The organism is Gordonia sp. (in: high G+C Gram-positive bacteria) (genome assembly GCF_047606305.1).
GTDB lineage: Bacteria > Actinomycetota > Actinomycetes > Mycobacteriales > Mycobacteriaceae > Gordonia.
Map to the genome: position 1 here is coordinate 1 of NZ_JASGER010000061.1, position 84,020 is coordinate 84,020.

The following is an 84,020-nucleotide window of genomic DNA, read 5'->3' on the forward strand; positions in this document are numbered from 1 at the left end:
CGCCGTGCCGGGACCGGTCGCCGAGACGCTCGCCGCGGTGCCGGTCGCGCTGCGCGCCGCCGGTCGCGGCGACGAGTTGGCAAAGGTCGCCGGTGGAGAGCTCGCGACGCTGGCCGCCGCACCGTGGCAGCCCCGTGCCGCCGACACCGGCGTCGCCACCGCGTATGTCCTGACGGGCGGCACGCTGTCCACCGCCACCGTCGGCGAGCCGCAGGCCAGTGTCGACCTGTCGCGCACCGTCGCCGACGTCACCGCCGGAGAGTCTCTCGGCAACGCCGACCTCGACGATGTGCTCAACCACGGCGCGCTGGCCACTGCGGCCCAACTGCTGGGCCTGGGTACCGCGATGCTCGACCTCGCCGCCGAGTACGCCAAGGCCCGCCAGCAGTTCGGCAGGCCGATCGGCTCCTTCCAGGCCGTCAAGCACCACCTCGCCGATGTGGCGATCGCGCTGGAGATGGCCCGGCCGCTGGTGCACGGCGCGGCGCTGGCGCTCGGCGCCGGGAGCGAAGCGAGCGGGCCGAATGGAGGCGGGCGGTTGGTGCCCGACGGCGTGCAGCCGAATCGCGAGGTCTCCGCGGCGAAGGTCGCGGCGGGCGATGCCGCCTACCTCGCGGCGCGCCGATCGCTGCAGGTGCTCGGCGCCATCGGCTACACCGTCGAGCACGACCTCTCGCTGTACCTGACCAAGACCCAGGCGCTGCAGAGCGCGTGGGGCACCGCCGCCGCGCACCGGCAGCGGATCCTGGAGACGCTGCGATGAGCGACGACGCGATCTCCGCCGACGACGTCGCCGCGCTGCGGGACTCGGTCGCCGACCTGATCGCCCGGCGCGGCGGCCCGGAGGCCGTCCGCGCCGCCATCTCGTCGGAGAAGCGCACCGACTCACAGTTGTGGACCGGGCTCACCGAGATCGGCGCCGCCGCACTCGCCGTGCCCGAGGAGCTGGGCGGCGTCGGCGCGGGCTGGGGTGCCCTCGGCGCCGTCGTCGAGGAGGTCGGCGGTGCCCTCGCGCCCGTACCGCTCTATTCGTCGGCCGTCCTCGCCACCGGCGCGCTGCTCGTCGCCGCGGAGGCGGGCGACGCGGCCGATCTGGTCGAGGCACTCGCCGGAGGCGAGCGGACCGCGACGCTGGCTGTCGCGGGCGAGGCGTCGTGGGAGAGTCCGGGCGTCACCGCCGACGGCGGCATCCTGAACGGCACTGCGCACTACGTCACCGACGCCGAGGCGGCGACCGACCTGGTCGTGTTGGCGGGAGGCGGCACACACGTCACCCTTCACACGGTGGCCGTCGACGCACCGGGGGTGCAGGTCGTGCCCGTCGCGACGATGGACCCGACGCGCCCGCTGTCGCAGGTGCGGTTCACCGACGTGTCGGCCACCGCGGTCCCCGCACCCGACGACCTGCTGCCGCGGGTCCGCGACCTGGCGTGGGCGATGCTCGCGGTCGAACAGGTCGGCGCGATGGGTGCGGCCCTGCGCCTCACGGTCGAGTACACGCAGCAGCGCAAGCAGTTCGGGCGGGTCATCGGCTCCTTCCAGGCGCTCAAGCACCGGATGGCCGACATGTACGCCGACGTCGAGACATCGCGCTCGATCGCCTACGCCGCGGTCGACGCGATCGGCACCCCGGCGGGCGCCGAGCTCGCCGCGGCCGCCCACGTCTACTGCTCGGAGGCCTTCAACCGCGTCGTGGGTGAAGCGGTACAGCTGCACGGCGGCATCGGCATCACCTGGGAGCACGACATCCAGCTGTACTTCAAGCGCGCCCACGGCAGCGCCCAGCTGTTCGGTCAGCCCGCCGACGTCGTGGCCGCCACGCCCCTCTAACCGCCGAGTGGGCGGTCCAAGCACGCCCAGTGGGCGGTCAACCACCACCGAGTGGGCGCCCCGGCGTCGCCGAGTGGGCGGTCAACCGCTCAGGTAGTGCTGCAGCGTCGGCCCGACGTGTGCCGCTAGGTCGTCTACCGACATCGACGCGACGGGCTCGAGCTTCAGCAGCTTGCGGGTGACGAGCACCCCGACCATCTGCGACGCGACCAACGCGACGCGCATGTCCCCGTCGCCGACCTCCTCGTCGACCCGGTCCCGAACCCCCTTGAGCGCGACCTCCAGCAGGAACGTCCGCAACAACGACTCGTCGCCACCGGCCACCACCGCTCGGAACGCCGCGAGCGCTCCGACCCCGGCCGGCGAATCCCAGATGCCGACGAGGGTGCGCACGATCGTCTCGCCCAACACCTCGAGCGGCGAGTCGCGCAACGGCGCCAACACGACCGCCGGGTCGACCGGCAGCGCCACGACCTCGATGAACAACTCGTGCTTCGTCCCGAAGTAGTGGTGCACGAGCGCCGAGTCGACACCGGCATGCTGCGCGATCGACCGGATGGACGCCTTGTCGAAGCCGACGTCGGCGAAGCGTTCCCGCGCGGCCGCGAGGATCGCCTCCCGGGTGTCGGACCGGCCGGGGCGTCGACCGGGACCGCGCGTCACGGCGTGCGCCGGCGCAGTGTTGCCGCCCCCAGGGCCATCGCGACGACGGCGATCGATGCGATCACGACGACATCGCGCCACATCTGCCCGCTGGCGCTCGCCTTCGTCGACACCTCGTTCAAGGCATCGACGGCGTAGCTCAGCGGCATCACGTTGCTGATCCCCTCCAGCCATCCGGGCAACTGGTCGCGCGGCACGAACAGCCCGCACAGGAACAGCTGCGGTGCGGTCACCAGCGGCATGAACTGCACCGCCTGGAACTCCGTCCGAGCGAACGCGCTGGCGAGCAGGCCGAGCGACACTCCCAGTGCGGCGACCACGACCGCCACCAGGATCACCAGCCACACGCTGCCGGCGACGTGCAGTCCGAGGAACCAAAAGCTCACGGCGCACGCCACGATCGCCTGGACCGCCGCCGCGGCCGAGAAGGCGGTGCCATAGCCGCCGAGGAGGTCGATCTTGCGCATCGGCGTCGTCATCAGTCGCTCGAGGGTGCCCGACGTGCGCTCGCGCTGCATGGAGATGGCGGTGATCAGGAACATCACCACGAACGGCAGGATGCCGAGCATGGTCACCCCGATCCCGTCGAACACCGACGGCCTTCCGGGCAGCGTCGGGGCGTCCTGGTAGACGAAGTACAGCAGCGCCATCAGCGCCGACGGCACGACGACGATCATCGCGACCGTGCGGTGGTCGGCGCGCAACTGCTTGAGGATCCGGACGGTCGTCGCGGCGTACGGCGTCGCGGTCATCGCCGCACCTCCGACGCTTCGATGAGACTCAGAAAGGCGTTCTCCAACCCGGCCTCGCCCGTCTGCTCGCGCAGCTCGGCGGGCGTGAGATCGGCGAGGAGGCGGCCGTCGCGCATGAGGAGCAGCCGGTCGCAATGGTCGGCCTCGTCCATGACGTGGCTGGACACGAGCAATGTGTGCCCGCGCGCGGCAAGGTCGGCGAACCGCTGCCAGAGGTCGGCGCGCAGGACCGGATCGAGGCCGACGGTCGGCTCGTCGAGCACGATCAGCTCCGGGTCGGCGACGAGTGCGCACGCGAGCGACACCCTGGTGCGCTGACCGCCCGACAGTCGCTCGCCGGTCTGCCCGCGATGGTCGGCGAGACCGACCGATTCAATCGCGGCCGCCACATCGGTCGCCGACTTGCGGTACAGCGACGCGAAGTACGCCACGTTGTCGTGCACGGTCAGGTCGTTGTAGATACTTGGCGCCTGGGTCACGTAGCCGACGCGCCTGCGCAGTCCAATCGATCCGGCCGCCTCGCCCAACACGGTCACCCGGCCGGACTTGACGATCTGGGTGCCGACGATCGCGCGCATCAGCGTCGTCTTCCCGCAGCCCGACGGGCCGAGGAGGCCGGTGATCGAACCCTGCGGCACGGTCAGCGAGACGTCGTGCAGGACGGTGCGCTTCCCGCGGTCGACACGGAGGTCACTGATCGTCACCGCGCCGGCGATGGTTGGTGCCGTCATGGGCGCCCCCTAATTCATCGTGTGATGAATTGTGCTCCGTGCGGCGTCACGAGTCAATGGCTGGTGATCAGCCGGCCGGTGAGCTCACAGGGTCTCGATACACATCCCTCGCAAGCCCGGGATTCACTCGACCGCCGAGGCGAAGGCGTCGCGCACGCGCTCTTCGGTGAGTCCGTAGTCGGCGAGGTCGTAGCGGTGCTGCGGCTTGCGATCGCCCGAGCGACTCTCCTCGTCGAGGGCAACCATCGCCGCCCGCGCCTGCTCGGACGGCTCGGTCCCCAGCGCCGCATAGACGCGGTCGACGGTGCCGAGCGGGTCGCTGCGCAGATCGGCGAAATCGACGTCGACGAACTGTGCCGGGTCGTATTTGCCGCGCGCCTGCTGGAAGTCGCGCAGGCCGCGCGACCACAGCTCCAACTGATCGTCGCCGATGGTGTCGCCGACGAAGGTCGTCGACCATCCCGGCGTCGCCGCCTCGGCGAGGCTGCACATCGAGGCGATGATCGTCTCGGGCGCGCGGTGGGTCTGCACGACGAGCGCGTCGGGGTAGGCCGCCATCAGCGCGTCGAGGGCGAACAGGTGGCTCGGATTCTTGAGGACCCAGCGCTTCTCCGGGTCGTTGCTGCCGATCAGCTGCAGGTTGCGCTTGTGCCGCTGGTACGCGGGTGTCCAGTCCTGCTGGGCCAGCCACCGCGAATAGGTCGGCAGGTGCGCGAGCGACTCGTAGGAGATCGACATGACGTCCTGGCGCAGCAGCTGCCAACACTCCTCGACCTCGCCGGCGTCCATGTAGTGCAGGCCCATGAACTCCGGGTTCTCGACGTGGTGCTGGGAGAAGCCCGCGTTGATCTGCTGGTAGACCGGGTTGTCGGCCCAGGTGTCGCGCGGCGGGCGCGGTTGCGGGAACTCGGCCAGCCACATCTCCAGGCCCTGGTGGGCCGGGTCCGCGGACAGCAGTCGGTGCAGCGCGGTGGTGCCGGTGCGCGGCAGCCCGGTGACGAAGATGGGGCGGGTGATCTCGACGTCGGCGTAGCCGGGGTTGCTCTTCCACGACGCCTCGCTCAGCAGGCGGGCGACCAGCGCCCCCTTGAGGAAGAACCGGAACATCTTGGAGCCCGTCGGCGTGAGGCCGGCCTCGTCGCGGTAGGAGTCGAGCAGGACGGCCAGCGCCTCGCGGTAGCCGCTGTCCGCGCCGAAGTCGTCCAGGCCGGTGGCCTTGACGGCCGACTCGTGGAGGTCGTCGACGGTGCCGACACTGGTGCGCGCCGCCGCGCGGGAATCGTCACCCGTCTTCGACGCGGCGTCAGTCATGGTATTCCCCGCAGTTGACGTCGAGCGTGTGCCCGGTGATGGCGCTGGCCATGTCCGAGGCGAGGAACAGCGCCGCACGCGCGATCTCGTCGGGCTCGGGCAGCCGCTTGAGGTCGCTCTTGGCGGCGGTCTGCTCGTAGACCTGCTCCGGGGTGATCCCGTACTTCTTGGCGATCTCGCCGAAGTACCACTTGAGCTGGTCGTCCCAGATGTAGCCGGGGGCGACGCTGTTGATGCGGATGCCCTTGTCCCCCAGCTCGGTGGCGAGGGTCTGCGACATCGCGAGCAGCGCCGCCTTGGTCAGCTTGTAGCTGCCGTAGCGGGGCTCGGAGTGGCGGATGACCATCGAGTTGATGTTGACGATCGAGCCCTTCGCCGTCGCGAGCGCCTCAGTGCAGGCCTTGATGACGCGCAGCGTGCCGAGGACCGTGAGGTCGACGCTGGAGGTGATCTGGTCGAAGTCGGTGCGGGCGAGCGGCTTCATCGACGGCATCGCGAAGGCGTTGTTGAACAGCACGTCGATGCCGCCGTACTCGGCAACCGCGGTGGTCACCAGATTGTCGACCTGCTCGTCGACGGTGATGTCGGTCGGCACCGAGAGCGCCGTGCCCCCGGCGTCGATGATCTCGTCGCGGATCTCGTTCAACCGCGACTCGGTGCGCGCGGCCAGGACGACCTTCGCACCCTGCGCGGCGGACTGCAGGCACAGCGCCTTGCCGAGGCCGGGGCCCACGCCCGAGACGACGACGACCTTGTCGGCCAGCAGGCCGTGAGCTTTGTCCGTCATCCCAACAGCCTCCTGGCGAAGGACCGCTGACGGGCCGCGATGCGCGCCTGCCAGCCGTCGGCGTCGATCTTGTTGTCGTCGTAATACGGCAGCTTCGACGGCACGTCGTCGATGTCGACGACCTCGGCGGTCGGGCCGAGTTCCGGTCCGATCGGTGAGTCGGTGCGCTGCCAGCGGAACTGGATGATCCCGCGACGGCGGCCCGTGGTCTCGATCCAGTTCGCGACACCGGGGTCACGGGCGGAGATCACCATGCGGATCTTCCCGTCCGGGTCGACCTGCGCCTGGTCGGAGTTCAGGCTCGTCTGGTGGTTCACGTAGTCGAGCGAGATGTACCAAAGGCTGCCGAGCTGAAAGCCCTGGTAGGGGGCCTGGCTGCGCGGCACGGTCACGATCATCGCCTTGTCCTCGGGCAGGTCGAAATGGCCGACCGAGGAGAACTGCGTCGCCAACCCGCCCGGCGTCTGGCGCGGCGCGGTGAACGTGTTGACCGGCTCGTCGAGGTAGAACCACTTGGGGAAGTTGAACCACGTGTTGATGCGCGAGGTGAGCATCTTGGCGGCGGTCGAGTAGCGCCGCTTCATCCGCTCCAGGCTCACTTCGTCCGGCGCCGTGCCGACGGTGTCGACGCGCTCGATGTCGACGCGGCCGCGCTCCTCGGTGTCCCAGTCCGAGTACACCTCGCGCACGGCGAGCGTCGTCGCACCCTCGGGCAGCACGAAGTAGTTCTTCGGCGGGTCGCTCCGCTCGACCGACACATCACCCTCGCTCCGCTCGACCGACACATGACCCTCGCTCCGCTCGACCGGCACATCACCCTCGCTCCGCTCGACCGGCGGCCCGAAGGTCAGCTCAAAGCTGCCGTCGTCGGCGATGTCCAGTCGACGGTCGTCGAAGGCCTCGTCGCCGCCGGGCACCGAGTCGGCGGAGTACTCGCCGCACAGCACCTGGAAGCTGAGGTCGGTGGTGGTGCCGCGCTTGCCGCGCACGACGTAGGTGCCGTTCGGCTCCACGACGGCGTGGTAGTAGATGGTGTCCGGGTTGTCCAACCCCATCTTGGAGTAGGGCCCGGTCGAGGTGACGAAGTAAGGGTGCGACTTGTTGTGCGCCCGGACCAGCTGGAGGATCGCCGAGATGGAACCGGCGAGGTAGTCATAGCCCTCGGCCAGGTCCGCGTCGGTCTCGGCGAAGTCCGCACTCGCGATCAACCTCTCGGCATCGGCGATCGCCGCACTGAAGGGCGCCGTCGCCAACTCGTGCTGTGCGTCGTCGCCTACAGCCACGTGTCTCCCCCGGTCCAGGTCAGGAAGTCGTCGAGCGCCTCCTGCGCGGGCGTGACCCGCGGATGTTCGGTGGACAGGTAGCCGCCGCGGTAGAACAGCAACGGCTTGTCCTGCAGCACCTCGCCGAGCGTTGTCGCCCGGCCGATGACGATGTGGTGGTCACCGCCGTCGACGACGGTCTCGATCTCGCACTCGACCCACGTCAGGCTGTGCCGGATCACCGGCAGCCCCAACGGGGAGGCGTCCCACGGGACCGACTTGAACTTGTCGTCGCCCGGCGCGCCGAAGGTCGCGCTGACCTCCTGCTGCTGGTGGGACAGGACGTTGACGACGAACTTGCCGGCCGTGTCGATGACCGGCCAACTGCGCGAGGTCTTCATCGGGCAGAAGATCACCAGGGGCGGGTCCAGCGACAGAGCCGCGAAGGACTGGCAGGCGAAGCCGACGGGCTTGCCCGCGTCGTCGATCGTCGTGATGACGGTGACGCCGGTGCAGAACTGGCCCATCGCCGTGCGGAACTGCCGCGAGTCGAACTCGCTCGACCCGAAGGGCTGGTTGGCCATGATCGTGCCTCAGCCCTTGAAGCCGATGGTGAAGTCGTGGCCCCAGAGGCTGACGGCCGTCGACTCGCGCGCGACCCACTCCTCGTCGTCGACCTGTCGGCCCTCACAGCCGAACTCGATGTCGAAGCCGCCGGGCGTCTTCATGTAGAAGGACAGCATCAGGTCGTTGACGTGGCGGCCGAGCGTCGCCGACATCGGCACCTTCTTGCGCAGCGCGCGGTCGTGGCACAGGCCGACGTCGTCGGCGTTCTCCACCTCGACCATGAGGTGCACGATGCCGGTCTCGTTCGGGATCGGCAGGAAGGCCAACGAGTGGTGGCGCGGGTTGCAGCCGAAGAAGCGCAGCCACGGCGGCGGGTCGCCCTCCTCGCGCCCGACGACCTGCGGCGGCAGCTTCATCGAGTCGCGCAGCCGGAAGCCCAGGATGTCGCGGTAGAACTCCAGCGACTTCTGGTCGTCGGTCGTGGTGAGCACGACGTGCCCCAGACCCTGTTCCTCGGTGACGAACTTGTGGCCGTAGGGGCTGACGACGCGACGGTGCTGCAGGGCGACGCCGTGGAAGGCCTCGAGGACGTTGCCGTCCGGGTCCTCGAAGATCACCAGCTCGTCGACGGCGCGATCGGCCTTCTCCTCGTCGGTGCCCTCGCGGAAGGCGATCCCGCCCTTCTTCAGGCGGTCGCGCACGTCCTGCAGGGCCTCGGCGTTCGCGCACTCCCAGCCGGAGCTGGCCAGGTGGTCGCGGTCCGACGGGACGATGACCAGGCGCGCCGGGAAATCATCCATCCGCAGGTAGAGGGCACCGGGGGTGAGCCCCTTGCCCTCGACCATGCCGAGCACCTTCAAGCCGTACTCGCGCCACGCGTCGATGTCGGTGGCGTCGATCCGCATGTAGCCCAGCGAACGGATCGGGCTGGAATCGGTTGTCATCTGAGGCTTCCTCCTGCTCCGGCGCCGGTGGGGTGAATCGCGGCGCAGGAGCGATATGTATCGAGACCCTTAGACCATCGTGTCGCCGATGGGGATGCCGAACTCCCCGTTGCCGAACGCCACGTAGGCGCGCTCGGGATCGTTCGCGGCGTGGACGCGGCCGCCGTGGGCGTCGCGCCAGAACCGCTGGATCGGCGAGTCGACGTTCAGGGCGCCGGCACCGGAGTTCTCGAACAGCATGTCGATCGCGTCGATGGCGCGGCCGGTGGCGCGGACCTGGTCGCGGCGGGCGGCCAGACGCAGCTCCATCGGCACCTGCTCGCCGGCGAGGATGAGGTCGTACTCGGCCTGCAGGTTGCCCGAGAGCTGGCGCCACGCGGCGTCGATCTCGCTGGCGGCCTCGGCGATGCGCACCTTGGCGAACGGGTCGTCCTTGCTCTTCTCACCGGCGTAGGCGGCGCGCACGCGCTTGCCCTGGTGCTCGACGTGGGCGGCGTAGGCGCCGTAGGCCATGCCGACGATCGGGGTCGAGATGGTGCTGGGGTGGATGGTGCCCCACGGCATCTTGTAGACCGGCGCGGTGTTCTTCTCCAGGCCCGGGCTCTCGTTCTTGCCCATGGTGGCCATCGACAGCACGCGGTGGCGCGGGACGAAGACGTCCTTGACCTCGAGGGTGTTGGAGCCGGTGCCCTTGAGGCCGACGACGTTCCACACGTCCTTGATCTTGTAGTCCTCGCGCGGGATCAGGTAGCTGACGAAGTCCACCGGACGCCCGTCCTTGATCACCGGACCGCCGACGAAGGTCCAGTCGGCCAGGTCGCAGCCGGACGAGAACGCCCAGTTGCCGTTCACCTTGTAGCCGCCGTCGACGACCTCGCCCATGCCCATCGGGGCGTACGACGAGGAGATGCGGACGCCCGGGTCCTTGCCCCACACGTCCTCCTGCGCCTGCTGGTCGAAGAGCGACAGGTGCCAGTTGTGGACGCCGATGATGCCGGCGACCCAGCCGGTCGAGCCGCACGCGGTCGCGATCCGGCGGACCGCCTCGTAGAAGGTGACCGGATCACACTGGTAGCCGCCCCACTGCTCGGCCTGCAGCAGCTTGAAGAACCCGGCCTCCTGCAGGGCCTGGGCGCTCTCGTCGGAAACCCGACGGGCGTCCTCGGTCTCCTGTGCCTTCTGGGCGAAATCGGGGAGCAGCGCGTCGATGTTGTCGAGCACCTTCTGTGCTTCCGCGCTGCGCTGGGTCTTGCTGGCTGCCATCTAACCTCTCCTGCCTGTGAGTGGCGGGTCGTACTTCACCGCCTCGCCACGAAGCGTACGGGCTAAGACTAGAACACGTTCTCATTTCTGTCGAGAACTGGGCCAAACGTCCTGTTTGCTGCTGTAATCGTTGCCAGGGAGTGCTGTGCTGAGGCACAATTCTGTAACGTGTTCTAGTATTGAACCAGCACCGGCGCCGGGAGCGAGAGCGAGCGGGCCGAGTACTAGTCGCAGCCCCGACGGAGGAGTAGCTATGACCACCGCACAGAATTCGGACGTGCGCGAGATCGACACCGGTGAGGTCCCCAGCCGGTTCGCCCGCGGCTGGCACTGCCTGGGCCTGGTCGAGGAGTTCAACGACGGCAAGCCCCACTCGGTCGAGGTCTTCGGAACCAAGCTCGTCGCCTGGACCGACCCCCAGGGCGAGTTCAAGGTGCTCGACGCCTACTGCCGCCACATGGGCGGCGACCTCAGCCAGGGCGTGCTGCGCGGCGACAACGTCGCCTGCCCCTTCCACGGCTGGCAGTGGAACGGCAAGGGCCGCTGCGCGACGGTGCCCTACGCCAAGCGCAACCCCAAGCTGGCCAAGACCCGCACCTGGCCGACGATGATCCGCAACGGGCAGGTCTTCATCTACAACGATCCCGAGGGCAACCCGCCGCCGGAGGATTGCTACATCCCCGAGCTCGAGGAGTTCGACACCGACCAGTGGACCGGCTGGACCTGGAACCGCATCGTGATCGAGGGCTCCAACTGCCGCGAGATCATCGACAACGTCGTCGACATGGCGCACTTCTTCTACGTGCACTACGCGCTGCCCGACTACTTCAAGAACGTCTTCGAGGGCCAGACCGCGGCGCAGTACATGAACAGCCACGGCCGGCCGGACATCGCGATCACCTCGAGCTACGGCGACACCCGCCTGGAGTCGATCGCGGCGTACTACGGCCCGTCCTACATGCTCAACCCGATGGTCCAGTACTACAGCGGCTACGCGGTGGAGACGATCCTCACCAACTGCCACTACCCGATCGACGAGAACTCCTTCGTCCTCATGTTCGGCGTCATGGCCAAGGTCCCCGACGGTCTCACCGCCGAGCAGGCCGACAAGATGGCAAAGAAGATCAGCGCCGGCATCGAGGTGGGCTTCCTCCAGGACGTCGAGATCTGGAAGCACAAGACCCGCATCGACAACCCGCTGCTCGTCGAGGAGGACGGCCCGGTCTACCAGCTGCGCCGCTGGTACGAGCAGTTCTACGTCGACGCCGATGACGTCACCGAGGAGATGACCCAGCGCTTCGAGTACGAGATCGACACGTCCAAGGCCGTGGAGAACTGGAACATCGAAGTGCAGGAGAACCTGAAGCGCCAGGCCGAGGAAGCCAAGGCCGAAGAAGCGGCCAGGTCGAAGGAAGCGAGCGTCTAGCGATGACGCGCGCGGCTCACAAACCCGGCGCCGGGAGCGCCGGCGAGCGGGCCACGTCGCGACCGGAGGGGTGGGCCAAGGCTCCGGATTACCACAATGATCCCGAGCGCATGGCCGCCATCGCGGCGGCGACCGCCCGCGACCGCCAGCACTACCTGCGCAACGGCCTCACCGAGCTCGAGTGCCGGGCCTGCCACGCCTGCGTCTTCGTGAAGAAGACCAGCCCGCATCAGACGAGCGTGCAGTGGACCGCCGCCGCGCGCGAGCAGTGCCCGGCCTTCGACGAGGTTCGCGCCGACGGGGGGAATCCGGCCATGCTGCCGGGCTGCCCGCGCCTGACCGCCTCGATCGACCACGGAGTCGCCGAGGGCATCATCCCGCGCGAGGGCCCCGAGCACGACCCCGACGGCTACTGGTGACAGCGGCCGCCCCGGGTCAGGACTCGGTCGGGATCAGCAGGCACTCGTAACGCCGACGACCCGGCCACCGCGGATCGGGGTCGCCGTCGCGCACCACGAAGCCGAGCGCCCGGTAGAAGTCGACGGCGTCGTCGTCGGTCTCGGCCAGCACACTCGCACCCGGATGCCGTTCCTGCACGGCCCTCACCAGAGTGCGACCTAGTCCGCTGCCGCGCAGATCCTCCGCCGTGGCGATGTACTCGAGCACCACTGTCGCCTCGTCGGGCAGGTAGGCGGCGAAGCCGGTGACCCGCTGCCCGTCGCGCGTCCCGATGACGGCCATTGTCGGCAGCTCGTCCTCGATCACCTCGTGCAGACGAGCGTCGTCGTAGTCCGATGCCAGGAACAGCAGTCGGCGAAACGCCTCGCTGTCGAGGTCGGCGGCGGGCAGTGGCTCCACGTTCACGTGGCCATCGTCGCACAACCTGGCTGACCAACTTCGTCCGGAATACCTGCCACGGATGGCAATGTTCCCTCGGCGCGAGCTATACCGGACGAAGTTGGTCAACAACCTCGGCGACGGTGCACAGGCGCACCCCGATCAGTTCCAGGTCGGCCAGACGCTCGGGCGTCGTCTGCGACGTCGCGTCCGTGACGAGCACCGCCCGGTAGTCGCGCTCGGTGGCGTCGAACAGCGTCGCCCGCGGGCAGTTCGGCAGGTTGCAGCCGGCCACGACGACGGTCGTCACTCCACGGTCGCGCAGGATCCCGTCGAGATTGGTCCGATGGAAGGCCGACCAGCGCGGCTTGTAGAGAACGAGCTCGTCGGCGCCGACGGTCTGCGGTCGGCCGCTGCGCAGGAGCTCCCAGTCCGGCTCGGCGTCGACGAGCGCAGACGGAATCCGGGCGCCGTCGCTGCCCGGTTGTACCGCGGCACTGCCCGATTCGACCGCGGCCCGTCGCACGCTGTCGACGTCGGACTCCCCCGCCCGGTACGAGCGCACGACGTGGACGATCGGCCGATGCGCTCCGCGGAACGCGTCGAGCACCCGCGCCATCGCGTCGACCTTCTCGGCGGTGCCCGGGATTGCCGACGGCCCGTCCACGAAGTCGCGCTGCACGTCGATGAGAACCAGCGCCGACGACGCCCACTGCGGGCTGAGGTGGTCGGTCATCCGTTAGCCGTAGCGGCGGATCGACTTGATCGGCGGCATGGTGTTGAGCGCCTGGAACTTGATCGGGTGGCCGTTGGGGCCGCCGGCGTGGAACACCTGGCCGGCGCCGGCGTAGATGCCGATGTGTCCGGCGTTGCGGTAGAAGACGATCACATCGCCCGGCGCCAGCGCCGCGATCGGAATGGCCTTGCCGACCTTCGCCTGTTGCTGACTCACGCGCGGCAGGTTGATGCCCACGGTCCGGAAGGCGAACTGCACCAGACTCGAGCAGTCCCACGCGTTGGGTCCGTTCGCGCCCCACTTGTACGGCTTGCCGATTTGCGTCATCGCCACGTTCAGCGCGGCCATCCCGGCGGGCGTCGAGACGGGCAGGTAGACATCGACCGAGCCGGACGACCCGGAGGAGCCGTTGCCGCCGGACGAACCCGTCGATCCGGCGGTCAGGTGCGGGGTGACGACCGCGCCGGCGGTCAGCGCGGCGACGATCGCCGGGGCGGCGAGCCAGCGCCCGTAGGACGCCGGCATGCGGTCGCGAAGCTTCTTCGCAGTGGGGCGTTGAGGAGTCATGCCTTCCAGCGTGCGGGAGGTTCGGGCGATTCGTCCCCCTCCATTGCCGAGGTGGAACTGAGCCGTTACCGCTGCGAAACTCGACCGCGGCGGCGACCGCTGCCACCATGGGGCCATGCCCGCGCCGACGATCCTGGACCTCGTCACCGCGTGGCGGCCGGATCCGACCACCACCGCGATCATCGTCGCGGTGGCCGGCTGCTACCTGTGGGGTTGGCGGCGAGCGCGTCTCGGGGCGGGCTGCGCGGCGACCTTGCTCCTCGGCTGCCTGCTGTGGCTGTGGGCCGGCAGCGGCTTTCCCGGTGCCTACGGCGACACGCTGTTCTGGGCGCGCGCACTGCAGGTGGTCACGCTGCTGATGCTCACGCCGTTCCTGCTGGCGGCCGCACGACCGGTCACCGCCGCGGCCGCCCTGCCCGGACTCCGTCGACCCCTGATGCGCGCCGGCCGCTCACCGGCGGCGCGCCTGCTCCTGTCCCCGTGGACGACCTCGATCGCGCTGCTCCTCACCCCGTGGCTGCTGTACCTGACGCGGTGGTATCCGGCAGTGCTGCACCACGGCGCCGTCGACACGGTCACCCGGCTGTGGCTGGTCCTCGTCGGCGTCGTCTACTTCTACGCCCGGCTACAGGTCGATCCGGTGCCCCGACGGCGGCACGCGGGCCTGTCGCTGCTGGTCAGCACCGCCGAAGCCCTCGGCGACGGCGCGCTGGGCGTCGTGCTCTGGCAGGGCCCGATGGTCGCGGCCTCGTACTACGAGGCGCTGCACCGCGGGTGGGGGCCCGACCCGCGCACCGACCAGACCATCGGAGCGGGAATCCTGTGGGTGCTCGGCGACGTCCTGGGACTGCCCTTCCTGATCTTCCTGTTCCACCGGCTGCGCGCCGACGACGAGCGCACCGCCGCCCGCGAGGACGCCCGGCTCGACGTCGCGCCCACTGCTGCGGCGGCCGACGAGGCCGTCACCGAGGAGCCGTGGTGGGTCGGCGACCCCCGATTGGCGGAGCGTTTCAAGCGGGGGTGAGGCCGCGTCTGGTGAATCGCCCACGCGGGGTGGACACATTCCCTATGTTGTCTACTAAGCCCGTCCACGGAGGTTCGTCACAGTGGCCAAACCACAGCACTGCATCGTCATCGGCGCCGGAGTCGCCGGCCTGGGCGCCGCCGTCCGCCTCGCCGAGGCAGGTGTCCGGGTCACCCTGCTCGAGCGTCGGGCCCAGTTCGGCGGTCGCACCCACTCGATCCCCGTCGACGCGGTCGACGACACCGCCGACAACGGCGTGCACGTCATCTCCGGCGCCTTCACCGAACTCTTCGAGTACCTCGACCTGATCGGCAGCCGTGACAAGCTGATCCAGCCCGACCGCTACTCACGTCGCGTGCTGCCCGGCGGCAAGATCGACGACCGCGGACCCGGGTCCCTGTTCGCCTGGGCGCCCGGCAACAGCTGGCGCGAGCGCCTCGCCATGTGGCGCGCCTACCTGCGGATGACGCGCGACGCCATCTGGCGCAAGGACTCGTTGAACGACATCACCGCCCAACAGTGGCTGGACCGCGCCGGCTTGCCGCGCAGTTGCCAGGACACCTGGGTCGACTTCCTGATCATCGGCGCCCTCAACGAGAAGCCCGACCTGGTCTCGGCGCGCGCCTTCCGCGACCTGCTGGGGATCATGGTCAAACGCGGCCGCCAGGCGCAGGAGCACGGTTCACTGCTCTACTCGTCGACCGACTTCAACTCGCTGTTCGTCGCCGGCGCCGAGAAGGTGCTCGCCAACAACGGTTGCGAGATCCGGGACCGCTCGACGGTGCGCAAGGTCGTGATCGACGACGGCAAGGTCACCGGGGTCACCCTGACCGGCGGCGAGTTCATCGAGGTGGACGCGGTCATCTGCGCGGTTCCGCCGTGGAGCATCGAGGGACTGCTCGACGACCTTCCCGAGCACGGACGCCTGCACGAGGTCGCCGACCAACTCGTCCCGGCGCCGATCGTCTGCACCTACCTGTGGCTCGACAAGTCCCTCGACATGCCCTTCGCCATCGACGCGCTCGTCGGCGGCATCGGCATCGTCGAGCAGGTCTTCGACCGGCAGCGGATGGTCGGCTACGACGGCAGCGACCGTGGCCTCTACGCCTATTCGACGATGGTCAGCGCCGCCTACGACCTCAACTCGCTGCACACGAACGCCGAGGTCCTCGACGTGACGATGGACTTCCTCCGCAAGTACTACCCGGCGGCCGAGGACGCGAACCTCGAGCACGGACTGGTCGTCCGGATGAAGAACGCGACCTTCAGCCAGCGACCGGGAACCTTCGGGATCCGACCGCAGCAGAAGACCTCCGTCGACGGATTGGTCCTCGCCGGCGACTGGACGCAGACCGACTTCCCGTCGACGATCGGCGGCGCCGCGCAGAGTGCGCAGCGAGCCGTCGACGTGCTGCTGGGGAACTAGACCCCGGCGTTCGCGTCCTGCTTCTTCTTCAGCTCGAGCGCGATGTCGATGAGCTGGTCCTCCTGGCCGCCGACGAGCTTGCGGTTGCCCGCCTCGATCAGGATGTCGGCCGCCGAGACGCCGTACTTGTCGGCGTGCCCCTCGGCGTGCTTGAGGAAGGAGCTGTAGCAGCCGGCGTAGCCCATCATCATGGCCGGGCGGTCCACCAGGCACTCGGTGGGCATGGCCGGGCGGACCACGTCCTGCGCGGCGTCGGCGATCTTCAGGAAGTCGACGCCGCTCTTGATGCCGAGCTTGTCGCAGACGCCGACGAAGGCCTCCGTCGGGGTGTTGCCGGCACCGGCGCCGAAGCGGCGGACCGAGCCGTCGATCTGCTGCGCGCCCGAGCGGATCGCCATGATCGAGTTGGCGACGGCGACGTCGAGGTTCTCGTGGCCGTGGAAGCCCACCTGCGCGTCGTCGCCCAGCTCGGCGACCAGGGCCGAGACACGATCGGAGACCTGCTCGAGGACCAGCGCACCGGCGGAGTCGACGACGTAGACGCACTGGCAGCCGGCGTCGGCCATGATGCGCGCCTGCTTCGCGAGTACCTCGGGCGTCTGGGTGTGGCTCATCATCAGGAAGCCGACGGTCTCCAGGCCGAGCTCGCGGGCGAGGCCGAAGTGCTGGATCGAGACGTCGGCCTCGGTGCAGTGCGTGGCGATGCGACAGATCTGGCCGCCGTTGTCACGCGCCTCGATGATGTCGTCCTTGATCCCCAGGCCGGGAAGCATCAGGAAGGCGATCTTCGCGTTCTTCGCCGTCTCGGCCGCGGCCTTGATCAGCTGCTGCTCGGGGGTCTTGGAAAAGCCGTAGTTGAACGACGATCCGCCCAGGCCGTCACCGTGGGTCACCTCGATGACCGGGACACCGGCGCCGTCGAGCGCGCCGACGATGTCGCGCACCTCCTGCTCGGTGAACTGGTGGCGCTTGTGGTGGCTGCCGTCGCGCAGCGACGAGTCGGTGATGCGGATGTCGAGGGTGTCCGAGTACGGCCGGGCATTGGCCATCAGGTCGCTCATGGTTGCACTCACTTCCCGGCCTTGGCGGTCTCGCCCGCGGCCAGCTTGGACTTGGCGATCTCCTCGCCGACCTTGGTGGCGGCGGCGGTCATGATGTCGAGGTTTCCGGCGTACGGCGGCAGGAAGTCGCCCGCACCCTCGACCTCGACGAAGATCGAGACGCGCGCGTGGCCGCCGTTGAGGACGCTTGGCGGGTCGAACTGCGGGTCCTGCAGCAACCGGTAGCCGGGGACGTACTCCTGGATGTCCTTCTCACGCTGGTGGATGGCCGCGGCGATCGCATCGGTGTCGGCGTCGGCCGGGATGGCGCAGAAGATGGTGTCGCGCATGATCATCGGCGGATCGGCCGGATTCAGGATGATGATCGCCTTGCCTCGGTCGGCGCCGCCGATCGTCTCGATGCCGCGCGAGGTGGTCTTGGTGAACTCGTCGATGTTGGCGCGGGTGCCGGGACCGGCTGACTCCGACGACACCGACGCGACGATCTCGGCATAGGGGACCGGGACCACGGACGACACGGCGTGCACCATCGGAATCGTCGCCTGGCCGCCACAGGTGATCATGTTCGTGTTCGGGGCGTCGAGGTGCTCGCGCAGGTTCGCCGGCGGCACGACCGCCGGGCCGACGGCGGCCGGGGTCAGGTCGATCGCGGTGATCCCCGCCTCGGCGTACTTGGGCGCGTACTCGCGGTGCACGTAGGCACTGGTCGCCTCGAAGATGAGGTCGGGCTTCTCGGCCGAGGCCAGCAGCTCGTCGGCGCCCCCCGCCATCGTGATGAGGCCGTGGTCGGCGGCGCGCTTCATCCCCTCGGAGTCGGCGTCGATGCCGACCATCCACTTCGGTTCGATGACGTCGGACCGCTCGAGCTTGTACATCAGGTCGGTGCCGATGTTGCCCGAGCCGATGATCGCCGCGCTCAGTTTGGCGCTCATGGGAGCCTCCTCAATCTTTCTGGGCTGTTGTGAAGTCTTACGTGAAATCCAGGGTGACGCTGCCGAGTCCGGCGAACTCGGCGACGAAGTGGTCGCCGCTCGCGATGTCGATGGCGCGGGTCGCGGTGCCCGGCAGGATGACGTCGCCCTTGCGCAGGCGCACCCCGAAGGAGGACACCTTGTTGGCCAGCCACGACACCGCGTTCAGCGGGTGGCCGAGCACCTCCGAGGAGTTGCCCTGCGCGATGACCTCGCCGTTGCGGGTCAGCGTCGCGTCGATGTCGCCGGTGTCGATGTCGGCGATCTTCACGCGCTGCTCACCGAGGATCCAGCCGCACGACGACGCATTGTCGGCGATCGTGTCCGGCAGGGTGATCTTCCAGTCCTTGATGCGCGAGTCGATCAGTTCGATCGACGGGACGACCCACTCGATCGCGCGCACGACGTCCTCGTTGGTGCAGCCCTCGCCCGGCAGGTCGTCGCCGAGGATGAACCCGACCTCCACCTCCACGCGGGGGATGCACAGCGCCGAGAAGTCGATCGGCTTGCCCTCGAAGTACTGCATGTCGTCGAGGAGGTGCCCGTAGTCGGGCTCGTCGACGTTCATCATCTTCTGCATCGCCTCGGACGCCAGGCCCACCTTGTGGCCGGCCACCTTTGCCCCGGCGTCGAGCCGGCGGCGGATGTTGATGAGCTGGATCTCGTAGGCGTCGACGACGTCGAGGTCGGGGTGGGCGGCGGTCGGCGGGTCGATCGCGACGGCGGTTTCCTCGGCCCGGGCCAGGTCCGCGGCGATCTGGGCGCGCAGGTCGTCACTGACGGCCATCTGCCCTCCTCGTGTCCAGGTGCGAACGGGTTACTGTTTTCTCATCTCCACCGGCGCTGGCATGGCCTTCTAGCTGCTATAGCCGGGTTCTGGACCAATACTATAACGTGTTCTAATTATTGGGTAGATTGAGTGGCATCAGACGGCCTGGCCAGACCAGTGCCGCGGAGAGGACTGAAATGACCACGCCCGAAGAGTTCGATGTCGTCGTCGTCGGTGCCGGCGCCGCCGGGATGAGCGCCGCGCTGACCGCCGCCACGCAGGGGCTCAAGACCGTCCTGATCGAGAAGTCGCCGTACTGGGGCGGCTCGACGTCGCGCTCGGGTGGCGGCGTGTGGATCCCCAACAACTCGGTGCTGCAGCGCGACGGCGTCGATGACACCGTCGAGAAGGCCCGCGAGTACGTCAAGGCCATCATCGGCGAGCACGCACCGGAGGCGAAGATCGACGCCTACATCGATCGCGGTCCCGAGGCCCTCGACTACCTGATGGCGCACTCCCCGCTCGAGCTCGAGTGGGTCAAGGACTACTCCGACTACTACCCCGAGGCCCCCGGCGGCCGCCTGGGCGGACGCTCCTGCGAGCCCAAGCCGTTCGACGCGCGCCGCCTCGGCAAGGATCTGGACACGCTGCACCCGCAGTACACCAAGGCACCGCTCAACATGGTGGTGCTGCAGAGCGACTACCGCTGGATGAACATCGGCATGCGCCACCCGAAGGGCATCGCGCGCATGGCCAAGGTCGCCGGCCGCTTCAGCTGGTCCAAGTCGCGCAACAAGAAGCTCATCGCCATGGGCGCCGCGCTGGCCGCCGAGCTTCTCCTCGGCCTGCGCGAGGCCGGCGTGCCGATCCTGTTCAACACCGCGCTCACCGACCTGGTCACCGACAAGAAGGGCGCCGTCGTCGGCGTGAAGACCGAGTCCGACGGCAAGCCCGGCGAGATCCGCGCCCGCTACGGCGTGATCCTCGGTTCCGGCGGCTTCGAGCAGAACGAACAGATGCGCAAGAAGTACCAGCGCGCCCCGGTGGGCACGGAGTGGACGACCGGCTCGGAGTTCAACACCGGCGACGGCATCCGTGCCGGCATCAAGGCCGGTGCCGACGTCGCCCTCATGGACGACGCCTGGTGGGGCCCGACGATCCCGCTGCCCAAGGGCCCGTGGTTCGCCCTGTCGGAGCGCTCGGTGCCCGGCACCTTCATCGTCAACGAGCGCGGCGAGCGCTTCATGAACGAGTCGCTGCCCTACGTCGAGGCCGCCCACCAGATGTTCGGCGGCGAGTTCGGCCAGGGCGACGGCCCGGGCGAGAACGTCCCGGCGTGGATGATCATGGACACCCGCTGCCGCAACCGCTACCTGTTCGCCGGCATCCCGGCGCGCCAGCCGATCCCCAAGAGCTGGCTCAAGAGCGGCGCCGTCGTGAAGGCCGCGACCCTGGAGGAGCTCGCCGAGAAGACGGGCCTGCCCGCCGACAAGCTCAAGGAGACCACCGACCGGTTCAACGGCTTTGCCCGCAGCGGTGTCGACGAGGACTTCCACCGCGGCAAGAGCGGCTACGACCACTACTACGGCGACATCACCAACAAGCCGAACCCCAGCCTCGGCCCGGTCGACAAGCCGCCGTTCTACGCGGTCAAGATGGTCCCGGGCGACCTCGGCACCAAGGGCGGCATCGTCACCGACGAGAACGGTCGTGCCCTGCGCTCGGACGGCAGCGTGATCCCGGGTCTGTACGCCGCGGGCAACACCAGCGCCCCGGTCATGGGCCACACCTACGCCGGTCCCGGCGCGACCATCGGCCCCGCCATGGTGTTCGGCTACCTCGCCGCGCTCGACGCGAAGGCCCACGCCGACGCCGACAGCCCGGCGGCCGCCGCCAGCAGCAAGTAGGGGGCGACCGATGCCTATCGATCCGAAGGCGGCGCTCGGCGCCGAACTGCCCGAGACCACGTTCTCGTGGACCGCGTCCGACGTCGCGCTCTACCACCTCGCGGTGGGCGCGGCCGCCGACCCGATGGACGTCGAGGGGTTGAAGTACGTCGACGACTCCGCCCCCAAGGTGCTCCCGACGTTCGCGACCGTCGCCGCCGGCTTCCACGCCACCGAGCCCCCCAAGGTGTCCTTCCCCGGCATCGACATCGACCTGGCCAAGGTCGTGCACGGCAGCCAGCAGGTGACCGCGCACCGGCCGCTGCCGCCGTCGGGCACCGCGACCACCCGCACCCGCATCGCCGAGCTGCAGGACAAGGGCTCGGCGGCGGTGATCGTGCAGGAGTCCGAGACCGTCGACGCCGACGGCCAGACGCTGTGGACGGCCCGTTCGTCGATCTTCGCCAAGGGCGAGGGCGGCTTCGGCGGCGAGCGCGGCGCCTCGTCGAAGGTGGAGCTCCCCGATCGCGCGCCCGACCACAAGATCGCGGTGCCGACGCGGCCCAACCAGGCGCTGCTGTACCGCCTGTGCGGCGACCGCAACCCGCTGCACTCCGACCCCGCGTTCGCCAAGAAGGCCGGCTTCGACCGACCCATCCTGCACGGACTGTGCTCCTACGGCAGCGTGGCGCGGGCGATCGTCGACGACCTGCTCGACGGCGACGTCACCGCGATGGCGGACTACTCGGCATCCTTCGCCGGGATCGTGCTGCCCGGCGAGACGCTCAACCTCGACGTGTGGGACACCGGCGAGCGCCTGTTGCTCACCGCGACCGTCGCCGAGCGCGACGCCCCCGCACTGGGCAACGTCGTCGCCGTCAAGCGGTAGCCGGCGATGACCGATACGCCGACGACCGCCCCCGTCTGGTTCACCGACGCGGTCGGTACGAAGCCGCGTCTGGAGACCGTCGCCGTCGACGGTGCCGACGTCGCCTACCGGGTGTGGGACGATGCCGGCGACGAGCCGCGCCCCGGAATCCTGCTGGTCCACGGCGGTGCCGCGCACGCCGGTTGGTGGGATCACCTCGCCCCCCAGCTGGTCGCCGACGGCTACCGCGTCGCGGCCTTCGACCTGTCCGGCCACGGTGACAGCGACTGGCGCGAGGACCACTACACCTATCGCGGCTGGGCGACCGAGCTCGTCGAGGTCGCCAAGGCCGCCGGCATCGCCGACGACCTGGTCGTCATCGGCCACAGCATGGGCGGGATCGTCTCGATGTTCGCCTCGGTCGAGTACCCCGACGTCGTCGACCGCGTCGTCATCGTCGACTCCGAGTTGTTCGACGCCGACGACATCAAGCGCATGATGACCCACGGCGCCCCGGTGGACACCGCCATCCCGCGCAAATCCCGCCACTACGCCTCGCGCGAGGAGGCACTGGGCCGCTACCGCCTCCTGCCCGACCAGGAGACGCTGCCCTACGTGCGCGACTACGTCGCGCGGGGCTCGGTGACCAGTGACGACGACGGCTGGCGCTGGAAATTCGACCGCAGCTTCCCCACGCGCCTGACCGATCCGGCCCCCACTCCCCCGCCCGGTTGTCGGTTGACGATCATCCGCGGCGAGCACGGCGTGATGGATCCGGTCAAGGCGAAGGCACTCTTCGAGTCGCGGCCGGCGGGCACCTCGAGCCTGGTGACGATGCCCGACACGGGCCACCACGTTATGCTCGACCGTCCGTTGGAATTGCTCGCCGAGCTGCGCACCGCGCTCGGCGACAGCGACTAGGAGAACGATGAGCAACTCACTGGAGAAGGCCGGCGGGGCGAACCGCGCCGCCACCGTCGACGCACTCGTGAACGCGATCGACGCCGAGGTGAAGGACCAGTCCGGCCTGTCGGGAACCGCGGTGAAGGCCGCGTACGCCGCGGTGCAGAAGGCCAAGCCGAACGTCGTGACCAATGCGACGAACGCGATGCTGGACGACTTCCTCGCCGCCCTCGCCCCGCTGTGGGACGCCAAGCCGGCGGGCACGGGCTTCGGTGCGTACCTGGCCTCGAACGGCGACCGCGCCGCCGAGGCCCTGCTGGCGGTGACCGACGGTCAGACCGCCGACGCGAAGCCGGCCTTGGCCAAGGCCTACAACTCGTTGCGCGGCAAGGCCAAGGATTACGTCATCGCCGCCCTGCCCCGCGTCGGCGACGCGATCGAGCAGAACGCTACGTAACGGCGGTTCAGACCGCGGAGACAGCGATGACGACGAGCCCCACGACGACGGCGATCAACGCCGTCAGCATGGAGAGCACGCGCCACATCCGCACTCGAACCGCATCGGAGTCAGTGACCTGGGTGGTAGCCATGATCTCCCACTTTCCTTCGTCCCGGCCTCTGGATTTGCGGAGCTCCGACCAGGAACTTGTTGCTCCAGTGACTAATGTGACACAGAACATGCCCCGGTTCCGGAACTGCGCGCCCGTGTCGCGAATTGCCCGAATCGTTACCGAACACACCGCTGCCGATCAGGCCGTCGAAAGAGGCTCAGCATGAAGCACGAGAGCACCACCGGCGACCTCGATTCCGCCGATGCCGGGATCGGCATCGAGTCCGGGGTCCCCGAGGAGCACCCGGTCCGCGACGCCATCCGCGCCCGCGACCTGTCGGGCACCGTCACCGCCGCCAAGGGGATGGACTGGCGGTCCATCTGGCTGGTCTTCATCGTCTGTCTCGCGGTCAGCATGGTCGTCGCCGCGATGGCCGCCCTGAACACCGCGCTGCAGGCGATCAGCGCCGACCCCAAGATCGCCGCCAACGCCTCCGAGCAGACGTGGATCATCGACGGCTACACGTTGATGCTCGCCGCGCTGCTCCTGCCGGCCGGCGCCATCGGCGATCGGCTGGGCCGGCGCGGCGTGATGATCAGCGGACTGGTCGTCTTCGGCATCGCCTCGCTGCTCGGCGTTTTCGCCCAGAACGCGGTCCAGCTGATCGGCACCCGTGCGCTGGCCGGAGCGGCCGCGGCGTTCATCATGCCGACCACGCTGTCGCTCATCACCTCCAACGTCCCGGTGCACCGTCGCCCGCTCGCGATCAGCGTCTGGTCGGCCATCGCCGGCATCGGCGCGATCGCCGGGTTCTTCGTCACCGGGCTGCTGCTCAAGTACTTCGGCAAGGACAACTGGCAGGCGATCCTGATCACCTTCGCCGTCTCCGCCGCGATCACCGCGGCGGTCTGCCTGACGATCGGCACGTCGAAGGACGCCTCCCCCGATCCGTTCGACTGGATCGGTTCGCTCACGTCGGTCGTCGCCATCTTCGCGATCGTCTTCGGCCTGCTGGAGGCCCCGCACCACGGTTGGACCAGCCCGCTGGTGCTCTCCACCCTGATCGGCGGCACGGCGATGGCGGCGGTGTTCTGCCTCATCCAGATCCGGATCAAGTACCCGTTGCTCGACGTGAAGCTGTTCGCCAACCGCGCCTTCGGCGCCGGTTCCCTCTCGGTGATGTTGCAGTTCTTCGCGTCGTTCGCCGTCTTCTTCCTGGCCCTGCAGCAGCTGCAGCTGATCTTCGGCTACACGGCGTTGGCCTCGGCGGTCGCCCTGTTCCCGCTGGTCCTGGGCGTCGGCGTCTTCGCGCTCCTGGGCAACTGGCTGGCGGTGCGCTATCACTCGCTGCGCTTCGTGCTCGCGGTCGGCGTCTTCTTCGCCGGGCTGGGGATCCTGCTCATGGGCGTCATCAAGTACACGCAGTACTGGCAGATGGCGCTGCTGCTGGTGATCCTCGCCGTGGGCATCGGCCTGGCCACCGCCCCGTCGACGACGGCCATCATGCAGAACACCCCGCTCGACGACCAGGGCGTCGGTTCCGCGGTCAACGACACCGCCCGCGAGCTCGGCGCGGCGATCGGGATCGCGCTGGCCGGTTCGATCCTCGCCGCCGGCTACGCCAACCGGATCGAGTCCACGGCCGAGACGGCCAGGCAGGCGCTGAGCAACCCGGCGACCGGCGGCGACCCCGCCAAGGCGATGGAGGCGGCCGAGGGCATCCGCAACTCCCTCGGCGGCGCGACGCACGTCGCCGACCACTTGACCAAGAGTCTGCCGCCGAACGCACCGGCCGAGCAGGTCGCGCAGGTCCACTCGCTGAGCGAGAAGATCCTCGACGGCGCGCAGGCGGCGTTCACCACGCCGATGCACACCTCGTTCATCATCCTCGGCGCGATCCTCATCGCCGGCGGCGCCTTCCTCGCCTGGTTCGCCCCGCGCCGCATGGTGCCGCTCACCGACGCCGAGCGGGCGGCCGAGCAAGCCGCGGCCGACCAGACCGCATAGGGGGGCGGGCGCTACTGCGCGATCGGCGCCAGGTGCTCGAACGCGGCGATCCGGCTGACTTCCGGTAGGCGACGGATCGCGCCGTTCTGGGCCCACTGCCCCTCGGGCACCTCGTCGACGACACAGGAGCTCACGGCCAACCGCGACGCCCCGGCCAGCTCGGTCACGACCTCGTGCAGATCGCGGGCGAATCGTTCCTTGCGCGCACCGTCGAGCACGCCGGTGCTGACCTGCCAGTCGACGAAGACGCCGGCGACGGCCTCGTCGGCCGGGAAGCCGGCCGAGTAGAACCGCCCGGGCGCCAATTCCGTCAGCAGGACCAGGGCGCGCGTTCGGCGTTCGGGATCGTCGGGCACGGACTCTGCCCGGCACGCGGCGTCGGTCAGCGCGGTGACGAGCCGCGACGTCTGTTCGACGTCGAAGGCCCCGTGGGTCACGGTCACTCTCAATAGCGGCATGTCATCAGTGTCGGCGTCGGCGAGCGTGTGCCACCAGTGGCGAGATAGCCGTGGATATTGCAATACTCGCCGTATGCCGTCGGCGATGGGCCCTGCGGTCGAGGTCGACCTGCTCGTCCTCGACGGAGCCAGCGCGGGTGCCGTCGGCGCGACGCTCGACATCCTGTCCGCTGCCAACCGTCTCGCCGGCGGGCGACGATTCGACTACCGGTGCGTCGGCACCGGGGAAACCGCCCGGCTGCGCGGTGGGTTGTTGGCCCCCACCACCCCACTCGGCGGGACGCGGGCCCGGCGCGTCGTGATCCTGCCCGGACTCGGGGCGGCGACCGCCGACGAGATCGCGGCACTCACCGCCCGCCCGGACACCGCCGCCGCCACCGGGTGGCTGCGCGAGGCGGTCGACGGCGGTTCGGAGGTCGCGGCATCGTGTTCGGCGGTGTTCCTCCTCGCCGTCGCCGGCGTGCTGACCGATCGACGATGCGTGACGACCTGGTGGCTCGGGGCCGACCTGGCCGCGATGGCACCGGGCTGCCGGGTCGACATCGATCAGATGGTCGTGGTCGACGGCCCCGTGTGGACCGCCGGCAGCGCCTTCGCGCACATCGACCTCACCCTGGCCCTGGTGCGCCGCCACGGCGGTGCGGCCCTCGCCGACGAGGTGGGCCGCCGACTCATCGTCGACGAGCGGTCGTCACAGGCCCGGTTCATGATCCCGTCACACCTGGCCGCGCGCGACGACCTGGTCGCCGACCTCGAGACCCACGTGCGGACCAACCTGGGGCAGCCGCACTCGCTGGCCTCCCTCGCCGCGGCCTGCCGGACGAGTACCCGGACGCTGGACCGCCGCACCCGGGCCGCAGTGGGCATGAGCCCGATGCAACTGGTCGCACGGGTGCGGCTCGACCGCGCCCTGCACCTGCTGCGCACGACGGACGAGTCGTTGCCCGCGATCGCGGCCGCGGTGGGGCTGGGCGATCCGACGGCGCTGCACCGCCTGGTGAAGCGCCACACCGGAAGCGCACCCGGCGCACTGCGCGGGCACCCCCGTCGGTGAGACGGATCGGCGCTAGACGGCAGCCGGGTCGGCCGCCGACTTGGCCCACTTGTAGTCAGCCTTGCCCGCCGGGGTGCGCTTGACCTCGTCGACGAAGACGACGGTGCGCGGCACCTTGTAGCCGGCCAGCTCCTTGCGGCAGTGCTCCTGCACGTCCTCCAGCGACGGCTCGTCCTGACCCTCGGCGACCTTGGCCACCGCGGCGACGCGCTGGCCGTACTTCGGGTCGGGGACCGGAACGACGAGGGCGTCGGCGATCGCCGGGTGCCCGTGCAGCACGGCCTCGACCTCCTCGGCGTAGACCTTCTCGCCGCCGGTGTTGATGCACTGGCTGCCGCGGCCCAGGAAGACGATCGAGCCGTCCTCCTCCACGTAGCCCATGTCGCCGAGCACCGAGATGCGCGTGCCGTCCTCCATCACCGGGAAGGTGCGCTTGGTCTTCTCCTCGTCCTTGTAGTAGCCGAGGGGGATGTTGCCGATGCGCGCGATGTAGCCGACCTCACCGGGCTTGGTGATCTTCTGGAACCGCTCGTCGACGACCATCATCCGGTCGGTCGGCGGCACCTTCAGGTTGCCGCTGTCGTCCAGGCTGATCTCGCCGTCGTTGCCGGACTCGGAGGCGCCGAAGTTGTCGCGCAGCATCAGGCCCTCCTTGGCGGCGACCATGCGGTCGCGCACGTGCTGGCTCCAGATCGCGCCACCGGAGGTGATGAGGAACAGCGACGACATGTCGACGTCCTCCTTGTGCTTCTCCATCTGCTCGACCAGCGGCAGGCCCATGGCGTCGCCGACGATCAGGATGGTCTGCGTCTTGTCGCGCTCGATGTTCTTGACGATCTTCTCCGCGTCGAAGTCGCGCTCGAGGATGAGGCAGCCGCCCAGGGACAGGAAGGTGAACATCGAGTACGAGGCGGCGCCGTGCATGAGCGGCGCGGCCAGCAGGAAGCGCATCGACGGGAAGTCCTTGACCGCCGTCGCGATTTCCTCGTAGTCCTTGCGCGGGTCGCCGTAGGGGTTGCCGCCCGAGATGGGCTTGCGGAAGAAGTCGTCGTGCTGCCACATGACGCCCTTCGGGTAACCGGTGGTGCCGCCGGTGTAGAGCAGGTACAGCTCCTCGCCGTTGCGCGGCTCGAAGTCGCGCGCGTCGGAGAACTTGTCGACGTCGGCGAAGGAGGCGAGCGCGACCTTGCGGCCCTCGAGCCCGTCGACCGCGGCCTTCAGCTCGTCGGTGATGTCGCCGACGACGAAGACGGCGCGCACCAGCGGCAGCTTGGGCAGCAGCCGGGCAACACTGCCCTGGTGCTCGGGCAGCTCGACGACGATGGCGGCCGAGTCGGAGTTGTCGAAGATGTACTCCAGCTCGGCGTCGGTGTAGCGGTAGTTGACGTTCACCGGGACCGCGCGCAGCTTGATGGTGGCGAGCAGGGCCTGCACGTGCTCGGGACAGTTCTTCAGGAAGAGGGCGACCTTGTCGTCCGGGCCGATACCGCCGTCGGCGAAGAAGTGCGCGACCCGGTTGGCCTGCTTGTCCATCTCCGCGTAGCTGGTCTCCTTGCCGTCGAAGGACAGGACGGGGCGCTCGGGGACCGAGTCGACGACCGTTTCGAAGACGTCGGCGAGGTTGAACTTCATGGTGGTGACTCCCTTGTCGAGGTGTGGGGGCTGGCTGGTGGGTCAGGCGGTCAGGACGAGGCCGCTGGTCGGGACGCCGGTGCCGGCGGTGACGACGATCTTGGTGAGGTCGGGGACCTGGTTGACGGAGGTGCCGCGCACCTGGCGCACGGCCTCGGCGATGCCGTTCATCCCGTGGATGTAGGCCTCGCCGAGTTGGCCGCCGTGGGTGTTGAGCGGCAGTTTGCCGCCGACTTCCAGCGCGCCGGGTTCGGCGATGAAGTCCTTGGCCTGACCGCGCCCACAGAACCCGAGTTCCTCGAGTTGCATGAGCGTGTACGGGGTGAAGTGGTCGTAGAGGATTGCGGCGTCCATGTCGTCGGGGCCGAGGCCGGACTGTCCCCACAGCTGTCGCCCGACGAGCCCCATCTCCGGCAGGCCGGCCAGCTCGTCGCGGTAGTAGCTGGTCATGATGTATTGGTCGTTGCCACTGCCCGACGCGGCACCGGCGATGACCGCCGGCGGGTGCGGGAGGTCTTTGGCCCGCTCGGCCGAGACGATGACGAGCGCGACGCCGCCGTCGGATTCCTGGCAGCAGTCGAGCAGGTGCAACGGCTCGGCGATGTAGCGCGAGGCCTGGTGGTCCTCGAGGGTGATCGGCTTGCCGTAGAAGAAGGCATTGGGGTTGTTGGCCGCGTGCTTGCGGTCGACGACGGCGATCGTGCCGAAGTCCTCGCTCGTGGCGCCGTACTCGTGCATGTAGCGCTGGGCGACCATGGCGACGAACGCCGCCGGCGTGGACAGGCCGTGCGGGTAGGAGAAGGCGTTGTCGGTGCCCGACGAGGTGGCCTGCGTGGCCACCTCGGTGCTCACCTGGCCGAACCGGTTGCCCGACCGCTCGTTGAACGCGCGGTAGGCGACGACCACGTCGCACACACCGGTGGCGACGGCCATCGCCGCCTGCTGCACCGTCGAACAGGCCGCGCCGCCGCCGTAGTGGATCCGCGAGAAATAGTTGAGCTCGCCGATCCCGGTGGCGCGGGCGACCGCGACCTCCATGTTGGTGTCCATCGTGAAGGTCACCAGGCCGTCGACGTCGGCAGGCGTCAGACCGGCGTCGGCGATGGCGGCGTTAACCGCCTCGGCGGCCAGGCGCAGCTCGCTGCGGCCGGAGTCCTTGGAGAAGTCGGTCGCGCCGATCCCGGCGATGGCCGCACTGCCGGACAGGCTCATCGCCAGCCTCCTTCGCGCGTAGCGGTCACGGTCGAGATGACGTGCTTGCCGAGGCTGTTGGTGCCGGTCACCGCGATGGTGGCCCGCTCGCCGTCGATATCGGTCAATTCGCCCGTAAAGGTCAGGGTGTCATAGGCGTACCAGGGCACGCCGAGCTTCAGCGCGATCGAGGTGATCCGCGCGGTCGGGCCGGCCCAATCGGTGACGAAGCGCTCGACGAGGCCGGTGTCGGTGAGGATGTTGACGAAGATGTCCTTGGAGCCGCGCTGCTGGGCGAGGTCGCGATCGTGGTGGACGTCCTGGAAGTCGCGGGTGGCCAGCGCGGTGGCGACGACGAAGGTCGGGGTCGCCTCCACGGTCTGCTCTGGGAGCACCGCGAGCGGCGCCGGCTTCGCGGGCTTCTCGGCCTTCTGGGCACGCTCGACGGGATTCTGGGCACGCTCGGCGGATTTCTGGGCACGCTCGGCGGGGACGAAGGCGTAGTTGGCCCAACCGTCGGGGCTGCGCTTGTCGGCGGGGAAGTCGAGGAACTCGACCTGTACCGGCATGCCGATCGTCACCTCCCCCGGCTCGACGTCGCGGAGCTCGGCGAGCATCCGCACGCCCTCCTCCAGTTCGACGAGCGCCACCACGAACGGCAGCTTGCGGCCGGGCACCTGTGGTGCGTGGTGGACGACGAAGCTGTAGACGGTGCCCTTGCCGCTGGCGACGACGTAGTCGGTGGTGCCGTAGACGCCGTCGGCGTCGCGGGTCGTCCACGTCGCGGGGATCGGCGGGTGCTGGAGCTTGCCGTTTCGATTCGACCCGCTCGCTTCGCTCCCGGCGTCGGGGGGCAGCTTCTGCAGGCGCAGCTCGTGCGCCGCGACACCCTCCCAGAAGAAGGCCGTGTCGCGCGAGGCCTGCGGCCGGATCAGCTTGGCGGGATCCAAGTCGGCCGGCGCGCTCGTCTTCGCAGTGCCCGGCTTGAACTTGAGGATCCGGAAGTCCATCTCGGCGACGACCTCGTCGCCGACGCTCCACGTGTTGTGGGTGGTGAAGAACCAGCCCTCGCCCAGCGCGGTCTTCTTGGGGCCGACGACGTCGACCAGATCAGCAGAGAGCGACACCTGCTCGCCGGGATGCAGGTAGCGGTGGTAGACCGAGTCGCAGTTGGTGGCGACGACGGAGGTGAAGCCGGCCTCGTCGAAGAGTTCGGTGGCCCGACCCAACGGGTCGTCGTCGGTGCGCTGGCCGTGCAGCCCGCGCATCGTCCACACCTGGGCCATCGCGGGCGGCGCGACGATGCCGTCGTGTCCGGCGGCGCGGGCAGCCTCCTCGTCGACGTAGACGGGGTTGTCATCCCCCATCGCCTCGACCCAGTTGTTGATCATCGGCTGGTTCACCGGATCGCGGCCCGGCTTGGGCGCGCTCGCGCCGGCCTCCTTGAGCCGCTGGGCGGCGGCGAGGATCTCGTCGTTGTCCATGGTTCCTTGTCGCTCCTACTGGCGCGGTGCTCGCGGGAGGCCGAGTCCGGCGGTGCCGATCATGTCGCGCATGACCTCGTTGACGCCGCCTCCGAAGGTGATGACGACGTTGCGCTTGGCCTGCACGTCGAGCCAGTCGACGAAGGCCGCGGTCTCCGGGTCGGCGAAGTCGCCGTAACGGCCGATGATGTCGTCGGCGATCCGCATGATGGTCTGGATGCGCTCGGTGGCGAACACCTTGGTCGCCGCGGCATCGGCCATCGAGATGGCCTCCCCGGTCGAGGCGACCTGCCAGTTGAGCAGCTCGTTGATGCGAGCGTAGGCGCCGATCTGGGCCAGCGCCCGGCGGACGTCGGGCCGGTCGTTGATCGGCTTGCCGTCGTGGCCGGGCCGCGCGGCCCACTCGCGGACCCGGGCGGCGATACCGTCGATGCGGCCGGCCGGTCCGAGCATGACGCGCTCGTGGTTCAGCTGGGTGGTGATCAGCTTCCAGCCGTCGCCCTCCTCGCCGACGCGCATCGCGACCGGCACTTTCACATCGCTGTAGTAGGTGGCGTTGACGTGGTGTGCCCCGTCGGCGGTGATGATCGGCGTCCACGTGTAGCCGGGGTCGGACGTGTCGACGATGAGGATCGAGATGCCCTTGTGCTTCGGGGCGTCCGGGTCGGTGCGCACCGCGAGCCACACATAGTCGGCGTCGTGGCCGCCGGTGGTGAAGATCTTCTGCCCGTTCACCACGTAGTGGTCGCCCTCGCGGACGGCGGTGGTGGTGAGCGAGGCGAGGTCGGTGCCGGCGTCGGGCTCGGTGTAGCCGATGGCGAAGTGGACGTCGCCGGTGAGGATCCCGGGCAGGAACTTCGCCTTCTGCTCCGTCGAGCCGTGGACCTGCAGGGTCGGGCCGACGGTCTGCAAGGTCACCGACGGCAGCGGCACGTCGGCGCGGACGGCCTCGTTGGTGAAGATCTGCTGCTCGATCTCGCCGAAGCCCTTGCCGCCGAACTCCGTCGGCCAACCGACGCCGAGCCAGCCGTCGCCGCCCATCTGCTTGACGACCTTGCGCAACGTGGCGCCGTGGCGCTCGGTGAGCAGGGTTTCCTCGTCCTCGGGGCTGATCAGGTTCTCGAAGTAGCCGCGCAGCTCGTCGCGCAGCGCGCGCTGGTCGGGGGTGAGGTCGATGTACATGCCCTCACCCGGCTCCACCGAGGCGGCGGGCTTGCCGGCCGCGCGCGACTGGGCGTCGGCCAGCTCGTCGAGGGTGCCCGATCCGCCGACCAGGCGGGCCAGGTCCTTGGCGATCGAGAAGTAGCGGTGCAGCGGGTAGGTGACGTCGACGCCGATGCCGCCGTGCAGGTGGGTCATCGTGCGCATGGTCGCGGGGATCTCGGCGGCCACCCAGTAGGCGCCGGTGGCGATGTCGGCCTCGGCGTCGAGCCCGTTCGCGAGGCGCCAGGCCGCCGCGGTGGTGACCAGGCTCAGCGAGCGGCCGATCACGTAGATGTCGGCCAGCTGCTGGCCGACCGCCTGGAACAGCGCGATCGGCTTGCCGAACTGGTTGCGCGTGCTCACGTGAGTGGCCGTCATCGCGGTGGCGCCGTCGATCAGCCCATCGGCGTAGGCACTCAGCACGAAGCGGTAGTAGTCGAGCAGCTCGCGCGGCGAGATCGGGAGCACCTCGGCGGCCACGTCGGTGAAGGTGACGGTCGATTCGCTCCAGCCGCTGGAGGCGGGGGTGCGCGCGACGTCGATGCCGGCGGCGTCGGCGGGGACCCACAGGGCCACGTCCTTCTTGCCGTCACGGGCGGTCACCAGGAAGGCGTGGGCACCGTGCGCGCACAGCACGCCGGACTTGGTGCCGGTCAGCTTGCCGCCGGAGAACGTCGCCGAGGGCTCGTCGAGGAGGGACTCGCCGGTCTCGCGGGCGGCGATCGCGAGCCACGCGCCGGAGGCGATCGGGGCGAGTCGCTGGGCCTGGTCGTCGTGGCCGCGCAGGGCCAGGGTCGCGGTGAGCGTGCCGAGCGCCGGGGTGACGGCCGACGCCTTGCCCATCCGCCGCAGCAGCGGCAGGACCGCCGTCGCGTCGAGGTCGTCGCCGCCGACGGCCTCGGGCAGCGGCAACGCCAGCAGACCGGCGTCGACGAGCGCCTGCCAGGTCCGGCGGTCGAAGCCGTCCTCGCCGGTGAACATCTCGGCCGGATCCGACGCGTTCCGCGCGAACACGTCCTCGGCCACATCTGCCACCGCGACCGCCGCCGCGTCGAGACTGAAGTCCACCGTCGCCTCTCCTACGAAAACAAGAACCTGTTCCGACCCAATGTAGTGGGTCGACCGGTCTAATACTAGAACAGGTTCTATTTTCCCGACGGGCGGTTGGCCGTGATCGCGGCGGTGGTTCAATCGGGGCATGAACGCGACGCGAATCGAGATCCCCTCGGGCGATGTGACCATCGTCGGCGACCGGTTCGGCAACCCCGCCGACCCGCCGGTCGTGTTCCTCCACGGCGGTGGTCAGACGCGACACTCGTGGTCGAGTTCGGCGCGCGATCTCGCGGCCGCCGGGTGGTGCACCCTCACCGTCGACCTGCGCGGCCACGGCGACAGCGGATGGTCGGCGAACGGCGACTACGGGTTGAGCCGCTTCGCCGACGACGTCGTCGCGATCGCCGAGCACCTGGGGCGACCGCCGGTCCTGGTCGGCGCCTCCCTCGGCGGCAACGCCGCGTTGTCCGCGCTCGGTGCACACCCCTCGCTTCGCTCGACCGGCGAGGACGTCGAACTCGCCGCCGGGCTCGTCCTCGTCGACGTCTCCCCGTTCACCCAGCGCGCCGGCACCGACCGGGTGCGCGCATTCATGGCCCGTCACGCCGAGACCGGCTTCGCCACGCTGGAGGAGGCCGGTAATGCCGTCGCCGCCTACCAGCCGCATCGCACGCGACCGAAGAACCTCGACGGGCTGCGCAAGAACCTGCGCGAGCGGGACGGCCGGTGGTACTGGCACTGGGACCCCGCCTTCATCCGCGACATCTCGAACGAGGCCGTCCAGCGCGACCGTCACCTCGACCCGGTCCACCTGGGCGCCGCGGCCGCGTCACTGCGGGTCCCGACGCTGCTCGTGCGCGGCGGGGAGTCCGACGTCATCAGCGTCGAGGACTCCGCGCGCTTCCTGCGCGTGGTGCCGCACGCGGAGTTCGCCAGCGTCGGCGGCGCGCACCACATGGTCGCTGGTGACGACAACGCCGTCTTCGAGGACGTCCTCGGCGATTTCCTGGAGCGGCGGATCCGCTCGCGGCTCGCGGTTTTCGCCGCCGTCGACGACTGACCGACCCGGCCGCCTGTGACCTCTACGCTGGTCGCATGCGAGCCATGAGATTCCCCGCCCTGCTGGCCGGAGCGCTCCTCGCCGTCGGCCTGACCGCGTGCGTGCCCACGCGCCAGCCCACGGCGCCCCCGACGCCGACCACGACGTGGGGGCCGGTCCAGCACGACGTCGCGCCGGTCGCCAAGCACTTCCCCGAGTTGGGTGCGCCGGTCTCGACGTCGTGGACGAAGGGGTCGTTCGGCATCGCCTCGACGGCACGGATCGATCTGCCCAGCCCGCCGTCGACGCGCCTCGATGCGATCGTCGAACTCCAGCCCGCCACGGCCGACTCGCTGCGAGCACGGTTCGCCAACGCCACTCCCCCGTCGGCCGGCACCACGCCGGCACCGGAGTTCCCGGACGTGGCGCCGGCGCTGCGATCGGCCCTGCCGGACGGGCAGTATCTCCACAACGACGACACCCTCGGCACCAAGTACGGGTGGAGCGGCACGGTCTACTTGCACCGCGACCGACCGGTGGCGGTCCTGTCGATGTCCCTGCCGTGGGCGACCGGCTTCAGCGGGTAGGACTCACACCCCGACCAGATGCCCGACGCCCGCAGCCGCGCACGCCCACAGCACCGAGGCGAAGGTGCCGATGATGAACTGTTCGCTGGCGTGGTGTTCGCGCAGTTGCGGGAAGCGGGCCAGACCCTTGACACCGAGGATCACCGCGATGCCGGCGGGCCACCCGGCCAGCAGGCTGACCGCGATCGCCGTGCGTTCCAGCACGCCGATGACCCGACCGCCGCGCAAGGGCGGTTCACCGTCGGGGTCGTCGAAGTTCTCGCTGCGCGTCGGGATCCCGCCGGTCGCGAGGACCGCACGCACGAAGTAGCCACCGGTGGCCACGGCCGCCGTCACGGCGACCACGTGGGCCGCGGCCAGACGCGATCCGGTGAGCGCGGTCGAGGACGCGGCGGCGATCGCGGCGCCGGCCAACAGGGCGGCCAAGGCGACGGCCATCGCGGCGTCGAAGCGGCGCAGATCGGTGTCGCTGCGCGCCGGATCGCCGACCAGGCGCGCACGGACGGGCACGCCGGCCAGTCCGAACAGCACCGCCGCGGCCAGGATCGCGGTGGCGATCATCGGTCCTCCTCGCATCGTCGGAGCAACTCTGTCACGAGACTCTGACTGTCGGGCTGCAGATCCCAGCGGGCGGCCCGCAGCCGCAGCGACATGGCCTGCGGACTGATCCCGAGTCGCTCGGCCGCCTTCGCCTGCGACTCGCCGGCGGCGACGAGGGCGACCGCCTCGCGGCCCGCGTCACTGTGCCCGGCGACCAGGTCGATCAGCAGACAGGCCGCCGTCTGCGCGTGTCGGCACCACGGCGACGGGCCGACGACGCGCAACGGCACCCGTCGCCCCTTGGCCGATTCGACGGCCGAGCGGGCCGCCTCGAAGGCGTGGCCACGACCGGCCCGGGTCTGCGCGGGCAGGGGTTGCTCCACCTCGTCGACCCCCACACCGACCGACCAGTGGCCGGAGGCGACGAGATCGACGACCACGGCGCGCACCACGTCCGCGTCGTCGAAGACGGCCTCGACCTCGTCGCCGGCCGTGCGCTCGAAGCCGCGTACGGCGGGCAGGTCGCGGTAGCGGTGCAGCAGCTCGGGCACGCGGTCGGCGTCGGCGCGACTGCCCCGCTGATCGGCGGTCAGCACGAACACGTGATCACCTCTCAAGTCCTAGTACTTGATCATCAGTAATCAAGTCTGATTACTTGATAATGTGATGTCAAGCCCTATGACTTGATTCCCTATCGAGGCATGCCCAGGATCCGCTCGGCCGCGGCGGTCTTGAGGATCTGTGTCGTACCACCGGCGATCGACAGGCATCGGTTGAGCAGGAACAGTTCGGACGCATCCGACGCGAGGGCACCGTCGACGCCGAGCAGGCGCAGCGCGAAGTCCGGCACCCCTTGGCGGTGCACGACGCCGATCAGCTTGCGCACGCTCGAGGCGGCGCCAGGATCATGACCCGCCAGCCGCTGCGAGACCGAGCGGGCGTCGATGGTGCGGCCGTTGTGCGCTTCGGCGACCAGGCCGCCCAGCTCGGCCAGCTCCCCGCCGGTCAGCGGGCGCTTCAACTCGCCGATCTGGCGCAGCAACGAGTCCATCTCCTTGCCCAGGCTCGACCCGCCCATGGCGACGCGCTCGTTGGCCAAGGTGGTGCGGGCCAACCGCCAGCCGTTGTTGACCTCGCCCACCACCAGGTCGTCGGGCACGAAGACGTCGTCGAGGAAGACCTCGTTGAACATCGCGCGGCCGGTGAGCTCGCGCAGCGGGCGGATGTCGATGCCCGCCGACGCCATGTCGACCAGGAAGTAGGTGATGCCCTTGTGCTTGGGCGCCTCCGAATCGGTGCGCGCGAGGCAGACCGCCCACTGCGCGTTGTGCGCCTGCGACGTCCAGATCTTCTGGCCGGTCAGGCGCCAACCGGGTTCCCCGTCGGGACCGGTGCCGCGGACGGCCTTGGTGCGCAGTGAGGCAAGGTCCGAGCCGGCCTCCGGCTCGGAGAACAGCTGGCACCAGATGATGTCGCCGGCCAGCGTCGGCGCGACGAAGCGCTCCCGCTGGGCGTCGGTGCCGTGCTCGAGGATCGTCGGGATCGCCCACCCGGCGATGACCAGGTCGGGGCGGTGCACGTCGGCGGCGTCGAGCTCGGCGTCGATCAGCAGCTGCAGCGCCGGGCTGGCCCCCAAACCGTGCGGCTGCGGCCAGTGCGGCGCCAGGTAACCGGTGCGCACCAACTCGCCGCGGCGCTCGGCCTCGGGCACCGCGGCGATCTTCCGCACGGTCTCCCGCACGTCGGCACGCCGGTCCTCGACCTCGGACAGGTCGATGGAGAATCGGCGCCGCTCGCCGTTGATGGCCGTCTGGCCGAGTTCGGCGCGATCCGCGGCACCGTCGCCGAGGGCGGCGCGCACGGCCAGCGCCGAGCGCAGGTACAGGTGGGCGTCGTGCTCGAAGGTGAAGCCGATCCCGCCGAGGACCTGCACGCAGTCCTTGGCGTTGGCCAACGGCAGCTCGGCGACCAGGGTGTTGCCCACCAGGGTCGCCAGGCCGGCCTGCACGCCCAGGTCGAGGCCGTCGCCACCCCCGGCGAGCAGGTCGTCGACGGCACCGGCCTGGTCCCACGCCGCCGCGGACAGCTGCTCGCTGCGGCAGAGCATGTCGGCGAGGATGTGCTTGATCGCCTGGAAGGAACCGATCGGGGCGTCGAACTGGGTACGGACCTTCGCGTAGTCGACGGCGGTGTCCAGGCACCATTTGGCGACGCCGGACTGGTAGGCCGTGTTGGCGGCGCGCAGGATCGTCCCGGTCTGCACCTCGCGGGGCAGCTCGATCAGTCGCTCGGGGTCCAGGCCGGTCAGGGTGAGCCGCGAGGTCGACATCGTGCCGTCGACGCCGTCGCACTCCTGCGCGTCCACCGTCGCACCGGAATCGGGCGGCAACAGGTACCAGCGGATCCCCTTGCCGGGCAGGACGAGGTTGACCAGCAACGCCGCCTCGGGCACCCAGCCGGCCACCGGACCCAGTTCGATCTTGCCCGCGACATTGGCCGGTTCGACCTCTCGGGAGACCCGGTAGTGGTCGGCGGGGACGACGACGGGCAGGTCGCCGGCGAGGATCTTCTCGGCGACCTCCCCCGCGCGCTCATCGGCCGCGCGGGACGCGGCGATACCGGCGGCCACGGTGGGCGCGATCGGGCCGGGGACCAGGCTGCGGCCGCACTCGGCCACCATTGCGGCGGCGTCGGCGAAGGGGGCCCCGAGACCGCCGCTGTTCTCATCGGCCGACGCGGCGAAGACGCCGAGTTCGGCCAACTCGGGCCACAGGCCCCGCCACGCATCGGCGGAATCGTCCAATTCGGCCCGCGCGATCGCCGTCGTCTCACGCGCCGCGGCCCAGTCGGCGATGGCCTTACAGACCGCGATTTGCTCGGCTGACGTGGCAATTGTCACGGAATTCCCCTGCATGTCTTATTGAAACGACTAACTAGAACCTGTTCTAATATGCCATGTGGCCCTCATTCACTGATAGCCGCAAGCGAAAGGACCGACGAGACGATGGCGCGAACAGCAACGGCAAAGGCTGACGCCGACGAGCGTGAGGACGCGCCCGCCGTCGAAGAGTCCCCCACGGCCTCAGGAGCGACCGGCGGGTCGACCGCCCAGCGCGAACGACGCCGGCGCATCCTCGACGCGACCCTGGCCCTGGCCTCCAAGGGCGGCTACGACGCGGTGCAGATGCGCACCGTCGCCGAGAAGGCCGACGTCGCCGTGGGCACGCTCTACCGCTACTTCCCGTCGAAGGTCCACCTTCTGGTGACCGCGCTGGCGCGCGAACTCGAGCGCGTCGAGTCCCGCGTCGACCGCTCCCAGCTCGTCGGCGCCACCGGCGTGGAACGGCTGCGCACCGTGCTGGACATGATCACTTTCGCCATGCAGCGCGACCCGCTGCTCACCGAGGCGATGACCCGCGCGTTCATGTTCGCCGACGCGTCGGCGACGGCCGAGGTCGACAACGTCGCCAACACCATCGACCGCCTGCTCGCGGGCGCGATCGTCGGCGTCGAGCGCGAGCCGGACGACGAGGACTTCGCCATCGCGCGCGTCATCGCGGACGTGTGGATGTCGAACCTGGTGCAGTGGCTGACCCGCCGCGCATCGGCCACCGACGTCACCAACCGGATGGAACTGACCGTCCGCCTGCTCCTCAAGGGCCGCCGCGCGAGCTAGCGCGGAGCCGGCGCCTTCGGCGCGGGCTTGGCATTCGGCGCGGGCTTGGCCTTCGGCCCCGGACCCGGCTTGGCATTCGGCGCAGGCTTGGCATTCGGCACAGACCTGCCCTTCGGCGCGGGCCTGGGCCCCGGCTTCACCGGACCGGCCACCGGACCAGGACTCACGCCGATGTCGCGGGCGATCATCGGCCAGGTGCGCTTGAGGTCGTCCTGCCAGTAGCCCCACGAATGGGTTCCGCTGGGTCGAGTGATGACCGTGGCCGGGATCCGCAGCTGGCGCAGACGTTGGGCCATCTGCTGGGTGCACAGGTTGACGGCGCTCTCGATCAGCCCGCCGACGACGACCTGGTTCGCCAGTGCGATCGGGTCGTTGTTGACCAGCTTGGCGCCCATCGTGTCGTTGGGACCGGGCAGGCCGGTGCCCGAAGTCATGTAGACCTTGATCCCGCGCAGGCGCGGAGCGTTCTGGTACGGGTCGTTCGCCATCCAGCCCGGTCCGCCGATCGGGCCCCACATGTTGGTGACGTCACCGCGGCCGCGGTCGGAGACGACCATGCGGATGTAGGCCTGGCCGAGCGGGTCCGAGGTCCGCGCGCAGCCACTGTAGGCGGCGACGGACTTGTACAGCCGCGGGGAGGCGATCGCGAGGTTGAGCACCGAGGTGCCGGCCATCGAGATGCCGGCGAGGGCGTTGTTCCCCGACGTCGTGAACTGCTTGTTCAGCAACGGCGGCAGTTCCTTGGTGAGGAAGGTCTGCCACTTGTTGCGCCCGAGGACGGGGTCGTCGCGCTGCCAGTCGGTGTAATACGAGAAGGCGCCGCCGATGGGCGTGGCGACGTAGACGTCCTTGTCGGAGAAGAACTGCTCGTAGTCGGTCTTGGCCGCCCAGGTCGCCGAGTCCTCGCCGCCGCCGGCGCCGTTGAGCAGGTACAACACCGGGCGCGGCTTGCTCGCGTCGCGCGGCTTGAGGACCGTGACCGGGATCTGGCGGTCCATCGACGCCGAATTGACGACGACGGTGACCTTGCGCCCCTCCGCGGGCAGGACCGCCTCGATCGTCGACTGCTTGGTGGCCTTGGCGACCAGGCTCGGGGTCACGACGTTCGGGATCGCGACGGCCAGCCCGATACCCGCCGCGGCGAGACCTGCGGCGCCGATCGCGGGCTTCGACAGCAGCCGACGGCCCGTTCCCTTCCGCATCGCCATGACAAACCCCTCAAATCACATTGGTCACTCCAGTAACACCCTTGAGGGTAGGGGCCTTATATGTCCGGTTCCACTCGGGCCAGCCGTCGTTAGCGCTTCGCAACCACTTTGTGATGGGCAGACGATCGCCGGGCCCGCGCCGCCGACCCATTCGAGTGGTCTGCGCGCGTCGCCGGGGCGACGGATATCCTGTATTGATACTTTGAACCGAGGATGTTTCTATATCTCAAGCAGTGCGCTTGAGCAGGTCGGCACGACGATGGAGGTGACAGGTGTTCCGGACCACCGCCAGCCCCGACGAGCAGCGGGAAGCCATCCTGACCGCCGCCCAGTCCGAGTTCGAGCGCTTCGGCCTGCGCAAGTCATCGGTCGACGACATGGCGCGCGAGGCCGGCGTCAGCCGCAGCACCTTCTACCGACGGTTCCCCAACAAGGAGTCGCTGATCGTCGGCGTCCTGGGCAAGATCGGCGGCCGCCAGCTCGAACAGTTGGAGGCGGCGACGCGCGACTGCACGCCGGAACAGGCCGTCGTCGAAGCATTCTGCGCGGCCATGGGCATGTTCACCGGCTCCCCGTTCCTGCGGGCCCTGGCACTGGAGGGGTCGAGCTTCTTCCCCCACAACGCCGTCGTGAAGTTGCGCCGCAACCTGGTCGACGAGATGGCCGTTCGCGTTGCGAAGGTCCTGAAGCGCTGCGGATCCGACCGCGACTTCGACGACCTGGTCATGGTGTCCGACACGATGGTCCGCCTGGTGCTCTCGCACGTGGAGACCCCGTCGTCGACGGTCGGCCTCGACGACCCCGCAGCCGCGCGGCGCTTCGGCGAGCGCTACTTGGCCCCGCTGGTCGCCGACCACCCCTGAGTCGGAGTCATACCCGGTCAAGACTCCCCTCTCGTTCGGCGTCGGTGAGCGAAGGCGGCGCCGGGACCCCTCGTGCCTGCACCCGACGCGTCGCCTCGCTCACCTCCCGCAGGTCGCCACCGATCGACAGGAGCTTCACCGCGGAGCGCGCGACGAAGGAGAACACCGCGCGCTTGACCCGGCCCGGCTGCTCGAACTCGACGGCCTCCTGCACCGGTGCCGGCATCATGTCCATCAGCGTCCAATAGGCGAAGTCGGCGACGATGCCGAAGCCCCGCGGCGCCCGCAGCTCGACGTACTTGCGGTTGTCGTCGTTGAGGCCGACGTCGTTCATCGACGGCAGGGTCGCCAACAGGTGGAGGCACTCGGCGCGGCTCCGCGGCAGGTCGGTGCCACCCAGCGCTTCGCCGACCCGCGCGTACTCCGCGTAGAACTCGTCCAGGTCGGCGCCCTGGAGCGGCTTCGGGTGATAGCGGACATGGGCGGCGGCCAGGCCGTCGACGACGGTGCAGTAGGTCCAGCGGAAGAACTCGGGGTCGTCGGCGTCATAAGCGACACCGTCGCTGCGCACGCCCTTGACCTTGCCGTGAATCGCCCGCACGGTCTCCGAGAGCGCCTCGGCGGCCTCGGTCGGGCCGTAGACGACGCCGGCGAAGAAGGAGTGGGTGCGCGCGGCCCGCGCGAACGTCCCGGTGGTGGAGAACGTGCCCGGCAGGACGTTGCCGTCGGCGTCGCGACCGGGGAGCTTGGAGTGATCGAACACCGCGGCCTGGATGCCCTGGTGGACGATATCGATGACGGCGGTGTTAAACACGCCCAACCACAGCGACGGTGTGTGAGTGTGGACGTACCAGGATTTGCTGTCCGGGCCGAACCACCCCGGGTCGCCCAGCGGCTCGGCGAACGTCGCCTTCTTGAAGTACGACGGCCGGTAGAGCTCGAACAGCAGGTCGATTGGGTTGAGGACCGCCGTGGGCTTCTCGCGCACCCGTCGAACGATCGGCGAGAAGTCGGGCAGCCCGTCGTCGAAGTAGCGGCCGCCGAGGTCGAGGATCCGGTCGAGCGGTGACGGCACGGCGGACCTCCTTCGCCCCCGGTTCGCGGTTCCGACAGCGCCGGTCCGACCCTGGGATGTTGAACCAATAGTATGTTATTGTCTCAACATGTCAACCACTGTCGTCGTGGGCTCGGGACCGGCGGGGGCGGCTGCGGCCATCACCGCCCGGGAGTCCGGTCTGGGCGACGTCCTCCTCGTCGACAAGGCACACTTCCCCCGCGACAAGTGCTGTGGCGACGGCCTGACGCCGCGGGCGATCACCGCGCTGGGCGAACTCGGGCTGGGCGTCTGGGCCGGTTTGCAGGCGCGACAGTCCGGCGTCGAGATCAGCATCGGTTCGCACGACCCGTGCCCCATCCCGTGGCCGGCGAGCACCCACCCCGACTTCAGCATCGCGGTCAAGCGCGTCGAACTGGACCAGGCACTGCACGAACGGGCCGTCGACGCCGGCGCGCAAGAGATCACCGGCCGCGTGAGCACGGTGCAGACCGCCGACGACGGCACCGTGACGTCGGTGCGCGTGCGGACGACGGACGGCGAGGACGACATCGCCTGTGACCACCTGATCGTCGCCGACGGCAGCGGGTCCCCGGTGGGGGCCATGCTCGGGCGCGAGTGGTACCGCGACGAGATGTACGCCGTCGCCTCGCGCAGCTACGTGCGCATCCCCGACCTGGGCGATCACATGCGGATAGCCATCCTCCCGCCCACCACCCCCGACGACGCGATGGGCTACGGCTGGGTCTTCCCGATCGGCGACGGGTGGGCAAACGTGGGCTACGGCGAGATGCTGTCGAACAAGCACTGGCCGTCCGGACCCCGCAAGTCCACACGGGAACTCCACGAGCGGTACGTCGAGCACCTGCGCCGCGAATTCGACTTCGGCGAGCCGGAGGACTTCGCCTCCGCCCCGCTCGCGATCGGCGGCCTGGTCGGCCCGGTCGCCGGGCCCAATTGGCTCGCCGTCGGCGACGCGGCCGGCGGGATCCACCCGCTGACCGGCGAGGGCATCGATTTCGCCCTGGAGACCGGGCGGGCGGCCATCGCGACGATCGCCCAGTCCCCCGACGACCTGCAGCACCGCTGGCCGGCACTGCTCACCGCCGAGTACCACAACCCGTACGCGGCCGAACGTTTCATCGTGCGCACCATCGGCCGCCATCCGGGCCTGGCACGGCGCGTCGTCCCGCACCTGATCAGCAGCTCCTGGCGCGGGCGCCTGGTACTCACGACCTCGGCCGGCCTCGTCGCACCGGGCGACCGCGGCCTCATCGCCGGCACCTTCCGCACCACCGGCGCGGTCACCGGCCGCCGCGGCGTGCCCTCCTTCACCTAGCACCCACCCCGGGAGGAACCCATGACCGGACCCAGCCCCCTCGGCGCGCTGACGGACGAAACCGCCGTCGACGATCCGGACAAGGTGTACGTCGGCAAGAACTGGTACCGCAAGGGCGAGCCCGTCCCCGACCGGTCCAGCGATGACAGCCTCGCCCGCAAGGACCTGCGCCAGTACCCGGTGCCGCCGGACTCGCTGCTGTGGAAGTACGTCGGCGACCTGCGCGTGCAGCTGGCACTGGGTCTGCGCACCGCGGTCATCGAGAACATGTATCCGCAGCTCGGGCAGGGCGTCTCGGACCACTCGGTGCTGTTCAGCGGGCAGGGGACCTTCCTCGAGCGGGTCCGCCGCTCGGCCAAACCGATCCAGTCGGTGATCTACCGCGACCCCGTCGCGGCGCGCAAGTCCGCGCTGCAGGTGCGCAACTTCCACAAGTCGATCAAGGGCGACATGCCCGACGGCGGCACGTACCACGCGATCAACGCGCAGACCTACTACTGGGCGCACGTCACCTTCTTCGAGGCGATTTACCGCGCCTCCGAGCTCGGCGTGCTGCGCAAGCGCCTCACCCGGGCCGAGCGGGCGCAGATCTTCGAGGAGTCCAAAGAGTGGTTCTCGATGTACGGCGTCGACGACTCGGCCCAGCCGCAGACCTACGAGGAGTTCGAAGAGTATCTGGACCACGTGGTCAACCACGAACTCGTCGCGAACGGGATGTCGGAGACCAGCGTGCGACTGTCCGAGCGTTCCTTCGGCAACCCGAAGGTCGTCACGGACATCGAGAACGTCAAAGGAATGAATCCGCTGGTCGCGCGCTACCTGATCCGGCCGATGATCCCGGTCGCCGGCTGGTACGCCCGCCTGGCCACCCTCGGCTCGATGGGCCCGCACCTGCGCGAACTCGGCAAGGCGCGCTGGTCGGCGAAGGACGAGCGACAGTACCGCTGGCTGTGCCGCGCACTGCACGCGGCCACCATCGTCAGCGACCTGGTGCTGCCGTATCGGTTCTACTACACCCCCGAGGCCGTCGAAGGGTTCACGCGAGAGGGGTTGCACCCGCGCGACATCACCCTGGAGTCCGCCCGCGCGGCACTGGCGCGGGCACGCGCCCAGCGGGCCCTCGTCGAGCAGGACGCGCTCGAGCGGCCGGAGTCCGTCATCGCGCCCGATGCGTCGCTGCTCGACGGCGCGCACGCCTGCGGCAAGTGCGATCGCACGCTGACCGTCTGCCCGGATTGCACCGGCACCGGCGCGGCCGGCGACGATGCGTGTGAGACCTGTGCCGGGGCGGGCGCGGGATGCCCGGTGCACCACGCGAGGTGGCGCAGCGGCACCCCGGTCGGCTTACCGAGCCGCACGAACGACGACAGGGCCGCCGGTTTCCCGGCGGCCCTGTCGTTTGCGTTCAGCTCGAGCGGGTCAGCCCGCCTCGCCCTTGGCGTCGCCCACCTCGGTCAGCTCGGCCGGGGCATCGGGCACCTCGCGCGGCTTCTCCGAGCCGGTGAAGGTGAACTTGGCACCGTCGCCGTCGCCCTCACCGTCCCAGCCCTCGACGTCCACGACGACGATCTGGCCGGGCTTGACCTCGTCGAAGAGGATCTTCTCCGACAGCTGGTCCTCGATCTCGCGCTGGATCGTGCGACGCAGCGGTCGCGCGCCCAGCACCGGGTCGAAGCCGCGCTTGGCCAGCAGCTGCTTGGCCTTGTCGGTGAGCTCCAGCTCGATGTCCTTGGCCTTGAGCTGCGTCTCGACGCGGCCGATCATCAGATCGACCATCTCGATGATCTGCTCGCTCGTCAGCTGGTGGAACACGATGACGTCGTCGATGCGGTTCAGGAACTCCGGGCGGAAGTGCTTCTTCAGCTCGTCGTTGACCTTCTGCTTCATCCGCTCGTACTGCGAGTCGTCGTCGTTGGACTTGGAGAAGCCCATGCCGACGGCCTTCGAGATGTCGGACGTGCCCAGGTTCGAGGTGAAGATCAGCACGGTGTTCTTGAAGTCGACCGTGCGACCCTGACCGTCGGTGAGACGACCGTCCTCGAGGACCTGCAGCAGCGAGTTGTAGATCTCCGGGTGGGCCTTCTCGATCTCGTCGAAGAGCACGACCGAGAACGGCTTGCGGCGCACCTTCTCGGTGAGCTGGCCGCCCTCTTCGTAGCCGACGTAGCCGGGAGGGGCACCGAAGAGCCGCGACGCGGTGAACCGGTCGTGGAACTCGCCCATGTCGATCTGGATGAGCGCGTCGTCCTCGCCGAACAGGAAGTTCGCCAGCGCCTTGGACAGCTCGGTCTTGCCGACGCCGGACGGGCCGGCGAAGATGAACGAGCCGGACGGGCGCTTGGGGTCCTTCAGACCGGCGCGAGTACGGCGGATGGCCTTCGAGACCGCCTTGACGGCGTCCTCCTGGCCGATGATCCGCTTGTGCAGCTCATCCTCCATGCGGAGCAGACGCGTGGTCTCCTCCTCGGTCAGCTTGAAGACCGGGATGCCGGTCCAATTGCCGAGGACCTCGGCGATCTGCTCGTCGTCGACCTCGGCCACGACGTCCATGTCGCCGCTGCGCCACTGCTTCTCGCGCTCGGCGCGCTGGGCGACCAGCTGCTTCTCCTTGTCGCGCAGGTTCGCGGCCTTCTCGAAGTCCTGGGCGTCGATCGCCGATTCCTTCTCCTTGCGCGCGTCGGCGATCTTCTCGTCGAACTCGCGCAGGTCCGGCGGCGCCGTCATCCGACGGATGCGCATGCGCGCGCCCGCCTCGTCGATGAGGTCGATCGCCTTGTCCGGCAGGAACCGGTCGTTGATGTACCGGTCGGCCAGCGACGCGGCCGCCGCCAGCGCACCGTCGGTGATGGACACCCGGTGGTGCGCCTCGTAGCGGTCGCGCAGCCCCTTGAGGATCTCGATGGTGTGCTCGACCGACGGCTCGCCCACCTGGACCGGCTGGAAGCGGCGCTCCAGGGCGGCGTCCTTCTCGATGTACTTGCGGTACTCGTCGAGCGTGGTGGCGCCGATGGTCTGCAGCTCGCCGCGGGCCAGCTTCGGTTTCAGGATCGACGCGGCGTCGATCGCGCCCTCGGCGGCACCGGCCCCGACGAGCGTGTGCAGCTCGTCGATGAACAGGATGATGTCGCCGCGGGTGTTGATCTCCTTGAGGACCTTCTTCAGGCGCTCCTCGAAGTCACCGCGGTAGCGGCTGCCGGCCACCAGCGACCCGAGGTCGAGGGTGTACAGCTGCTTGTCCTTGAGCGTCTCGGGGACGTCGCCGTTGACGATGGCCTGCGCCAGTCCCTCGACGACGGCGGTCTTGCCGACGCCGGGCTCGCCGATCAGCACCGGGTTGTTCTTGGTGCGGCGGCTCAGGACCTGCATGACCCGCTCGATCTCCTTCTCGCGGCCGATGACCGGGTCGAGCTTGCCCTCCCCGGCGGCGGCGGTCAGGTTGCGGCCGAACTGGTCGAGGACCAGCGACGTCGACGGGGTGCCGGATTCGCTGCTGCGACCGCCGGTGCCCGCCTCCTGCGGCTCCTTGCCCTGGTAGCCCGACAGCAGCTGGATGACCTGCTGGCGGACCTTGTTCAGGTCGGCGCCGAGCTTGACCAGCACCTGGGCGGCCACGCCCTCGCCCTCGCGGATGAGGCCGAGCAGGATGTGCTCGGTCCCGATGTAGTTGTGGCCGAGCTGCAGCGCCTCGCGCAGCGAGAGCTCCAGCACCTTCTTGGCGCGCGGCGTGAACGGGATGTGCCCGGCGGGGGCCTGCTGGCCCTGGCCGATGATCTCCTCGACCTGCGTGCGCACGGCCTCCAGCGAGATGCCGAGGGATTCCAGCGCCTTGGCGGCCACGCCCTCGCCCTCGTGGATCAGGCCGAGCAGGATGTGCTCGGTCCCGATGTAGTTGTGGTTGAGCATCCGCGCCTCTTCTTGCGCCAGGACGACAACCCGGCGTGCGCGGTCGGTGAACCGTTCGAACATTGTTCTCCCTTACGTGGCTCCACTAGGCCGATCGGCGCCGCGCCCCGCTGCACGGGTGATCTGCCTGCTTGCTTCCACTCTAGTGGTGTTTGGACCCGCACCCGCAATCGTTCCGCGGCCGGAGGGCCGACCGATCGTCTTCGCCGGTCGGCGCCGCTGTCCATTCGCGGGCGCTTACCGCAGTCAACGCCCGATCCGGCCCCGACATTCCCCCGTGTGCGCCGTCGACTACGCCAACAGCGAACACCGGGATCGGGCGGTCGCAAACCCCGGCCGTGGTTGACTGTTACGCATGTTCTCCGGGCTCCGCAGCCGTTTCCCGTTTGGAATGGGCACCGTCGTGCTGGCGGCGATCGCCGCCCTGATCGCGTCGGTCGGCGTCGTCCTGGCCGTCAACTCCGACGCCCCGCAGGGCGGCCGCTACGGCTTCGGCCAGTTGCGCGCCTACCCGACGCAGCCGCAGACCGTGTGGACCCGGGGGGTCGACAACCTGCCCGGCTTCAGCCAGAGCGGCGGACCGGTCACCGTCGCCGACACCCACGGCGAGACCTGGCTGCTGTCCTACCCGTCGGGCATCGGCAAGGCCTATCTCGCGGTGAACCGGTTCGACGGGACGTCGCGCTGGGAGAAGCCGGTGGTCGCCGGGCTCGGCGGTTGCGCCTTCAACGCGCACGGCGAGGTGGGCTGCGCCATCAAGCTCGGCGACGCCCCCGACGGCTTCTACAAGGTCGAATCCGGTTCCGGCGCGCTCGGCCCCGCCCAGCCGTTGGAGGACACCGGCCGCGTCATCGGCGTGGGCAAGAACTTCATCCGGGTCAACCAGGTCGGCTACCAGCTCACCTCGAGCACCCCGGACGGCATCGAGCGCTGGAGCCGCACCTTCGCGGCCGCCGCGACCCCCACGTACATCCCGGAGGTCGACCTGGTCGACGTCGCGCTGACCGACGGCAGTCACGTCGTCATCGAGCCGCTGACCGGGAAGACCAAGCTGAGCTGCGGCCCCTGCTCGGTCACCACCTACCCGACCGGCCTGGCGGTCAGCCACGGCGGTGGCGACGGGGTCATCGACTTTCACCGCTTCGACCACGGGAAGCTCCTCACCAAGCCGACCCACATCGCCACCGGGATGGAACTGTTCTCCGGGCCGTCGACCCTGGCCGTGCTCGGCGGGATCGGCTCGGCGACCGTCGGCCAGACGCACGGGCGCTTCGAGGTGCGCGACCCGGCGAAGGCGCAGGCCGCCTGGGGCGTGAACGACGACGAGTTGTCGAAGGCCAAGCCGATGGCCTGTGGCCGGTTGGTCGCCTTCGCCCGCAAGGACCAGTCCCGTCAGGTGCTGCGGCTCGACGGCAAGGGCACGAAGGTCGGGGACCTCCCCCCGCCGGACCGCACCAAGCCCGACACGAACCTCGCCGAGCTGCGCTGCGTCGGATCCTTCGGCGACACGATCGTCGTCTGGAACGACAACCAGCTGACCGCCTTCGACGGCCAGAGCGGCAAGATCGCGTGGGAGTTGCCGATCAACGGCAGCGCCACGAACGTCGAGGGGCAGATCGTCCTGCGCCAGGGCGCGACGGTGTCGCTGCTGCGCTGAGCGCCTTTCGGTACGTCAGCCCCGGTAGAAGGCCTGCAGGGCGGCCGAATACATCGGCACATCGGCGACGGCCATCACCTCGCGCGCACTGTGCATGGCCAGCTGCGGCGCCCCGACGTCGACGGTGACCAGGCCGGTGCGGGTCGCGGTGATCGGACCGATCGTCGAGCCGCACGGCAGGTCGGCCCGGTGCACGTACCGCTGCAACGGCACCCCGGCGGTGCGACAGGCCTGTTCGAAGACCCCGGCGCCCTCGGCGTCCGAGGCGTACCGCAGGTTCTGGTTCACCTTGAGGACCGGGCCGCCGCCGAGGGCGATCAGGTGGCCGGGCTCGTGGCGTTCCGGGTGGTTCGGGTGGGTCGCATGGGCCATGTCGCCGGAGACGCAGATGCTGCCGGCCATCGTGCGCAGGAAGTCCTGGCGGTCGCCGCCGGCGGCGAGCACGATCCGCTCGCACACCGAGACGAGGAAGTCCGACGCCGCGCCGCGCTGCGACCCGCTGCCGACCTCCTCGTGGTCGAACAGCGCCAGGACCTGCGTCGACGGAAGCGGAGCCAGCGTCTCGCCGGCGTCGAGCAGCGCGCGCAGCCCGGCGTAACAGGTGGCCTGGTTGTCCAGGCGCGGGGCGCTGAGCAGGTCTCGCCGGGATCCGACGATGCGGCTGGGCTCCACGTCGTGGACCATCAGCTCCCAGCCGAGCAGGTCGTCGGGACGGGCCCCCAGGTGATCGGCGAGGAAGTCGCTCAGGCCGGGACCGTCGGGGTCGGTGGACCAGATCGCGTCCAGGTGGCGCTGCGGGTCGGGGCTGACCCCCTTGCGGTCCTCGGACAAGTGGATGGCCAGTTGCGGCACCCGCAGCAGCGGCTCGTCGAATCCGACCAACTCCTCGACCGGGCCGTCCGCGCGCAGCACCGACACCCGTCCGGACAGTCCCAGGTCGCGGTCGAGCCAGGAGTTGAGCCAGGCGCCGCCGTAGGGCTCGAGCGCCACGGTCGCCAGACCGGCCGCGGTGCGGTCGATCTGCTGTTTGACGCGCAGGTTCGGGCTGTCGGTGTGGCCGCCGACGATGCGGAAGACCGCGTGGTCGCCGCGACCGGAGCGCCACGCGATGATCGACCCGCCGCGCCGGACGAAGTACGCGCCCCCGGCGGCCGGCCACTCCTGCGTCTCGGCCAGCTCGGTGAAACCGGCGTCGGACAGCTGCGCGGCCACCGTGGCGCACACGTGGAACGGCGACGGGGAGGCGTCGATGAACGAGGCGAGTCCCGCCGCGTCGGCGCTGGTCGAGAGTCCGGCCGCGGCCATGCCTAGGCCTTGGCCAGCACCGAGTCGAGGACCGAGTAGAACAGGCCGAGCCCGTCGTCGCTGGGCCCGGTGAGCGCTTCGATGGCGTGTTCGGGGTGCGGCATCAGCCCGACGACGCGACCGTCGGCGCTGGTGACACCGGCGATCGAGTTCATCGAGCCGTTCGGGTTGTCCCCGGCGTAGCTGAAGGCGATGCCCCCCTCGCCGGTCAACTCGTCGAGCACGTCCTTGCTCGCGACGTACCGTCCCTCACCGGACTTGAGCGGCACCAAGATCTCGGCGCCGGGCTCGAAGCGCGAGGTCCACGCCGAGGAGGTGTTCTCCACGCGCAACCACTGGTCGCGGCAGACGAAGTGCAGGCCCTGGTTTCGGGTCAGCGCGCCGGGGAGCAGCCCGGCCTCGCACAGGATCTGGAAGCCGTTGCAGATGCCCAGCACCGGGGTGCCGCCGCGCGCGGCCTCGATCACCGAGGTCATCACGGGGGCGAGGCTGGCGATGGCACCGGCGCGCATGTAGTCGCCGTAGGAGAAGCCGCCGGGGACGACGATCGCGTCGACGCCCTTCAGGTCGGCGTCGGCGTGCCACAGCGACACCGCCTCGGCGCCGGCGAGACGGACGGCGCGGGCGGCGTCGACGTCGTCGAGGGTGCCGGGAAAGGTGATGACACCGATCCGCGCGCCGGAGGTCACTTGGCCACCTGCACGCGGGTGACGGTGTAGTCCTCGATGACGGTGTTGGCCAGGACGTCGGCGGCGATCTTCTCCAGCGCCGCGTCGTCCACCCCGTCGCCGACCTCGAGCTCGAACCGCTTGCCCTGTCGGACGTCGGAGATCCCGTCGAAGCCGAGGCGCCCCAGGGCGCCGACGATGGCCTGCCCCTGCGGATCGAGGATCTCGGTCTTGGGCATAACGTCCACCACTACTCGTGCCATGGCCGTTAGCTTACCGAGTGGCCTACAACGCCGCCTCGATGGCGCTCACGACCTCCGGCGCGTCCGGCTCGGTGCGCGGGCGGAAGCGGGCGAGCACCTCGCCGTCCGAGCCGACGAGGAACTTCTCGAAGTTCCACTGGATGTCACCGGCCTCGCCGTCGGCGTCGGCGGTCTTGGTCAGTTCGGAGTACAGCGGATGGCGATCGTCGCCGTTGACGTCCGCCTTCTCCAGCAGCGGGAAGGTGACCCCGTAGTTCGTCGAGCAGAAGGTCGCGATCTCCTCGGCGGTGCCCGGCTCCTGGCCCATGAACTGGTTGCAGGGCATGCCCACGACCGTCAGTCCCCGGGGGCCGTAGGTCTTGGCGAGCCCTTCGAGCTTCTCGTACTGCGGGGTCAGGCCGCACTTGGAGGCGACGTTGACGACGAGAAGGGGCCCGTCGAAGGACGACAGGTCCAGCGGCGAACCGTCGAGTGCGGACACGGGGATGCTCTTGATGTTGGCCATGACTCCAACCCTACTGCGCCATGACCCACGTCACAGCTAGTTGCATGTTGACAATAGTTGCGTCTGCGTTACAGTTCTTGGGTGCATTCATCCGAGGTGTCGGCGCAGGCGAGCCAAGAGCAGGTCTACCTCGCCCTGTCGACCCTGTTCGAACGGATGATGTGCGCCGCCAAATCGTCGTCGATGACCGAGGTCGTCGAGGCGGATCTGACCTTTTCCCAGTTCCGCACGCTGATGGAGCTGGGCGCACGCGGCACGGCGATGTCGATGAACGAGCTCGCCGACGCGATCGGGCTGTCGGTGGCCGCCACCGGCCGCGTCGTCGACAAGCTGGTCGGGCTGGGCTACACCGACCGGCGCGAGGATCCGCAGGACCGTCGGGTCAAGCGGGTGTCGCTCACCGCCGACGGCCACCGCTTCACCACCACGGCGGTCGACCAGCGCGAGGACGTCCTGCGCGAGATCTGCAGGCGGCTCCCCGACGACGTCGCCGATGCACTCACCGCCGCGCTGGACCCCGTCCTGCACGGCGACACCGACTACTTCGCCTCCCCCGAACCCACTACAGAAAGCTGATCCGATGAGTTCCCCCGCTGCCGCCAAGGCGCCGGACACCAAGCTCGACAAGCACGTCTTGATCGTCGCCGGTGTCGTCGTCCTCGGCTCCATCATGTCGATCCTCGACGTCACCGTCGTCGCGGTCGCCCAGGACACCTTCCAAACGGTGTTCAAGACCAACCAGGCCGGTGCCGCCTGGTCGATGACCGCCTACACCCTGGCCCTGGCCACGGTGATCCCGCTGGCCTCCTGGGCCGCGACCCGATTCGGCACCAAGAAGGTCTACCTGACCTCGCTGGTGCTGTTCCTCGCCGGCTCGGCACTGTGCGCGACCGCCTGGAACATGCCCTCGCTGGTGGCCTTCCGCGCCCTCCAGGGTCTCGGCGGCGGGCTGCTGATGCCCGTCGGCATGATGATCCTGACCAAGGCGGCCGGACCCGAGCGCGTCGGCTCGGTCATGGCCGTCCTGGGCATCCCGATGCTCCTGGGCCCGATCGGCGGCCCGATCCTGGGCGGCCTGCTCATCGAGAAGGCCTCCTGGCACTGGGTGTTCCTCATCAACATCCCGATCGGCATCATCGCCCTGGTCTACGCGTGGCTGGCCCTCAAGAACGACGAGACCGGTGAGCGCCCGACCATCGACTGGCTCGGCCTGGCCATGCTCTCCCCCGGTCTCGCCCTGTTCCTCTACGGCGTCGCCGGCGCCGGCGAGAAGCAGACCTTCGCCACCCCGCGGGTCCTCGTGCCCGGCCTGATCGGCCTCGCGCTGATCGCCGCCTTCGTCTTCCACGCGCTCACCACCAAGCGCAAGCCGCTGCTCGACCTCAAGCTGTTCCGCAACCGGACCCTGGCGATCGCCGTCATCACGAGCGTCTGCTTCGCCATGGCCTTCTTCGGCAGCGCACTGCTCTACCCGCAGTACTTCATCGGCGTCCGCGGCGAATCCACCCTCGCCGCCGGCCTGCTGCTGGCCCCGCAGGGTCTGGGCGCGATGCTCTCGATGCCGGTCGGCGGCAAGCTGACCGACAAGATCGGCCCCGGCAAGGTCGTGCTGACCGGCCTGGTGCTGATCCTGGCCGGCATGATCGCCTTCACCCAGCTCAACGCCGACACGTCCATGGTGATCGTCTGCGGCGCGCTGTTCGTCCAGGGTCTGGGCATGGGCATGACGATGATGCCGATCATGTCGGCGGCGCTGGCCAGCCTGAGCAACAAGCAGGTCCCCGACGGCACGACCCTGATGAACGTGATCCAGCAGGCCTCCACCTCGATGGGCACCGCCGGCATCTCGGTGGTCCTGTTCGCGGCGCTCGCCGACAAGCCCGACGCGATGAAGGCGATCCTCTACAACCGCCTGAAGCCGCCGACGCCGGAGCCGCCGCACGAGTGGTTCCAGCAGGCCGCGTCCGCGTTCACGACGCCGTTCACGATCGCCGCGATCCTCGTCGGCCTGACCCTCATCCCGGCGTTCTTCCTGCCGCGGAAGAAGATCGAGTCGCCGCTGGTCGAGGAGGAGATGGATCAGGCCCCGCACATCGCCGTGCACTGACGGGACTAGGATCGCCTCGTACCGAACAGTTGGAGATTGAATGACCACGGCAGCCGAAGAGCCTGCGATCTTGTCCCGTGTCGGCCACTACTACAAGGCCGATCACACGTACCAGATCGGGCGCGAGAAGATCCGCGAGTACGCCCGGGCGGTGCAGGACTACCACCCGGCGCACTGGGATGAGGAGGCCGCGCGCAAGCTCGGCTACGACCACCTCATCACGCCGCTGACCTTCACCGCGATCGGCGCGATGGCGGCCAACCGCAAGCTCCTCGAGGAGGTCGTGGTCGGCTACGACACGTACGTGCAGACCGAGCAGGTCTTCGAGCAGCACCGGCCGATCACCGTCGGCGACGAGCTGCACACGGATGTGGAGTTGTCCTCGGTCCGGCAGATCGCCGGCAAGGACATGATCACGATCACCAACACGTTCCTCGACGTGAACTCGGGCGAGACCGTGCACACCATGCACACGACGGTCGTCGGCGTCACGGCCGACGAGGTGGATCCGGGGATCACCGAGGCCGTGTCGAAGGTGATGATGCACGACGTCGACATCTTCTCGCCCGAGCAGGCCGCCGAGGCCTACGTGAAGACGGTGCGCGAGGAGGGCGAGCGCACGCTGGCCACCTTCGGTGCCACCCGCACGCCGGCCAGCCGCAACTTCGACGACCTGTCGGTCGGCGATGTGCTCCCCGAGTACCACGCCCACCTGTCGCGCGGCGACCTGGTCAACTACTCGGGCGTGGCCGGCGACGCCAACCCGATCCACTGGGACGAGGCCGTCGCCAAGCTGGCCGGTCTGCCCGACGTGATCGCGCACGGCATGCTGACCATGGGACTGGGCGCCGGCTACGTCGCCAATTGGACCGGGGACCCCGGCGCGGTCACCAAGTACCAGGTCCGCCTGTCGGCGCCGGCGATCGTGCCGGCCGACGGCCGCGGCGACATCGAGTTCGGCGGTCGCATCAAGTCGCTGGACCCGGAGACGCGCAGCGGCGTGATCATCCTGACCGCGAAGTCGGCGGGCAAGAAGATCTTCGGCATGGCGACGCTGAACGTGCGCTTCGCCTGACGCCAGTTTCGTCCTATATGACTCACGCCGAGGGCAATATGCCCTCGGCGTGAGTCATATCGTCCGGAATTGGTCAGTCCAACCAGCGCTGCGCGGCGCGCAGGTGCTCGCGGAAGGGCGTGAAATCCTCCAGCACCTGCGCCGCGGTGCGCGCCCGGTCGACCAGGCCGGCCGATTCGCCGGCGTAGACCGGCGCCATCGAAAGATCCGCATCCACGCGCGCCTGTTTGATCGTCGCGGTCATCTCGTCGGTGACCGCTTCCTCCAGCGCGTCGGTGCGCTCGGCCCACTCGTCGCTGAACTCGTTGGCCAGCGCGCGGCCGCCGTAGATCTGGGGCCAGTCGAACCGCTGGGCGATGTCGAAGGCACGGGTGTACACCGTCTGGTCGGTGTCGGCGGCGATCACCGCCTCCTTGAGCTCGGGTCGGAACAGGCTCTCGGCGCAGGCGGCGAACGGGGTGCCCACCCAGCCGGCCGATGCCCCGGCGGCCAACACCGCCGCCAGGCCGCGCGCCGTCGCCACTCCCCCGCCGACCAGCACCGGCTTGTCGGTCAGGTCCAGGACCTGCTGCAACAGGGGCAGCGTGGACACGACGCCGCGGCCGTGGCCGCCGCCCTCGGAGCCGCGGACGACCAGCCCGTCGACCCCCGCCTCGAGCGCGTCGAGGGCCTCGGCGCGAGTGCCCACCTGGGCGATGACGGCGGCACCGGTGTCGCGCACCTTCGCCAGATAGGGGCGCGGGTCGCCGAAGCTGAGGCTGACCACGACCGGGTCGAATTCCAGTGCGGCGTCGAGCAGCTCCGGGTTCTGCGGAAGCGACCAGCACATCAGGCCGAAACCGATGCGGTGGCCGGTGGCCGCCGCGATCGCACCCTCGGTGCGCACCTGCTCGACGGTGGCGACGTTCCCGACGCCGATCAGCCCGAGTCCGCCGCCGGCGGTGATCGCCGCCGCGAGCGCTCCGCCGGCCGCACCGGCCATCGGCGCGCCGACGACGGGGACCGTCAGTCCCGCCAGGGTCTGTTCGAGATCAGTCACGGATCGCTCCGCTCTGCTCGAGGATCCACGCGAACTCGAAGGCCGTCTGCTCCCATTGCTTGTACCGGCCGCTGACCCCGCCGTGCCCGGCCGACATCTCGGTCTTGAGCAGGATCGGGGCGTCGCCGGTCGTCTGGTCCTGCAACCGCGCGGCCCACTTGGCCGCCTCGGTGTGCAGCACCCGGGTGTCGTTGAGCGAGTTGAGCGCCAGGATCGCCGGGTAGGCCACCGGCCGCACGTTCTCGTACGGCGAGTAGGACTTCATGTAGGCGTAGACCTCGGGGTCGGCCAGCGGGTTGCCCCACTCCTCCCACTCGATGATGGTGAGCGGCAGGCTCGGGTCGAGGATCGAGTTCAGCGCGTCGACGAACGGCACCGCCGCGACGATCCCGTGGAACAGTTCCGGCGCCTCGTTCACGACGGCGCCCATCAGCAGACCACCGGCGCTGCCACCCTCGGCGACGAGGTGGTGCGGCGTCGTCACCCCGGTGTCGATGAGGTGGCGGGCGCATGCGATGAAGTCGGTGAACGTGTTGCGCTTGGCGAGCTTCTTGCCGTTCTCGTACCAGTGTCGGCCCATCTCGCCGCCGCCGCGGATGTGCGCCACGGCGTACACCATGCCGCGGTCGAGCATCGAGAGCCGGGAGATGGAGAACGACGGGTCCATGCTGGCCTCGTAAGAGCCGTAGCCGTAGAGCAGGGTGGGCGCCGGCCCGACCGTCCCCTTGCGGCGCACCACCGAGATGGGGATCTGCGTCCCGTCGTCGGCGGTCGCCCACTCGCGCGACTGCTCGTAGTCGTCGGGGTCGTAGCCCCCCAACACGACCTGACGTTTGAGCAGCGCGCGCGTACCGGTGGCGACGTCGAGTTCGATCAGCTCGGTCGGCTCGATGAAGCTGGTGTAACCCAGTCGCAGCCGCGGGGCGGCCCACTCCGGGTTGCCGGCCAGCCCGGCGGCCGACAGCGGCTGGTCGAAGCGGACCTCGGCGAAGTCCTCGACGGTCGGCAGGCCCTCGATCTGCCGCAGGTCGGCGATCGCCACCCGCGGCAGGGCCTCGGCCCGGTAGCTCAGCGCCAGGTAGTCCGCGAAGGCCTCGACATCCTCGATGCGGCGGTCGCGGTCGTGGGCGATCAGCGGCGTGCGGGCCGTCGGGTCGTCGACCGGCGCGATGTCGACGGCGTAGTTCTCGCACTTGGTGCCGTCGGGCCCGGGACCGTTGTGGGTGAACAGGAAGTACCCCCGGCCGCCGATGATCGCGTGGTCGACGTCGTACTCGACGTCGGCGACGCGCGCGCCCAGGCTCACCGGCTCGGCGGTCGGATCGGCGGTGGGGATCGCGTAGACCTCCGAGGTCGTCTTGGACCCGACGCCGATGAACAGGTACTCGCGGCTGCGGGTGCCGCCCATGCCGACCCAGAACCCCTCGTCGGGCTCGTGGAACACCTTCACGTCGGGCTGCGACGACCCGATCTCGTGGCGCCACACGGTGTCGGGCCGCCAGGCGTCGTCGACGGTTTGGTAGAAGAGGTAGCGCGCGTCGCGCGACCAGATGGCGCCGCCGGTGGTGTCGGCGATCGTCTCGGCCAACTCGTCGCCGGTGTCCAGGTTCCGGATCCGCAGCGTGTACCGCTCGTTGCCGACGGTGTCGGTCCCGAAGGCGAGCCAGCGACCGTCCTCACTGACCGAGGCGCCGCCGAGGCTGAAGAACTCGTGGTCGGCCGCCTCCACGTTGGAGTCGAGCACGACCTGCTCGCCGGGCAGCTTCTCCCCGGGCGAGATCGTCGGCGGATCCCAGTCGTCGGTCCCGCGGACCGGGCAGCGCGCCGAGATGCCGTAGGCCTTGCCCTCCTCGGTGCGCGCGAAGTACCAGTAGTCGCCGGTGCGCGTGGGCACCGACATGTCGGTCTCCTGGGTGCGCGACTTGATCTCCCCGAAGATGGCGTCCTGCAGGGGCTTCAGGTGGGCGGTCTGAGCCTTGACGTACTCGTTCTGACCGTCGAGGTAGGCGATCACCTCGGGGTCGGTCTTGTCGGCCATCCACGTGTACTCGTCGACGACGGTGTCGCCGTGGTGGGTGCGCTCGACCGGCACCTTCTTGGCGACCGGCGGGGTGATGTCGGTGCTCACGCCGCCTCCCCCGCGTCGGGCCACTCGTCGAAGCGCTGCTGCGAGAGCCGTTCGTACGCCTCGATGTAGCGGGCCCGGGTCTGCGCCACGACGTCGTCGGGCAACGGTGGCGGCGGGGTGTCGCCGTGGCGGTCCCAGCCCGAGTCCGGCCCGGTGAGCCAGTTGCGGACGATCTGCTTGTCGAAGGAGGGCTGCACCTGGCCGGCGACGTAGGTGGCGGCGTCCCAATAGCGCGACGAGTCCGGGGTCAGGACCTCGTCGGCCAGCACGAGCGAACCGTCGGCGGCGCGTCCGAATTCGAACTTGGTGTCGGCGAGGATGATGCCGCGCTGTGCGGCCAGGTCCGACCCGCGGCCGTAGACGTCGAGCGTGGTGGCCTTGAGATCGGCGGCCAGGTCCCCGCCGACGAGGTCGACGACCTGCTCGTAGGTGATGTTCTCGTCGTGGTCGCCGATATCGGCCTTCAACGCGGGGGTGAAGATCGGCTCGGGCAGCTTGCTGGCCTCGCCCAGCCCCGCGGGCAGCTCGATGCCGCAGACACTGCCGGTCGCGGCGTAGTCCAGCAGGCCCGAGCCCGTCAGGTACCCGCGGGCGACGCACTCCACGGCCACCATGGGCAGGTCGCGCACCACCATCGAGCGGCCGAGGACCGATGCGGGGATGCGCTCGTCGGTGGGGCCGCCGGCGAGGTGGTTGGGCACCCCGAGGTGGTCGAACCAGAAGAAGCTCGTCGCGGTCAGCACGCGCCCCTTGTCCGGGATCGGCGTGTCCAGCACGAAGTCGTAGGCGCTGATCCGGTCGGAGGTGACCATGAGCAGTGTCTCGTCGTCGATCCGGTAGATGTCGCGGACCTTGCCCGACGCGACGTGCGCGTAGGAATCGAGTTCAGGGCGCATGCGTCGAGCCTAGGGTCTCGCGGGCGCCGACGGGCGATCGGGTCGACTCATCCCACCCGAAAGTTCACCGACCGGCCATGGCGCCGTGACCGCGGCGGAGCGGCCGACCGCGTCTGTCGACGTATCGTCGAGACGTGGGTGAGCGACAACGCCTCGGCGACGTCGTCGACGTGTACGTCGCGGCGCAAATCGCGGTGATCCTCGGCAACGAGGACCGCCTGCGCGACGGTGATCTCGGCGCGGTCCATCCGACGCGCGTCGCAGTCCGCCGGCTGCGGTCGACGCTGCGCTCCTTCGACGTCTACAAGCGGCCCGCCGTCGCCGAACTCCACTCCGAACTGCGCTGGTACGCCCGCCTCCTCGGCCGGCTCCGCGACACCGACGTGGTGGCACGGCGCCTCGAGCGCGCCCTGGCCGACGTCGACGATCGCGACTCCGCCCACGCCGCCGCCATCGCCCTGCAGAAGCTGGTCTCCGAGCGGAGCGCCGCCGCGTGGGTCGAGCTGGGCACCGTGCTCGGCGGCAAGCGCTACAAGAACCTGCGCAGAACGCTCACGGCCTGGCGCACGGAGCCTCCGCTGACCAAGCGGGCCGATGGTCCGGCGAGCGAGGTCGCCGATCACGTCGGGGTCGCGCGGCGGGAGATGGCCGACAAGCTCGAGCGCGCCGAGCGGGCGGCGGCCGATGGCGCGGCGGATGCGATCGAGCGGGCCCATTCGGCCCGACGGGCGGGCAAGCGCTACCGCTACGCCGCCGAGGTGGCCGTCGCGGTGGTGGGTGACGAGGCGATCGCGATCGCCAAGAAGGGTCGCAAACTGCAGAACGCGCTCGGCGAACAGCAGGACGCCGGTACCGCGCTCGCCTTCCTCGAGGACCTGTCCGCGGCGGCCGATCCCGTCGCTGCGCCCGCCCTCGACGAGCTGCGCCGGCGGGAGGAGGCAATCGTCGCGGATGCCGATCGCGTGCTGGCGGCGGCGCGGGCCGAGGCCGGCGCGTGAGCCGCTACAGGATCGGCGCGGGGACGTACGTGGCCGCGTCCGGGTAGCGCGCGACGACCTTCTCGACCGCCGCGGCGACGTCGGCCACCTGCGATTGGGCGGCGCCGATGAACGCTGTCTTGTCCGCGAGCGCCGCGTCGAGCTGCTTGCGGTCCAGCGGGATGCGATCGTCGGCGGCCAGGCGGTCCAGCAGGTCGGGCTTGGCGCCCTGCTCGCGCATCGCCAGCGCGACGGCGACCGCGTTCTCCTTGATCGCCTCGTGCGCGGTCTCACGACCGACCCCCGCGCGAACAGACGCCATGAGCACCTTGGTCGTCGCCAGGAACGGCAGGTAGCGGTCCAACTCGTTGTTGATCACCGCCGGATAGGCGCCGAACTCGGCGAGCACCGTCAGGAAGGTCTCCATCAGGCCGTCGATGGCGAAGAAGGCGTCCGGCAGCGCGACCCGGCGCACCACCGAACAGAACACGTCGCCCTCGTTCCACTGCGAGCCCGCGAGCTCGGCGGCCATCGACCCGTAGCCGCGCAGCACGACCGCCAGCCCGTTGACGCGTTCACAGCTGCGCGTGTTCATCTTGTGCGGCATCGCCGACGAGCCGACCTGGCCGGGCTGGAAGCCCTCGGTGACCAGCTCGTGGCCGGCCATCAGGCGGATGGTCGTGGCCAGCGACGACGGGGCCGCGGCGGTCTGCACCAGGGCCGACACCACGTCGTGGTCGAGCGAGCGCGGGTAGATCTGCCCGACGGAGGTCAGTGCGGAGGCGAAGCCCAGGTGGTCGGCGACCAGTCCCTCGAGTCGGCTGAGCTTGGCTGCGTCGCCGTCGAGCAGGTCGAGCATGTCCTGCGCGGTGCCCATCGGGCCCTTGATGCCGCGCAGCGGGTAGCGCGCGATCAACTCCTCGAGTCGCTGCAGCGCGATCATCAGCTCGTCGGCGGCGCTGGCGAAGCGCTTGCCGAGCGTCGTCGCCTGCGCCGCGACGTTGTGGCTGCGCCCGGCCATCACCAGGTCCGAGTACTGCACAGCGCGGTCGGTGATGCGCGCGAGCATCGCCACGCCGTGGGCGTGCACATGCCGCAGCGACTGCAGGATCTGCAGCTGCTCGACGTTCTCGGTGAGGTCGCGGCTGGTCATCCCCTTGTGGATGTGCTCGTGGCCGGCGAGGTCGTTGAACTCCTCGATGCGCGCCTTCACGTCGTGCCGGGTGACCTTCTCGCGGGCCGCGATCGAGTCGAGGTCGATCTGGTCGACAACGCGCTCATAGTCCTCGATCACGCCGTCGGGGATGTCGATGCCCAGTTCGCGCTGGGCGGCCATCACCGCGATCCACAGTCGGCGCTCGGCGGCGATCTTGGTGCGCGGCGACCAGATGTCGGCGAGCTCCGCCGACGCATAGCGCCCGGCGAGGACATTGGCGATCTCGGGTTTGGCCACGCGGCCAGTTTAGTCGGGAATCAACCGCCGGCCTGCACCGGCAGGGCGGGCGCCAACACGTCCACCACGTCGACGATGGCGTCGGTGACCACGCCGACCGGATCGGCCCGGTGGCCGCCGTCGACCGAGATGGACTCCAACAGGGCGCCGTTCTCGAAGGCGATCAGCTTGTGCACCCCCTCGGGTGCGCTGTGCCGCCGCGACTTGGTGAGCACCTGCGCGGCGATCTCCTCGACGCGACCCTGCCGCGCGGCGATCAGCGCGGCCAACTCCGGATGGCGGGCAGCCAGGACGAACAGCTCGTAGCGGGCGGCCAGATTCGACGAGCCGCCGTTGCCGACGAAGACCTCGGCCAACGCGGCGGCGGTGTCGCGGGCGCCGCGCGTCTGTGCGGGCAGCGCGGCACAGCGGTCCGTCATCTCCCGGGCGTCGACCTCGCAGGTGTACTCGACGGCCGCCTTGAGCAACTCGTCAAGCGAGTCGAAGTAGTAGGTCGTCGACGCGAGCGGCAGTCCTGCCTGCTGGGCGACGGCACGGTGGCGGACGGCCTCGTGACCGTGCGCCATGAGCAGCGCGCCGGCCGCCTCGGCGAGGAGTTGGCGGCGTGCCAATCCTTTGGGTGTCGCGGCAGCCATGGCAGTCATCGTGCCAAAGCAACCGTCGCCACCGCGGCGGTTTCGGCTACCCCGCCAGCGAGGTGCAGATCCCGGCGATGCCGAAGCCCTGGCCGACGACCGCGGTGGTGTAGTTCGAGCGGAAGCCGCGCTGCACGGCGTACAGCTGGCGGACGCCGATCCGCTGCGGGCGCCACGTCACCGCGGCGGTGCCGCCCTGTGGCCAGGACCAGCCGATGAACAGCGGCGGGTTGCCCCGGCCGGCCTTCTTCTCCCAGAAGGTGACGCGACCCTCGGAGTTCACCGCGACGGTCATCGGGTAGGTGCAACCGGTTCCGTAGGTGCCCGAGGAGAACCGGATGCCCGGGTCGACCCGGCCGGTCGGTACCGCGTCCGCCGCGGGCGCGGCGACGGCGCACAGGCCGCCGGCGAGGAGCAGTGCGGCCGCTCCCGTCGCGATCTTGGTCGAGGTTGCTGTGGTTCCCACGGGTTTCCTTTCCTACAGGCTGGGGCAAGGCTAACGCACCCTGCGCCCGGGTCGCCGTCGTTCTCAGAGCTTGGGGGTGGCCCGCGAAACGAGGGCGGCGGTGTCCGCCCCGGCGCCGAGGGTGCCGTACACCGACCCCCACCCTCCGCCCAGCCGGCTGCCGGTGAAGGCGTCCGCGACGGCCGGGTGGCCGTAGCGGATCAGCAGCGACGCCGAGAGCATCGTCGCCATCTGCCCGACGATGTGCCGCGCCCGGTATTCGAGCGACGAGGCGTCGGCGAAGGAGTCCTTGAGTGCGACGAGGGCACCGTCGTAGGTCGCGTCCGACCCCGTCGCCGCGCCCAGTTCGTCGAAGAAGACGGTCAGGGTCTGCGGGTCGCGGCCGATGGCGCGCAGGGTGTCGAGCGCGGCGACGTTGCCCGAGCCCTCCCAGATCGACATGAGCGGGGATTCCCGGAAGAGCCGCGGCATCCGCGAGTCCTCGACGTAACCGTTGCCGCCGAGGCACTCGAGGGCTTCAGCGGCGTGCATCGGCGCCCGCTTGCAGATGAAGTACTTGCTGACCGCGAGGCTGATGCGGCGCAACTGCGCCGCGTGCTCGTCGGTGAGGGCGCGGTCGGTGAGGTCGGCGAGCCACAGCGCGGTGAGGGTCGCGGCCTCGGCCTCCAGGTGCAGGTCGGCGAGCACGTTGCGCATCAGCGGCTGGTCGACGAGCTTCGCGCCGAAGGCGCTGCGATAGGCGGCGTGGTGCGCCGCAGCGGTGGTGCCGTTGCGCATGACGGCGGCCGAGGCGGTCGTGCAGTCCAGCCGGGTCATGTTGACCATCTCGATGATGGTGCGAACCCCGCGACCGGGCTCGCCGACCATCCAGCCGACGGCATCGTGGTACTCGACCTCGCTGCTGGCGTTGGAGTGGTTGCCGAGCTTGTTCTTGAGCCGTTGCAGGTAGATGTTGTTGCGCGAACCGTCGGGCAGGATGCGCGGCACGAAGAAGCAGGACAGCCCCTCGGGGGTCTGGGCCAAGACCAGCAACAGGTCCGAGTTGGGTGCCGAGGTGAACCATTTGTGCCCGGTGATCAGGTAGCTGCCGTCGCCCTGCGGGACCGCCGAGGTGGTGTTGGCGCGCACGTCCGAGCCGCCCTGCTTCTCGGTCATCGACATTCCGGCGATCAGTCCCTTCTTCTGTGCCGGGACGGTCAATTCGGGCTGGTACTCCAGGGAGGTGAGGCCGGGTTCGTACTGCGCGGCCAGTTCCGGGTTGTGCCGCAGGGCCGGCACCACCGCGTACGTCATCGAGATCGGGCAGCCGTGGCCGGCGTCGACCGACGCCCAGACGCCGAACTTCGCCGCGCGCACCAGGTGGGCGTGCGAATCGTCGGCCGCCCACGGGTGCCCGGCCATGCCGCGGGACACGGCGACGTCCATCAGCCGGTGATAGGCGGGGTCGTAGCGCACCGTGTCGATGCGGTTGCCGTAACGGTCGTGCGTCTCGAGGATCGGCGGGTGCTCCTCGGCGAGGTCGCCGACGGTGATCCACTCGGCCGAGCCGGCGAGCTGGCCGACTTCGTGCAGCTCGGGCAGCGCTTCGCCGGCCCCCACCCGGTCGAGGTACTCGGTGATCACCGGGTAGTTCGCCACGTCGTAACCCTCGAGCGGAGGTACCTGGTTGGTGACTTCGTGGTTCGCCTTCATCGCGCACCTGGCTTCCTGACGGGACGGATTGCGGTCTGGGTCACAGTCTACCGAGGGAGCGAGTGCCCACTCGGCGGGGTTTGACCGCCCACTCGGCGAGATCGAGCGCCCACTCGGCGGGGTTTGACCGCCCACTCGGCGAGATCGAGCGCCCACTCGGCGAGGGGATATCGGAGCGTCTCACCCGGCTTTCAGAAAGCACACGTATTCTTTTGAATCGTTATGACACCGACCTCCCCCGCACCCGAACCCTCGGACGCCGCTGCCGGCGGTGAGCCGCGCCTGTGGACCCGGCGCACCGCCCTGCTGACCGGCCTGAGCGCCGCCGCGGTCGCCGGGCTGGCCGCGTGCTCCAAAGACGATCCCAAGCCCGCCGTCAACGAGCAGGAGCTGGAGGAGAACCAGCGGGCCGACGACGTGCTGCCGGCCGAGCCGCAGGACAACCGGCCGGTTCCCGGTCCGCCGATCATCACCGGCACCTTCAACTCGCAGAAGATGCTGGGCCGACCCACCAAGTGGGCCGTCGCACGCCCCAACGGGGTGACCGGCAAGCTGCCCGTCGTCGTCATCCTGCACGCCCTCAACACCAACGAGCGCACCATCTTCAGCCGCAAGCTGCAGATGCAGAACGTGCTGCAGTCCTACGTCGACGAGGGCAACCCGCCGTTCGCACTCGCCGCGGTCGACGGTGGCGTCAACTACTGGCACAAACGGGCCAACGGCGCCGACGCGGCCGCGATGGTGCTCGACGAATTCCTGCCGATGCTGGCCGGCAACTCCGAGCTGCGGCTCTCGACCGACCGCATCGGCCTGCACGGCTGGTCGATGGGCGGCTACGGCGCCTTGCGGCTCGCCGCGCTGGTCGGCGCCCCGCGCGTCGCCGCCGTGTCGGTGAGTTCACCGGCGCTGTGGGGCGACCCGAACCTCTACCCGACGCGCGCCTTCGACTCCCCCGAGGACTACCAGGCCAATTCGCTGTTCGGCCAGCAGAAGGCCTTCGCGAAGATTCCGCTGCTGATCACGATCGGCAGCAGCGACCAGTTCTTCACCTACACCCGTCAGTGGGCCGCCGACCTGCATCCGCCCGCGGCGTTCGGGACGACGGCCGGTGCCCACGGCAACCGGTACTGGCGCAGCGTGCTGCCCGACCACGTGATGTTCCTGGGCCGCAACCTCGCGCGCCACTAGGACCGGCGTCGCTCAGACGCTGATCCGGCCCTCCAGGGCCGCCAGCCCGATGTCGTCGCGATAGTGGCTGCCGGGCAGTTTGATCTGCTCGAGCCGGGCATAGGCCTGCTCGCGGGCGGCGGCCAGATCCGCCCCCGTCCCGACGACGGCCAGCACCCGACCGCCCGCCGACACCGTCTTGCCATCGGCGCCCTGCGCGGTGCCGGCGTGCCGGACCCCCTCGCCGTCGGCGCCGGTGATGACGTCGCCGGTGCGCGGCGTGCCCGGGTAGTTCTCGGCGGCCAGCACCACGGTCACCGCGGCGCCGTCCGACCACTCCAACGGCGGGAGGTCGGCGAGGGTGCCGGTGGCGGTGGCGTTCAGCGCCCGCCCGAGCGGCGAGCGCAGCAGGGCGAGGACGGCCTGGGTCTCCGGGTCGCCGAAGCGCGCGTTGAACTCGACGACGGCCGGGCCGTCGGCACCGATGGCCAGGCCCGCGTACAGCAGGCCGTTGAACGGGGTGCCCCGCTTGACCAGCTCGGCGGCGACCGGCTTCACGATCTCCTCGACGATCTGGCTGACCGTCGCCTCGGGCAGCCACGGCAGCGGGGTGTACGCGCCCATCCCGCCGGTGTTCGGTCCGGTGTCGCCGTTGCCGACGCGCTTGTGGTCCTGCGCGGGGATCAGCGGCACGACCGTCTCGCCGTCGACGAGGCAGAACAGCGACACCTCGGGGCCGTCGAGGAAGGACTCCAGCAGCACCGGATGCCCGGCTTCCAGGCACTCGGCGGCGTGATCGCGGGCCGCGGCCCGGTCGGTGGTGACGACGACGCCCTTGCCCGCGGCCAGGCCGTCGTCCTTGACCACCCAGGTCGGGCCGAACCGGTCTAGCGCCGCGTCGAGGTTCGCGGGGTTGTCGACGACCTCGGCGTGGGCCGTCCGGACGCCCGCCGCGGCCATGACGTCTTTGGCGAAGGCCTTCGAGCCCTCGATCTGCGCGGCCGCCTTGTTCGGGCCGAACACGGCGATCCCGGCGTTGCGGAGGGCGTCGGCGACGCCGAGCACCAGCGGGACCTCCGGTCCGATCACGACCAGGTCGACGTCGAGCTTGCGGGCCAGCGCGACGACCGCGTCGGCGGAGGCGACGTCGACCGGGTGGTTGGTCGCCACCGCGGCTGTTCCGGCGTTGCCGGGGGCCACGAAGAGGTCGGTGACGTCGGGGTCTGCTGCGAGGCCGAGGAGCAGGGCGTGTTCCCGGCCGCCCGAGCCGATGACGAGTACGCGCACGCGCCCAGCCTAATCGCAGATGATCTCGACCACGATGACCGGTAGGACGGGGGTCAGGCAGACCAGCACCAGGCACACGAGCAGCGGCGCACCGGCCGCCGCGAGTCCCAGCCCGGCGACGAGCGGGACGAGGGTCGCGGCGACGACGGGCACCTGCCAGCGGTGCGCACCGACCAGGTATCCGTTCATCGCGATCACGCCGAGGCAGAACACGGCCACCGGGACGGCGAGGGTCGCGACGACGGCGGTGTCGCCGATCCGGGTCTCGCCCTCGAGCCACAGCGCCGCCACGTGCAGGCCGGCGCCGACGGCCGCGCACGCCATGAACAGTGGCACGCTGCCGTAGCCGAATTCGAAGCAGCGCTGCGGTGCCTCGCGCAGCGCCTCCCCGTTGGGCATGAGGAAGTAGAGCCACCACATCGCGAACGTGACCCCCATCGCGGCGAGTCCGAGCACGGCGGTCTGGGTGCTCCAACCGGCCCGTTCGATGACCGCCTGCAGGAGCGCCACGGTCCCCACGACCCCCTCGCCGAGGGTGATCACCATGAGCGTCGCGTAGCGCTCGGCGATGTGCGCCGGGTTCCACGGCGTCGGCCGCACCCGCGTCTCGGCCAGCCACGGTCCGGCGATTTCGACGGCCGCGCACACCGCACAGGCGATGAGGGTGTCGCGCAGGTCGAGCGGCGCGACGACGATCCCCACCCAGCCGAGCTGGGCGATCAGCGTCGCGGCCGCGTAGGTCAGACAGGAGCGCCGGTTCTCCGGCGACTGCGCGGCGGCCCGCAACCACTGGCTGACCATGCCGACGCGCATGACGATGTAGCCGATCACCGGCACCGCCATGGCCGGGTGGTGACCGGCGTCGATCGACGCGAACACCCCGGGGATCCCGATGGCCATGATCGCGACGCCGATCATCTGCACCAGCACCAACAGACGGAACAGCCAGTCGTCGGTGTCGAAGGCCGAGGCGAACCAGGCGAAGTTGATCCAGGCCCAGATCGCGGCGAAGGTCATCAGCAGGTAGCCGGTGATCGCGGTGCGGTAGTGACCCTGCGCCAAGTAGTGCGCCAGCTGGGCCGACGCCACCGAGAACGCGACGACGAAGACCAGGTCGTAGAAGACCTCGAGGTTCGACCCGGCCCGATCCGACTCGGCGGGGTCGCGGCCGATCATCCGCTGCAGCTGTGATCGCAAAGGCACGACGATCACCGTAGCGGCCACCGATCCCCCGTGCGGACTTGTGGACAAGTGGTGCCGCGGGCACCGGGACCGCCGGCACCGGTGGCTACGCTCGACGCCATGGCACTCGACGCGGCGCAGCAGCAGACGGCGGACGGCGTCATCACGGCGCTCGCCGGACCCGGCGCACGGCTGCGCGAGGACCAGCTGTCCGCCGTCGAGAAGCTGGTGGAACCCGGTGCCCGGGTCCTGGTCGTGCAGGCGACCGGATGGGGCAAGTCGGCCGTCTACTGGGTCGCGACGGCACTGCGCCGGGCGGCCGGTGCCGGCCCCACCCTCGTCGTCTCCCCGCTGCTGGCGCTGATGCGCGACCAGGTGGAGGCGGCCGCCCGGGCCGGGTTGCGCGCGGCGACCATCAACTCGTCGAACTTCGACGAGTGGGGGGCCGTCGAGGAGGCGGTGCGCGCCGGTGAGGTCGACGTCCTCCTCGTCTCCCCCGAACGCCTGGCCAACCCCGGATTCGGCCGCCGGGTCCTCGACTCGCTGGCCGGCCCGGACAGTCCCGGGTTGGGCCTGCTGGTGATCGACGAGGCGCACGCCATCTCCGATTGGGGCCACGACTTCCGCCCCGACTACCGCCGGGTGGCCGACGTGCTGCGCGAGTTGCACCCGGACTCCCCCGTCCTGGCGACAACCGCGACCGCCAACGAGCGCGTGAGCGCCGACGTGGCCGCCCAGCTCGGCGACTCCACGACGGTGTTGCGCGGCCCGCTGGCCCGCAAGTCGCTGCATCTGGGCGTGCTCGACGGCCTGTCGCCGATCCAGCGCTACGCCTGGATCGCCGAGAACATCGACCGCCTGCCCGGGTCGGGGATCGTCTACGCGCTCACCATCGCCGACACCGACCGTCTCGTCACGGCGATCAGGGCGCTGAAGGGTGCGGACTACCCGGTCGCCGCCTACACCGGTCAACTGGACGCCGGACAGCGCGAGCGCCTCGAGGACGCGCTGCGCCGCAACGAGGTCAAAGCGCTGGTCGCGACGTCGGCACTGGGCATGGGCTACGACAAGCCCGACCTCGGATTCGTCGTCCATCTCGGCTCGCCGCCGTCGCCGGTGTCCTACTACCAGCAGGTCGGTCGTGCCGGTCGAGCCCTGGACGAGGCGGTGGTCATGTTGCTCGCCTCGGGCACCGACGACCGGATCTGGGAGTACTTCGCCACCGCGTCCATCCCCGACCCCAGGCAGATGACCACCCTGCTCGACGCCCTGCGCGACGAGTCCGAGCCGACCTCGGTGGTGCAGCTGGAGGCGGCGACCGGGCTGCGCCGCACCAAGATCGACCTGATGCTCAAGCAGCTCGCCGTCGATGGCGCCGCCGAGCGCGGCACCGAGGGCTGGTCCGCCACCGGCACGCCGTGGCAGTACGACGCGGCGCACTACGACGGCATCCTGGCCACCCGCCGCCGGGAGGCCGACATCATGCGCTCCTACGTGCGCGGCGAGAAGTGCCTGATGCAGCTGCTCACCGCCTCGCTCGACGATCCGCTGACCGAGCCGTGCCGGCGGTGCAGCGTCTGCCTGGGCTCGTTGCCCGACGGGCTGCCCGCCACCGTCGACGCCGAGTCGGTCCGCACGATCACCCGCGCACTGCGCGGTCGGGCCACCGTCCTCGAGCCGCGCAAGATGTGGCCGGGCGGGGCCTTCGGCACCCGCGGCCGCATCGCCCCCGATCAGATGGCCGAGCCGGGCCGGGTGCTGGCCCACGCCGATGCACCCGAATGGCAGGAGGTGTTGTCGGCCGCGCGCGGCGGGGATGCGCAGGCCCTGACCGAGCTCGCCGACGCGGCGGTCGAAACGCTGGGCCCGTGGGGCCGCGAATCCGGCATCCGCCCCGATCAGATCTGGTCGCTGCCGCTGACCGGGAGCAGCATCGCCGCCGACCTGGCCGACCGGCTGCGCCACATCGGGAAGCGCCCCGGCGGGGCGCTCACCGTCCGCCCGGGCGGACCGCCCGACGACACGAACTCCGCGGTCGAGGCCGCACACTGGCGAGACGCGGTCGACGTGCCCGCCGACCCGCCGTCGGGTGCGGTGCTGCTCGTCGTCGACGACACCCGGTCGGGGTGGCCGGTGACGATTGCCGCCGCCAAGCTCCGCGAGGCGGGCGCGTCAGCGGTGCTGCCGCTGGTCGTGCACCGCAGCGTCTAAGCGTCCGGGACGTTCGCGCCCAGGCCCATGTCGCGCAGGGTCGCGCGGATGGTCTCGGCCGCCCGGTCCAGGTCCGCCGGATCGGGGTCGGCCTCCGCGGCGGCGAAGGAGAAGTCCTCCAACTCGCGGGCCGGGAAGACGTGCAGGTGCAGGTGGGGCACCTCGAGTCCGGCGATGATCAGTCCGGCGCGCGGGGCGTCGAAGCCCTTCTTGACGGCCTGACCCATCGTGCGCGCGAGGTCGGTGAGGTGGCTGAAAAGGCCGGACTCCACGGCCTCCCAGTGGTCGACCTCCTCGATCGGCACCACCAGGACGTGCCCGTCGGTGAACGGGTTGATGGTGAGGAAGACGACGGCGCGGTCGTCGCGCCACACGAAGCGCCCCGGAAGGTCGCCGTTGATGATCATCGAGAAGACGGAAGCCATGACCACAGACTATTCGGCCGCGACGGGTTCGGCGGCGTCGACCGTGGGCAGATCGACCCAGAACGTCGCCCCCTCGCCGGGCTCCGAGTCGACGCCGACGCGTCCGCCGTGCGCGGCGACGAGCGCCGAGACGATCGACAGGCCCAGCCCGTTGCCGCCACCGGAGCTGCCGCGGTGGCGGGAGCTGTCGCCGCGGTAGAAGCGGTCGAACACCTGCGTGGTCTCGTCGGGCGTCAGGCCCGGGCCGGTGTCGGCGACCTCGATGCGCACCGCCTCGTCGGCCTCGGGGAGCACCCGGACGGTGATCGCGGCGGTCGGCGGTGTGTGGGCGACGGCGTTGTTGATGAGGTTGCGCACGACCTGCATCAGGCGCGGGTGGTCGCCGAGGACGACCGGCGTGGCGTCGGGCACCTGCAGCGCGATGTCGCGATCGGGAGCGGCCGCCCGGGCCGAGTGCACGGCCTCCACGACCAGGTCGTTGACCCGAACCGGGGCCTTTTCCACCGGACGGTCGGCGTCCAGGTGTGCCAGCATCAGCAGGTCCGAGACGAGCAGGCTCATCCGCGTGGCCTCGTCGTTGACGCGGCGGAAGGCGTCGTCGGCGTCGGTCACCGCACCCTGCTGGTACAGCTCGGCGAACCCCTTGATCGACGTCAACGGCGTGCGCAGCTCGTGACCGGCGTCGGCGACGAAGCGCCGCATCTTCTCCTCGGAGGCGCGCGCCTGCTGCTCGGAGGCCTCGGTCTTGTCGAAGGCGCGCTGGATCTGGCCGAGCATCGCGTTGAGCGACTCGGACAGGCTCCCGACCTCGGTGCCCGGCGGGGACTCGGGGACGCGCGCGTCGAGGTCGCCGCCGGCGATGGCGTGCGCGGTCTCCTCGACGCGCCGCAACGGCCGCAGACTGCCGCGGACGAGCAGGTAGCTGAGCAGGCCCATCACCGCGACGACGATCGCCCCGACGATGAGCTGCAGTTTGATCAGGCGCGACATCGTGCGGTCGAGCATCGTCAGCGGCATCGCCACGATCGACTCGCCCTGCGGGTTGCTCGCCTTCACCACGCGCCATTCGGGTCCACCCGGGTCGACCGAGGGGACGGTCACCGGTCCGAAGTGTTCGGCGGCGTTGTCCTCGACCATCGAGACGTCCGGCTCCGACCCCGAGTCGTTGTTGCGCACCATCACCCCGTCGCCGAGGGCGACGCGGACGTAGTAGTTCGACGGGGGCCGGCGCGCGTCGTTGGGGCGGGGCAGCTCGTCGGGCGACTGCGGCGGGGTGCGGCGCATCTCCTCGGGCTGGCGGGGTCGCGCCCAGGTGCGGACCGCCCGCTCGAGTTGCTCGTCGACGCGGTGGCGCATGTCGTCGCGCATCGCCTGGCTGACCAGCACACCGGACACGGCGAGGCCGGCCAGGACCAGGATGGTCGAGAGGACGACCAGGGAGACGCGGAGCGGGATACGGGACACGAAGCCCTACCGGGGTTCGCGCATGACGTACCCGACGCCGCGCAACGTGTGGATCAGGCGCTTGTCGCCGGTGTCGACCTTGCGACGCAGGTAGGAGACGTAGGACTCGACGACGTTGACGTCGCCGCCGAAGTCGTAGTTCCAGACGTGGTCGAGGATGCGCGGCTTGGACAGCACGGTGCCGGCGTTGACCATGAAGTACCGCAGCAGGGTGAACTCGGTCGGCGACAGCGACACCAGTTCGCCGTTCTTCCACACCTCGTGGGTCTCGTCGTCGAGCTCGATGTCGGAGAACACGATGCGGGTGGTGCGCTCGGCGGAGTCGACGAAGCCCGAGCGGCGCAGCATCACCTCGAGGCGGGCCACGACCTCTTCGAGGCTGAACGGCTTGGTCACGTAGTCGTCGCCGCCGATGGTCAGGCCGTTGACCTTGTCGGCGACCGAGTCCCGCGCCGACAGGAACAGGGCCGGCGCCTCGATGCCGTCGTCGCGCAGGCGCTTGAGCAGGCCGAAGCCGTCCATGCCGGGCATCATGACGTCCAGGACCAGCAGATCCGGGCGGGTCGTCCGGCAGATGTCGATCGCCTCGGGCCCGTTCGCCGCGGTCAGGACCTCATAGCCCTGGAACTTCAACGACACGCTGAGCAGTTCGCGGATGTTCTCCTCGTCGTCGACGACGAGCACACGGGCGTCCTTCGTTGCTGCTGTCATGGACCCAGTGTGGCCCGTCGTTACGCGCCCCGCCTGCGAATCAGCTGTGAGACGCCTGTGAGCGTGATCCGGGCCTAGCCGGTGCCGGCGGACTTCTGCAGCGGCCCGAGGTAGACACCGCGCGGGATCGGCGCCGGCGCGCACCAGGCCGCGAGCTGCTCGCCGCGTTCACGCAGGGCGCGCTCCACCCGGGCGGGCACCTTCTCGCACAGCACGAGGTCGATCCCGCCGCCGTCGGCGCAGGGGCGCCAGCCGCCGACGGCCCGCCCGGCCCACCAGGCGGTCGATCCGCCGTTGCCGTTGCGGTCGAACAGCTGTTTCTCCAGATCGGCGAGGTAGAAGGCGCGCTCCTTGTGCCCCATGGTCGTCGGGTCGAGTTCGGGGAGCAGCGCGACGCCGTCCGGTTCGGGTTCGTCGGCGTCGACGTCCTCGGGCAGCACGTACCCGACCTGCCCGTCGTCGAGGTCGACCTCGACGGCGCCGATGGCGGCCAGGGCGCGGCGCACGGCGGCCTTGGTGGAGCCGAGCCACCACACGATGTCGGTCTCGGTGCCGGGACCGTAGACGGCGAGCCAGCGCCGTATCAGGCCGGCGTGCCCCTCGTCGACGTCGAGTCCGGCGGGCTCGCGGCGCAGCCAGCGGTCCATCGGCTCCCAGGTGATCCGCGAGGTGTACCAGGGGCCATCGTCGGGGCCGCGGACGATCCGGCCCGACGCCGCCAGGTAGTTCAGGACGCGCGCGCCCATCTGCAGCGGGCCGCCCCACGACGACTCCGGCGGCTCGCCGATCGGCGTGCCCAGGATCGGCACCGCCTCGCGCAGCTGTGCCGTCGTCATCGGGCCGCCGGCGGCCAGCGCCGTCAGCGCGGCGGCGCAGGCCTCCTCGATCCACCCTTCGGGATCGGCGACGTCCGGGCTCCGACGCAGGTCGCGGAGCATGTTGGTGCGCTCGGACGCCGCGACCCGGTCGCTGACGGCGCCGAGCACCTCGTCCAGGACCGGGTGCGAGGTGACGAACAGGGTGCGCCGCATGCCGAGGTGTTTGACGACGTCACGGTCGGCGTAGAGGGCGGCATCGACGTCGGCGATGGACAGGTGCGGCGACCGTGCCCACGTCGACAGGTAGACCGTCGACGCGGTGGTCGCGTGCAGCGCCACGAGCGCATCGGCCACAGCGCTGACGTCAGCGGGCCCGCTGCGGTCGAGGTGCTGGCGTCGCCACTGCCGGGCGCGGCGCTGCTCGTCGGTGATGCGCGGTCGGGTCGGCACGTCAGGGTGCGGCGACGGCTTCAATCTCGACGACCTGGTCGTCGAGCGGGAGGGCGGTCACGCCCACGACGCTGGTCGGCGGGACGTCACCGCCGAAGAACTCGACGACCGCGTCCCACGCCACCGTCAGGTCGACCTTCATCTCCCCGTCGACGTGCACCGTCAGCTTCGCGATGTCCTTGAGTCCCGCGCCGCGCTCGGTCAGCACCTTCTCCAGCACCGACAGGCACTGCTTGGTCTGTCCGACGACGTCGCCGGGAGGGGTCACCGCGCCGTCGGCGTCGAGCGGGGCGATGCCCCCGGTGAACACCGTCACCCCCGCCGCCACCGTCGCGCTGTGCGGGAAGCCCTGGTCGGGCAGGGACTCGGAGCGATCTCGTCGTACGGCCATGGGTCGAGTCTATGGCAGGTCGGTAGACTCCTCGTCATGTCACGCATCGAAAGGGGCCGTGCGCCTCACCCCGCCTGATGTCTCGGGCGCGCGTCCGCACACCGGACGAACTCCGCCGCTCCCGACGTTCTCGATCCCATTCCTGTTGGGGTCATCTGATCCTCGCCCCGCTCTGGGCCCAACACGGCGCCAACCTCGGCACGCTGCTGCGCACCTGTGACGCCGTCGGCGCCTGCCTCGCGGTGCCGCCGCACGACTGGGTGCCCGAGGCGCTGCGCCGCGGCAACACCGTGCCCGGTCGCTCGTGCGTGCACCGCACCGGCAACCCGCGGCGATGGTTGGAGCGCGAGCACGAGAAGGGCAGTCACATCGTCGGCGTCGAGCTCGCCGAGGGCGCGATCCGCCTGGCCGACCTCGAGCCCGCCCGACGGCGGACGGTCGTGGTCCTGGGTCATGAGCGGACCGGGATCCCCGACGAGTACCTCGACATCCTCGACGACGTCGTCGAGATCCCGATGATCGGGCGCGGCGCGAGTCTCAACGTCGCCGTCGCCGGGTCGTTGGTCGCCTACAAGCTGGCCGGACTGCTGTGACGCGCTGCTACCCTTTCATGCGCACAAACATGCCTCCCTAGCTCAGTGGTAGAGCAACGCTCTTGTAAAGCGTAGGTCGTCGGTTCAATCCCGACGGGGGGCTCCACACGCAGCGGGACTCCCCGTCGAGCCCGGCACGCCACGACGGTGTGCGGTGGGTAGAATCGGGGCGAGCACCGCCGATACGACCCAAGAGGACGATCATGCCCCCGAAGACCGCCGATCTCAGCGACGACGAGCTGGAGCCCGTGGCCGACGAGACCGCCACGTCGGCCCGCCGCGTCGTCGCCGCGTACGCGACCGACGCCGACGAGTGCCGCATGCTGCTCGCGATGCTGGGAATCGCACCGGGCGACTCCGTCTGACCTCCCCATGACCGCCTCATCGCAAGCCGAATTCGTGGTGGTCGCCAATCGACTGCCGGTCGACAAAGAGGTCCTGCCCGACGGCACCGCGCGGTGGAAGCGCAGCCCCGGCGGCCTGGTCACCGCGCTCGAACCCATCCTGCGCAGCCACACCGGCGCCTGGGTCGGCTGGTCCGGGGTCCCCGACTCCGACGACAACCCCGACATCGACGGCCTGCAGATCCGCGCGGTCCCGCTGAGCAGCGAAGAGATCGCCGACTACTACGAGGGCTTCTCCAACGGCTCGCTGTGGCCGCTGTACCACGACGTCATCGCCAAGCCCGAGTACCACCGCGAGTGGTGGAACGCCTACGTCACCGTCAACGAACGGTTCGCCAAGGCCACCGCCGAGGTCGCCGGCCCGGGCGCACTCGTGTGGATCCAGGACTACCAGCTCCAGCTCGTGCCCAAGATGCTGCGCGAGCTGCGCCCCGACCTCAAGATCGGCTTCTTCCTGCACATCCCGTTCCCGCCGGTGGAGCTGTTCATGCAGCTGCCCTGGCGCAAGGAGATCGTCGACGGGCTGCTCGGCTCCGATCTCATCGGCTTCCACCTGCCCGACGGCGCGGAGAACTTCCTCTACCTGGCCAACCGCCTCGGCGGCCACGACGCGTCGCGCCGCTCGGTGGGCGTGCGCTCCCGCTTCGGGTCGGTGCAGGTCGACGGTCGCACGGTGAAGGTCGGCGCCTTCCCCATCTCCATCGCCTCCGGCGAGATCGACGCCGCGTCGAAGTCCCGCGCGATCCGCAAGCGCGCGAAGGAGATCCGCAAGGAGCTCGGCAACCCGACGACGATCCTGCTCGGCGTCGACCGCCTCGACTACACCAAGGGCATCGACGTCCGGCTCAAAGCGGTCTCCGAACTGCTCGCCGAGCACCGCCTCGACCCGCACGAGACCGTCATGGTCCAGCTGGCCACCCCCAGCCGCGAGCGCGTCGAGTCGTATGTGGCGATGCGCTCGGAGATCGAGCAGCTCGTCGGCAACATCAACGGCAACTTCGCCGAGGTCGGCCAACCGGTCGTCCAGTACCTGAACCGGCCGATCCCCCGCGACGAGCTGCTGGCCTTCTTCGTCGCCGCCGACGTCATGCTCGTCACGCCGCTGCGCGACGGCATGAACCTGGTCGCCAAGGAGTACGTGGCCTGCCGCAGCGACCTGGGCGGCGCCCTCGTGCTGTCGGAGTTCACCGGTGCGGCCGCCGAACTCAAGCAGGCCTACCAGGCCAACCCCTACGACATGGAGGGCGTCAAGGACGCCATCGAGTCGGCGGTGAAGGCCCCGACGCAGGACAACCGGGCACGGATGCGCGCGCTGCGCCGCCAGGTGCTGACCCACGACGTGGAGAAGTGGGCGAAGAGCTTCCTGGACACGCTGCAGGACACCACCGACTGATGGTCGGGCTCCGGGCCGACCTGGTCGCCGCACTGCAATCGTTCGCGGCGGTGCCGAGAATCGTCGTCGCCTCCGACTTCGACGGCTGCCTCGCGCCGATCGTGTCCCACCCCGCCGACGCCCGACCCGACCCGGCGGCCGTGGCCGCCCTCGTCGAACTGGCGGCCTTGCGAGACACCACCGTCGCCATCGTGTCCGGCCGCGCCCGCGCCGACCTCGCCTCCCTCGCCGCCCTGCCCGACTCGTCGGTCACCCTGATCGGCAGCCACGGCAGCGAGTTCGACGACGGCTTCACCTCCCCCGTCACCGACGAGCAGCGCGCACTGCTGGCCACCGTCACCGACGAGCTGTCCGCGATCTCGGCGCGCTTCCCGGGGACGATGGTCGAGACCAAGCCGGCCAGCTCGGTCCTGCACGTGCGCAACGCCGCCGACGCCGAGTCCGCCGAGCGGGCACTCGACCAGGCCCGCCGGGGCCCGGCCACCCACGCGGGGGTGCACGCCACCGAGGGCAAGGCCGTCCTGGAACTGGCGGTGATCGACACCGGCAAGGGCCACGCCCTGGACCTCCTGCGCGAACGCGGCGGCGCCGAGGCGGTCTGCTATCTCGGCGACGACGTCACCGACGAGAACGCCTTCCGCCACCTCACCGGACCCGGGGACGTCGGCATCAAGGTGGGCGACGGCGACACCGTCGCCGGCCACCGGATCGCCGGGCCGGAACTGGTCGGCGCGGTGCTGCGCACGATCCTCGTCGAGCGGTCGACGGCGCTCTAACCGGTCATCGCGACCAGTGGGTCGGCGTAGAGCACCGACAGTGCGACGACGACCGCGGCCGCCTCCTGCACCCCGAGTCCGAACCGGGTCGGAGTCAGCTCCAAACGGTGCGGCAGGTGCCGGGCCGCGTCGAAGGCCGCCTGCACCGGTGCCAGACCGCGCGGATGATCGGCGAAGGCGTCACCGGCGACGATGATCGTGTCCGGGTTGACCGCGTCGCCGATGGCGGCGATGGCCTCTCCCAGCGCGCGGGCCCGCTCGTCCAGCAGCGCCGGCGAGGACGGGGAGAACCCGGTGCGCTCGGCCGCCGCGGCGAGGGCGGCGCTGCCGATCACCTGCTGCAGTCCGACCGGACCCGGTTCGTCGGCGAACCTCGGCGCCTGCACGGGGATGTGCGCGACGGTGCCCGCCCCGGTGCTCGGCACGTGCACGTGACCGTCGAGCGTCAACGCCATGCCCACGGTCTCGCGCGCGTACCAGTACATCGACGAGCGACCGGCCTCGCGCGAGGGAGCCAGGACGAGCTCGGCCGCGGCCATGGCCTGGACGTGCTCGCACACCGAGACCGGCAGCCCGAGGACCTCCTGCACGATCTTCCCGACCGGAGCGCCGCGCCAGCCGCGGACCGGGTGGTCGACGGTGCCGGTGGTCTCGTCGACGTCGCCGCCGACCGCGACGCCGGCCCACAGGAACCGCCGTCCGGAGAAGCGGGCGACCAGCTCGGCCAATGCGTGCGCGAGTTCCCCGACGGCGTCGGCGGCCTCGCCCGCCGGGGTCAGCACGGCGTGGCTGTACAGGGCCCGCCCGGAGAGGTCGGCGACGGCCAGCAGGGTGCGCCGCGCACCGATGTGCATCGCGGCGACGGCGAGTCCGTCGCGGTTGAGGGTCAGCGGGACCTTGGGCCGCCCGATCCCGCCGGCATCGACGAGGTCGGGCCGCTCGACGACGAGCCCGGCGTCGATCAGCGCGTGGACCTGGCGGTTCACCGTCGCGGAGGACAATTCCGCGCTGTCGGCGAGGAGGTCGCGGGTCACCGGACCGCCGACGCGCACCCGCGCGAAGACCACGGCGGCGGGCGAGGTGCCCACCCGCAGCGCGGCCGGCACCACTGCGGCACTCGGACCCATGGGGCCGAACCTATCAGTCCGACGGACCGCCGGCGGGCATCCGATCGCGACGATCGGAACACCGACTTGCGCCCGGGTCGCGTCATGGCATAGACCGAGAGCATGACCGCACCCCGTGACCCCGGCACTGTTCCCACCACCGACGGCCGACGCGTCGCCGTCGTCACGGGGGCGAGTTCGGGCATCGGCGAGGCGACCGCGCGGGCCCTGGCGGCCGACGGCTACCTCGTCGTCGTGGGCGCGCGGCGCCTCGACCGCATCACCGCGCTCGCCGAGGACATCGGCGGCATCGGACGCGCCCTCGACGTCACCGACCCGGACTCGATCGCCGCCTTCGTCGACGGTCTCGACCGGGTCGACGTGCTGGTGAACAACGCCGGTGGCGCCAAGGGGTTGGCGCCGGTGGGCGAGGCGGTCGAGGACGACTGGCGGTGGATGTGGGAGACCAACGTCATCGGCACTATGCGGATGACCAGGGCCCTGCTCCCCGCGTTGGAGGCCTCCGGCGACGGCCTCATCGTCACCGTCACCTCGATCGCCGCGCTCGAGCCCTACGACAACGGTGCGGGCTACACCTCGGCCAAGCACGCCCAGGGAGTCGTGCACCGGACGCTGCGGCTGGAGTTGTTGGGCAAACCGATCCGGCTCACCGAGGTGTGCCCGGGGATGGTCGAGACCGAGTTCTCGGTCGTCCGCTTCGACGGCGACCAGGAGAAGGCCGCCGCGGTGTACGCGGGATTGACGCCGCTGGTGGCGCAGGACGTCGCCGAGGTGATCGCCTTCGCCGCCTCACGGCCGCCGCATGTGAACCTCGACCAGATCGTCGTCAAGCCGCGCGACCAGGCGTCGGCGCGGCGCAACATCAAGACGGGGTAGCGCGCACGCCCTCATCGGCCCAGCCGGTCCGAGACGCCGCGTCCCCGGTCGACGTGGAAGTCGTAGGCGGACTCGGCGTGCAAGACGTCGTCGAGGCCGTCGGCCTCGTGCTGCGGATCGGCGCGCAGCCCGATCGTTCGATCGAGGACGACGGCGATGATCGCGGTCACCACCATCGCGTACCCGCCGACGGCCAGCACCGCCACCGCCTGGCGCCACATCTGGTCCAGACCCCCGCCGTAGAGCAGGCCCCGCACGCCGGTCGGAGTGTTCCCGCTGGCCACCAGGCCGATCATCAGCGTGCCGACCAGTCCGGACACCAGGTGCACTCCCACCACGTCGAGGGAGTCGTCGTAGCGCCAGCGGAACTTGAGTTCAATCGCGTAGGAACTCGCGACACCGGCGACGGCGCCCACGGCGAGCGCCCCGATCGGGGACACCGAGCCACACGCCGGGGTGATGGCGACCAGCCCGGCCACCACACCCGACGCCGCACCGAAGGACGTCGGCTTGCCGTTGCGCACCTGCTCGACCACCAGCCACGACACCATCGCGGCCGCCCCCGATCCCAGGGTGTTGGCGGCGATGAGAGCGGCCGACTCGTCGGCGGCCAGCGCGGACCCGGCGTTGAAGCCGAACCACCCGAACCAGAGCAGTCCGGCGCCGAGCATGACGAACGGAAGGTTGTGGGGCCGCATCGGGTCGCGCGGCCAGCCGAGACGACGTCCGAGGATCAACGCCATCACGAGCGCCGAGGCACCCGAGTTGATCTCGACGGCGGTTCCCCCCGCGTAGTCGATGGCGTGCAGCCGGTCGACGATCCACCCGCCGTGCGAAGCGCCCGTCAACGACTTGGCTGCGAACACCCAGTGCGCGACCGGGATGTAGACGAGCGTGAACCACGCGCCGGCGAAGGCCAGCCACGACGCGAACTTCATGCGATCGGCCACGGCACCGGCGATCAGCGCGACCGTCACCATCGCGAACCCGGCTTGAAAGGCCACGAACAGGATCGCCGGCACGTGCTGCACCAGCGGCGAGGCTCCGTCCTTGCCGAAGCCGCCGAACAGGTGGCGCAGACCGAGGTGGGTCCCCGGGTCGCCGATCAGGCCGCCTTTGTCCGGCCCGAATGCCGCCGAGTAGCCGAAGACGACCCAGATGACCCACACCACCGGGATGGCGGTCAGACACATCATCATCATGTTCAGCACGGTCTTGCTGCGCACCATGCCGCCGTAGAAGAGCGCCAGCCCCGGCGTCATCAACAGCACCAGGGCGAAAGCCACCAGCAGCCAGGCGGTGTCGGCGCCGTCGGGGTGGCCGAGGATCGGATTCATCTCGCGAGGGTAGCGGGCCGGATCAGCTGCGACGCGGAGCCGGGGTGTGCTTGGCGCCGCCGGCGATCTGCTCGGCGCGCGCCTTGAGGGCCGCGGCCATGTCGTCGAACCCGCGGCGCAGGCCCTTTCCCATGAGCCCGGAGACGACCGGGGACAGCGGGCCCGCGATCTCGAAGTGCGAGGTGTAATGACAGGTCCCCGACCCGGACGGCGCGACCGTCTGCTCGCGGACGCTGTGCAGCAGTCCCATCGGCGCCGGCTTCATCGAGTAGCTGAAGAAGCGGCCCGGGTCGACGGCGTTGACATATTCGCGCTGGCGGCGCAGCTTGTCACCACCGCCCAGTCGCACCGACATGTCGATCGGCGCGCCGGGCTGCAGGGTGCTGGACGCCCGCGGCACGAAGGGGTTCCACTCCCCGTAGGAGTCGAAGTCGGTCAGGACCGCCCACACGGTCGCCGCCGGGGCGGCGATCTCCAGCGAGTGGTCGAGTACGAAGCTCACCCGTCAAGCCTAGCCGCGCTCCCCCGCCGAGCGTGCCCAGAATCTCGCCGAGCGTGCCCAGATTTCCGCCGACCGTGCCCAGAACTTCGCCGACCGTGCCCTAGAAGCCGGCGAGGACCGCTGCGGTCTGCGACAGTCCGAGTCGGGTCGCGCCCGCGTCGATCAGTTCGGCGGCGAAGCCCGCGTCGCGGATGCCACCGCTGGCCTTGACGCCGACCCGATCGCCGACGGCCTCGGCCATCAACCGCACGGCGTCGACGCTCGCACCCCCGGCCGGGTGGAAGCCGGTGGAGGTCTTCACCATGCCGGCACCGCCGGCGACCGCGTGCCGGCACACGTCCTGCAGCAGGTCCGGACCGCCGCGCTCGAGCAGCACCGCGGACTCGACGATCACCTTGAGCAGCGCCTCACCGTCGATCGCCTGCGCGACCGTCACGACGTCGGCGAACACCTCCTCGAGCCGTCCGTCGACGGCCGCCCCGATGTCGATGACCATGTCGACCTCCTGCGCCCCTTGGTCGACGGCCATCTTCGCCTCGGCCGCCTTCACCAGCGAGTGGTGTTTGCCCGACGGGAACCCGGCGACCACGGCAAGCTTCTGCTCGCCGGTGTCCACGGGCAGCGTCGACGGCGACAGGCAGACCGCGTAGACGCCCAATTCGGCGGCCTCGTCGACGGTCCGCCGCACGTCGGCGCGCGTCGCCTCCGGCGCGAGCAGCGTGTGGTCGACCATGCGCGCGACCTGCTCGCGGGTGAGTCCGTGTTCGCTCATGGTCGACAGCTTGACACACTGAAGGGGTGAGTCCCGACACCGCTGCCGCCGACCGCCGCTTCACCCTGACGCTGGGGTGCCCCGACGAGACGGGCATCGTCGCGCGCATCGCCGGCTTCCTCGCCGACGCCGGTGCCTGGATCACCGAGGCCGCCTACCACTCGGACGCGGACTCGAACTGGTTCTTCACCCGCCAAGCGGTGCGGGCCGATTCGGTGGACTGCGGCATCGACGAGTTGCGCCGACGGTTCGCCGCCCTCGCGCACGAGCGCTTCCACCCCGACACCGAGTGGCGTCTCACGGACTCGGCGGCGCGGAAGAAGATCGTGCTGCTGGTCAGCAAGGACAGCCACTGCCTGATCGACCTGTTGGGCCGCGCCCAGCGCGGTGAGCTGCCCGGCGACATCGTCGCCGTCATCGGCAACCACGAGTCGTTGGGCCCGCTGACCGAGAGCCTGGGCGTTCCCTTCCACCTCGTCCCCTTCGACGACGGCGCCAAGGACGCGGCGTTCGAGCGGGTCGCGTCGCTCGTCGACGAGCACGACCCCGATGCCATCGTGCTGGCCCGCTTCATGCAGATCCTGCCGGCGGACCTGTGCGAGCGCTGGACCGGCCGCGCCCTCAACATCCACCACAGCTTTCTGCCGAGCTTCGTCGGCGCGCGCCCGTACCACCAGGCCTTCGCGCGCGGTGTGAAGCTGATCGGCGCGACCTGCCACTACGTGACCGCCGAACTCGACGCCGGTCCGATCATCGAGCAAGACGTCATCCGCGTCGACCACGGGGACAACGTCGCCGACATGGTGCGGCAGGGCCGCGACATCGAGACGATGGTGCTCGCCCGCGGCGTGCGCTGGCACCTCGAGGACCGGGTGTTGGTCCACGGTCGCAAGACCGTGGTGTTCGACTGAGCCACGGTCGCAAGACCGTGGTGTTCGACTGACCGGCGACTACCCCGAGACGGCGGTCGTCACGTCGCTGCAATCGCCGCGCGGACGGATGAGGTTCTCGTCGACGGTGATGTTCTGACCGTCGACGGCGAAGGCGATGCCGTCACCGGTGGCCTCCAGCTTGGTCAGCCGCAGCTTGCTCAGCGCCGGGCCGAGCGTCGCGGTCGTCACGTCGTCGACGACGCCCTGGGCGAACTCCGGCGGGATGCCGATCATCAGGGCGCTGGCCTTGACGACCTCGAAGTGGGCCTTGCCGTCGCGCACCGACGGGCGGATGGTGACCGTGGCGGGCACCGGGATGATCACCGCGGTCACCGTGGCGGTGACGTCGAAGGTGCCGTCGCCGTTGCCGCGGACCTGCTCGATCTGACCGGGGGCGCCCTGCGGGGTGTTCAGCATGCCGCCGCCCCCGCCCTGCGCGCTGCGGACGATCTGGTCGTAGGGCACCGTGCCCGAGCCGTCGATCTTGTCGATGGTCGACTTGTCGCCGCTGCTGCGGATGTCCTCGACCTTCAGCTTGAGGCTGCCATTCGCGTCCCCGCCGGAGGCGTCGACGTGGACGAAGGGGATCTCCTTGCTCATCGCCTGCAGCAGCATCGGCCGGCCGGACAGGTGCACGGTCGTCGGCGCGCCGGTGAGCGAGCCGAAGGCGTTGGCCAGGCAGCTGGTCACCTGGTGACGCAGGTACCACTCGGACCCGCCCAACCCGACGAGGCCGAGGACCAGGGCCACGACGACGCCGAGGCCGACCCATCGCTTCCTGCTCCACCGCGACGTCGTCGACGGCGCCGATCGGGGCACGGCCGCGGGGCGCCGGGATTCGCCCGCGGGCTGCGGCGTGGGGCGCTCGGACACCGGCGCGGTCGGCTGGGGCGGCGCAGAGCCGTCGGCC

The 84,020-nt window shown here is 70.1% G+C and carries 79 protein-coding genes, 1 tRNA gene and 3 pseudogenes; 32 read left to right on the plus strand and 51 right to left on the minus strand.

Annotated features, from left to right (window positions below):
• Both QM634_RS09235 and QM634_RS09240 read left to right on the plus strand, forming a co-directional pair.
• A partial coding sequence (locus QM634_RS09235) for an acyl-CoA dehydrogenase family protein (RefSeq protein WP_415042486.1) occupies positions 1-763 on the plus strand: 763 nt, incomplete at its 5' end.
• Positions 760-1,830, plus strand: coding sequence for an acyl-CoA dehydrogenase family protein (locus QM634_RS09240; protein ID WP_415042487.1), 1,071 nt, complete (start codon positions 760-762; stop codon positions 1,828-1,830). The genes QM634_RS09235 and QM634_RS09240, both read left to right, overlap by 4 nt.
• 81 nt (positions 1,831-1,911) lie before the next feature.
• Here the strand turns inward: QM634_RS09240 and QM634_RS09245 are convergent, their stop codons facing one another.
• From QM634_RS09245 to hsaA, 9 genes are all read right to left on the minus strand, one after another.
• Positions 1,912-2,493: a TetR family transcriptional regulator gene (locus QM634_RS09245; protein WP_415042488.1), complete on the minus strand. Its 582-nt coding sequence runs from the start codon at positions 2,491-2,493 to the stop codon at positions 1,912-1,914.
• Positions 2,490-3,245: an ABC transporter permease gene (locus QM634_RS09250; protein WP_415042489.1), complete on the minus strand. Its 756-nt coding sequence runs from the start codon at positions 3,243-3,245 to the stop codon at positions 2,490-2,492. The genes QM634_RS09245 and QM634_RS09250 overlap by 4 nt, the downstream gene beginning before the upstream one ends.
• Entirely contained in the window at positions 3,242-3,976 is a 735-nt protein-coding gene (locus QM634_RS09255; RefSeq protein ID WP_415042490.1) for an ABC transporter ATP-binding protein, read from the minus strand. The genes QM634_RS09250 and QM634_RS09255 overlap by 4 nt, the downstream gene beginning before the upstream one ends.
• Before the next feature lie 123 nt (positions 3,977-4,099).
• On the minus strand, positions 4,100-5,287 hold the full coding sequence (locus QM634_RS09260) for a sulfotransferase family protein (protein WP_415042491.1): 1,188 nt from the start codon (positions 5,285-5,287) through the stop codon (positions 4,100-4,102).
• A complete protein-coding gene (locus QM634_RS09265) occupies positions 5,280-6,074 on the minus strand; it encodes an SDR family oxidoreductase (RefSeq protein WP_415042492.1) in 795 nt (264 codons plus the stop codon). Before QM634_RS09265 ends, QM634_RS09260 begins: the two co-directional genes overlap by 8 nt.
• Positions 6,071-7,357, minus strand: coding sequence for a hypothetical protein (locus tag QM634_RS09270; protein ID WP_415042493.1), 1,287 nt, complete (start codon positions 7,355-7,357; stop codon positions 6,071-6,073). The genes QM634_RS09265 and QM634_RS09270 overlap by 4 nt, the downstream gene beginning before the upstream one ends.
• Positions 7,348-7,920, minus strand: a complete 573-nt coding sequence (hsaB, locus tag QM634_RS09275; protein ID WP_415042494.1) for a 3-hydroxy-9,10-secoandrosta-1,3,5(10)-triene-9,17-dione monooxygenase reductase subunit — start codon at positions 7,918-7,920, stop codon at positions 7,348-7,350. Before hsaB ends, QM634_RS09270 begins: the two co-directional genes overlap by 10 nt.
• A 9-nt stretch (positions 7,921-7,929) precedes the next feature.
• A complete protein-coding gene (gene hsaC / locus QM634_RS09280; protein WP_415042495.1) occupies positions 7,930-8,847 on the minus strand; it encodes an iron-dependent extradiol dioxygenase HsaC in 918 nt (305 codons plus the stop codon).
• A gap of 69 nt (positions 8,848-8,916) precedes the next feature.
• Positions 8,917-10,110 (minus strand): 3-hydroxy-9,10-secoandrosta-1,3,5(10)-triene-9,17-dione monooxygenase oxygenase subunit, encoded by a 1,194-nt coding sequence (gene hsaA, locus QM634_RS09285; RefSeq protein ID WP_415042496.1) that lies wholly within the window; start codon positions 10,108-10,110, stop codon positions 8,917-8,919.
• A 253-nt stretch (positions 10,111-10,363) separates the two neighbouring features.
• On the opposite strand from hsaA, the gene QM634_RS09290 reads away from it, so the two are divergent.
• Positions 10,364-11,536: a Rieske 2Fe-2S domain-containing protein gene (locus QM634_RS09290; protein ID WP_415042497.1), complete on the plus strand. Its 1,173-nt coding sequence runs from the start codon at positions 10,364-10,366 to the stop codon at positions 11,534-11,536.
• A gap of 2 nt (positions 11,537-11,538) precedes the next feature.
• Positions 11,539-11,955, plus strand: a complete 417-nt coding sequence (locus QM634_RS09295; protein WP_415042498.1) for a hypothetical protein — start codon at positions 11,539-11,541, stop codon at positions 11,953-11,955.
• Positions 11,956-11,971: 16 nt separating this feature from the next.
• Here QM634_RS09295 and QM634_RS09300 read toward each other — a convergent pair whose 3' ends face one another.
• From QM634_RS09300 to QM634_RS09310, 3 genes are all read right to left on the minus strand, one after another.
• Positions 11,972-12,400, minus strand: a complete 429-nt coding sequence (locus QM634_RS09300) for a GNAT family N-acetyltransferase (protein WP_415042499.1) — start codon at positions 12,398-12,400, stop codon at positions 11,972-11,974.
• Between the two features lie 79 nt (positions 12,401-12,479).
• Positions 12,480-13,109: a cysteine hydrolase family protein gene (locus QM634_RS09305; protein ID WP_415042500.1), complete on the minus strand. Its 630-nt coding sequence runs from the start codon at positions 13,107-13,109 to the stop codon at positions 12,480-12,482.
• Positions 13,110-13,112: 3 nt separating this feature from the next.
• A complete protein-coding gene (locus QM634_RS09310) occupies positions 13,113-13,634 on the minus strand; it encodes a C40 family peptidase (protein WP_415042563.1) in 522 nt (173 codons plus the stop codon).
• Between the two features lie 157 nt (positions 13,635-13,791).
• Between QM634_RS09310 and QM634_RS09315 the strand changes: the two genes are divergently transcribed.
• Both QM634_RS09315 and QM634_RS09320 read left to right on the plus strand, forming a co-directional pair.
• On the plus strand, positions 13,792-14,700 hold the full coding sequence (locus QM634_RS09315) for a cytochrome c oxidase assembly protein (protein WP_415042501.1): 909 nt from the start codon (positions 13,792-13,794) through the stop codon (positions 14,698-14,700).
• An 82-nt stretch (positions 14,701-14,782) separates the two neighbouring features.
• A complete protein-coding gene (locus QM634_RS09320; RefSeq protein WP_415042502.1) occupies positions 14,783-16,126 on the plus strand; it encodes an FAD-dependent oxidoreductase in 1,344 nt (447 codons plus the stop codon).
• Here the strand turns inward: QM634_RS09320 and dmpG are convergent.
• The 3 genes from dmpG to QM634_RS09335 are packed head-to-tail and all read right to left on the minus strand — an operon-like array spanning position 16,123 to position 18,945.
• A complete protein-coding gene (dmpG, locus tag QM634_RS09325; RefSeq protein WP_415042503.1) occupies positions 16,123-17,187 on the minus strand; it encodes a 4-hydroxy-2-oxovalerate aldolase in 1,065 nt (354 codons plus the stop codon). The genes QM634_RS09320 and dmpG overlap by 4 nt on opposite strands.
• 8 nt (positions 17,188-17,195) lie before the next feature.
• Positions 17,196-18,119, minus strand: coding sequence for an acetaldehyde dehydrogenase (acetylating) (locus QM634_RS09330; RefSeq protein ID WP_415042504.1), 924 nt, complete (start codon positions 18,117-18,119; stop codon positions 17,196-17,198).
• A 37-nt stretch (positions 18,120-18,156) separates the two neighbouring features.
• On the minus strand, positions 18,157-18,945 hold the full coding sequence (locus tag QM634_RS09335; RefSeq protein WP_415042505.1) for a 2-keto-4-pentenoate hydratase: 789 nt from the start codon (positions 18,943-18,945) through the stop codon (positions 18,157-18,159).
• A gap of 179 nt (positions 18,946-19,124) precedes the next feature.
• Between QM634_RS09335 and kstD the strand changes: the two genes are divergently transcribed.
• The 4 genes from kstD to QM634_RS09355 are packed head-to-tail and all read left to right on the plus strand — an operon-like array spanning position 19,125 to position 23,041.
• Entirely contained in the window at positions 19,125-20,834 is a 1,710-nt protein-coding gene (kstD, locus tag QM634_RS09340) for a 3-oxosteroid 1-dehydrogenase (protein WP_415042506.1), read from the plus strand.
• Between the two features lie 10 nt (positions 20,835-20,844).
• Complete coding sequence (locus QM634_RS09345; protein ID WP_415042507.1) at positions 20,845-21,702, plus strand: MaoC/PaaZ C-terminal domain-containing protein; 858 nt, start codon at positions 20,845-20,847, stop codon at positions 21,700-21,702.
• A 6-nt stretch (positions 21,703-21,708) separates the two neighbouring features.
• Positions 21,709-22,602, plus strand: a complete 894-nt coding sequence (locus QM634_RS09350) for an alpha/beta fold hydrolase (RefSeq protein ID WP_415042508.1) — start codon at positions 21,709-21,711, stop codon at positions 22,600-22,602.
• 7 nt (positions 22,603-22,609) lie between these two features.
• Positions 22,610-23,041 carry a DUF6918 family protein gene (locus QM634_RS09355; RefSeq protein ID WP_415042509.1) on the plus strand — a complete coding sequence of 144 codons (432 nt, stop codon included), beginning with the start codon at positions 22,610-22,612 and terminating at the stop codon, positions 23,039-23,041.
• 7 nt (positions 23,042-23,048) lie between these two features.
• Here QM634_RS09355 and QM634_RS09360 read toward each other — a convergent pair whose 3' ends face one another.
• A complete protein-coding gene (locus tag QM634_RS09360) occupies positions 23,049-23,174 on the minus strand; it encodes a hypothetical protein (protein ID WP_415042510.1) in 126 nt (41 codons plus the stop codon).
• A 324-nt stretch (positions 23,175-23,498) separates the two neighbouring features.
• On the opposite strand from QM634_RS09360, the gene QM634_RS09365 reads away from it, so the two are divergent.
• Positions 23,499-25,142: an MFS transporter gene (locus QM634_RS09365; RefSeq protein WP_415042564.1), complete on the plus strand. Its 1,644-nt coding sequence runs from the start codon at positions 23,499-23,501 to the stop codon at positions 25,140-25,142.
• 11 nt (positions 25,143-25,153) lie between these two features.
• Here the strand turns inward: QM634_RS09365 and QM634_RS09370 are convergent, their stop codons facing one another.
• Positions 25,154-25,600, minus strand: a complete 447-nt coding sequence (locus QM634_RS09370; RefSeq protein ID WP_415042511.1) for a hypothetical protein — start codon at positions 25,598-25,600, stop codon at positions 25,154-25,156.
• Between the two features lie 85 nt (positions 25,601-25,685).
• Between QM634_RS09370 and QM634_RS09375 the strand changes: the two genes are divergently transcribed.
• Positions 25,686-26,654, plus strand: coding sequence for a GlxA family transcriptional regulator (locus QM634_RS09375; RefSeq protein WP_415042512.1), 969 nt, complete (start codon positions 25,686-25,688; stop codon positions 26,652-26,654).
• A 12-nt stretch (positions 26,655-26,666) separates the two neighbouring features.
• Here QM634_RS09375 and QM634_RS09380 read toward each other — a convergent pair whose 3' ends face one another.
• The 5 genes and pseudogenes from QM634_RS09380 to QM634_RS09400 form a co-directional block, all read right to left on the minus strand.
• On the minus strand, positions 26,667-28,286 hold the full coding sequence (locus tag QM634_RS09380) for an AMP-binding protein (RefSeq protein WP_415042513.1): 1,620 nt from the start codon (positions 28,284-28,286) through the stop codon (positions 26,667-26,669).
• Positions 28,287-28,328: 42 nt separating this feature from the next.
• Positions 28,329-29,498 carry a lipid-transfer protein gene (locus QM634_RS09385; RefSeq protein ID WP_415042514.1) on the minus strand — a complete coding sequence of 390 codons (1,170 nt, stop codon included), beginning with the start codon at positions 29,496-29,498 and terminating at the stop codon, positions 28,329-28,331.
• Positions 29,499-29,950: 452 nt separating this feature from the next.
• A pseudogene (locus tag QM634_RS09390) lies at positions 29,951-30,961 on the minus strand (bifunctional MaoC family dehydratase N-terminal/OB-fold nucleic acid binding domain-containing protein); the annotation flags it as partial.
• 15 nt (positions 30,962-30,976) lie between these two features.
• Positions 30,977-32,143 (minus strand): acyl-CoA dehydrogenase family protein, encoded by a 1,167-nt coding sequence (locus QM634_RS09395; RefSeq protein ID WP_415042565.1) that lies wholly within the window; start codon positions 32,141-32,143, stop codon positions 30,977-30,979.
• 117 nt (positions 32,144-32,260) lie between these two features.
• Positions 32,261-33,406 (minus strand): annotated as a pseudogene (locus QM634_RS09400) (acyl-CoA dehydrogenase family protein); the annotation flags it as partial.
• On the opposite strand from QM634_RS09400, the gene QM634_RS09405 reads away from it, so the two are divergent.
• Both QM634_RS09405 and QM634_RS09410 read left to right on the plus strand, forming a co-directional pair.
• Entirely contained in the window at positions 33,363-34,277 is a 915-nt protein-coding gene (locus tag QM634_RS09405; RefSeq protein ID WP_415042515.1) for an alpha/beta fold hydrolase, read from the plus strand. The pseudogene QM634_RS09400 and the gene QM634_RS09405 overlap by 44 nt on opposite strands.
• Before the next feature lie 35 nt (positions 34,278-34,312).
• Positions 34,313-34,843: a hypothetical protein gene (locus QM634_RS09410; protein ID WP_415042516.1), complete on the plus strand. Its 531-nt coding sequence runs from the start codon at positions 34,313-34,315 to the stop codon at positions 34,841-34,843.
• A gap of 3 nt (positions 34,844-34,846) precedes the next feature.
• Here the strand turns inward: QM634_RS09410 and QM634_RS09415 are convergent, their stop codons facing one another.
• The 3 genes from QM634_RS09415 to QM634_RS09425 all read right to left on the minus strand — a co-directional run bounded on the left by QM634_RS09415 (position 34,847) and on the right by QM634_RS09425 (position 38,282).
• A complete protein-coding gene (locus QM634_RS09415) occupies positions 34,847-35,404 on the minus strand; it encodes a hypothetical protein (protein WP_415042517.1) in 558 nt (185 codons plus the stop codon).
• Positions 35,401-35,985: a hypothetical protein gene (locus QM634_RS09420; protein ID WP_415042518.1), complete on the minus strand. Its 585-nt coding sequence runs from the start codon at positions 35,983-35,985 to the stop codon at positions 35,401-35,403. Before QM634_RS09420 ends, QM634_RS09415 begins: the two co-directional genes overlap by 4 nt.
• A gap of 89 nt (positions 35,986-36,074) precedes the next feature.
• Positions 36,075-38,282 carry an acyl-CoA dehydrogenase family protein gene (locus QM634_RS09425; protein WP_415042519.1) on the minus strand — a complete coding sequence of 736 codons (2,208 nt, stop codon included), beginning with the start codon at positions 38,280-38,282 and terminating at the stop codon, positions 36,075-36,077.
• A gap of 105 nt (positions 38,283-38,387) precedes the next feature.
• On the opposite strand from QM634_RS09425, the gene kstR reads away from it, so the two are divergent.
• Complete coding sequence (kstR, locus tag QM634_RS09430; RefSeq protein ID WP_415042520.1) at positions 38,388-39,059, plus strand: cholesterol catabolism transcriptional regulator KstR; 672 nt, start codon at positions 38,388-38,390, stop codon at positions 39,057-39,059.
• On the opposite strand, the gene QM634_RS09435 is transcribed toward kstR, so the two are convergent.
• Complete coding sequence (locus QM634_RS09435) at positions 39,056-40,267, minus strand: alpha/beta hydrolase (RefSeq protein ID WP_415042521.1); 1,212 nt, start codon at positions 40,265-40,267, stop codon at positions 39,056-39,058. The two genes, kstR and QM634_RS09435, sit on opposite strands and share 4 nt — an antisense overlap.
• A 272-nt stretch (positions 40,268-40,539) precedes the next feature.
• Here QM634_RS09435 and QM634_RS09440 point away from each other — a divergent pair, with 272 nt between their 5' ends.
• Positions 40,540-41,130, plus strand: a complete 591-nt coding sequence (locus tag QM634_RS09440; protein ID WP_415042522.1) for a TetR/AcrR family transcriptional regulator — start codon at positions 40,540-40,542, stop codon at positions 41,128-41,130.
• 7 nt (positions 41,131-41,137) lie between these two features.
• Here QM634_RS09440 and QM634_RS09445 read toward each other — a convergent pair whose 3' ends face one another.
• Positions 41,138-42,205 (minus strand): oxygenase MpaB family protein, encoded by a 1,068-nt coding sequence (locus QM634_RS09445; protein WP_415042523.1) that lies wholly within the window; start codon positions 42,203-42,205, stop codon positions 41,138-41,140.
• An 88-nt stretch (positions 42,206-42,293) separates the two neighbouring features.
• Between QM634_RS09445 and QM634_RS09450 the strand changes: the two genes are divergently transcribed.
• Both QM634_RS09450 and QM634_RS09455 read left to right on the plus strand, forming a co-directional pair.
• Positions 42,294-43,523, plus strand: a complete 1,230-nt coding sequence (locus tag QM634_RS09450) for a geranylgeranyl reductase family protein (protein WP_415042524.1) — start codon at positions 42,294-42,296, stop codon at positions 43,521-43,523.
• A gap of 21 nt (positions 43,524-43,544) precedes the next feature.
• Positions 43,545-44,477 (plus strand): annotated as a pseudogene (locus tag QM634_RS09455) (oxygenase MpaB family protein); the annotation flags it as partial.
• A 465-nt stretch (positions 44,478-44,942) separates the two neighbouring features.
• On the opposite strand, the gene QM634_RS09460 reads toward QM634_RS09455, so the two are convergent.
• Positions 44,943-47,489, minus strand: a complete 2,547-nt coding sequence (locus QM634_RS09460) for an ATP-dependent Clp protease ATP-binding subunit (protein WP_415042525.1) — start codon at positions 47,487-47,489, stop codon at positions 44,943-44,945.
• A 292-nt stretch (positions 47,490-47,781) separates the two neighbouring features.
• On the opposite strand from QM634_RS09460, the gene QM634_RS09465 reads away from it, so the two are divergent.
• Positions 47,782-49,083, plus strand: a complete 1,302-nt coding sequence (locus QM634_RS09465; RefSeq protein WP_415042526.1) for a hypothetical protein — start codon at positions 47,782-47,784, stop codon at positions 49,081-49,083.
• Positions 49,084-49,098: 15 nt separating this feature from the next.
• Here the strand turns inward: QM634_RS09465 and QM634_RS09470 are convergent, their stop codons facing one another.
• From QM634_RS09470 to QM634_RS09485, 4 genes are read right to left on the minus strand one after another with little or no spacing between them, the layout of a single operon-like run.
• A complete protein-coding gene (locus tag QM634_RS09470; protein ID WP_415042527.1) occupies positions 49,099-50,388 on the minus strand; it encodes a M18 family aminopeptidase in 1,290 nt (429 codons plus the stop codon).
• A 2-nt stretch (positions 50,389-50,390) separates the two neighbouring features.
• Entirely contained in the window at positions 50,391-51,077 is a 687-nt protein-coding gene (purQ, locus tag QM634_RS09475; protein ID WP_415042528.1) for a phosphoribosylformylglycinamidine synthase subunit PurQ, read from the minus strand.
• Positions 51,074-51,319 (minus strand): phosphoribosylformylglycinamidine synthase subunit PurS, encoded by a 246-nt coding sequence (purS, locus tag QM634_RS09480; protein WP_415042529.1) that lies wholly within the window; start codon positions 51,317-51,319, stop codon positions 51,074-51,076. Before purS ends, purQ begins: the two co-directional genes overlap by 4 nt.
• Before the next feature lie 22 nt (positions 51,320-51,341).
• Entirely contained in the window at positions 51,342-51,824 is a 483-nt protein-coding gene (locus QM634_RS09485) for a glutathione peroxidase (RefSeq protein WP_415042530.1), read from the minus strand.
• An 81-nt stretch (positions 51,825-51,905) separates the two neighbouring features.
• On the opposite strand from QM634_RS09485, the gene QM634_RS09490 reads away from it, so the two are divergent.
• The 3 genes from QM634_RS09490 to QM634_RS09500 are packed head-to-tail and all read left to right on the plus strand — an operon-like array spanning position 51,906 to position 55,006.
• The gene (locus QM634_RS09490) at positions 51,906-52,400 is read left to right on the plus strand and encodes a MarR family winged helix-turn-helix transcriptional regulator (RefSeq protein WP_415042531.1); all 495 of its coding nucleotides are present in this window, start codon (positions 51,906-51,908) and stop codon (positions 52,398-52,400) included.
• A 4-nt stretch (positions 52,401-52,404) separates the two neighbouring features.
• On the plus strand, positions 52,405-53,931 hold the full coding sequence (locus tag QM634_RS09495) for a DHA2 family efflux MFS transporter permease subunit (RefSeq protein ID WP_415042532.1): 1,527 nt from the start codon (positions 52,405-52,407) through the stop codon (positions 53,929-53,931).
• 40 nt (positions 53,932-53,971) lie between these two features.
• Positions 53,972-55,006, plus strand: a complete 1,035-nt coding sequence (locus tag QM634_RS09500; RefSeq protein ID WP_415042533.1) for a fused (3R)-hydroxyacyl-ACP dehydratase subunits HadA/HadB — start codon at positions 53,972-53,974, stop codon at positions 55,004-55,006.
• Positions 55,007-55,079: 73 nt separating this feature from the next.
• On the opposite strand, the gene QM634_RS09505 is transcribed toward QM634_RS09500, so the two are convergent.
• The 3 genes from QM634_RS09505 to QM634_RS09515 are packed head-to-tail and all read right to left on the minus strand — an operon-like array spanning position 55,080 to position 59,069.
• Positions 55,080-56,045: an NAD(P)H-dependent flavin oxidoreductase gene (locus QM634_RS09505; RefSeq protein ID WP_415042534.1), complete on the minus strand. Its 966-nt coding sequence runs from the start codon at positions 56,043-56,045 to the stop codon at positions 55,080-55,082.
• Positions 56,038-58,173 carry a S9 family peptidase gene (locus QM634_RS09510; RefSeq protein WP_415042535.1) on the minus strand — a complete coding sequence of 712 codons (2,136 nt, stop codon included), beginning with the start codon at positions 58,171-58,173 and terminating at the stop codon, positions 56,038-56,040. The genes QM634_RS09505 and QM634_RS09510 overlap by 8 nt, the downstream gene beginning before the upstream one ends.
• Positions 58,170-59,069 carry a phosphoribosylaminoimidazolesuccinocarboxamide synthase gene (locus QM634_RS09515; RefSeq protein WP_415042536.1) on the minus strand — a complete coding sequence of 300 codons (900 nt, stop codon included), beginning with the start codon at positions 59,067-59,069 and terminating at the stop codon, positions 58,170-58,172. Before QM634_RS09515 ends, QM634_RS09510 begins: the two co-directional genes overlap by 4 nt.
• Before the next feature lie 134 nt (positions 59,070-59,203).
• Here QM634_RS09515 and QM634_RS09520 point away from each other — a divergent pair, with 134 nt between their 5' ends.
• Complete coding sequence (locus QM634_RS09520; protein WP_415042537.1) at positions 59,204-60,067, plus strand: CHAD domain-containing protein; 864 nt, start codon at positions 59,204-59,206, stop codon at positions 60,065-60,067.
• Between the two features lie 4 nt (positions 60,068-60,071).
• Here QM634_RS09520 and purB read toward each other — a convergent pair whose 3' ends face one another.
• The 4 genes from purB to QM634_RS09540 form a co-directional block, all read right to left on the minus strand.
• Entirely contained in the window at positions 60,072-61,499 is a 1,428-nt protein-coding gene (gene purB, locus QM634_RS09525) for an adenylosuccinate lyase (RefSeq protein WP_415042538.1), read from the minus strand.
• Between the two features lie 20 nt (positions 61,500-61,519).
• Positions 61,520-62,134, minus strand: coding sequence for a TetR/AcrR family transcriptional regulator (locus QM634_RS09530; RefSeq protein WP_415042539.1), 615 nt, complete (start codon positions 62,132-62,134; stop codon positions 61,520-61,522).
• A 46-nt stretch (positions 62,135-62,180) separates the two neighbouring features.
• The gene (locus QM634_RS09535) at positions 62,181-62,600 is read right to left on the minus strand and encodes a hypothetical protein (RefSeq protein WP_415042540.1); all 420 of its coding nucleotides are present in this window, start codon (positions 62,598-62,600) and stop codon (positions 62,181-62,183) included.
• Between the two features lie 63 nt (positions 62,601-62,663).
• On the minus strand, positions 62,664-64,292 hold the full coding sequence (locus QM634_RS09540; protein ID WP_415042541.1) for an acyl-CoA dehydrogenase family protein: 1,629 nt from the start codon (positions 64,290-64,292) through the stop codon (positions 62,664-62,666).
• Between the two features lie 222 nt (positions 64,293-64,514).
• Here QM634_RS09540 and QM634_RS09545 point away from each other — a divergent pair, with 222 nt between their 5' ends.
• Entirely contained in the window at positions 64,515-65,480 is a 966-nt protein-coding gene (locus tag QM634_RS09545; protein ID WP_415042542.1) for an alpha/beta hydrolase, read from the plus strand.
• Between the two features lie 12 nt (positions 65,481-65,492).
• Here the strand turns inward: QM634_RS09545 and purD are convergent, their stop codons facing one another.
• Together purD and QM634_RS09555 are read right to left on the minus strand one after the other, a co-directional pair.
• A complete protein-coding gene (gene purD / locus QM634_RS09550) occupies positions 65,493-66,746 on the minus strand; it encodes a phosphoribosylamine--glycine ligase (protein ID WP_415042543.1) in 1,254 nt (417 codons plus the stop codon).
• A gap of 9 nt (positions 66,747-66,755) precedes the next feature.
• Positions 66,756-67,949, minus strand: coding sequence for a low temperature requirement protein A (locus QM634_RS09555; RefSeq protein WP_415042544.1), 1,194 nt, complete (start codon positions 67,947-67,949; stop codon positions 66,756-66,758).
• Positions 67,950-68,048: 99 nt separating this feature from the next.
• Here QM634_RS09555 and QM634_RS09560 point away from each other — a divergent pair, with 99 nt between their 5' ends.
• The gene (locus tag QM634_RS09560) at positions 68,049-70,139 is read left to right on the plus strand and encodes a RecQ family ATP-dependent DNA helicase (protein WP_415042545.1); all 2,091 of its coding nucleotides are present in this window, start codon (positions 68,049-68,051) and stop codon (positions 70,137-70,139) included.
• Here the strand turns inward: QM634_RS09560 and QM634_RS09565 are convergent.
• The 5 genes from QM634_RS09565 to QM634_RS09585 form a co-directional block, all read right to left on the minus strand.
• Positions 70,136-70,564: an HIT family protein gene (locus QM634_RS09565; protein ID WP_415042546.1), complete on the minus strand. Its 429-nt coding sequence runs from the start codon at positions 70,562-70,564 to the stop codon at positions 70,136-70,138. The genes QM634_RS09560 and QM634_RS09565 overlap by 4 nt on opposite strands.
• A 9-nt stretch (positions 70,565-70,573) precedes the next feature.
• Entirely contained in the window at positions 70,574-72,028 is a 1,455-nt protein-coding gene (locus QM634_RS09570; protein ID WP_415042547.1) for a sensor histidine kinase, read from the minus strand.
• Between the two features lie 6 nt (positions 72,029-72,034).
• Positions 72,035-72,739 carry a response regulator transcription factor gene (locus QM634_RS09575; RefSeq protein ID WP_415042549.1) on the minus strand — a complete coding sequence of 235 codons (705 nt, stop codon included), beginning with the start codon at positions 72,737-72,739 and terminating at the stop codon, positions 72,035-72,037.
• Between the two features lie 74 nt (positions 72,740-72,813).
• On the minus strand, positions 72,814-74,007 hold the full coding sequence (locus QM634_RS09580) for a winged helix DNA-binding domain-containing protein (protein WP_415042550.1): 1,194 nt from the start codon (positions 74,005-74,007) through the stop codon (positions 72,814-72,816).
• A gap of 1 nt (position 74,008) precedes the next feature.
• Positions 74,009-74,398, minus strand: a complete 390-nt coding sequence (locus QM634_RS09585; RefSeq protein WP_415042551.1) for a RidA family protein — start codon at positions 74,396-74,398, stop codon at positions 74,009-74,011.
• Positions 74,399-74,475: 77 nt separating this feature from the next.
• Between QM634_RS09585 and QM634_RS09590 the strand changes: the two genes are divergently transcribed.
• The 5 genes from QM634_RS09590 (at position 74,476) to otsB (ending at position 77,564) form a co-directional block, all read left to right on the plus strand.
• The gene (locus QM634_RS09590; RefSeq protein ID WP_415042552.1) at positions 74,476-74,991 is read left to right on the plus strand and encodes a TrmH family RNA methyltransferase; all 516 of its coding nucleotides are present in this window, start codon (positions 74,476-74,478) and stop codon (positions 74,989-74,991) included.
• 31 nt (positions 74,992-75,022) lie between these two features.
• Positions 75,023-75,097: transfer RNA gene (locus QM634_RS09595), tRNA-Thr, on the plus strand.
• 97 nt (positions 75,098-75,194) lie between these two features.
• Positions 75,195-75,356 carry a hypothetical protein gene (locus QM634_RS09600; RefSeq protein ID WP_415042553.1) on the plus strand — a complete coding sequence of 54 codons (162 nt, stop codon included), beginning with the start codon at positions 75,195-75,197 and terminating at the stop codon, positions 75,354-75,356.
• A gap of 7 nt (positions 75,357-75,363) precedes the next feature.
• On the plus strand, positions 75,364-76,788 hold the full coding sequence (locus QM634_RS09605) for an alpha,alpha-trehalose-phosphate synthase (UDP-forming) (RefSeq protein ID WP_415042554.1): 1,425 nt from the start codon (positions 75,364-75,366) through the stop codon (positions 76,786-76,788).
• A complete protein-coding gene (gene otsB, locus QM634_RS09610) occupies positions 76,788-77,564 on the plus strand; it encodes a trehalose-phosphatase (RefSeq protein ID WP_415042555.1) in 777 nt (258 codons plus the stop codon). Before QM634_RS09605 ends, otsB begins: the two co-directional genes overlap by 1 nt.
• Here otsB and QM634_RS09615 read toward each other — a convergent pair.
• On the minus strand, positions 77,561-78,691 hold the full coding sequence (locus QM634_RS09615; RefSeq protein ID WP_415042556.1) for an ROK family protein: 1,131 nt from the start codon (positions 78,689-78,691) through the stop codon (positions 77,561-77,563). The genes otsB and QM634_RS09615 overlap by 4 nt on opposite strands.
• Positions 78,692-78,793: 102 nt before the next feature.
• Between QM634_RS09615 and QM634_RS09620 the strand changes: the two genes are divergently transcribed.
• Positions 78,794-79,567, plus strand: coding sequence for an SDR family NAD(P)-dependent oxidoreductase (locus tag QM634_RS09620; protein WP_415042557.1), 774 nt, complete (start codon positions 78,794-78,796; stop codon positions 79,565-79,567).
• Positions 79,568-79,578: 11 nt separating this feature from the next.
• On the opposite strand, the gene QM634_RS09625 is transcribed toward QM634_RS09620, so the two are convergent.
• The 3 genes from QM634_RS09625 to deoC form a co-directional block, all read right to left on the minus strand.
• Positions 79,579-80,904: an ammonium transporter gene (locus tag QM634_RS09625; RefSeq protein ID WP_415042558.1), complete on the minus strand. Its 1,326-nt coding sequence runs from the start codon at positions 80,902-80,904 to the stop codon at positions 79,579-79,581.
• Between the two features lie 22 nt (positions 80,905-80,926).
• Positions 80,927-81,406 (minus strand): SRPBCC family protein, encoded by a 480-nt coding sequence (locus QM634_RS09630; RefSeq protein WP_415042559.1) that lies wholly within the window; start codon positions 81,404-81,406, stop codon positions 80,927-80,929.
• A gap of 100 nt (positions 81,407-81,506) precedes the next feature.
• A complete protein-coding gene (deoC, locus tag QM634_RS09635) occupies positions 81,507-82,178 on the minus strand; it encodes a deoxyribose-phosphate aldolase (RefSeq protein WP_415042560.1) in 672 nt (223 codons plus the stop codon).
• A gap of 26 nt (positions 82,179-82,204) precedes the next feature.
• On the opposite strand from deoC, the gene purU reads away from it, so the two are divergent.
• Positions 82,205-83,089 (plus strand): formyltetrahydrofolate deformylase, encoded by an 885-nt coding sequence (gene purU, locus QM634_RS09640; protein ID WP_415042561.1) that lies wholly within the window; start codon positions 82,205-82,207, stop codon positions 83,087-83,089.
• A gap of 39 nt (positions 83,090-83,128) precedes the next feature.
• On the opposite strand, the gene QM634_RS09645 is transcribed toward purU, so the two are convergent.
• Positions 83,129-84,020 (minus strand): DUF2993 domain-containing protein (locus QM634_RS09645; protein WP_415042562.1); only part of this gene is annotated, 892 nt, incomplete at its 5' end.

What these genes read in the sequence shown, in the direction of transcription:
- QM634_RS09240 (WP_415042487.1), top strand. Translation starts at nt 760, where the DNA reads ATGAGCGACGACGCGATCTCCGCCGACGACGTCGCCGCGCTGCGGGAC.
- QM634_RS09250 (WP_415042489.1), bottom strand. Translation starts at nt 3,245, where the DNA reads ATGACCGCGACGCCGTACGCCGCGACGACCGTCCGGATCCTCAAGCAG.
- QM634_RS09255 (WP_415042490.1), bottom strand. Translation starts at nt 3,976, where the DNA reads ATGACGGCACCAACCATCGCCGGCGCGGTGACGATCAGTGACCTCCGT.
- QM634_RS09260 (WP_415042491.1), bottom strand. Translation starts at nt 5,287, where the DNA reads ATGACTGACGCCGCGTCGAAGACGGGTGACGATTCCCGCGCGGCGGCG.
- QM634_RS09265 (WP_415042492.1), bottom strand. Translation starts at nt 6,074, where the DNA reads ATGACGGACAAAGCTCACGGCCTGCTGGCCGACAAGGTCGTCGTCGTC.
- hsaB (WP_415042494.1), bottom strand. Translation starts at nt 7,920, where the DNA reads ATGGCCAACCAGCCCTTCGGGTCGAGCGAGTTCGACTCGCGGCAGTTC.
- hsaC (WP_415042495.1), bottom strand. Translation starts at nt 8,847, where the DNA reads ATGACAACCGATTCCAGCCCGATCCGTTCGCTGGGCTACATGCGGATC.
- hsaA (WP_415042496.1), bottom strand. Translation starts at nt 10,110, where the DNA reads ATGGCAGCCAGCAAGACCCAGCGCAGCGCGGAAGCACAGAAGGTGCTC.
- QM634_RS09290 (WP_415042497.1), top strand. Translation starts at nt 10,364, where the DNA reads ATGACCACCGCACAGAATTCGGACGTGCGCGAGATCGACACCGGTGAG.
- QM634_RS09295 (WP_415042498.1), top strand. Translation starts at nt 11,539, where the DNA reads ATGACGCGCGCGGCTCACAAACCCGGCGCCGGGAGCGCCGGCGAGCGG.
- QM634_RS09305 (WP_415042500.1), bottom strand. Translation starts at nt 13,109, where the DNA reads ATGACCGACCACCTCAGCCCGCAGTGGGCGTCGTCGGCGCTGGTTCTC.
- QM634_RS09310 (WP_415042563.1), bottom strand. Translation starts at nt 13,634, where the DNA reads ATGCCGGCGTCCTACGGGCGCTGGCTCGCCGCCCCGGCGATCGTCGCC.
- QM634_RS09315 (WP_415042501.1), top strand. Translation starts at nt 13,792, where the DNA reads ATGCCCGCGCCGACGATCCTGGACCTCGTCACCGCGTGGCGGCCGGAT.
- dmpG (WP_415042503.1), bottom strand. Translation starts at nt 17,187, where the DNA reads ATGAGCGACCTGATGGCCAATGCCCGGCCGTACTCGGACACCCTCGAC.
- QM634_RS09330 (WP_415042504.1), bottom strand. Translation starts at nt 18,119, where the DNA reads ATGAGCGCCAAACTGAGCGCGGCGATCATCGGCTCGGGCAACATCGGC.
- QM634_RS09335 (WP_415042505.1), bottom strand. Translation starts at nt 18,945, where the DNA reads ATGGCCGTCAGTGACGACCTGCGCGCCCAGATCGCCGCGGACCTGGCC.
- kstD (WP_415042506.1), top strand. Translation starts at nt 19,125, where the DNA reads ATGACCACGCCCGAAGAGTTCGATGTCGTCGTCGTCGGTGCCGGCGCC.
- QM634_RS09345 (WP_415042507.1), top strand. Translation starts at nt 20,845, where the DNA reads ATGCCTATCGATCCGAAGGCGGCGCTCGGCGCCGAACTGCCCGAGACC.
- QM634_RS09350 (WP_415042508.1), top strand. Translation starts at nt 21,709, where the DNA reads ATGACCGATACGCCGACGACCGCCCCCGTCTGGTTCACCGACGCGGTC.
- QM634_RS09355 (WP_415042509.1), top strand. Translation starts at nt 22,610, where the DNA reads ATGAGCAACTCACTGGAGAAGGCCGGCGGGGCGAACCGCGCCGCCACC.
- QM634_RS09360 (WP_415042510.1), bottom strand. Translation starts at nt 23,174, where the DNA reads ATGGCTACCACCCAGGTCACTGACTCCGATGCGGTTCGAGTGCGGATG.
- QM634_RS09365 (WP_415042564.1), top strand. Translation starts at nt 23,499, where the DNA reads ATGGACTGGCGGTCCATCTGGCTGGTCTTCATCGTCTGTCTCGCGGTC.
- QM634_RS09370 (WP_415042511.1), bottom strand. Translation starts at nt 25,600, where the DNA reads ATGCCGCTATTGAGAGTGACCGTGACCCACGGGGCCTTCGACGTCGAA.
- QM634_RS09375 (WP_415042512.1), top strand. Translation starts at nt 25,686, where the DNA reads ATGGGCCCTGCGGTCGAGGTCGACCTGCTCGTCCTCGACGGAGCCAGC.
- QM634_RS09380 (WP_415042513.1), bottom strand. Translation starts at nt 28,286, where the DNA reads ATGAAGTTCAACCTCGCCGACGTCTTCGAAACGGTCGTCGACTCGGTC.
- QM634_RS09385 (WP_415042514.1), bottom strand. Translation starts at nt 29,498, where the DNA reads ATGAGCCTGTCCGGCAGTGCGGCCATCGCCGGGATCGGCGCGACCGAC.
- QM634_RS09395 (WP_415042565.1), bottom strand. Translation starts at nt 32,143, where the DNA reads ATGTACATCGACCTCACCCCCGACCAGCGCGCGCTGCGCGACGAGCTG.
- QM634_RS09405 (WP_415042515.1), top strand. Translation starts at nt 33,363, where the DNA reads ATGAACGCGACGCGAATCGAGATCCCCTCGGGCGATGTGACCATCGTC.
- QM634_RS09410 (WP_415042516.1), top strand. Translation starts at nt 34,313, where the DNA reads ATGCGAGCCATGAGATTCCCCGCCCTGCTGGCCGGAGCGCTCCTCGCC.
- QM634_RS09415 (WP_415042517.1), bottom strand. Translation starts at nt 35,404, where the DNA reads ATGATCGCCACCGCGATCCTGGCCGCGGCGGTGCTGTTCGGACTGGCC.
- kstR (WP_415042520.1), top strand. Translation starts at nt 38,388, where the DNA reads ATGGCGCGAACAGCAACGGCAAAGGCTGACGCCGACGAGCGTGAGGAC.
- QM634_RS09435 (WP_415042521.1), bottom strand. Translation starts at nt 40,267, where the DNA reads ATGGCGATGCGGAAGGGAACGGGCCGTCGGCTGCTGTCGAAGCCCGCG.
- QM634_RS09450 (WP_415042524.1), top strand. Translation starts at nt 42,294, where the DNA reads ATGTCAACCACTGTCGTCGTGGGCTCGGGACCGGCGGGGGCGGCTGCG.
- QM634_RS09460 (WP_415042525.1), bottom strand. Translation starts at nt 47,489, where the DNA reads ATGTTCGAACGGTTCACCGACCGCGCACGCCGGGTTGTCGTCCTGGCG.
- QM634_RS09465 (WP_415042526.1), top strand. Translation starts at nt 47,782, where the DNA reads ATGTTCTCCGGGCTCCGCAGCCGTTTCCCGTTTGGAATGGGCACCGTC.
- QM634_RS09470 (WP_415042527.1), bottom strand. Translation starts at nt 50,388, where the DNA reads ATGGCCGCGGCCGGACTCTCGACCAGCGCCGACGCGGCGGGACTCGCC.
- purS (WP_415042529.1), bottom strand. Translation starts at nt 51,319, where the DNA reads ATGGCACGAGTAGTGGTGGACGTTATGCCCAAGACCGAGATCCTCGAT.
- QM634_RS09485 (WP_415042530.1), bottom strand. Translation starts at nt 51,824, where the DNA reads ATGGCCAACATCAAGAGCATCCCCGTGTCCGCACTCGACGGTTCGCCG.
- QM634_RS09495 (WP_415042532.1), top strand. Translation starts at nt 52,405, where the DNA reads ATGAGTTCCCCCGCTGCCGCCAAGGCGCCGGACACCAAGCTCGACAAG.
- QM634_RS09500 (WP_415042533.1), top strand. Translation starts at nt 53,972, where the DNA reads ATGACCACGGCAGCCGAAGAGCCTGCGATCTTGTCCCGTGTCGGCCAC.
- QM634_RS09515 (WP_415042536.1), bottom strand. Translation starts at nt 59,069, where the DNA reads ATGCGCCCTGAACTCGATTCCTACGCGCACGTCGCGTCGGGCAAGGTC.
- QM634_RS09530 (WP_415042539.1), bottom strand. Translation starts at nt 62,134, where the DNA reads ATGGCTGCCGCGACACCCAAAGGATTGGCACGCCGCCAACTCCTCGCC.
- QM634_RS09540 (WP_415042541.1), bottom strand. Translation starts at nt 64,292, where the DNA reads ATGAAGGCGAACCACGAAGTCACCAACCAGGTACCTCCGCTCGAGGGT.
- QM634_RS09545 (WP_415042542.1), top strand. Translation starts at nt 64,515, where the DNA reads ATGACACCGACCTCCCCCGCACCCGAACCCTCGGACGCCGCTGCCGGC.
- QM634_RS09560 (WP_415042545.1), top strand. Translation starts at nt 68,049, where the DNA reads ATGGCACTCGACGCGGCGCAGCAGCAGACGGCGGACGGCGTCATCACG.
- QM634_RS09565 (WP_415042546.1), bottom strand. Translation starts at nt 70,564, where the DNA reads ATGGCTTCCGTCTTCTCGATGATCATCAACGGCGACCTTCCGGGGCGC.
- QM634_RS09575 (WP_415042549.1), bottom strand. Translation starts at nt 72,739, where the DNA reads ATGACAGCAGCAACGAAGGACGCCCGTGTGCTCGTCGTCGACGACGAG.
- QM634_RS09585 (WP_415042551.1), bottom strand. Translation starts at nt 74,398, where the DNA reads ATGGCCGTACGACGAGATCGCTCCGAGTCCCTGCCCGACCAGGGCTTC.
- QM634_RS09590 (WP_415042552.1), top strand. Translation starts at nt 74,476, where the DNA reads ATGTCTCGGGCGCGCGTCCGCACACCGGACGAACTCCGCCGCTCCCGA.
- QM634_RS09600 (WP_415042553.1), top strand. Translation starts at nt 75,195, where the DNA reads ATGCCCCCGAAGACCGCCGATCTCAGCGACGACGAGCTGGAGCCCGTG.
- QM634_RS09605 (WP_415042554.1), top strand. Translation starts at nt 75,364, where the DNA reads ATGACCGCCTCATCGCAAGCCGAATTCGTGGTGGTCGCCAATCGACTG.
- otsB (WP_415042555.1), top strand. Translation starts at nt 76,788, where the DNA reads ATGGTCGGGCTCCGGGCCGACCTGGTCGCCGCACTGCAATCGTTCGCG.
- QM634_RS09615 (WP_415042556.1), bottom strand. Translation starts at nt 78,691, where the DNA reads ATGGGTCCGAGTGCCGCAGTGGTGCCGGCCGCGCTGCGGGTGGGCACC.
- QM634_RS09620 (WP_415042557.1), top strand. Translation starts at nt 78,794, where the DNA reads ATGACCGCACCCCGTGACCCCGGCACTGTTCCCACCACCGACGGCCGA.
- QM634_RS09625 (WP_415042558.1), bottom strand. Translation starts at nt 80,904, where the DNA reads ATGAATCCGATCCTCGGCCACCCCGACGGCGCCGACACCGCCTGGCTG.
- deoC (WP_415042560.1), bottom strand. Translation starts at nt 82,178, where the DNA reads ATGAGCGAACACGGACTCACCCGCGAGCAGGTCGCGCGCATGGTCGAC.